The sequence below is a fragment of the Chitinimonas sp. BJYL2 genome (assembly GCF_027257935.1).
Classification (GTDB): domain Bacteria; phylum Pseudomonadota; class Gammaproteobacteria; order Burkholderiales; family Chitinimonadaceae; genus Chitinimonas.
Window position 1 is genome coordinate 1 of record NZ_JANZKW010000002.1, and the last position, 115,343, is coordinate 115,343.

At 59.1% G+C, this 115,343-nt stretch carries 78 protein-coding genes; 65 read left to right on the top strand and 13 right to left on the bottom strand.

Translation table 11 applies throughout. The annotated features are described in order from the left end of the window. The 20 genes from O9X62_RS05825 to O9X62_RS05920 form a co-directional block, all read left to right on the top strand. Nucleotides 1-559: toxin-antitoxin system YwqK family antitoxin (locus tag O9X62_RS05825; RefSeq protein WP_269531853.1), on the top strand; the 559-nt coding region annotated here is incomplete at its 5' end. A gap of 138 nt (nt 560-697) precedes the next feature. After that, entirely contained in the window at nt 698-1,594 is an 897-nt protein-coding gene (locus O9X62_RS05830; protein WP_269531854.1) for a GTPase family protein, read from the top strand. 632 nt (nt 1,595-2,226) lie between these two features. Continuing rightward, nucleotides 2,227-4,326: a S8/S53 family peptidase gene (locus O9X62_RS05835; RefSeq protein WP_269531855.1), complete on the top strand. Its 2,100-nt coding sequence runs from the start codon at nt 2,227-2,229 to the stop codon at nt 4,324-4,326. Between the two features lie 68 nt (nt 4,327-4,394). Further along, entirely contained in the window at nt 4,395-5,474 is a 1,080-nt protein-coding gene (locus O9X62_RS05840) for a hypothetical protein (RefSeq protein ID WP_269531856.1), read from the top strand. 266 nt (nt 5,475-5,740) lie between these two features. Beyond that, a complete protein-coding gene (locus O9X62_RS05845; protein ID WP_269531857.1) occupies nt 5,741-7,186 on the top strand; it encodes a hypothetical protein in 1,446 nt (481 codons plus the stop codon). Between the two features lie 559 nt (nt 7,187-7,745). After that, nucleotides 7,746-18,440, top strand: a complete 10,695-nt coding sequence (locus O9X62_RS05850; protein WP_269531858.1) for an Ig-like domain-containing protein — start codon at nt 7,746-7,748, stop codon at nt 18,438-18,440. A 1,262-nt stretch (nt 18,441-19,702) separates the two neighbouring features. Continuing rightward, nucleotides 19,703-20,200 carry a hypothetical protein gene (locus O9X62_RS05855; protein WP_269531859.1) on the top strand — a complete coding sequence of 166 codons (498 nt, stop codon included), beginning with the start codon at nt 19,703-19,705 and terminating at the stop codon, nt 20,198-20,200. Further along, on the top strand, nt 20,193-20,735 hold the full coding sequence (locus O9X62_RS05860) for a hypothetical protein (protein ID WP_269531860.1): 543 nt from the start codon (nt 20,193-20,195) through the stop codon (nt 20,733-20,735). The genes O9X62_RS05855 and O9X62_RS05860 overlap by 8 nt, the downstream gene beginning before the upstream one ends. 11 nt (nt 20,736-20,746) lie before the next feature. Then, the gene (locus O9X62_RS05865; protein WP_269531861.1) at nt 20,747-23,155 is read left to right on the top strand and encodes a cohesin domain-containing protein; all 2,409 of its coding nucleotides are present in this window, start codon (nt 20,747-20,749) and stop codon (nt 23,153-23,155) included. After that, nucleotides 23,152-23,655, top strand: coding sequence for a type II secretion system protein (locus O9X62_RS05870; RefSeq protein WP_269531862.1), 504 nt, complete (start codon nt 23,152-23,154; stop codon nt 23,653-23,655). Before O9X62_RS05865 ends, O9X62_RS05870 begins: the two co-directional genes overlap by 4 nt. 2 nt (nt 23,656-23,657) lie before the next feature. After that, complete coding sequence (locus O9X62_RS05875; RefSeq protein WP_269531863.1) at nt 23,658-24,053, top strand: type II secretion system protein; 396 nt, start codon at nt 23,658-23,660, stop codon at nt 24,051-24,053. 2 nt (nt 24,054-24,055) lie between these two features. Further along, on the top strand, nt 24,056-24,511 hold the full coding sequence (locus tag O9X62_RS05880; protein WP_269531864.1) for a type II secretion system protein: 456 nt from the start codon (nt 24,056-24,058) through the stop codon (nt 24,509-24,511). Nucleotides 24,512-24,536: 25 nt separating this feature from the next. After that, nucleotides 24,537-24,965, top strand: coding sequence for a type II secretion system major pseudopilin GspG (gene gspG, locus O9X62_RS05885; RefSeq protein WP_269531865.1), 429 nt, complete (start codon nt 24,537-24,539; stop codon nt 24,963-24,965). Nucleotides 24,966-24,973: 8 nt separating this feature from the next. Then, on the top strand, nt 24,974-26,161 hold the full coding sequence (locus O9X62_RS05890; protein WP_269531866.1) for a type II secretion system F family protein: 1,188 nt from the start codon (nt 24,974-24,976) through the stop codon (nt 26,159-26,161). 88 nt (nt 26,162-26,249) lie between these two features. Further along, complete coding sequence (locus tag O9X62_RS05895) at nt 26,250-27,902, top strand: GspE/PulE family protein (protein ID WP_269531867.1); 1,653 nt, start codon at nt 26,250-26,252, stop codon at nt 27,900-27,902. Further along, nucleotides 27,883-28,662 (top strand): hypothetical protein, encoded by a 780-nt coding sequence (locus tag O9X62_RS05900; RefSeq protein ID WP_269531868.1) that lies wholly within the window; start codon nt 27,883-27,885, stop codon nt 28,660-28,662. The genes O9X62_RS05895 and O9X62_RS05900 overlap by 20 nt, the downstream gene beginning before the upstream one ends. A gap of 3 nt (nt 28,663-28,665) precedes the next feature. Continuing rightward, nucleotides 28,666-29,181 (top strand): hypothetical protein, encoded by a 516-nt coding sequence (locus O9X62_RS05905; RefSeq protein ID WP_269531869.1) that lies wholly within the window; start codon nt 28,666-28,668, stop codon nt 29,179-29,181. Between the two features lie 172 nt (nt 29,182-29,353). Continuing rightward, the gene (locus O9X62_RS05910; protein WP_269531870.1) at nt 29,354-42,940 is read left to right on the top strand and encodes an Ig-like domain-containing protein; all 13,587 of its coding nucleotides are present in this window, start codon (nt 29,354-29,356) and stop codon (nt 42,938-42,940) included. After that, nucleotides 42,940-43,923, top strand: a complete 984-nt coding sequence (locus O9X62_RS05915; protein WP_269531871.1) for a hypothetical protein — start codon at nt 42,940-42,942, stop codon at nt 43,921-43,923. Before O9X62_RS05910 ends, O9X62_RS05915 begins: the two co-directional genes overlap by 1 nt. A gap of 71 nt (nt 43,924-43,994) precedes the next feature. Further along, the gene (locus tag O9X62_RS05920; RefSeq protein ID WP_269531872.1) at nt 43,995-44,708 is read left to right on the top strand and encodes a transposase; all 714 of its coding nucleotides are present in this window, start codon (nt 43,995-43,997) and stop codon (nt 44,706-44,708) included. A 633-nt stretch (nt 44,709-45,341) separates the two neighbouring features. Here the strand turns inward: O9X62_RS05920 and O9X62_RS05925 are convergent. The 3 genes from O9X62_RS05925 to O9X62_RS05935 all read right to left on the bottom strand — a co-directional run bounded on the left by O9X62_RS05925 (nt 45,342) and on the right by O9X62_RS05935 (nt 47,751). Further along, nucleotides 45,342-46,007 carry an ABC transporter substrate-binding protein gene (locus O9X62_RS05925; protein WP_269531873.1) on the bottom strand — a complete coding sequence of 222 codons (666 nt, stop codon included), beginning with the start codon at nt 46,005-46,007 and terminating at the stop codon, nt 45,342-45,344. A gap of 212 nt (nt 46,008-46,219) precedes the next feature. Beyond that, the gene (locus O9X62_RS05930) at nt 46,220-46,951 is read right to left on the bottom strand and encodes an ABC transporter substrate-binding protein (RefSeq protein WP_269531874.1); all 732 of its coding nucleotides are present in this window, start codon (nt 46,949-46,951) and stop codon (nt 46,220-46,222) included. 185 nt (nt 46,952-47,136) lie between these two features. Continuing rightward, nucleotides 47,137-47,751 (bottom strand): chalcone isomerase family protein, encoded by a 615-nt coding sequence (locus O9X62_RS05935; protein WP_269531875.1) that lies wholly within the window; start codon nt 47,749-47,751, stop codon nt 47,137-47,139. A 325-nt stretch (nt 47,752-48,076) separates the two neighbouring features. Between O9X62_RS05935 and O9X62_RS05940 the strand changes: the two genes are divergently transcribed. The 3 genes from O9X62_RS05940 (at nt 48,077) to O9X62_RS05950 (ending at nt 50,248) form a co-directional block, all read left to right on the top strand. Beyond that, a complete protein-coding gene (locus O9X62_RS05940; RefSeq protein WP_269531876.1) occupies nt 48,077-49,069 on the top strand; it encodes a transporter in 993 nt (330 codons plus the stop codon). 154 nt (nt 49,070-49,223) lie between these two features. Beyond that, nucleotides 49,224-50,030, top strand: a complete 807-nt coding sequence (locus O9X62_RS05945; RefSeq protein ID WP_269531877.1) for a DUF2189 domain-containing protein — start codon at nt 49,224-49,226, stop codon at nt 50,028-50,030. Then, the gene (locus tag O9X62_RS05950; RefSeq protein ID WP_269531878.1) at nt 50,027-50,248 is read left to right on the top strand and encodes a DUF2788 domain-containing protein; all 222 of its coding nucleotides are present in this window, start codon (nt 50,027-50,029) and stop codon (nt 50,246-50,248) included. The genes O9X62_RS05945 and O9X62_RS05950 overlap by 4 nt, the downstream gene beginning before the upstream one ends. Here the strand turns inward: O9X62_RS05950 and O9X62_RS05955 are convergent, their stop codons facing one another. Continuing rightward, nucleotides 50,249-51,247 carry a TrkA family potassium uptake protein gene (locus tag O9X62_RS05955; protein WP_269531879.1) on the bottom strand — a complete coding sequence of 333 codons (999 nt, stop codon included), beginning with the start codon at nt 51,245-51,247 and terminating at the stop codon, nt 50,249-50,251. Between the two features lie 179 nt (nt 51,248-51,426). Here O9X62_RS05955 and O9X62_RS05960 point away from each other — a divergent pair, with 179 nt between their 5' ends. The 4 genes from O9X62_RS05960 (at nt 51,427) to crcB (ending at nt 53,244) form a co-directional block, all read left to right on the top strand. Then, complete coding sequence (locus O9X62_RS05960; RefSeq protein ID WP_269531880.1) at nt 51,427-51,795, top strand: helix-turn-helix transcriptional regulator; 369 nt, start codon at nt 51,427-51,429, stop codon at nt 51,793-51,795. Nucleotides 51,796-51,797: 2 nt separating this feature from the next. Continuing rightward, entirely contained in the window at nt 51,798-52,286 is a 489-nt protein-coding gene (locus tag O9X62_RS05965) for an SRPBCC family protein (protein ID WP_269531881.1), read from the top strand. A 37-nt stretch (nt 52,287-52,323) separates the two neighbouring features. Next, on the top strand, nt 52,324-52,755 hold the full coding sequence (locus tag O9X62_RS05970; RefSeq protein WP_269531882.1) for a VOC family protein: 432 nt from the start codon (nt 52,324-52,326) through the stop codon (nt 52,753-52,755). A gap of 96 nt (nt 52,756-52,851) precedes the next feature. Further along, nucleotides 52,852-53,244, top strand: a complete 393-nt coding sequence (crcB, locus tag O9X62_RS05975; protein ID WP_269531883.1) for a fluoride efflux transporter CrcB — start codon at nt 52,852-52,854, stop codon at nt 53,242-53,244. Between the two features lie 48 nt (nt 53,245-53,292). Here crcB and O9X62_RS05980 read toward each other — a convergent pair whose 3' ends face one another. Then, nucleotides 53,293-53,883 carry a cysteine dioxygenase family protein gene (locus O9X62_RS05980; protein WP_269531884.1) on the bottom strand — a complete coding sequence of 197 codons (591 nt, stop codon included), beginning with the start codon at nt 53,881-53,883 and terminating at the stop codon, nt 53,293-53,295. Between the two features lie 216 nt (nt 53,884-54,099). Between O9X62_RS05980 and O9X62_RS05985 the strand changes: the two genes are divergently transcribed. Further along, entirely contained in the window at nt 54,100-54,753 is a 654-nt protein-coding gene (locus tag O9X62_RS05985) for a peroxiredoxin (RefSeq protein ID WP_269531885.1), read from the top strand. A gap of 170 nt (nt 54,754-54,923) precedes the next feature. Here O9X62_RS05985 and O9X62_RS05990 read toward each other — a convergent pair whose 3' ends face one another. Further along, nucleotides 54,924-59,690, bottom strand: a complete 4,767-nt coding sequence (locus O9X62_RS05990; RefSeq protein WP_269531886.1) for an NAD-glutamate dehydrogenase — start codon at nt 59,688-59,690, stop codon at nt 54,924-54,926. Between the two features lie 647 nt (nt 59,691-60,337). Here O9X62_RS05990 and O9X62_RS05995 point away from each other — a divergent pair. From O9X62_RS05995 to O9X62_RS06060, 14 genes are all read left to right on the top strand, one after another. Next, nucleotides 60,338-61,120, top strand: coding sequence for a transporter substrate-binding domain-containing protein (locus O9X62_RS05995; protein WP_269531887.1), 783 nt, complete (start codon nt 60,338-60,340; stop codon nt 61,118-61,120). A 175-nt stretch (nt 61,121-61,295) separates the two neighbouring features. After that, nucleotides 61,296-62,054, top strand: coding sequence for an ABC transporter permease (locus O9X62_RS06000; protein ID WP_269531888.1), 759 nt, complete (start codon nt 61,296-61,298; stop codon nt 62,052-62,054). Beyond that, nucleotides 62,054-62,767, top strand: coding sequence for an ABC transporter permease (locus tag O9X62_RS06005; protein ID WP_269531889.1), 714 nt, complete (start codon nt 62,054-62,056; stop codon nt 62,765-62,767). Before O9X62_RS06000 ends, O9X62_RS06005 begins: the two co-directional genes overlap by 1 nt. Nucleotides 62,768-62,774: 7 nt before the next feature. Beyond that, entirely contained in the window at nt 62,775-63,890 is a 1,116-nt protein-coding gene (locus tag O9X62_RS06010; protein ID WP_269531890.1) for a succinylglutamate desuccinylase/aspartoacylase family protein, read from the top strand. A gap of 59 nt (nt 63,891-63,949) precedes the next feature. Further along, a complete protein-coding gene (locus O9X62_RS06015; RefSeq protein ID WP_269531891.1) occupies nt 63,950-64,717 on the top strand; it encodes an ABC transporter ATP-binding protein in 768 nt (255 codons plus the stop codon). Between the two features lie 21 nt (nt 64,718-64,738). Continuing rightward, the gene (locus tag O9X62_RS06020; protein WP_269531892.1) at nt 64,739-65,728 is read left to right on the top strand and encodes a GlxA family transcriptional regulator; all 990 of its coding nucleotides are present in this window, start codon (nt 64,739-64,741) and stop codon (nt 65,726-65,728) included. Between the two features lie 96 nt (nt 65,729-65,824). Then, the gene (locus O9X62_RS06025; protein WP_269531893.1) at nt 65,825-67,036 is read left to right on the top strand and encodes an aspartate aminotransferase family protein; all 1,212 of its coding nucleotides are present in this window, start codon (nt 65,825-65,827) and stop codon (nt 67,034-67,036) included. A 27-nt stretch (nt 67,037-67,063) separates the two neighbouring features. Beyond that, on the top strand, nt 67,064-68,071 hold the full coding sequence (locus tag O9X62_RS06030; protein ID WP_269531894.1) for an arginine N-succinyltransferase: 1,008 nt from the start codon (nt 67,064-67,066) through the stop codon (nt 68,069-68,071). 12 nt (nt 68,072-68,083) lie between these two features. Further along, on the top strand, nt 68,084-69,103 hold the full coding sequence (gene astA / locus O9X62_RS06035) for an arginine N-succinyltransferase (RefSeq protein ID WP_269531895.1): 1,020 nt from the start codon (nt 68,084-68,086) through the stop codon (nt 69,101-69,103). Nucleotides 69,104-69,166: 63 nt separating this feature from the next. Further along, nucleotides 69,167-70,630, top strand: coding sequence for a succinylglutamate-semialdehyde dehydrogenase (gene astD, locus O9X62_RS06040; RefSeq protein WP_269531896.1), 1,464 nt, complete (start codon nt 69,167-69,169; stop codon nt 70,628-70,630). Nucleotides 70,631-70,715: 85 nt separating this feature from the next. Continuing rightward, a complete protein-coding gene (gene astB, locus O9X62_RS06045) occupies nt 70,716-72,062 on the top strand; it encodes an N-succinylarginine dihydrolase (protein ID WP_269531897.1) in 1,347 nt (448 codons plus the stop codon). Nucleotides 72,063-72,171: 109 nt separating this feature from the next. Next, nucleotides 72,172-72,624, top strand: a complete 453-nt coding sequence (locus tag O9X62_RS06050) for a YaiI/YqxD family protein (RefSeq protein WP_269531898.1) — start codon at nt 72,172-72,174, stop codon at nt 72,622-72,624. Between the two features lie 13 nt (nt 72,625-72,637). Then, complete coding sequence (astE, locus tag O9X62_RS06055) at nt 72,638-73,609, top strand: succinylglutamate desuccinylase (protein ID WP_269531899.1); 972 nt, start codon at nt 72,638-72,640, stop codon at nt 73,607-73,609. 345 nt (nt 73,610-73,954) lie between these two features. Continuing rightward, the gene (locus O9X62_RS06060; RefSeq protein WP_269531900.1) at nt 73,955-75,511 is read left to right on the top strand and encodes a S8 family serine peptidase; all 1,557 of its coding nucleotides are present in this window, start codon (nt 73,955-73,957) and stop codon (nt 75,509-75,511) included. Between the two features lie 69 nt (nt 75,512-75,580). Here O9X62_RS06060 and O9X62_RS06065 read toward each other — a convergent pair whose 3' ends face one another. Next, nucleotides 75,581-76,342, bottom strand: a complete 762-nt coding sequence (locus O9X62_RS06065; RefSeq protein ID WP_269531901.1) for an RNA methyltransferase — start codon at nt 76,340-76,342, stop codon at nt 75,581-75,583. 188 nt (nt 76,343-76,530) lie between these two features. Here O9X62_RS06065 and O9X62_RS06070 point away from each other — a divergent pair, with 188 nt between their 5' ends. Then, the gene (locus tag O9X62_RS06070; RefSeq protein WP_269531902.1) at nt 76,531-77,307 is read left to right on the top strand and encodes an inositol monophosphatase family protein; all 777 of its coding nucleotides are present in this window, start codon (nt 76,531-76,533) and stop codon (nt 77,305-77,307) included. Nucleotides 77,308-77,345: 38 nt separating this feature from the next. Here O9X62_RS06070 and dacB read toward each other — a convergent pair whose 3' ends face one another. Continuing rightward, nucleotides 77,346-78,815 (bottom strand): D-alanyl-D-alanine carboxypeptidase/D-alanyl-D-alanine-endopeptidase, encoded by a 1,470-nt coding sequence (gene dacB, locus O9X62_RS06075; RefSeq protein WP_269531903.1) that lies wholly within the window; start codon nt 78,813-78,815, stop codon nt 77,346-77,348. 423 nt (nt 78,816-79,238) lie between these two features. Here dacB and O9X62_RS06080 point away from each other — a divergent pair, with 423 nt between their 5' ends. The 3 genes from O9X62_RS06080 (at nt 79,239) to O9X62_RS06090 (ending at nt 83,075) form a co-directional block, all read left to right on the top strand. Continuing rightward, on the top strand, nt 79,239-79,766 hold the full coding sequence (locus O9X62_RS06080; protein ID WP_269531904.1) for a porin: 528 nt from the start codon (nt 79,239-79,241) through the stop codon (nt 79,764-79,766). Between the two features lie 175 nt (nt 79,767-79,941). After that, nucleotides 79,942-82,485 carry a DNA mismatch repair protein MutS gene (gene mutS / locus O9X62_RS06085; protein ID WP_308446456.1) on the top strand — a complete coding sequence of 848 codons (2,544 nt, stop codon included), beginning with the start codon at nt 79,942-79,944 and terminating at the stop codon, nt 82,483-82,485. A gap of 170 nt (nt 82,486-82,655) precedes the next feature. Then, a complete protein-coding gene (locus O9X62_RS06090) occupies nt 82,656-83,075 on the top strand; it encodes a hypothetical protein (RefSeq protein WP_269531905.1) in 420 nt (139 codons plus the stop codon). 24 nt (nt 83,076-83,099) lie between these two features. Here the strand turns inward: O9X62_RS06090 and O9X62_RS06095 are convergent, their stop codons facing one another. Then, nucleotides 83,100-83,750 carry a C40 family peptidase gene (locus O9X62_RS06095; protein ID WP_269531906.1) on the bottom strand — a complete coding sequence of 217 codons (651 nt, stop codon included), beginning with the start codon at nt 83,748-83,750 and terminating at the stop codon, nt 83,100-83,102. Between the two features lie 116 nt (nt 83,751-83,866). On the opposite strand from O9X62_RS06095, the gene O9X62_RS06100 reads away from it, so the two are divergent. Beyond that, entirely contained in the window at nt 83,867-85,579 is a 1,713-nt protein-coding gene (locus O9X62_RS06100; protein ID WP_269531907.1) for an AarF/ABC1/UbiB kinase family protein, read from the top strand. Between the two features lie 57 nt (nt 85,580-85,636). On the opposite strand, the gene O9X62_RS06105 is transcribed toward O9X62_RS06100, so the two are convergent. After that, nucleotides 85,637-86,461 (bottom strand): pyruvate, water dikinase regulatory protein, encoded by an 825-nt coding sequence (locus O9X62_RS06105; protein WP_269531908.1) that lies wholly within the window; start codon nt 86,459-86,461, stop codon nt 85,637-85,639. A gap of 284 nt (nt 86,462-86,745) precedes the next feature. Between O9X62_RS06105 and ppsA the strand changes: the two genes are divergently transcribed. From ppsA to O9X62_RS06185, 16 genes are all read left to right on the top strand, one after another. Next, complete coding sequence (gene ppsA, locus O9X62_RS06110) at nt 86,746-89,127, top strand: phosphoenolpyruvate synthase (protein ID WP_269531909.1); 2,382 nt, start codon at nt 86,746-86,748, stop codon at nt 89,125-89,127. Nucleotides 89,128-89,254: 127 nt separating this feature from the next. Further along, nucleotides 89,255-90,907, top strand: coding sequence for a CTP synthase (locus O9X62_RS06115; protein ID WP_269531910.1), 1,653 nt, complete (start codon nt 89,255-89,257; stop codon nt 90,905-90,907). Between the two features lie 82 nt (nt 90,908-90,989). After that, nucleotides 90,990-91,841, top strand: a complete 852-nt coding sequence (kdsA, locus tag O9X62_RS06120) for a 3-deoxy-8-phosphooctulonate synthase (RefSeq protein ID WP_269531911.1) — start codon at nt 90,990-90,992, stop codon at nt 91,839-91,841. A 150-nt stretch (nt 91,842-91,991) separates the two neighbouring features. Continuing rightward, nucleotides 91,992-93,287 (top strand): phosphopyruvate hydratase, encoded by a 1,296-nt coding sequence (eno, locus tag O9X62_RS06125; RefSeq protein ID WP_269531912.1) that lies wholly within the window; start codon nt 91,992-91,994, stop codon nt 93,285-93,287. A gap of 181 nt (nt 93,288-93,468) precedes the next feature. Then, nucleotides 93,469-93,834: a cell division protein FtsB gene (gene ftsB / locus O9X62_RS06130; RefSeq protein ID WP_269531913.1), complete on the top strand. Its 366-nt coding sequence runs from the start codon at nt 93,469-93,471 to the stop codon at nt 93,832-93,834. 113 nt (nt 93,835-93,947) lie between these two features. After that, a complete protein-coding gene (gene uvrC, locus O9X62_RS06135; RefSeq protein WP_269531914.1) occupies nt 93,948-95,753 on the top strand; it encodes an excinuclease ABC subunit UvrC in 1,806 nt (601 codons plus the stop codon). 24 nt (nt 95,754-95,777) lie between these two features. After that, nucleotides 95,778-96,356, top strand: coding sequence for a CDP-diacylglycerol--glycerol-3-phosphate 3-phosphatidyltransferase (pgsA, locus tag O9X62_RS06140; protein ID WP_269531915.1), 579 nt, complete (start codon nt 95,778-95,780; stop codon nt 96,354-96,356). A gap of 187 nt (nt 96,357-96,543) precedes the next feature. Continuing rightward, a complete protein-coding gene (gene leuC, locus O9X62_RS06145) occupies nt 96,544-97,950 on the top strand; it encodes a 3-isopropylmalate dehydratase large subunit (protein WP_269531916.1) in 1,407 nt (468 codons plus the stop codon). 34 nt (nt 97,951-97,984) lie between these two features. After that, nucleotides 97,985-98,113: an entericidin A/B family lipoprotein gene (locus O9X62_RS06150; protein WP_269531917.1), complete on the top strand. Its 129-nt coding sequence runs from the start codon at nt 97,985-97,987 to the stop codon at nt 98,111-98,113. 85 nt (nt 98,114-98,198) lie between these two features. Further along, nucleotides 98,199-98,837 carry a 3-isopropylmalate dehydratase small subunit gene (leuD, locus tag O9X62_RS06155; protein ID WP_269531918.1) on the top strand — a complete coding sequence of 213 codons (639 nt, stop codon included), beginning with the start codon at nt 98,199-98,201 and terminating at the stop codon, nt 98,835-98,837. Between the two features lie 42 nt (nt 98,838-98,879). Next, the gene (leuB, locus tag O9X62_RS06160) at nt 98,880-99,950 is read left to right on the top strand and encodes a 3-isopropylmalate dehydrogenase (RefSeq protein ID WP_269531919.1); all 1,071 of its coding nucleotides are present in this window, start codon (nt 98,880-98,882) and stop codon (nt 99,948-99,950) included. A 60-nt stretch (nt 99,951-100,010) separates the two neighbouring features. Then, nucleotides 100,011-101,120, top strand: coding sequence for an aspartate-semialdehyde dehydrogenase (gene asd, locus O9X62_RS06165; RefSeq protein WP_269531920.1), 1,110 nt, complete (start codon nt 100,011-100,013; stop codon nt 101,118-101,120). A gap of 60 nt (nt 101,121-101,180) precedes the next feature. Continuing rightward, complete coding sequence (locus O9X62_RS06170; RefSeq protein WP_269531921.1) at nt 101,181-102,017, top strand: GNAT family N-acetyltransferase; 837 nt, start codon at nt 101,181-101,183, stop codon at nt 102,015-102,017. A gap of 42 nt (nt 102,018-102,059) precedes the next feature. Further along, the gene (locus tag O9X62_RS06175; RefSeq protein WP_269531922.1) at nt 102,060-103,211 is read left to right on the top strand and encodes an HPP family protein; all 1,152 of its coding nucleotides are present in this window, start codon (nt 102,060-102,062) and stop codon (nt 103,209-103,211) included. A gap of 3 nt (nt 103,212-103,214) precedes the next feature. Next, entirely contained in the window at nt 103,215-105,527 is a 2,313-nt protein-coding gene (locus O9X62_RS06180; RefSeq protein WP_269531923.1) for a Tex family protein, read from the top strand. 80 nt (nt 105,528-105,607) lie between these two features. Then, nucleotides 105,608-105,949 carry a zinc ribbon domain-containing protein YjdM gene (locus O9X62_RS06185; RefSeq protein ID WP_269531924.1) on the top strand — a complete coding sequence of 114 codons (342 nt, stop codon included), beginning with the start codon at nt 105,608-105,610 and terminating at the stop codon, nt 105,947-105,949. A gap of 180 nt (nt 105,950-106,129) precedes the next feature. Here O9X62_RS06185 and O9X62_RS06190 read toward each other — a convergent pair whose 3' ends face one another. From O9X62_RS06190 to O9X62_RS06200, 3 genes are all read right to left on the bottom strand, one after another. Next, nucleotides 106,130-108,334 carry an OsmC domain/YcaO domain-containing protein gene (locus tag O9X62_RS06190; RefSeq protein WP_269531925.1) on the bottom strand — a complete coding sequence of 735 codons (2,205 nt, stop codon included), beginning with the start codon at nt 108,332-108,334 and terminating at the stop codon, nt 106,130-106,132. 163 nt (nt 108,335-108,497) lie between these two features. After that, nucleotides 108,498-109,844: a DEAD/DEAH box helicase gene (locus O9X62_RS06195; protein ID WP_269531926.1), complete on the bottom strand. Its 1,347-nt coding sequence runs from the start codon at nt 109,842-109,844 to the stop codon at nt 108,498-108,500. A gap of 135 nt (nt 109,845-109,979) precedes the next feature. Further along, nucleotides 109,980-110,777, bottom strand: a complete 798-nt coding sequence (locus O9X62_RS06200) for an alpha/beta fold hydrolase (protein WP_269531927.1) — start codon at nt 110,775-110,777, stop codon at nt 109,980-109,982. A 183-nt stretch (nt 110,778-110,960) separates the two neighbouring features. Between O9X62_RS06200 and O9X62_RS06205 the strand changes: the two genes are divergently transcribed. Then, nucleotides 110,961-111,812, top strand: coding sequence for a bile acid:sodium symporter family protein (locus O9X62_RS06205; protein ID WP_269531928.1), 852 nt, complete (start codon nt 110,961-110,963; stop codon nt 111,810-111,812). A 72-nt stretch (nt 111,813-111,884) separates the two neighbouring features. After that, the gene (gene mfd / locus O9X62_RS06210; RefSeq protein WP_269531929.1) at nt 111,885-115,319 is read left to right on the top strand and encodes a transcription-repair coupling factor; all 3,435 of its coding nucleotides are present in this window, start codon (nt 111,885-111,887) and stop codon (nt 115,317-115,319) included. Nucleotides 115,320-115,343: the final 24 nt, after the last annotated feature.

The window sequence follows — 115,343 nt, forward strand, 5'->3', positions numbered from 1 at the left end:
GAAGCGTTCGGTCTTTCAGTATGAGAATGGTTTGCGTGAAGGGAAGTACGAGAGCCACGATGAAAACACGGGGACAGTGATTGCATCCGGCCAATTCGTGAACAACGTACTGTCCGGTCCATTCCATGAGCTCAATTCAGCTGGCAAGAAAACAGCCCGGTACACCATGGCCAACGGCGAGCGGAATGGCCCATTTGAACGCTATGACCCGCAAACCGGACAGGTGGTTGAGTCAGGTAGTTACGAGTACAACAAATTGTCTGGGACTGTCCTCCGGTTCAATGCTGAGGGTAAGAAAATTGCGCTGAACAACTACCACTTCGACGTCAAAGAGGGGCTTCAGCAAGAGTTTGATCCTGCTTCTGGACGGATCATTCAGTCGGCCACCTTTGTTAATGGCCAGGAAGTGCCCGGATCAGGTGGTGTCGCCGAGGCAACAACCTCCTGCACCGACAAGTGGATCGTCGCCCACAGGAAGCAGGTCGGGGAAGACGCACCGATTTCAGCTGACCAGATGACCGAATGGGAAGATTGGTGCAAGGCGGGCAAACAGCCCTGACAAGCACGTCGTGATACCCACCTCCAAACAGCCCCATGGCATTCGCCATGGGGCTGTTTGCTTTGAATGATGCCCTCACGCCGTCAGGCCCAACTCAAATGTGGTCGCTTGAGGATGTGATGAGGAAAGGAGTCCGCTATGCAAGAAATGACAACCCATCAGGACGAACCAGGCGAACTGCTGGATGCCGTGGAGCAACTGTGCCGGCTACGAAGCGATAGCCTGAGCAACGATCAGCTGAGGACTTTGCGAGAAGGGATTGATCAACTGATCAACTATCACGCCACTATTGGTGTCTTTGGCAAGACCGGTGTGGGCAAGTCCAGCCTTTGCAATGTGCTCTTCAGCCGTGACATAGCACCGGTAAGTGCCATTGAATCGTGTACCCGCGAACCCCAGGAAATCCAACTTGCACTCAAGCATGGCCGGGGTATCACGCTGATTGATGTGCCCGGAATTGGTGAGAGTGAAGCACTGGATACGGATCACCTTAAGCTCTACCGCAGCCTGATCCCCAAGCTCGACTTGATCCTGTGGGTGATCAAAGGCGATGACAGGGCCTTGAGTCTCGATGAGCAGGTGTATAGGGATCAGGTCTTGCCACAGGCCAGAGAACACGGTGTGCCTGTGACTTTCGTCATTAACCAGGTCGACAAGATCGAACCCTGTCGTGAATGGGACTGGAAGAAGAACTATCCCGGCCCGGAGCAGGCGCGCAATATTGCCTTGAAGCAGGATGTGGTCTGCCGCCAGTTCCGCGTGCCGCTCCGCGAGGTCTGCATTGTGGCGGTGGAGCAGGGTTACGGCTTATGCAGCCTCGTAGAGCAAGTCCTGTATCAACTTCCTCGTGAGAAGCGTTGGGCGGTGCATCGTGAGACCGAGAAAGCCTGCCAGTCACCGCAGTCGGTTCAGGAGGCGAGCAAGGCTTTGTGGGAGTCGGTGCGAGATCTGGTAGTGGAAGCGGTGCACGATGGCTGGGTGTTCATCGTACGCCATCTGGGACCGTGGTATGACCGCATCCGTAATCGGATCTAAATGGGTCGGGCCAACGCGGGGGATGGCCTGATTCTTGACTCAGGAACGGCCCAGACACTTCCGCAAGGGCCGTCCCTGTTGTGGGATGAGGGAGGCACAGGCCCACGACGGACGCCGCCGTGGGCCTGTGTCGGTTGATGTTTTTTTGTGATCAGCGAGTGGGAGAGGGCGTCGTGACACCGCAGCGAAGCAATTGGGCCTGACGGGGATGGGAGCCTGTCACGGTGCTGGGGCGGTCGGGAGGTGGCCCGTATGACCGCGCCATCCGGGAGGATGACTTCCATGCCGGTTTGGAAACCCGCAGCGGCAACACAGCGTGCTAGGCCTGACCGCACCCTTGCCTGCCGGCGGCAAGCAGGAAATCGGGGCTGCGTGGATTCATCAAACCGTCGAAACACGAGAACGCCCCAAGGCAACTCGGGGCGCCTGGCTGGGTACCGCGAGAATGTTGCGCACTCATCCATTTGGATGAAGACAAGCGAAGGCGATTCTCGCTAGGGTGAGGGTGTCAGTTCACCAAAATAGGTGGCGACGTCACGGACGCTGGGGGCGTGCCCAACCGGGCAGGCGCAAGGTAGTGAATTCACTGGGAGAATGGACCCATGACACGGTGGCCCTTCGCACCGCTGGCCTTGCTGATCTTGGCTTGCCCGACGTACGCCGACGACTGGGTGTGGCAGCCACAACGACTGCGATTGAACCTTGCGGTGGAAATGCCAGCCGGCAATGTGGTGACTGCCTCCTTGCAGCCGACTAGGCAACTCGACCGGCTTCGCAAACTAAATGGGTACCCGACCCACCCCACGACATCCGACACGCCATCCAGTCTGCTGGCCGTGCCGACGGCGCGTCAGTGGTATGCCATGGAGGCGCCGGACGAGGCTGAGGACAATGCGTTAATGACCGCATCGCCCCGCGTTTCTACGTGCGAACCGTCTGTCGATCGGGTGATCCAGACACGCGCGGAAGCCTGGGATGCCGCGTATGACTGCTTGCGGGCGCTGGCACAAAGCGATGCCGCCCCTGATTCGGCCTATGCGCAGTTAATGGGGACGACGTCGACGGACCGCATCGTGGCGATCGAGCCGGTGTTGGATCTGTGGAATGCAAAGCGGGCACGGTACCAGGACGAGGAAGTCAGTCCGAGCCCCGTCATGGATCGTGACCTCACTGCGGTGCGCTGCTGCAAACTCCCCGCACGGCCCGATGTGATCGAGATCCCGGCCGACCGACTGGGTGACGCCTCACCCGTGTGGGCCACTGACCTGCCGGGCTGGCACTTGGACGATCGGCACGCCCAACTGAGTAGGGCCTACCGCACGGTGTTCCCGCAGGGGATGGCGACACAAGGGACGGTGCTGATTGCCCATCTGGATACGGGCTATTTTGCGGATGATCCGCTGCTGCCGAAGTATTTCGATCGACAACGAAGCACGACCTGTTTTGACGGCGTTGACCGCTGTGTGGCCTGTGGCGAGGCCCACTGGCAGGCGGGGCGGTTCCGCAGTCCGGGTCATGGCGTTTCCACCCTGGCCAACCTCGCCGGGCGGGACTATCGCACCGCGACGGATGGTCAGCGCCACCAGCAGGGCGGCAACCCCAGTGCCTCCATCTATTCCATCAACATCCACGACTCCGTGGTGCACCTCAATAGCCGCCGCATGGCCGCCGGGATTCTGCGCGCGGTCAATGATGGGGCGGATGTCATCTCGCTCAGCCATGGGGGATTGCCCTCCGGTGCGCTGGCCGATGCGGTGAATCATGCCTACGAGCAAGGCACCGCTATCTTTGCGGCGACGGGAGACTATTTTGAGCTGCCTTTGGGGCTTGGTCGAACCTTCCGCTCGGTGGTGTACCCCGCGCGCTATCAGCGTGTCATGGGGGTGGCCGGCGTGACCGCTGACCTCCAAAGCTATGGCGAGGCGCCCAGCCTGCTGTGGTGGCTGCGATTGGGCCCGGGGTATTTCCAGCGCATCGGTTCCTGGATGCTGCGGGGCAATTTTGGGCCTCGCTACGTCATGGCCCAGGGGAATGTGATCTCGGCCTTTGCACCCAATATCACCCGCTCAGACACCGGCGGCAGTGCCAAAGATCCGGCGCCACCGTATCTGGGTAGTAATGGGGCCGGTACGTCCAACTCGACGCCGCAGGTCGCGGCCGCTGCCTCGCTTTGGTTGGAAGCCAACCGCGCAGCCCTGACGCCGCAATGGCGCGGTTGGCAAAAGACCGAGGCGGTCTATCAGGCCCTGACGCAGTCCGCCAGCCAGCAGCACATTGAAGGGGATGTCCGTCACTTCGGCAGCGGGGTGCTCAAAGCGGCGGATGCCCTGGATTGGGGCATCCAGAGGGAGGGCTCGGTGCTGGTCCATCGCGATGGTCGGCAGTTGGCCTTGCAGCCGCGTGCCAAGGCCGGACGGGAGGTATTGGGGGTGCTGGAATTGCTGCTGTCGGCCCGGTTGCCGGGGCTTCGCAGTCCGGCCTTGCAGACGGCCTATCAGGCAGCGCTCCAGACGGAGGTAGCGCAGCTGGTGTTTACCTCCGAGGCGCAGGAGGCCTGGTTGGAGAAGGCGCTTCGCTGTGATGCCCTCGCAGCGGCACCGTCACCTTGTCCGTCGGTAACCTTAAGTCGTGCCCAGCAACAGGAATGGGCCCACTTGCTGCTGGCGGAGCCGGACGCGTCGGCAGAATTGAAGCGCGCCTTGCGTCAAGGACTGAGCACGATGACACCGTAGGGCGAAAGGGTGTCCAGTAGCCGCTAGCGCGATAGCAGGGCCAATCACCAAGAAGGGGAGGGGAACACATGCAGAAAGTGAGCTGGATGGTGGCCGCGGTGCTGATGGGGTCGTCCTGGGGCTTCAGCCTCAAGCCGGAAGAAACCCAGGTCGACGGCAAGCTGCGCAGTTTGGAGTCCAGTGTCATCACGCGCTGGCTTGATCTGACAGCAGCCAGGGTGATCGATCATTTCACGCACCCGGTGCATGAGTCGCTGACCCACCGGATGTATGGCTGCCAGCAGGAAGGGGAAGCGTGCGGGAAGCAGCCGGTCTCGCTCCGCGCCGCACCGGCGGCCGTGATCGCAGGGGTTCGCTGGAATGACAATCCGCCGTTCGAGCTGGAGTCCTCGCACATGGCGGATTGCGTGGGCAAGACGATCAAGTTGCCCAGTTACAGCAAGTGCTGGGTGTATCTGTTCAAGGACGCGGAGAAGCGCGCCCGCAAGCAGGTGATCGATGACGAGTATGTCCTGCTGTACCGCGTGCACTTCGGCGATATGCAGTTCCTGCACTCGATGGCCTCCCGTGATCAGGAGCCACCCGCCGTTACGCAGCAGCGGATTTTGATGTGGGCGGAGTTCACCTACCGACTGGCCGTCGGCGAGCTGACGCAGGACCTGGAGCTCCGTCGGATTGCCATTCCCGGCATGGAGGTCGTGTTCAAACGCCGGGGATGGACCGCGCAGCAGCTCTTTACCCGCGGTGACCCCACCTTCAGGCCGAAAGCGCAGTTCCAGCAGTTTGCCTTTGGTTCTCTGCTCCACATGGTGGAGGACAGCTTTGCCAAGGGGCATGTCGATCGTGACGAAGCCACGGGCCGTACGTGCCCGGGTACCTTCTTGCCGGAACCCGGGCGGATCAAGCGGTTCCATGCCTATGGTGGGCAGGATCATCAGGCCCATGCCGATGCGGATACTGCCGAGGCGGCGGAAGCTCATCTGGTCGTGGCCGACCCGAATGTGATCCAGATCGGCACCCATTTGCGCCAACTCGTTGAGCAGGGTGTTCCCTGGGTCGATGCGAAACCCTATCTAAGCTGTGTGTTTGCTTTGCACGACGAGGTTGGGCCGAGCGGCCCCGGCGTGCAGTTCCAGATGGGGAAGTAGCCGGTAAGGGCTGGGGCGGCTGTGCTGTGCGGCGGTGGGGTCGCAGCGCGGATTGACATCAGCCCACCTCGATCGGCAGCGTTGCCCCGTACTGTTGTCGCGGCCGCTTCCACCCCTCACTTGCTCAGGAGCTCCAACACGTGCGTCCACGTAAACCCGTCTCTCTGCCCACTGGATTGCTACCCCGGCACCGCATGGCCTCGTTAGGCAAGCCAGACCGTGGTGTGCTCCATTACCTCAAGGACTTCCCTTGGGCCGGTGGCTGGATGGCGTTGTTGCTGGCGGGGGGGCTCATCCTGTTTGCCTACTATTTCGCCATCCAATACACCCCAACCTTTGATTTGCAGACATTGCCTAGCCTGTTGGCGGCCATTGCCTTTGATGGCGTAATGCTGCTTCTGATGCTGGGCGCCATTTTTGGTATGCCCGCCATCCTGACCTTGGGCATCCCCGGTTTGCCGCTCGAAAGCCATAAAGCAGAAGTCGAGCAATGCAATATCCGCATGGCCTATGCCGCTTGGGTAGCGGCGTTCGCCTACTTGATCTTGGGGTCGGCGACGGCCGAGGAATCCGGACTGGCCGGGATTTCATACGTGCTGTTTGGCTTGGCCCTGGGTCTGGTGGTTTATGGAGGCCTATCTGCGTATCGGATCGCCCATGCTGAGCGGGATCAGACAGCCAGGAAGCGCTGGATGATGACAGTTGTCTGGATCGTGGTTTTTTTCGTGGTCGCGGCGGCGCAATGTTTTCCGCTGTTTGTGATGATTCTGTTGCTGTCCAAGTCGGCACTGGCGTCGTTGTCCGTTGAGTTGCGTGAGCTTACCAAGTTGGCCCTCCCTTTCGTTTTCGGCGGGGCCATGTCCATCTTCATCATTCACTGTGTTTCGTTGGGTCGAGCGGGCTACGGCAAAGCCATCTTGCTCTCGGTGAGCGCACCCTTGGCGTTGACGTGGCTCATGGGTAGCCCTGGTCTCATGTTTACGCTGATTGCCAAGGAGGCCAAAGTCGGCGCGTTTTTCATTCGGTCTGCTTCGCTGACCCATGAGGGTTGCCTGGCGGTGCAGGCCAGTCACCCGCAACAGGTATGTGGCGATGACAAGACACGCTTCGATACCTTGTGCCACGCTTACGTGCAGTCGCGACTGGGCGCCGAAACCTACCTACTGTTCAATACGGAACCGCATGCCCTGCGGCCGGAAGACGTGCGTCTCACACCCATCTATATCCCGTCCACCTTCCTGGCCTCACTCACCCCCGACTTGACCCGCGGCGTGACGGTAACCGATGACGATATTCGGCGGGGGCTATTTGATATGGCGCGTCGGGATGCGCAGTGCGGTGATCCTACCCTGCAAGTCACTGAACTCAGGCTTGACTCGGACGATCTGGATCAAGACCAAATGTTGACCAAGGCGGGTGAGCGGCGTGTCTCAAGCTGGGTCACGGCCAGCACATCCGCCCAGAAGGTAAGTATCGTGGAGGTGGTGATTCGGCCTGCAGCCAAGCGCTCAGCCAGGTCGGAACGGCAATGGGGACTAGAGGAGGCGAAGCGGCTTCAGCAGCTGCTCGGGTCACAACTGGTCAATACCCCCATCCGGGTGGATTGGAGCGGGGTGGGTACGGGCGATTGCAGTGCGCCCGAGGAGGACCCCAGCGAATGCGCACGCGATGTGCCGGCGTTGTCGATCAGCCTGATACGTCGACACATATAGGTAAGCGCGGTAAGGCAACCTGTGCCGAGCATCTCTGGTAGGGGGCGGCTCAGGTGGCGTAACAAATACTTCGATTTATCCCCCAAATGGGTGAAGCCAAGACGGGCATCTGGCTGATATATTCCGCGCCTTCTTAAAAGTGGGGCGGTCCGTCGAGGCCGCCCCCAAACAAAAACTCAAACGAGGGAGGCGCACGCGCAAGGCGTGCGTCGCTGGTCTTATGCGCGTTCAGATTGCCAAGTTGTTGGTGTGGTTTACCGTTGCCGTGTTGAGCCTGACAGGACATGCCTATGTCGTGGATGGTATTGACTATGTCAGCACATCGGCGACCACAACCGGCGGGTCGGTACCCGCGGGTGGCACGCTGAGCGCCGGGATCAGTTATAGCGTCAGATCTGCGGCCAGCATTGACGCGGTCTCCAGAGTTGAGCTCTTGAGTGGGGGCACTGTGCTGGCAGCGCAGGACTATACGGTCTCATATAGCGGTGAAAGGCCAGTCAATACGCAGCGTAGCGGCACACTCACTACCAATTTGGGTGTGGGAACACATAATCTGTATTTGCGCACGTATACCTTCGATCTTGGCTACGTGGGTGATTCCTACACCTACACCGTAACAGTCACCGCCCAGTCGCCCGCCCCAACTATTTCCGTCGTGCGTAACCCTAGCCCGATGATTTCGGGTAAGTCCTACACGGTGACCTGGAGCACAACGAACGCCTCATCGGTTTACTACACCTGCTCCGCCAGCGGGACGGGTTTTGTGGGTAGCGGTACCCTCGGTCCGAATGGGAGTGTGAATGGTACGGGCGACCCAGCCTGGGTAGGCTACCCCTCTGCGTGTACCTGGACGGCCACCGGCCCGGGCGGTAGCAAGTCGGTCAGCGATCCTTTGCAGACCGACAACCCTGCCCCAACCATTAATGCGAGCGCGAGCTGTACGACGAGTCCGTGTTATGCCACAGCAGCCGCCTACTTGAGCGCCAGCGCAAGCGATAGCAATGGTTATGTGGCCCGCGTTGAGTTCTACCGAAACGGTAGCCTCGTATTTTCTGACACCAGTGCGCCGTATGAATACACGGACACGGGGCTGAGTGCGAGCACCTATACCTATACCGCGCGCGCCTACGACAACGAGGGCAGGTCGACGCTGTCTGGTTCGAGCAATGTCACGGTAGTCGTACCCAACACACCGCCCAACGTCGCACTCACTAGCCCCGCAGCAGGCAGCACCGTTAATGTGTCCAATCTGCCGTACACGTTGAACCTGCGTGCCACGGCCAGTGACACGGGCGGCAGCATCAGCAGCGTTGAGTTCCGCTACAGCTTGAACGGCACGCATTACTCGTTCGGGAATGGCTCGCTGAGTGGTGGCTACTATGTGCTGGATACCGCGCTGCCGACCACGCCCGGCACGTACTACGTCTACGCCAAGGCCACCGACAATTCCGGCCTGACCACCAACTCCAGCACCGCCACGGTCAATGTGACCAACCCGAGCATGCCCGCGATTGGCAGCTTCACGGTCTCTGGCGTGAATTTCACTCTGCCGACCGGCACCAGCACGGCAAGCCTGAGCTACGCCGCCAGTGCGACGGACGCCAACGGCCAAGTCGTGAAACTGGAGCTGCTCAACGGCAGTACAGTGATCGATACGGTCAATGCTGCCACTACCGGCGGTAACCGCACCGTCAATCTGGGTGTGGGAACTCATACCCTGAAGATTCGCGCCACCGACAACCAGGGTGGTACTACCCTGACCGCCGGTACAAACGTGACGGTGGTCGCCAACAACTTGCCGGCCGTCAGTCTGAGTGCGCCGGCCAGCGCAGTGGTCTGGCAGAACGTGACCTTGTCCGCCTCGGCCACGGATAGCGATGGCACCCTCACCAAGGTCGAGTTCTGGCGTGGCACCACCAAGCTGGGTGAAGACACCACCGCGCCATACAGCTTCGACTGGTCGACGACCTCGGCAGGTAGCTATACCTTTACCGCCAAAGCTTTCGACAATCTGAATGGCATCACCACCAGTAACGTGGTGACCATTAATGTCGGTACGTCGACGCCCGCTGAAATCGCGATCGCCACCACTAACTACATTATTCCCGCAGGCGGCACGGCTGCGGTTCGGATTGATGCCAATACCGGTTTGGGCATGGCCACCAACGTGGGAATTCAGCGCTCCAGCACCGGCGCTAATGGCACGTATACGACGGTACGCAGCTCGCAGATAGAGGAAATTGTCGATTACGACGACATCGTCTCGGCAGGTACTTATTGGTATAAGGCAATCCAGTGGAACCGTGAAGACGGCAGCCAGACTTTCCCGGCCTCGGCGCCGGTTCAGGTGACTGTGTCGGAAGTCGGCCCGGTGATCGGTAGTGTGGATGGCATCTTCAACAACGCCCAAGGTGAGCCGATTCTCTATGGCTGGGCCTGTGAGAAGAAAGATGAGCGCCCAGTCAGTCTCCACCTTTATGTGAACAGCGGCTGGCCCGATGGCAGCATCCTGGCGGTGGCCGAAGCCAATCTCGCCGGTGAAGCCGCGATCGCCACATCTTGTGGTACGACGCGCAGCGCCTTCCGCTGGAATTTCAACTTGGCGCCATTCCGCGCTGACCACGGTGGCAGCGCCCTGTATGTCCACGGTCTCTCGCTCAATGGCGGCGCCAATCCACTCTTGGGGAGTTCCGGTACGTTCACCATTCCGGTCATCCCCAATACGGCACCGACAGCCACGTTCAGCCTGACCGCAGCCCCGACCCAGTTCTACGTTCCCGTTGGGGGCACCGTATCGCTGGGCTTCAATGCTGGCAGTGCCGATGCTGAAAACAATGTCACTAAGCTCGAACTGTTCAACGGTGCCAATGCGACACCGCTGTGGACACTGAACGGCAGCAGTGCGTCCAATCAATCCGTCACGCTGGCCAAGGGCACTTACTTGCTCCGGGTTCGTGCCACGGATGCCAAGGGTCTCTCAGGTAACAGTGCGGAGATCACCGTCACGGTTACTGAACGTGGCCCGGTCAAGGGTAATGTCGAAGGCGTCGTGATTGATGGTCAGGGCAAAGCCAGCCTCCAGGGTTGGGCCTGCGACCAGTACGATGAACGAGCCATTGGCGTGAAGCTGTTTGTGGGTGGGCCATCGAGTAGCGGCACCTTCCTGCTGAACCAGACAGCTAATCTGCCGGGTGAGGCCGCTTTGGCCACCGCTTGCGGTACCAGCAATAGTGCGTTCCGTTTCTCGTTTGATCTTGAACCCTACCGCGCCGCCCATGGTGGCAAGTCGATCTATGTGCAGGGCCTATCGCTCAACGGCGGCAGCCATCTGGACATTCCGGGTTCTGGTAACTACACCGTTCCGGTGGTCTCGACCCCGGTGGCGAGCCTTAACGCTCCCAATCCGTCCAATGTGCGCGTGGCAGTTGGTGCGCAGGCGGCTATTCGCTTTACCGGTAGTGCCAGCGTCGGCACCGGCAAGATCACCAAGCTGGAACTGTTCCGCGATACGGGCAGTGGGTACGAATCGACCGCCTTCTTTACCAAGACCACCGATGCCGCCAGCGTTACGCTGAATGAGCTGGTCAACCTGGGTGCCAATGCGTATCGCATCAAGCTGCGCGCCACCAACAATGTGGGTCAGACCGCGGAATCGCAGAGCCGTATCCTCAACATCACCGACAGCCCCTTGCTGGGCACGGTCGATGGTGTCCGCATCAACGCCGAAGAAAAGCCAGAACTGATTGGCTGGGTATGCCAGGAGAGCCAAACGGGTGTGGTCAATGTGCAGGTGCACGTCAATGCACCGGGTATCCTCGGTGGGACACAGATCACGACGGGTACAGCTAACCTGATTGAAGGTTCGGACAGCGCCGCCGTTCAGGCTGCCTGCAAGACGCCTGGCACTGGCCATCGCTTCAAGATCGACCTGAGTGCCTACACCAGTCAGTACGCCGGGGCACCGATTTACGTCACCGGTACTGCCGTCACCAGCAGCGCCAAGATCATCCTGCCGTGCGCCGATAACACCTGCACGATGCCGGCGAGCCTGCGCATTGCGCTGACCAACCCCGCCAATAACGACCGTGCAACGGCACCTGCCAACTTGTTCGCCAAGGCCAAGCTTACCAATGTGGGCGCAGGGGTGGATGAAGTGGCCATTGCGGTGGACGACCAGTGGCAGACGGCACAGCCGGATACCGAAGCCAATACTTGGTACATCAGCAAGCCGAACCTGAGTGCACGAGTCGCCCCGTACTGGGTGAAGGCACGGGTACGGCAGGGCAATACCACGCTTTATTCGCTTGAGAACGCGTTCTATGTCGATGGTAGTGCGACGACGACGCTGAATTTGGCGACACCGACTGGTAGCTTCACCGCTCCCGCAATCGTCAATCTCAGCGCGACGGTGGGCGGCGATGCGACCGCCGTCACTAAGGTGGAATTCCTGAACGACCAGGGCCAAGTAGTGGCCTCGGGCAAGCAGGCCGGCAATACCTGGAGCGCGAACTGGTATGGCCTGCTGGCGGGTAGCCATACGGTCACGGCGCGTGCTTTGAATATCCAAGGTGCGGCCATTGCGATCACTTCGGCGGCGGGTTTTAGTGTCACCACGGCAACCGGACCAAGTGATGCCACACCAATTGCAGTGGATATCACCCCACCGCATCTCGGCAATCCAGATGCAGGCAGCTTGCCGGGTGAGCTGAGTGTGAGCCCCAGTGGCGCCGCAACCTACAGCATCCCGATTGCGGTACCACCCGGCGTAAATGGCATGCAGCCTGCGCTGAGTCTTAACTACAGCAGTCAGGCTGGCAATGGTGTAGCGGGCCTCGGCTGGAGTCTCGGTGGCTTCTCATCCATTCAGCGTTGCGGCAAGACCATTGCCCAAGACGGTTTGTTCGATGCGGTTCGCTTTGCCAACACGGATCGTCTCTGCATGGACGGCCAGCGTCTTGTCTTGGCAAATCTGGTGCCGAGCGACGTGAACTACTGGGCAGACAATGCGGAATACCGCACCGAGATCGAGACGTTTAGTCGGATTACAGCGCAGCTTACCAACGGTAAACGCAGCTTCAAGGTCGAGACCAAGGGTGGGCAGACGCTGTACTTTGGTGACTCGTCAGACAGCTACGTTGCCGGCCAGGGACGTGCCGACGAGCAAGCCTATGCCTGGGCCTTGCGTAAGAGCGAGGATCTTTCGGGCAACCAGATTCAATACACCTACCAAGTTGATGCCACCACTGGTGAGCATCTACCTAAGACTGTTCGCTGGGGCTCTGCTGCCTTGTTGTTCGCTCGGGCCGACTTCACTTACGAGTCACGCCCTGATCCGGTTAAGACTTACCTGTCAGGTAGCCGCAAAGACCTGCGCAGTCGTTTGACCGCTATCACCATGAAGACGGATACAGGGGTTGATGGCTCTGGTGGTGTGCAGGCACAGAAGTATGTGTTGGGCTACGAGCAAAGTAGTAGCAGTGGCCGTAGCTTGCTGGACTGGATCAAGGTCTGCGATGCACAGAACAATTGTCTGCCCGAGACTCAATTTACTTGGGGGACGGAGCCCACTGGCGGTAGCCAGTTTGAGAGCGCGGGTGCTTGGGCAAACGGCCCGACGTTAGAAGTCTCGGAGAATCAGTTGCAGTGGCAAAAGGTGAGCTACGCCGACTTCAACGGTGATGGCAAGTTTGACTTCCTTGCGCCTGATGGCGTCTATCTGTCTACGGGCGCAGGGTTCAACAAGATTGCCCACGCCTGGAATGCAATCCCGGCAGGGAATTCAATACCCGATGGCCTCCCGGGACGAGTCATCTATGGCAACTTCGATGGCAGCGACCGCGTTAGCTTTCTGGATGTTCGGGTTGTAACGACTCCTACAAAGCAATACTGGGGTCAACTTTGCAAAGTGGCTGCAAACAGCCAGTCGGTCACCTGCGGCAACGAATTTTTGCTCGGTGCCAATGCTGGCCTGCACAAGGCTTTGTCAATTGACACGGATGGTGATGGCAAGGATGAACTTCTGCGTGTGACGCAGGCGGAGGCCGATGAACGCTGTGTTGTATCTGCAAGCGGACTCGGCTGTACTGCGTTTCCTGGCGTTGCTGCGATCTACCATCGCACTACGGTGGATGAAACGATTTGGGATGAGTCTGATCCTTGGAATCTGTATACCGGTCCAAAGTTGCCGATACCGCAGGTGTCTCTCGAGCAAGCAGGCGGGGACTTTGATGGGGATGGCATCACCGATTACCTGTTCGAAGACGGTACGCTTTGCCTGACCAAGATCACGGGAATTACCTGCCAAGACTTCGCGGCGCAACTACCGGGTTGGGCAGAGTTCTTTGATGGCACTGGCCAACGACCGACCTTGGAACGGGACTCCGTAATCGATATCAACGGTGATGGTTACCTTGATTTTGTGGCATCGCTTCGCACCGCAGATGGAAGCAGTACCCAATTCTCAACCTGCTTGGGTACTGGAACGGGGATCAACTGCCAATCAAGCAGCAATCCGCTGTATCAGGCGCGCGCAGTCGACGTGCGAGGCAATGGCCAAGGCCAATGGTTGCGCAAGCAGTCGACGGGCGTAGTCAGCGACGAGCTAACGAACTCAACATGTACGCTGGTTGACGGCAATACGTCGTGCGCTGCCTATCCGGCACCAGCAGGCTGGAGTGGTCCTACCCAGGTCGTATCGGGTGGCAGTAATTTGAACCACGAAATCTACGGTGACTTTGATGGCGATGGCCAAACAGACATTGCTACCTATCGTCACGGCAATACCATCAAGTGGGAAATCTATCGCCCCAAAACCAATTCTGGTACAGACCGCTTGGTGAGCGTGACCAATGGTGTCGGACAGAGCAGCGAGGCGATCTACGCCAAGTCGGGCGACAGTACGACCTACGCGAGCCAGGGCAATAACATCCAAGGCACGGCGATCACGCATGCCTATCCGGCGGTCACGATTTCGGTGGCAGGTACTTTGGTTAAACAGTTGGATCGCGTGGATACGCTGGGTAATCGTCTAGTTACGCAATATCAGTACGGTATTGCTGCATCTGACCAGCTGGGTCGAGGTCATTTGGGTTTTGCGTACACCATCCAGACTGATGTCGCTTCAGGTATCAAGCAGCAGTCGTGGTACTCGCAGACTTGGCCACTGGCGGGCATGGAAGTAGCCGATCAAACCGTGAAGGCCAGCCAAGTCCTGGCCAAGCAGATCAACACGCTGGCAACCAAAACGCTTAGTCAGTCAAACGGGGCTGAAATTGCCTTCCCCTATGTCGACACCAGCCAAGAGACACGTTACGACTTGGACGGTACTGACATGGGTACCACCACGACGACTAGCGTATATGACGCGCGTGCGCGCTTGAGCAGTGTGGTGGTCAACGTCAAGCTGGGCACCGAAGAGCACTCGGCGACGGTAACCAATGCCTTCAAGCCGTCTGCGCTGACCGATGCCCCATGGTTGCAGCAGCTGATGGAGTCGGTCACCACCACTAAAACAAACGCAGCCGGCAGCATCACGCGGGAGGTGGGTTACGAATATGAAATCAATGGCTTGGTGAAGAAAGAAATCATTGAGCCAAACCAACCCGCGCTCAAAGTTACGACCGAGCTCGACCGCAGCAACAACGCGTTCGGCTTGGTTGGCAAGAAGACCCAGACCTGGACGGACCCGGTCACGGGTGCGACCAAGTCGCGTGTTGCCGAAGAGGCGATCTACGAGCCCAAGGGCCGCTTCCCGCAAACCGTCAAAAACGCCCTCGGCCAGGCTGAAACCCGAGGCTATGACGCTGCAACGGGCAAACAGACACGTCTGGTTGGCCCCAACGGTATTGAAACCCAATGGGTGGTGGATGGCTTTGGGCAGGTGAAGAAGGAAATTCGTCACGACGATACGGATTCGGCCAAGTACACCGAGGTGCGCCAGTATCTGAAGCAGTGCGACACCAGCTGCCCAACCGGTGCAACCACTGTCGTCATCGTGGATACCTTCAAGGGCACACAGCGTACATCCGTGCCGAGTCTGGTCTACCGCGATAGCGCCGGTCACGAACTGCGCAAGCAGACCTACGGCTTTGATGGCCGCGCCATAGTGGTCGACACCCGTTATGACAGCCGTGGTCGAGTGTGGGAGGTGTATCAGCCTACCTTTGACGGTACGACCGCCAAGCTAGCGAGCCGTACGAGCTACGACGACCTCAACCGGGTCACGAAGGTCGAAACACCGTCGGATACGGGCGCGCTGGTGGCAACCACCACGGCCTACAACGGCTTGGTCACGACCACGACCAATCCAAAGAACCAGGTCAAGGCCGATACCCGCAATGTCGTGGGTCAGCTGGTCGAGACGAAGGACGCTCTCAATGGCATAACTTCGTTCGGTCGCGACGCCTGGGGCAACCTCACCAAGACTACCGACCCGGCAGGGAACGTGATCGAAGTGGTTTATGACCTGCTGGGCCGCAAGACGGAACTCAAGGACCCGGATCTGGGCCGGATTGAATACAGTGTCGACCCGCTAGGCCGCGTCTACCGCCAGATCAGCCCCAAGGCCCGTGCAGCCGCTGCATTGAAGACGCTGCAGTTGGACAAGGAAAAGGAATACACCCGTACCGAGTACGACGACCTGAACCGGATGACGGCACGGTACGAGCCTAACCTGGAAAGTCACTGGGTCTACGACCACGCCACCAATCCGTCCAACTGCGCCACCACCAAGAGCTGCGGTCAGTTGGTCGAAGCGTACACCGGCACCAGTAGCAACAAGACGTACAGCCGCATCCATAGCTACGACAGCTTGGGCCGTCCGGACACGACCACCACCCAGCTCGATACGGTCTACGTCAGCACGCAGAGCTACGACAGCTGGGGTCGTTCGATCAGCCGTTCGGAACGCCGTGGCACCGATGTCACCAAGACCCGCAAGGTCGAGAACCGCTACAACGGTTATGGCTACCTGAAGCACATCGAACGCAATGGCCTGAAGCTGTGGGAAGCCATCAAGCAGGATGCTGCGAACCGGGTCGAGACTGCGCAGTTGGGCAATGGCCTGATCCAGACGCGCGAGTACAACGAGTACACCGGCCTGCTGAACGAGGGCCTGTACACCAACGCGGCACTTCAGCCGAAGATGCAGGAGAGCTACAACTACGATGTGTTGGGCAATGTCAGCCAGCGTACCCACACCTGGGGTGGAACCAACTCGACCATCGAAGACTTTACCTACGATGGTCTGAACCGTCTTGAGACCAGCACCGTGGCCGGTCAGTCTACGCAGCACTTCGAGTACAACGCCATTGGCAACATGACGCGCAAGACTGGCGTGGGCACGGGGCTGTCGGGGAGTTACAAGTACCCGGCACAAGGCGCCAATGCCATCCGGCCACACGCTGTGAACAGTATCGATGGCGTGGGTAGCTTCAGCTACGACGCCAACGGAAATATGACGAGTGGTGCCGGTCGAAACATCAGCTGGACCAGCTTCGACATGCCGCTGTGCATGACGAAAGGCAGCATCCAAGGTGATGGCAGCTGCGCCAGTGGCGCTAGCGCTTGGAGCCAGTTCGTCTACGGACCGGAGCACCAGCGTCTCAAGCAGCTAAAGCAGGACGGCAGCATTGTCTATGCGGGTGCCATGGAAGTGGAGCTGGATGCAGCCAATGCCGTGAAGCGCATCAAGACCTACTGGCCGCAAGGCTTGGGCGTGGAAATCGAAGAGGGCGGCAATACCCAACTACGCTGGACGCATGTCGACCGCTTGGGTTCGGTGGTGGGCATCAGCGACGAGACCGGCAACTTTGTTGAACAGCTGGGCTTCGATGCCTGGGGCAAGCGCCGTAACCTGAATGGCAACGGCACGCCAGATAGCTTGGATGGTCAGACCGACAACAAGGGCTACACCGGCCACGAGATGCTGGATGCATTGGACTTGGTGCACATGAACGGCCGGGTGTATGACCCCTTGGTGGCGCGGTTCATGAGTGCGGATCCGCTGATTCAGGACCCGGAGCATAGCCAGAGCTACAACCGCTACACCTATGTGTGGAACAACCCGACGAACCTGACAGATCCAACGGGGTTTGTGGCCTCGGACTCTTGGCAGCGCTGGGATCAAAATACCTCCGGACTCATTATTCAAAAACCGGAAGATATGGAGTGCTCGCGATCTGGCTGCCGTTCGCCTGTTGGACCTGATGGGCCAAAGTGGGATGCCGCCGAGACGACAAACGAAGGTGGTGAGCCATCGGGCCTAGAGAAGATTTTGATTAATGGAGTCAAAACTGCACGTGATACTGCTGCTGCGATTGAGAGTGCTACTTCGGGGCCGATTAGTTTTGTAGTTCCAGCTGTATATGGTTTTGGCCTACTGGCATCAGATCAATTAAATGGTGGTGCAGATGCTGCCGAGGATATCCTTGCGGGCAGACTCGGCTATGCGGCTACAGGCATCCTGCTGCGAGCACCTGGTGCAAGAACGGTGCTCAATAAGGTCAGGAGGCTGGCCAAGTCGTGTGACTGTTGCTTCCCCGCGGGGACCCCTGTCTTGACCGCCGATGGTGCCGTTCCGATTGAGGAGGTTACAGAGGGGCAGCTTGTCTATGCGCGCAATGAACATACCGGGCAGACAGCGCTTAAGCCGGTAACTCAGCTCATGACGACGGAGGGGAAACCGTTGTTTGCGCTGGTAACGCAAGGCAAGTTCGGGCGCATCGATCGAATGGAGGTGACGGATAATCATCCGTACTGGGTGCAGGGCAAGGGCTGGGTAGCTGCCGCCAAACTAAAGCCGGGCATGGTGTTGGACAGCTTCGATCAGGGTGCGCTGAGGGTTGTTACACTTAATGCGCTGGATCGAGTGGAGACCACTTATAACTTCACGGTAGCGGACTACCACACCTACTTCGCTGGTAGGCAGCGGGTATTTGTCCACAACAATAATGGTTGTTTCTGTATAAATGGGAAAAAGGGATTCCCAAAAGATTTTCCGACAAAGAATACGAAAGATTGGTCTGGCACTTTCAAGAGCGAGGGGGAGGCGCGTGCGCTCGCTAGAGAAAAGCTTGGGGCCAATCCAGTTGAGGTTGAAGCGAACAAGTGGCGAAGCGCTGACGGCAAGTGGCAGTATCGGGCAAAGCCTGGTGACGTCGGCGATAATCACATCCATCTGGAAGAGTTGAATCCACAGACGGGCGAGGTGCTTCAAAACTTACATTTGCGCTGGCCTGAAGGAGCTGAAAGATGAATTGGCGACTAGAAAATGCCTGTGTTTTGGCTATACGCATTAGTGCCAATGCAGTGGCATCTGTAGTGAAGGTTTCTCTGAGTAATGACATTCTTGAGCGATTCTGCATCGGCCTTTGCCTTCTAAAGGAGGGGCTGATTGACAGCCTTGACCTTGTGGACCATCACGGCAGCGTGTTTCGGTTGCAGCGTTCAGACTCCGCGATATGCGTCCGGTTGGGTGAAGGAAAGACAATCCTAACTTTAAGTGAGATTGAGCTTGAGCGATGGGTACACTTTACTCTTCGAACTGTAAGAGACGGTATTGCCGACGTAGACCACTTTGACGTAGAGGCACCTTTGGCGGGAAGTTCTAGCGAAATTGTTGATGTTGTCATTGCGTTTCCTGCTTCCGTGCCACCTGTTTCACCTAACGAAGTACGCCGTAGGTTGGGTTTGGGATAGCAGTGGGCAGGCTACGATTCTTGTCGTTTTGGGCTCTGTGTAAAGATGGGGTCTTGAGCAAAGATGGGGCCGAGTCTCAATACTGTTCGGCTAGATGCATTTCAGCGGCCGCAGCCGCGGGTGAATCGACTTTGGCCTAAGCATGGCCGCAACGCAATCAAGCGGCTGTCGTCGTTGATAGCGGCGATCGTGCGATGCGTAGGGCGAGTTGCGTCGCTTGACTTGCCTCGGTGTACGCTGGCCCAAGGTGCGGACAGCGCGCAGCTTGGCCGCAACGGCCAGCAGCTCAAGGAACCACCACTTTCTTAGTCTTAGCTGCTTTTAGGGAAAAGGCCCCTGACTGGGGCTGGCTGCGGCGCAGCAACTGAACATCAAAGTCGGGGCCGGGTCTTGAATTTTGCATGTTGTTAGTACGAACAAGGCGGACCACTTTTCTGACTTACTCCTCAGCTCGAATAAAGTGATCTATCCAACTGATTGTTTGCATTTAACGGCGTGTTTCCCAAAAGCGGGCAAGAGAGTAGGCGCAATCTCTGTTTCGTTTTGCCTTGCTGGAGGTCGGCCGATACCTTGTACCAGCTAGCAAGGAATCTCCTCCTTCACCCAAATGGGTGACGCGGAGTGGCGATGACTTTGGTACACTCCGCCCCCTAAATTCCCCGGCGTTTCAATCGCTTGCGCGATGCCGGGTATACCCATAACGAGGGCGTTTCTCGGTAGGTTCAGGTTTTCCTTTGCCTTGCTGGCTCGCCGTTTATTGTGTTGCGAGTCGTGCCCCGCCCGCTGTCCTTTTCTTCGCTTGGCTTCCAGCTGCAACGCTTGCTTCGCCATCATCCGCTGATGGTGGTGGCGTGTACGGTCGCGTGCGCGGCGCTGATGACACTGCTGTTTGGCTGGGTGCAATCCCGAAGTGACGTGCAGCGCCTAGCAGCAGAACTGAGTACTGCGCCCATGGCGGTTGAGCCGGTGGCAGCAAGCGAGACGCACTCATCCTCGTCATCCCCAGTGCTGCCTGTTTTCGATAGCGCGGCACTCGCCAAGACCTTGGGCGAGCAGGCGGCCAAGCTCAAGCTTGACCTTGCCGAGGTCAATTACACGCTCGACGAGACCGCCAGCCTGCCGTATCTACGCTACCGCGTGACGCTGACACTGGACGCCAGCTACCCCACCCTTCGCCGCTACGTGGCCGGCTTGCAGTCGGTGGCGCCCCATGTGTCACTCGACGGGGTGCATTGCAGCCGCGAGGACATTGGCGACAAGCCCCTCTCGTGCGATCTGTCCTTGTCGGCGTTTTACCAGCGAGGCAACCATGGATAAGGCCAGCCAGCGGCGCTGGCTGATCTTGGGCGGCTTGCTGGCCGTAACCGTAGTGGCCATGGTGTATCCGGTCGATCCGCAGACGATTACCGTGAACGTGGCTGACCCGGCCGAGCGTTCCATGCCGGCAACCACCAGTGCCACTTCGCCAGCCGGCGAGTCGGCACCTAGCGCACGCGCACCGGTGATGGCGGCATTAACCGACTTGCCCGAGACCATTCCCGACCCCTTTGCCAACAAAGGCTGGATCGCCCCCCCGCCGGCACCCATCCCGGTTGCCGCGCCCGCACCGGTAGTCGCACCGCCTGCGCCGATTGGGCCACCTCCTTTGCCGTTCAAGTTTCTGGGCCGTTTCAACGACGGCGGCCAGGACGTGGTCTACCTGAGTCGCGGTGAGCAGATGGTGGTGGCCAAAGCTGGCGAGGCGTTGGATACCAGCTACAAGGTGATTGCCCTCACCGCGAACCAGATCGAAATCGAATACCTGCCCACGGGCGACCGACAGTTCCTGAACCTCGGCACGTCCGACAGTTGAGTCTCATGGCCATGATGAATCTACCCCCTTGGACCGCAAGGTCTTGCGCGTTGGCTGTTGTGCTGGCCCTGAGTGGCTGCGCCTCGGTTTACCACCACGGCACCGGCATGGACGAAATGGCCCGCGGCAATTACGCCGAAGCCATCCCGCACCTGCAAAAGGCCGCCGAACTCTCGCCCCAGGATGTTCGCTACAAAACCGATTGGCTGCAAAACCGCGATAAGGCGATCAGCCGCCTGCTGGCCCAAGCCGATGCCAATCTGCATTCCGGTAAAGAGGCGGAGGCTCAGCAGCAATACCAATCCATCCTCAGCTTCGACCCCGACAACGAACGCGCCCGATCCGGCCTCGACAAGCTCGCCCGCCTGCGCCAAGCCAATGACGATGCAGCCCAGGCGCGTGACGCCCTCAAGCGCAACGACCCGACCCTGGCCCTCAAACTCGCCAGCCGCGCCCTCGAAGCCGTGCCCGATCAACTCGAAGCCAAGGCCGTCCGCCGCGAGATTGAAGCGCTGCAATCCAAAGAGCTGCTGACCACGCCGTCGCTGAGCAACCTCTACAAGAAGCCCATCAACCTCGAATTCCGAGACGCAAGCGTGAAGACGGTATTCGAGGCGCTATCGCGTACCACGGGCATCAATTTCATCTTCGACCGTGAAGTGAAGGCCGATCAGCGCACTACCGTATTCCTGCGCCAGACCGCGCTCGAAGACGCGATCGACGTGATCCTCACGACGAACCAGCTCGACAAGAAGATCCTCAACGACACCAGCGTGCTCATCTACCCGAACACGCCGGCCAAGGCCAAGGAATACCAGGAGCTGGTCGTCCGCGCCTTCTACCTAGCCACGGCCGAAGCCAAGCAGACCGCCCAGTTGCTGAAGACGGTACTCCGCATCAAAGACGTGTTCGTGGACGACAAGCTGAACCTGTTGGTGCTGCGCGAACCGCCCGAAACCATCGTCCTCGCGGAGAAACTTGTCGCCCTACACGACCTCGACGAGCCCGAAGTGATGCTCGAAGTCGAAGTGCTGGAAATCAACCGCTCGCGCCTGCTGGACTTGGGCATCAAGCTGACCGACCAGTTCACGGTAGCCCCGCTGACCAGCAGCACGAGTACCGGCACTGGCGGTAGCACGACGTCGACGCTGCCTACTTTCAAACTCAGCGATCTGAAGAACCTCAACTCCGACAAGTTGGGCGTGACGCTACCTACGGCCACGCTCAGCCTGCGCAAGGAAGACGGCGACGCCAACCTGCTCGCCAACCCGCGCATCCGTGTCAAAGATCGCGAAAAGGCCAAGATCCTCATTGGCGACAAGGTCCCCGTGGTGACCACCACCACGACACCGAATGGCTTCCTGTCCGAGAACATCCAGTACCTCGACGTGGGCCTGAAGCTTGAGGTCGAACCCGATGTGCATCTGCGCGACGAGATTGGCCTCAAGGTCTCGCTCGAAGTCAGCTCTGTGGTCAACACCGTCAAAACCAGCAGCGGTTCGCAGGCGTACCAGATCGGTACCCGCAATGCGAGCAGTGTGCTGCGCCTCAAGGATGGCGAGACCCAGGTGCTGGCCGGTCTCATTAGCGACGAAGACCGCTCGGCCGCGAACCGGATTCCGTTGTTGGGTGACTTGCCGCTGCTGGGCCGCCTGTTCTCCAGCCAGAAGGACGACCGTCGCAAGACAGAAATCGTCCTGTCGATCACGCCGCGCCTGATCCGCAATGCCGACCGCAAGGAACCGGCCGCTGAAGCCTTCTGGTCCGGCTCGGAATCGACCCTGCGCACCAAGCCTTTGCAACTGCGCACCCTCCCGAACCCCAATGCGCCTGCCGCTGCACCGAGCGTAGTGCCTTCCCTTAACTCAGTGGCTACGCCCGCGAACCCGGGTGCTACAACTAGCGCGAATCCCGTGCCCGCAACCCAAACTGCCCCGCAAACCGCTGCCCCACCCGCAGCTGACAACGCGCTGCCCCAACAAGCCGCCGAGATGCTGGCCAACACCAGCCCCTTGCGCCTGCGTTGGGATGGCCCGAACCGCAGCAAGGTCGGCGAGACGCTCACTCTGAATCTGGCACTGGACAGTAGCGAACTGCTGCGCGCTGCTCCGCTGCAGCTGGCCTATAACCCGGCTCAGTTTGAAGTGGTGTCGGTGAAGGAGGGCACGTATTTCAGCAAGGATGGGAAGGGCAACTTCAGCCAGATCGTCGACAAGCAAAGCGGCCGGATTTCGGTTGGGCTGTCGAGCAGTGAAGCCACGGGCGTGAAGGGCGATGGCCGTTTAATGACCGTGGAACTCAAAGCCTTGGCGCCGGCTGAAGCCGAAATCAGTCTGCTGCGGATTTCTCCAGTAGGCAGCAGCCAGGCCATTGTTCGCCCGGTGACCCCTATCGTGCACAAGGTCAGCGTCGCACCATGATTGCGTTGGTAGCATCGCCAGCGAACGCATCGCGCCGCGAGACCGGCTTCAGCTTTGTCGAGCTGCTGGCCACGCTCGCCATCGTCGCCTTGCTGGCCTCGATCGCGATTCCCTTGGCGCAAACCACGGTAAAGCGCAGCAAGGAAATGGAGCTGCGCCGGGCTTTGCGCGATGTACGCATGGCGATTGATGCGTACAAGCGTGCCTCGACTGATGGCTTCATTGCCGTCCTGCCCGGTCAGAGCGGCTATCCGCCCAGCCTGACCGACCTGACGGCCGGTGTAGAGAACGCCAAGGTGCCCGGCAAGAAGCTGTACTTCCTGCGCCGCTTGCCGCGCGATCCGTTCTTTGCGGACACGACCGTACCTGCCGCAGACAGCTGGGGTGTACGCAGCTTTGATTCCCCACCGGATAACCCGCGCACCGGTGACGATGTGTTTGACGTGTACTCGACCTCGACGCAACTGGGCCTTAACGGCTTGGCGTACAAGGAGTGGTGAGCATGCGTAAGCGCCTATACACCCACGTCCTGATCCGCGGCTACACGATGATCGAATTGCTGGTCGCGATGGCGATCATCGCCATGCTGCTGTCGATTGCCGCGCCCAAATACTTCGCCAACCTCGACAAGGCCAAGGAAGACGTCTTGCGTGAGGATCTGTACATCCTGCGCGATGCGCTGGACAAGTTCTACGCCGACAAAGGCAAGTACCCAGAAAAGCTCGACGATCTGGTGGAGCAGAAATACCTGCGGGCGATCCCGGTGGACCCGTTTACCGAGAGTAACAAGAGCTGGGTGGTGGTCACGTCCGAGGATGCCAGCTTGGGCGTGGTGCAGGACGTCAAAAGCAGTGCCCCGAACAAGGCACGCAATGGCACCTGGTACAAGGACTGGTAAGCATGCAGCGCGAGCGTGGCTACAGCTATGCCGTGGCACTGTTTGCCTTGGCGATTCTCACGACCCTGAGTTTACGGGCCGTGGAGAACGCCAAGACCGCTGAGTGGCGTGAGCGTGAAGCCGAGTTGCTGTATGTGGGGCAGGCCTATCGCAACGCGATCCAGCAGTACTACGTGCAAACGCCGGGTACGGTGAAGCGTTACCCACCCGATCTGAAAGCTCTGTTGCTGGACGAGCGGGCGACGACAACACGCCGACCCTTGCGGCGGCTGTATCGTGACCCGATCACGGGTACGCCTGATTGGGGGCTGGTGCCCGCACCCGATGGCGGCGTGATGGGCGTGTATTCGCTGTCCACCCGCGCCCCGATCAAGGTGGCAGATTTCCCCGAGGTGCTGGTCAGTTTTACCGGCGCCAAGCGGTATATGGATTGGCAGTTTGTGTATCAACCCAGTTGAGATGCTTAACAACAAGGAAAGCACTATGTATCAAGCAAACAAGACCCAACAGCGCGGCTTCACGCTGCTGGAACTACTGGTGGTCCTGCTGATCATCGGCCTCCTGGCCGGCTTCGTCGGCCCCAAGTACTTCGGGCAGATCGGTCGCTCGGAACAGAAGGTCGCCAAGGCCCAGATCGACGCCTTTGATAAGGCACTGGATCAGTACCGTGTCGATGTGGGCCGTTACCCGACTACCGATCAGGGTCTGGCCGCGCTGTTTGCTGCGCCCGCCGGCGAGGGCAAGTGGCGCGGTCCTTACCTCAAGAAGGCGATCCCGGCGGATCCGTGGAACAACGCCTACAAGTACACCTCACCCGGCCAGGATGGCCGTGACTTCGACATCATCTCCTACGGCAAGGATGGCAAGGCCGGCGGGACTGATGACGATGCCGATGTGGTGAGCTGGAACTAAGCGATTACATGGCCCGTTTCCGGATCAAGGCCCTCGCCAATACCGGTGAGGTGACACGGCATGAGGTGGAAGCCGCCACCGAGGACGAGGCACGCCATGTGATCGTGGCGGCGGGTGGCCGTGTGCTCACGCTCGATGCCGTGGGCAGCGGCATGCCGACCGGATTTCGTGCCAGCCCCTTCAACCTGACCGTGTTCAACCAGCAGCTGCATTCGCTGCTGGAGGCCGGCCAGCCGATTGTGGATACGATCGAAATTCTGGGCCGGAACGATCGAGCAGGGCGGCATCAGTCGGTGTACGCGAGCTTGCTGACCAGCCTGCAGCAGGGCAAGCAGCTCTCAGAAGCCATGGCCAATCTGCCCTCCGTGTTTCCGCCGCTGTATGTGGCGATGGTACGGGCCAGTGAAACCACTGGCACGGTGCGCGCCGCAATCCGCCGCTTCATGCACTACCAGAAGCAGATCGACGAGATTCGCGGCAAGCTGATCTCGGCGGCGATTTACCCAGCGATTCTGATTGGCGTGGGTTTCATGGTTGTCGCTTTCCTGATGCTCTACGTGGTGCCGCGCTTCAGTGCGGTGTTCGACGATGTCAGCGCCCGCAACAACCAGGTCGCTGGCCTCGTGCAGCTCTGGGGCACCTTTGTGCGGGAACACGGCGTGTTTGCCTGGTCGACTTTCTTCCTGATCGTGGCCGGCATCGTTACCTTGCTGGTGCATCCCGTACCACGTGCCTGGGTATCACGGCGATTGCTCAGCATGCCTTGGGTGGGTGAGCGGCTATGGATTCTGCAACTGGCGCGGCTGTATCGCACCCTGAGCATGCTGCTAAAGAGCGGGGTGAGCGTGCTGTCTGCCATGCGCATGACGGAGGCCTCACTGTCGCCAGCGATGCGCGGTGATCTGCAAGCCGCCGCGATTCAGGTATCGCAGGGCATGCCGCTGTCGATGGTCTTCCCCGAGCACCGCCTGAGTACCGAGGTCGCCCAGCGTTTGCTGCTGGCGGGAGAGTCCTCCGGCAACCTCGACGATATGATGGAGCGCATTGCGGATTTCTACGACCAGGAAGTGGCGACCTGGATTGATGTCGCGGGCCGCTTGATTGAGCCCGTTTTGATGGTCGTCATCGGGCTCATCATCGGCGGCATCGTGATGATGCTGTACACGCCGATCTTTGATCTGGCCAACGCCATCTAGTGAACAGCACGCCCCCTCACTGCCACCCGACATTCATCACCGAACAACGACTCCGCTCAATACGCCCCCGAACACGACGCAAAACACTGTGCTGACGCTTCCCCAACTACACGCCGCCACCTTGGCCGCGACCCCGGTGCATGACTGGCTTGATGTCCTCGTCGAGCGCACTGGCCAAATGCGGACTGAGCTGCTCAGTCAGGCCGGCCAGCTGACCGGCTACCCGATACTGAGCGGCGCTGACGATTGGGCCATCACACCTGACTTCAGTCACGCGTCCTATGCCGACATGGTCCAGCACACGGTGCTGGTGGGTATGGATGCCCAAGGCCAACCGGTCGCACTGACGGCGCAGCCACTCGATAGTGAATTGGGTACCTGGTTGGCCGAGCTGGGCCAAACGCTCGCTGAGGTTTACCTGGTTGATCCGCGTGCACTCAGACAGGAGCTGGAGCGGCATGAGGCCAGCTTCAGCGCCGTCGCTGAAGCCGTGGGGGTGGAAGAAGTCATTGAGCTGGCCCGTGATGGTACGGGTGACCTGACGCTGACCGCGATTCAGGGTGAGGCCAGCCCGGCCGTGCGGCTGGTCAACTCCACCGTGTTCGATGCGCTGCGCTACGAAGCCAGCGATATCCACCTGGAGTCGGTCCCACAAGGCTTGGTGATCAAGTTCCGGATCGATGGCGTGCTCAACCGCATTGCCATGGTTAACAACCCCTTGCTGGCCGAGCAGACGATTGCGCGGATCAAGGTGCTGGCAGAACTCGATATCGCCGAGAAGCGTGTGCCGCAGGATGGCCGCTTCCGGGTGGCGTCCAAAGGGCGAGACATCGATATCCGTGTCTCCATCATGCCCAGCATCCATGGCGAAGATGCGGTGCTGCGGATTCTGGACAAGCAGGCGCTCATTGATCAGCTCCAACGACTGACGCTGGATTCACTGGGGTTCGATAGCGAGACGATCCGGCTACTGCGCCGTTTGGCTTCCGAGCCTTACGGCATGTTGCTGGTGACCGGTCCTACAGGGAGCGGCAAGACGACCACGCTGTATGCGGCACTGACCGAGATCAACAACGGCGAAGACAAGGTCATCACGATTGAAGATCCGGTTGAGTATCAGCTTCCCGGTGTGCTCCAGATACCCGTGAATGAAAAAAAGGGCCTCACCTTCTCGGTGGGCCTGCGCTCCATCCTCCGCCACGATCCCGACAAGATCCTCGTCGGCGAAATCCGCGACCCTGATACGGCGCAGATTGCCGTGCAGTCGGCCCTGACGGGCCACTTGGTGTTCACCTCGGTTCACGCCAATAACACCTTCGACGTGATCGGCCGCTTCATGCACATGGGCGTGGACCCCTACAACTTCGTGTCCTCGCTGACCGGTGTGGTGGCGCAACGCCTGGTACGGCAGAACTGCCCGCAATGCACGGTGGATGTCACGCCAGATGCAGAACTGCTGGAAGAGTCGGGCATCACCGATCCGCATACCTATCGATTCCGGGCAGGGCAGGGGTGTAGTCACTGCCGAGGTACCGGCTACAAAGGCCGGCGTGCGGTGGCAGAAGTGCTGCGCCTCACCGATGAGATTCGAGAAATGATCGTGAACCGTGCCTCAATCCGGGCCCTGAAAGAGCAGGCTCGCAAGGAAGGCACGCGCTTCCTGCGCGATATCGCCCTGGAGCTGGTCCGTAATGGCCAGACGACACTGCAGGAGGTGAACCGTGTCACGTTTGTGGCCTGAGCCCCTGTCCGTGGGGTTGTTCGAGTCGCATGGCTGGCTCGCGCGTGGCAAGCAGGTCATTGCACTGCCTGCGCCATCCTCATCGCCCAGCGCAGCACAAAGCGCAGTCCCGGATTTAACGGCACTAGCCAAGGTGCTGGATGAACAGATCGCCAACGGCGGTCTGCGTAAAGGCCGTGTCTCAGTACTGGTGGGCGATGCGACGGCTCGCATCATCACCCTGCCTTGGCAGCCGGATCTGACCAAGCCCGCGGAGTGGCAAACCTATGCGCAGGCGCGGTTTGACGCGGCAGGGATCGCGTTGGACGGCTACCTGATGCATGCCGAGTTCACGGCGCCGGATCGCTTGGGTTTGGCGTATGCCTTGCCTGCGACCTGGCTGGCCCAACTGAATGAGCTGATCACCGCCAAGGGGCTGAAGCTCTGGGAGGTGCTGCCGGTATCGGCGGCGGCTTACTACCGCCATCGTACGGTGCGACAGAGCAAGCAGACCGTCGTGTTACTGGAGCAAGCCGATCGGCTCTGCGCCTTGGTGGTGGACCGACGTGGCCTGGTCAAACGTGAGGCCGAACCCGTCACCGGCAATGCAGAGCAAGCACACCGACGCTTACTGACACGGCTCGCTGCCACCTCCCCGGAGATCACCCACGTGCAGTACTGGTCGCACAAGCCGGCTGAGCAAACCAAGCTACCGGAGGCCATCCAGGCAACCCTGGGTGAGGTAACGGCCTCGGTACTCACCCATACGGTGTGGAGCTAAGCGATGCAAGAACTCGAACGCTTGCTGCGACCCCGTCGTCCGGTACCGGTGTACCTAATCGGCGCCATCGTGCTGCTGATGGGGGTGAGCATCTGGCTCGCCACCCGCCTTTATGACAATCACCAAGCTGTGCTCGCACTGGAAATCCAAGTCCAAGCGCATCGCGCCAAGCAGTTAAAGCCCACTGTGACCAAACCCAGTAACGCCAGTCTGGCCACTCAGCAGCAGTGGCAGGCCTTGGCGGCTGAGCGCAGCTTTGCGTGGCAAACCGTGTTTGGGGCGATTGAAGGGGCGGCCAAGGCGGATGTGGAATTGCTGGAGTTCGTGCCGGATAAACGCAACGGCAAGATCGTGTTGCGGGGTGAGGCGCGGGATCGTAAGGCGCTGCTGGATTACGTGACCTTGCTCGCGGCACAACCGGGCTTGGTCCAGGTGCATTTGGTGCGGGAGCAGGTGGTGATGCGGGAGCGGTTGGAGACGGTGGAGTTTGAAGTCAGGAGCACCCTGAAGACCCGCTGATTCACCTAAGCATATGAAAATAAATTCCGGCTTTTAGCCCAAATGGGTGAGGCCGGATTTGCTCGGCGCTGATATATTCCGCCGCTGCTTAAAAGTGGGGTAGTCCGTTCGAGGCTACTCCCAACAAAATCTCATCTGAGGGAGCCACGCACGGTTAGTGCGTGGAGGCGTCATGCGTTCATTGTTTGCCCGTGGGTTGGTGTCGTTGGTTCTGGCTGTGCAGAGCCTGTCTGTGCTGGCCTATGTATCGGGGCCGATCCAGTACCACTCGACCAGTGCGACGACAACGGGTGGGACCGTTGCGACGCCTGGCGGAAAACTCACTGCGGGCATCAACTACTTTGTGTCATCCACCACCAATGCGGTCAAACGCATTGAGCTGTGGGAAGGCACCACCATGCTCAAGTCGGTCGACTTGCCGGTGACGTATCAGCAGCATGGACCTCCCTACAATGTTCAGCATCAAGGCGCGATCACAGCGGACCTGTCGCCTGGCACGCATGTGCTGTTTGCGCGTACTTATGAACTGAACAATCTGTATGGTGATTCGACCGCCTACACGATTGTTGTTACCGATCCGACCAATGTGGCGCCCACCATCTCGTTGGCGGCCTCCAAGACGAACACCGCACAAACCGACACGATTGTTCTAACCCCCACGGTGGCAGACACCGATGGTGTCGTGAAGCGGGTGGATTACTACGTCCACAACGGCCAAGACAATTACTTCCTCGCGTCCGTGACTGCTGCACCGTTCACGTACTCGTGGGTAACGCCAGAGCCCGCCAACTACAGCGTGACTGCCCGTGCTTACGATGACCAGGGCGCAAGCAAGCTTAGTAATGCGATCACCGTCAAGGTTGCGGCTAACAAGCCACCGCTTGTTTCACTCAGCGGCCCATATACAAACAATGCATCAGTGGTTGTCGGTAAATCGGTCACGTTGACCGCCACGGCGTGGGATGAGGATTGGATGGACGGTATTACCAAGGTTGAGTTTTACGCAGGCGCGACCTTGATTAAGACGGATGTAGAGGCCCCCTTCACGGCCTCCCACACGGTTGTATCTGGTTGGAACAGCCTTACTGCCAAGGCCTATGACAAGGCCGGAGCTAGCGTTACTAGTGCCATTTATTACCTGCAAGGCGGCACGCTTGTGCCGATTGCCTTCAATAGCCTGACCGTGCAATGCAGCAGTGGCTGTGTGGATCCTGCTAGTGCAACGTTGACGCTAGATATTAAACCGAATGGCACAGCAGCCCAGATGGTGGAGTTCTACGACAATGGCCGGCTGATCGGCACAATGACGAGCCCGACCTCTGGCTCACAATCTAGTGTCCCGTATCAATTTTCTTTGCCGATCAGTAGCTTAGTCTCCGGTCCTCATCGTTTTACCGCTAAGGCTACGGATTACTATTACGCCGAATACACCAGCAGTCCTACGGACTTAACCGTGAATGGCATTGCGACGATACGGCTTACTAGCCCAACGCAAAACGCGCTGTACGTCACCGGCGAAACGATGCCGCTTGTTGCAACGGTCGATCCCAAAGGCAACAGCATCAAGCAGGTCGATTTCTACGCGGCCAGTTCGTATCTCGGCACAGTAACGACGGCACCTTTCACGTATAACTGGCTGATCCCGTCAAACGGGATGGGTAATTACCCCGTCTCCGCCAAGGTGACCACGACGGCCAATGCGGTGGTGAGCAGCTTGCCGATTGATGTCCAAGTACTGCGTGCGCCGACCATCAGTGTGACGGGTACACCGGTAAAGCCCATTGAGGGCAACCCGATCACACTGGGCGCGACCATCAATGCGAATGGCCAAGAGATCGCCCAAGTTGAGTATTTCTCTGGCGCGACCAGCCTAGGTGTTTCGACCACTTATCCCTATTCGCTTACCTGGAACGGTGCAGCAGGCGGTGTTCACTCGGTGACGGCCAAGCTCACCACGACGCGTGGCACGGTCGTTACGTCGTCGGTAGCCAATGTACGCGTCTATAGCCCGCCGACGATCACCTTGGTAACCCCAGGTAACAATACGACTTACCCAATTGATGGGAACATCCAGTTCACCGCTAATGTGGATCTCAAGGGCGATACGCTTCAAGCGGTTACTTACTTTGTTGATGGTGTAAACGTTGGCAACGGAAGCTGGGTACCCCCAACCTATGCCTTGAACTATGCCTTGAGAACTTCGGGCACTCACGTACTCAAAGCTAGGGTAACAACCGCTCTTGGCCTGTCGGCAGAGTCTGCACCGGTCACGGTAACTGCATTCGGTGCGCCAACCATCAGCCTGACTTCACCGTTGAATGGTTCCAGCGCAACTTCGGGTGTCCCCGTCGCACTGACAGCGAGTGTTGACTCGCAAGGCGCCACCATTAGTAAGGTGGAATACGTTGTACAAGGTGTGGTGGTCAGCACGCAGACTGCTGCACCCTACACGGCAAGCTGGACGCCGAACGAAACCGGTACGACCTCGGTCACCCGCAATGTCTACGCCAAAGTCACAACCACGCTGGGCGCAGTCGCCACCTCGCCCGTCGCGTACGTCACTACCTATCCGAGCCCGACAGTCGCCCTGACCGCTCCGGCGAACAACGCAGCCTACGTGGTGGGTGCCCCGATCCCGATGACGGTGAACGTCGCCGCCAATGGCAACACGATCCAGAAGGTGGAGTACTTGGTGGATGGTGCGGTAGTGAGCACGCAGACCAGCGCACCCTATAGCGCCACCTTGACGGGTGTGGCAGTAGGTAGCCACAACATTAAAGCCCGCCTGACCTCAACCTTAGGCGCGGCTGTAGAAACCCCCTCGGTGGCAGTGAACGTATTGGCGTTGCCACCTTCGGTCAGCTTGAGTGCGAGCTGTGGGTCCTGTACGCCACCGGGTAGCGCCACGCTGACTCCCTCACTGTCGGATGATGGTTCAATCGTTAAAGTCGAGTATTACCGATCCGGTACGCTGGTTGCGACGAAAACGGCCAGCCCTTGGGGGCATGTTGATGAGGGCTTGGCTGTTGGAGCTTATAGCTACACAGCCAAGGCCTACGACAATGATGGCGCGACAACAATCAGTAGTGCGGTGGTAGTGACTATCAACACACTGCCGACTGTCAGCCTGACTTCGCCCACCCATGGTTCCAGCCACCTCTATGCGTCGGCCATTGCGCTGGCGGCAACGGCCAGTGATACCGGTGGCAGCATCAGCAAGGTCGAGTTTTTCCGGAATGGGGCGCTGATCAACACCGACACCGCCAGTCCGTATAGCTTTAGCGACACGGGTTTGCCGCCGGGTACCTACAGCTACACCGCCAAGGCCTATGACAATCAGGGTGCCAGCACCACCAGCAGTGTGGTCAGCGCTACGATCAGCGCCAATGTGCCGCCCAGCGTGAGCTTTAGTTCACCCGCCGAGGGCGCTCACTTTATTGCCCCTGCCAGCCCGATGTATCTGGTGACTGCCAGCGATGTGGAGGGGGGCATCACTCGGGTTGAGTTCTACAACGGTCCCACATTACTTAAGAGCGACACGGCCGCGCCTTATGACCACACTTGGACTGGCTTAAGTGCGGGAAGCTATACGCTGAAGGCTCGCGTCTACGACCAGCAGGGCGCCTACACCGATAAGTCCATCACTGTTCAGGTTAATAATCCGCCCACGATCAGTGTGTCTGCTGCCAGCCGTGTTGCTGCAGATACGACTGTACCGCTGAGCGTGACCCTCAATGCCAATGGCAACACCATCCAGCAGGTGGAGTACTTCAACGGCACCACCAGTCTGGGCGTGGTTACCGTCTCGCCCTATAGCCTTAACTGGGCCAACGTGCCAGTTGGTACGCACTCGATTACGGCAAAGGTGACGACGTCGATTGGGGCGGTGGTGCAATCGGCCGCAGTCTCGGTCAGGGCTTTTTCAGCACCGACGATTGCAGTGGCTGCGCCGGCAAATGGTGCCGAATTGGCTGTAGGTGCAAGACTCGATTTGTCGGTATCAGCAGATTTGAAGGGCGACAACCTTCACAGCGTCGAATATTTTGTCAACGGCACCAGCATTGGTAACGGCAGCACGATTGCGCCCGCCTACGCCTCCAGCTATTACCCCAGCGCTGCCGGTAGCTATACCGTTACTGCACGTGTTCGGACCAGTGCTGGACAGACCAGTACATCGGCACCGGTGACAGTGACCGCTTACGCCGCGCCTGCCATTACGCTGATCTCGCCAGTAAATGGAGCTTCGGTTGTATCCGGTAACAGTGTTCCTTTGACTGTCAGTCTGGACGGGAAAGGTGCGTCCATATCCAAGGTGGAGTACGTGGTTCAGGGGGCGGTGGTCAGCACTCAGACTGCGGCACCTTACAGTGCCAGCTGGACACCGAACGAAACGGGTACGACCTCGGTCACCCGCAGTATCTATGCCAAGGTGACCAATCAGTTCGGCGTCGCAACGTCGTCTGCCGTGGCCAACGTTACGGCCTATCCTCGGCCAACGATTGCCCTGACAGCGCCTGCGAATAACGCGGCCTATGTCGTGGGTGCAGCTATCCCCATGACAGTGAACGTGGCAGCCAATGGCAGCACGATCCAGAAAGTGGAATACGTGATCGACGGGGTAGTTGCGTCTTCCGTAACCGCATCGCCGTACAGCTACAGCTGGACCAATGCCGCCGTCGGTAGTCACACCGTTCTGGCCCGTTTGACCACGACTCAAGGTGCCGTGATCGACACGCCTGCAGTGACGATTCAGGTCCGTGCCTTGCCGACAATCTCGCTCACCAGCCCGACCGCAGGTACGGGCTTGTTGATCCTGAGCGATGTGCAACTTGGCGCGCAAATCGATGCGTTTGGCGACACGATTCAATACGTCTCGTACTACGCGAACGGCAACTTCCTGGGTTATGGCACGACTACGTCACCCCATTCACGTACCTGGAAGCCAGATACCAACGGCACGATTTCACTCACCGCCAAGGTGCAAACTGCAGCAGGCGCGGCGGTGACATCGGCACCGGTCGTGGTGACGGTTTACCCCTACCCGAACATCACGCTGACCTCCCCAACCAACGGCACCGCAATTCTGGCGGGTAACCAGCAAACCCTCAGTGCCAACATTACCGGGGGAGATGCGATCAGCAAGGTAGAGTATTTTGATGGCGCCACCTTGATTGGTACTGCCACTACTGCGCCCTATACCGTCAACTGGACGGTCCCCAGTTATGGCAGTGCCGCCAGTACGCGCAGCATCACCGCCAAGGTCACCACCCAGTTGGGCGGCAACCGTGTCTCGGCACCCGTCAGCCTGACCGTGTTCCCGCAGCCCGGCATCACCTTGACCGCACCGACTAACGGCGCTGTCTATTCCGTATCCAGCGGCGGCATCACGCTCCGTGCCACCCCGGACGGCAAGGGCGACACGATTCAGCAGGTCGAGTTCTTGGTAGACGGTGCTGTGGTGGGTACGGTCACCGCCTCACCCTATGACTTTGTCTGGGCAGCCCCCACGCCGGGCACGCACACACTGAGCGCCAAAGTCACGACGACGCGTGGCGGCACCGCCACCAGTAGCACGAACACGATCCATCTCAACCAGCTACCTACGGTACAGCTGCTCAAGCCCCAAGGTGGCTTCCTCAGCAGCTTGCCGTACACCATGCACTTCGAAGCGAGTGCCAGCGACCCCGATGGCAGCATCGCCAGCGTGGAACTGCGCCTGATCGAACCGCATGATCCCACCGACCCCGAGGATTACCCGCAGCGCATGGACCATGACCAATCGATTGGCATGGCCACGCGCGACCCGGTCGATGGCATCTACAAGCTCGATGCCCCTTGGACATGGGGTAAGCCCGGTGCCTACACGATCTACGCGGTCGCCCGCGACAACCACAACGCCCAAGCCAAGCAGGGCAGTGCGGTGGTCACGGTTGCCAGCTACGCCGCACCGCGTACCAACCTGAATGTCAGCCCGATCAGCGCACGCGCCGTCGCGGGACAACCCACCACGCTCACCTTTACGGGCAGTGGCGGCGGCACCTCCAGCCTCGCAACCAAACTGGAACTGTTCCGCGTGGATGCGGGTGGTAATCCCAATACCCCGATCCACACGGTGACCGGCTCGGCCTATTGGTTGATGCTGGATTACTCGTATCAAGTCGCACCAGGTAACTATCAGTTCAAGCTGCGCGCCACCAATACCGCCGGGGTGAGCCGCGAGTCGACCCCGATTACGGTTACCCTCACCAACAGCCCGCTGCAAGGCGTGGTCAATGGCATCCGTATCGATGCCGACAGCAAACCCATCCTGCGTGGCTGGGCCTGTGAGCCAGGTGTGGCGCAGCCCCTCAGCGTGCAGGCCTATGCCAACGCACCGGGGAGTTTGGGCGGTACCGCGATTGGTAGTGTGGTTCTGGCCAATGAAGCCAACGACACGCACGCCAGCGAAATCGATGCCAAGTGCGGCATGCCGGGCACAGGTCGTCGTTTCTCGATCGACCTGAGCAACACCACGACCTTCGCAGGTGCACCGATCTATGTCGAAGCCAAGCCTGCCACCGGTACCGGCTTGGTCCTGCCGTGTGCGGACAATACCTGCACGATTCCGGGCAGCCTGCGGATAGGCATGACCACGCCACAGCAAGACGACGTGTCCTCGCCGAACGTGTTCATGAAGTTCAAGCTCAGCGGTGGCAGCGCACCCTATGACGAAGTGGGCTTCTACCTCGACGACACCTGGATTCCCGCCACACCGGATAGTGAAGCCAATGCCTATTCGGTGCTGAAAGCCAATGTGGCAGCAGGGCAGCATCGCGTCTCGGCCAAGGTGCGCCAGGGCAAACTGACGCTCACCTCGCTGGAAAATGTGTTCTACGTGGAAGGTGGCGGTACGCCGACCACCTTGAGCCTGGCAGCACCGGGCGGCACGCTGGTTGCACCCGCTAATCTGACGCTCACCGCCACAACCGGTGGAGATGCCGCTGCAGTGACGAAGGTGGAGTTCCTGAACGCGCAGGATCAGGTGGTGGCTACGGGTACGCAGAGTGGCAACACCTGGACGGCGAGCTGGAACAATGTGGCCGCAGGGGCTTACTCGGTGAAGGCGAGGGCGCTGAACGCCCAAGGTGCGACCTTGGCGGTGTCGGCTTCGGTGAGCTTCAACGTGGCTGCGAGCCAAGGTGCAAGCGAGCCCGCCGAACCCACAATTGCCGATCCCGCGACGCTTTTGCCGGCGCTTTCTGAGTTAACACCAAGTGGTTCCCTACCCGGTTCTTTCAGTGTTTCTCCTAAAGGAGCCGCAACATATTCAATTCCGATTGCGGTACCTAAGGGCTCGGGTGGTATGCAGCCTGAACTCGCTATCAATTACGATAGCCAAGGGGGTTATGGCAGTCTTGGGATCGGGTGGTCTTTAAGTGGGACTTCTGGCATCACGCGCTGCCCTCGTACCGAGATGTATGACGGTGTTAAGGGCGCTGTTGAGTTCAATGCAAATGATCGGTATTGCCTCGATGGTCAACGCCTGATCGCAGTGAACGGTATAGATGGTGGCGATGGCACGGAATACCGCACAGCAACTGAAAGCTTTAGCCGCATTGTGTCTATTGGTCAAACTGGGTGGGGGCCAACAGCCTTTAGAGTTTGGACCAAGTCAGGCTTGATCGTCGATTACGGTATCACTAATGATTCCCGTATTCCGCTACCGTCAGCGGCAGCAGCAAACGGCTCAGGTTGGGAAACCTATGTGCCTGGCAATTACGTTCCTGCATCGGAGTTTCCTCGTGTGGAACCGATGGTGATTGGCGGTGAAGGATCAGACCAACCCAGCACAGTTACCAGTCAAGCCACGTACTCTCTCCCAAGCCTCGGCTCGACGACGGGCTGGGCCGACGGTAACCAAGGTGAAGTCATGGTTTGGGCCCAGAGTCGCGTTACTGACGTGATGGGTAATCGAATCGACTTCGCCTATGGTCGCGATACGGTCCATGGCGAATATCAGCTAGAGCGGATGGACTATTCGAATGGTCGCCAATCTGTCTTGTTGGCCTATAAGGACCGCACCGACCCATTTACAACTTATGTTTGGGGTGCGCCCGTTCGTACGACCAAGTTGCTGGATAAGATTTCGGTATTAAGTGGTACTGATGCGATTCAGGAGTACAAGTTTTCCTATGAGATATCCACCGGTTCCAACCGAAGCTTGCTCTCTTCTGTGGAGCAATGCGCAGTTAACGGCAGTAATCGTAGCTGCTTACCTATAACGACTTTCAGTTGGGAAAAGGCAGCCTCTCGGGTTCCAGGCTTTGAATCCACTGAGTGGTGGCCTGGCCCTATCAAGAACGGCAAGGACATGCGCGCCGTAGATGTCGATGGAGACGGTCGTACTGATCTGGTATACCGCGATGCCGATGCCGGTGGTGCGCTCAAAGTCTGCTTTAGCCGTGCCGGTGAAGTCTATGGGGCGTTCAACTGTGACGAACCTGCATCACGGGTTCCCTTGATGCAGACCGCAAATGACCCCGGTCGGGAGATTGACCGGATATTCGAAGGTGACTATGACGGAGACGGCCGCGTCGACTTCGCCAGTTACATTGCCGACTTTGCCTCCTCAGAAATCATTCCAGGCTACTTCGGCATGTGGAGTGTCTGCCTGAATAAAGAGGGTGGATATCAGTGTGCATTCCAGCATGAGGTCACACGCTGTAAGCATTCGGGTATTGAAGGAGATTTTGAAGGCTGCCTGATTTGGGAGGAGCCTTCAGTCGAGACACAAAATTATTGGAGAGGCCCGAATCCCGGCACGACATCCAATATTCACGCAAAGATCAAAACCGGCGACTTTAACGGTGATGGGAAAACAGACCTGATTCGTTGGCAATCTGGCCAGAACTGGCTCGTCCATCTCTCGTCAGGCATCGACTTTGAAGAGCAGCAGTATTGGTCCGCGCTGGGCTCCCCCTCGAACTTGAGCACACAAGACGCTGAGCAGGTGCTGATTGCCGACTTCGACAGCGATGGCAAATCCGATCTCATGATCGGTTCGAACGGAGCTCATTACCTGTGCTTTGCTCGCGACCGTGATTTCCTCTGCCAGTCAGCTACGACTCCGAATATTGAGTTGGGTAAGCGCGTGATCGGTGATTACAACGGGGATGGCAAACCGGATATCGCTGTGCGCGTTGGTAACAATCAATGGGGTTTTTGCCTCGCCTCTGGACAAAAAGCCCCAGTGCTCGGTACTTACGCCTTGGGGTTTGATTGCCCCAAGCAAGCAATGTGGTCAATTGATGCGGAGCCCCATAAGGTCCTTGTCGCCGACGTGAACGGTGACGGCCTCGCAGATTTGCTCTCACCTCAGGACAACAACAAATGGATGATCTGTGCCTCGGTAGATGGTAGTCCCAAGGACTGTTACTACAGCGTTAGTGGCCAATCGAACAAGGATGATCCCGCCCAGAATGTGTTTGGAGATTTCAATGGAGATGGCAAGCTCGATGTAATGACTATGCAGGTTTACGAGGGCAATAGTGGCACCGCATACATCTCCTTTGGCAAGTCCGGTTTGCAGGACACGCTCGTCGGCATTACCAATGGTGATGGCGCTCAAACCGAGCTCACCTACAAGCCCCTGACCGATGCTTCCGTGTATACCAAGGGCGTGGGCTCAACCGGCACAACCCGCGAAATGCAAGGTCCGCTGCAAGTGGTTGCCAAGGTAGAAGCCAGCGACGGCTTGGGTGGCAAGGCTGCATCCACCTATAAGTACGAGGCCATGCGTAGCGACACCAAGCACGGCATGCTGGGCTTCGCCGCTATGGAGGTGAAGGACGAGCGCTCAGGCGTCACGATCCGTACCGAAAACCTGCAAGATGTAACGGGCAGCAACTGGCCTTACGTCGGCATGGTCAGCAGGCGTCAAACCCGCAATGGTGGTGGCATTCCCGTGAAGGAAGAATCCTTCAGCTATGCCACGCTGGCGGGCAAGGCCTCGGCGGCCTATCCGTCGTACACCACGGTGATGCCTTATCCGGATACGAATGTCGTCAAATCCTTCGATCCGGATACAGGTGAATTGCTGAGCACGACCACGACCACCACGGTTTACGGTGCGGTGGCATCGGGCAGTGCGGCCTGTAACGCCATCAAGAACTGTGGCAACCCGACCAAGCTGACAGTGACGACGGAGTCGCCGAACGCGGATGAGCGCTACACGACCGAAACAACCAATATCTACGAGGACTACAACAACAATGGTAAGGGTGAGTGGCGTCTCGGCCGCCTGATGCGTGCCAGTGTGACGCATTCGATGCTCGAAGATAGCAAGACGGATACCCAGACCCGGACCTCGGCGTTCACTTACTATCCGAGCGGCTTGCTCAAGCAGGAAATTGTCGAGCCCGATCAGTCGCGGTACACCACGATCACCGAGTACGAGTACGACCGCTTCGGTAACAAGGTAAAGGCGACGGTCAAGCCGCACGCCTCTCTGACCAGTGCCAGTCCGTATTGGTTTGAGACGCGAGCGACCACCACTAAATACGATGCGACTGGCCGTTACCCGGAAAAGGTCACCAACGCGCTGAATCAATCCGAAACCCGGACGTTCACGGTTCTCGGCCAGCCGGAAAGCCTGCTGGGTCCCAATGGCCTCACCACCACCTGGACCTACGACGGCTTTGGTCGCACGCTGCGTGAAGACCGTGCGGATGGCACAGCCACCGTGACGCGCTATGGCCTGTGTGCCGGCGCGCCCTCCGTGGTCGCGTGCCCATCCGGTGCGCATCACTTTGCGGCATCGGCCACCACAGGTGGTACCGCGAGCTATGTGTTCTTCGACAGCCTGAATCGCGAAGTACAACGTCGTGGCATCGGCTTCAACGGTGCCAAGGTGTATGTGGAGACCGAGTACAACACGCTGGGCATGGTCAAGCAGTCCACCCGTCCGTTCTTTGAAGGCCACACCAAGGTCTACGACAAGATCGAGTACGACGCACTAGGCCGTGTGAAGCGGCAGAAACGCATGGGTAATGGTGCCGAAGTCGTGGATACGCTCGACTACGACGGCCTCACGACCACGGTCACTAACGCAGAAGGCCATACCCGCAGCGAAACCAAGCTGCGCAATGGCAAAACCAAGACAGTGACCGATGCACTGGGCCAGGAATCACGCTATCGCTACGACGCCTTGGGCAACCTGCGCAAGGTGGAGCATCCCGATAACACCGTGCTGGAGACCAAGTACGACCAGATGGGCCGCAAGATCGAACAGATCAGCCCGGATAGCGGCACCTGGACCTACGAGTACGACGCACTAGGTCAGCTGAAAAAGCAGACCGACGCCAAGCAACAGGCCGTGAAGATGTACTACGACCTGTTGGGCCGTCTGACGCGCCGTGAGGAGGTGGATCTCAAGACCGACTGGACGTACGACAACTGCACCATGGGTGTCGGCAAGCTCTGTGAGGTCGCCAACGACAACGACTTTGGTCGCAAGATCAGTTACGACAACAAGGGACGCCCAAAAACCGTCACGCCGCACATCGATCAGGATTACACCATCCAGACCGAGTACGACGCGGCAGGCCGTACCAAGGCGGTGACCTATCCGAACGGTGTGCGTTTGCGCCATGTGTTCAACGATTACGGCTACCTGTCGTCGGTGTGGACCTCCATGCCGGGTCGCACCGGCAGCCAGAAGGTGTGGGAAGTCACCGATGTCGATGCCAAGGGCCGCCACCGTGCCGAGGCTTATGGCAACGGTTTGGTCACCAACAGCGTCTACAACGATCTGAAGGATGATCGACTACACAGCCTCAAGGCTGGTCCGAATGGCAGTATTGTCGATCAGACCTATGAGTACGACTCGATTGGTCGCCTGGAAACCAAGCTGGACCCGCTCGGCTATGGTCTAACCACGTATGAACACGATGAACTCAACCGCTTGCGTAAAGCGACTTGGGATAATCAGACGCAGGAAGTGACGTACTTTAGTAACGGCAATATCCAGACCAAGACCGGTGTGGGTACCTACGCCTATAACCTGGCCGGCAAGCCGCATGCGGTAAGCGGCGTTACCGGCACGCTCAATGGTGTAGCCAACCCGACCTTTACCTACGACGCCAACGGCAATATGCAAAGCGGGGCAGGGCGCACGTTTACCTGGTTCAGCTTCAACCAGCCCAAGCAGATTACGGGTAATGGCCGTACGGTGAACTTCCTCTACGACGAAGACCACCTGCGCGTGAAGGAAGTAGATGGCAACACCACAACCTACACGATCAATCCGCGTCTCGACCTAGGCCATGGCTACCAGCGCGTCGTCAAAGATGGCATCGCGACCGAGAAGGTATACGTGTCAGTTACTGGCAAGGCGATTGCCGCGATTGAGACCAAGGCCGGCACAGCCACCATTGAGTACATGCATCACGATGTACTGGGTTCAGTGGTGGCTATCACCAATGAGCAAGCACAGATTGTTGTTCGCTTCCGTTATGACCCGTGGGGCAAGCGCCTGTTGATGGAAGGTGCCTCAGGTGAGCGTCGTGGCTTTACGGGCCATGAAGAGCTGACCGATTTAGGACTCGTGAACATGAACGGGCGGATTTATGACCCGGTGCTGGGACGGTTTATTAGCGCTGATCCGTTTATTCAAGATCTGCTGGACTATCAGAACGCGAACCGTTACTCGTATGTGCTGAATGACCCGTTACGCTTGACGGACCCGAGCGGACAAAAGTTCAAGCTGAGTAAAGTGATAAAAATAGTTGCTGCGATTGTAGTGACAGTTTATGCACCAACTATCGCCAAGGCTGTTTGGGGAGAAGTAATAGGTGGTTATGCGATCGTACAAGGTGCTACTGCCGGATTTATCGCAGGCGGTATTCAAAGTGGAACGTTGAAGGGTGCATTTGTGGGAGCACTTAGCGGGGCCGCGTTTGCACGTATTGGCGACGCAACTGCTGGTCTGAAGGGCTTTTCTGGTGGAGTTGTTAAAACCCTAGCACACGGCATGGTTGGCGGTGCTATGTCGGTGGCTGCTGGCGGGGACTTTGAGTCCGGTTTTCTAAGTACTGCATTTGCTACCGCTGCGGGAGGTGCGTTGGGTCTTGATCCGTCTAATTCCAGTGTTGGCAAGTCGTCAGCGATCTTTATGAGAGCCTTAATTGGTGGTGCTGCAGCTGAACTTGCAGGAGGAAAGTTTGCGAATGGTGCAATTTCTGCTGCTTTTGCAGCGGCATTGAACGAGGCTCTGGACCACAATGGTAATCGTCTGTCGCAATACAATTCGAATAAGGCTGCACAAGAGCAAATGTTTGCGGATGGTGCAAAATTAATCATGTTGGATCCGCTGGATCCGGCTAATGGCGATCTCTTAGAGTGGGCAAATAATCTAGCAGTGAAAGACGCAAACGTCGTCGTTACTCATGGTAATCAAGATGGAACGTTCGCTCTTCGAGCAAGAATATTTGAAGGCGATCAGATTAGTCCCGGTTTGGTGGCGGCGAAGTTAATCGCATCTCCCGGTTTTAACCCGAATTTGCCGACATATGTGGTTGCGTGCTACGGAGGAGTTGCTGCTGCTGGTTATGCTCCCGCAGCTCAAGGTTTGGCCGATTCTCTGTTCGGTAATGGGAAAGTGTATGGGGCGGTCGCGTCAAAAATATACCCCGTAATGGGGAGGTTTGAAATTTCTAGCAAACCCAACACATTCCGTCCGGTCAACTGGAAGGAGTTCTCTCGACAAGGCGGAGGCGGCTAATGAAGTATCGTAGACTTGTTACAATCACAACATTGCTTCTGGTGATTTCGACTGCGTTGCTGATTCATCGCTATTTCTTCCGTCCGGAAGAAAGCGTGGTTGGTTCTGGCTTTTGTTCTGAGGTTTACGGGAATCCTGAGTCACTTGGCCTTGTTGGCGATAAATTGGTTGGGGTTACGGAAAAGGGAGAGATATGGAGTGGTGACGACTTGGGTTTTGGCAAGAATCTGGTGATTGGTAGGCAATTCGATTCAGTGTCAGCAGCCGGAGATGGCGAAGTTATTTTGTATTCGTCGAAACAAGGGGAGAGGATTTCAATGTATTCCCTAGGTGGTGATTTACTGAATGAATTTAATATTAGATATTCACGTGCCTTTGGTGCTGGGTTGGGCTGTATTTATGCGATGGTGGATGGCTATAATCTAACCAAGGTTTGCAAGAGCGGATTGCTTAATATTAAACTTCCAAAAATTTTTAATGAGGCAAGGCGATATATCTCGGCTCTTAATAAGTTGTTGGTGATTTCTGATGATGTTTATATCGTTGATTTGCATTCTGGCGCCGTGCAAAGCTTAAGTGTTGGGTGGGTAAATGAGGTTGGTGTTAGTCTCTCTCCTGATGGGAAGAGCGTAGGTGTTGTCCTCGATGGGAAGGACGCTGCTTATGTGACTCTATTTGAAATTTCAACTTTGGCGAAAATGGCAAGCTTTAAGGTTCCGCGGAATTTTGGCGCATTTGTTTTTGGTTCGAATGGAATTTATATGTACTCCCCTCTATATGATCGACTATGGATCCAGGGTTTTGACGGGGTGGGTGGGGGGTTTAGTCAGGCTGTGGGTAATTTTGAGTTGGGAATATATGGTGAAAACCGGAAATTAATATTTAAATACTCTAAAGACGATAAATATGCGAAGTTTGTTGAAGGTCAGCTGCTGAATGCGCCGCGCATTGCTAATGTGCAAAATGAGGAGAGTTGCCACTAGAGCAGTAATGGGGGACGGACCACGTTTTCTGTCTATGCTTCGATGGGCCTACCCCATGTTGGAGGCTCCCCATGCTTGGTCGTGCCCGCATCTGTATCCCCGGTGTGCCAATTTATCTGATTCAGCGCGGCAATAACTGGCAGGCCTGTTTCTTTGCGGATGAAGACTATTTGGCTTATCTGGATTGGCTTAGGGAGTACGGGGACAAGGCAGGCTGTGACGTGCATGGCTATGTACTGATGACCAACCATGTTCACGTGTTGGTGTCGTCGTATATCGTAGATGGGGCGGGAGCCTTGATGAAGGCGCTGGGTCAGCGCTATGTTCAGTATGTAAACCGTACCTACCGGCGTAGCGGTAACTTGTGGGAAGGGCGTTTCCGCGCTTGCCTGGTACAGGCAGATACTTATTTGCTGGCTTGCCAGCGATATATTGAACTGAACCCGATTCGGGCAGCCATGGTGGCGCACCCGGCGGAGTATCGCTGGTCCAGTTACTCCGCAAACGCACAGGGTGGTGAGTACCCGCTCATCACGCCTCACCCGGTGTACAGCGCCCTAGGCCATGACGCGTCAGCCCGCCAAACTGCTTATCGCGAGCTGTTTCGGCACGAACTAGACCCGGGCTTGGTCGATGAGATTCGCCAAGCCACCAGCGGCAACTATGCATTGGGTGATGCGCGGTTTGGGGAGCAGATAGGTTTGATGCTGGGCCGCCGCGTGGTACGCGGCAAAGCAGGCCGCCCAACCAAGGCAAAAGTGCCAGATTCGCATCGCTTGTTCTAATTGATGCGTGCATGGATGTTGGGTGTGGCTACCCATCTGAACTGAACTTGCTCTGCCCATGTGATTTGTGTGGGGGCATTATTGGGGGCATGAAGGCTGAGGTGTCTGTGGCGAATCGAGTAGATACAATGGGTTAGTGACATCAATCGATTGTCGCCGTCCCACCAATTCAGTAGCAAATCACAAGGCACTCAAAGGCACCGCTAGGTACCTTGAGTGCCTTGTTCTTTGTGGCATCCTGAAGGTTCTGAGCACGTCAAAAGTGTGCTGCATGATTGCTAGTCAGTGCCTTGAAGTGCGAATGAATGCCACGCAAATGCCACGCGCTTTGGGTTCATGAAGGCAGGGGCTGCCATGAGGTTGTAGAAACGGTAAAAGTCTTGGTTTCGGCTGTGTGCACAAAGACTTATGGGCGGTTTACTCAACTCTCGTCGAAGTCTTATTCGACCTCACCTCGGTCCTCATAGACCTGAAACAGATCTTCAAAGAGGATCATCCTCGGCTTGCAGATGTACTCTAGCAAGCGCTTAGGCAAACGCTGGCGACAGATCGCCCACATCCTCGATCCGCTCGTGCTGGGATACTGCCGGCCTATACGTCGGGCATGGCTGCCCATGACAAAGATGCCCGTGCTTACTCATGCCCATATTTCTGTAGAAGCTGTCGATAACGCCCCTGCGCTTTCAAGCGCGAGAGGCCCTTATTGAAGCGATCGATCAACCAGGGCGTTTTTTCCTGGTTGCGAGAGGCGATCAAGTGGTAGGCCGAGGTTCCGACTACGCCTGGATGCAAGACGACATTCGGCACCATCTCCTGCCGCAGGTTGGCCTTGCCTTGGGTGAGATCGGTGACAAAAAAGTCCACCCGCTTGGCGACGATCATTCGCAAGCAGGCCTGAATATCGACGGGCTTTTCGACGGTGATCTGACCGGCTTCAACCAGTTTCGCGATCGGCTCCGGAGCTGACCAACCAAGTGGCAGACAAATGCGGCGACCGGTCAGCGTACTAAGGCGGCTGCCGTCCAGCTGCAATGCGGCATGACCGAAGATGCGCTCTTGTGATTCAAAAATCGGATCGGAAAACAAAAAGTCACGTTCTCGCTCCGGGGTGCGCCGATAAGGAAAAGTGCCCCAGTGTCGGCCTGCAGCCGTAGTGGCAAGATTGCGAGCCCATGGTTGCCACTCCAACGTGATCGAGACATCAGAGAGTAGCAGCGCCTGTTTGACCACCTCGGTAGCCAGCCCGCCATCGGGCAGGCTGCTGTCGGCATAAGGGGCATAGCCCGTACCAGTGACCAAGGGGATGGTGGTGGGTTCGTCAACCAGTGTGGTACTGGCACTGAATGCTGACGTAAGGCAATTCAGCAGTATGAGGATATATACCCAGCGCCACAGCTTCCGTCGCGGGTACGCAAAAGGAAGCATTGCAGAAAGAGGTAACAACGCAGTCCGGAGACTTAGCTGCACTTCGCTACCGTTGGTGTACCCAAGCCGCCAAAGCCCATTAAGCCTCATTTGGTGTGTTTGGCCACGATACGATCAAACTCACCGCTCTTCTTCAAAGCAGCGAGGCCTTGATTAAAAGCATCAATCAGGCTCTTACCCTGGGAAAAGGACTTGCTGGTGATGAGGTAGAGTGCCGCACTGCCAACAGAGTAGCTGCTTTTCGTCACGTTGGTCACGCCAGTGCCGGCAATGGCGGCGCTGCCTTGGAACTGATCGGTGACAAAGAAATCAGCTCTCCCTGCTGAAACCATGCGCACGCAGGTTGAAATATCTTTTGGCTGCTCCTGCTTGATGGCGCCGGATTTGATCATGGGTACCAATTTCGCAGCAGGAGCCCAACCCAAGGGGAGGCAGATCTTCTTTCCTTCCAGTGATCCCAGATTATTTGGATCGAGACCGGCGTTTGGTTTGGCAAATAGCCAGTCTTCAATGGCATAAATCGGCCTCGAATACAGGAAATCTTGCTCCCGCTCAGGCGTCTTCAGGTAAGGAAAAGTAGCGGCAAACTTACCAGAGCGAGTCTCGTGCAGGCCACGAGCCCAAGGCTGCCAATGAATGGCAAATTCGACTTTGGATTCCTTCAGCGCCGCTTTGACCAGTTCTACCGTCATGCCGCCTTCGGGTAACTTTTGGTCGGCAAAGGGTGCGTAGTCGTTACCGGTGACTAGGGGGAGTGGCTCGGCCGACACGGCCAAGCAGGTGATAGCCAAGGTGACAGCAGCAAAAGTCAGCTTCATGTTCGGCAGCTCCAGATAGTCGGCCAAGACGCTCAAGCATGGAAAGCGCGGTTTGACTCGCATTGAAAATCGAGTACAAACCGCACCGTATTACTGCGGCCAGGTCACATGCAGACCACAACTTGCCGGTTGCCGGCAGTCAACATGCCACTGGATCAGTGAACTTGTTGTCTGCCCAGGTTGGCTTAATCCGCTTCTTTAAGCGGTTCACCTTGTCCAAGAAGATTGTTGCGCGTCTGTGCACGCACCTTGGGGCCCAGCCAGACTTTGGTGAACATGGCGTAGAACGAGTCCCCCACCATCGGATCGCCCAGGGGTTTGTCGTTGAGGAGGAACTGCGTGTGCTTGAGTTGCGGGTTCCAGTCGATATAGACCACGTCATCCTTTTTGAGCTTGGGTACGCGACCAAAGATGGAACCGATCTGGATGATCTGGCCGACGTTGGCATTTACCTCTTCCTGGCTTGCGTTCTGGCGGATGCGATCGACCAGTACGTTACCCAGATCTTTGCTCGAGATGTCCTTGAGCGCGACCAGCATGATGCGCTTCGCACCCTTCACCGCAGCGACGCCTTCCGGTGTGGTTTGCTTTTGTGCAAGGTAAAGGCCGACTACGGTGGCCTTGGCGGACAGGATGGTGGACGCGGATGCACCGTTGAGTACCAGCTTCTGGCCGTATACCACGGCACTGTCTTCAAACTTGATGTTGTTGACGCTGTAGGTGGCGGCCAGCACGGTGCCAGCCATGCACAGCGCTAAGGTGGCACGCAGGCTTTTCATCAGGAGGGTTGGTCGGCGCATGGGGGAAGTCCTGTTCTAATGAATTTGTGGTGTCATCACTGGGCAGGTATGCCTAGAGTGAATACTAGTAATGATGCGGCGAACGGCAAGCGTTCGCAAATCAGTGGCGGAAAAACTGAGCTAAGTGCTTGTTTATATGATGGTGTATACTTCGCTCTTATTGACCAAGCGTTTGCTTTGTTGGTGCCGGTAATGAAAAGTTTCCTGCAGAGGGGTGCTCCGCCGTCCGCACTGTGGGTAACCGGGTCGTGAGACTTGATCATGCTGGTTGACCCTGCACACGCCTTTGCCCCGTTTCGTTTCTATTACTCAGGGAGTGCACACAATGCACCGTTTTCGCCCATGGATTCTGAGCGCAGCCGTTTTGCTGACGCTGCCTCTCTCGGCGCAAGCCACCGAGCGCAACCAACTGCGTGCTCTGCCGGGCCTGCCCGGTTTTGACCTGACGGCACCGCTGCTGCCGGGCATGTATTTTCAGACCAACTACCAACATTATTCGGCGGACAAGCTCAATGGCGATAACGGTGAGCCTACCGTTCTGCCCACACCTCAGCCCGGTGTATCTGCCCGGCTGGATGGCAAGGTGAGTGCCGATGTCTTGGCTCTGCGTGGCACCTGGCTGTCGGAATCCACTTGGGGCGATGGCAAGCTGGGCTTGTCGATGACCGTGCCGCTTGTGCGCACCGAGCTGCGCATGAAGCCCACCTTGATCGGTGGCCCCGTACTGCCGGCTGTCTCTGCTGCAATCGCAGCTCAGGCTGCCGCAGCTTCGGGCAAACGCAGTGGGGTGGGGGATGTGGAGATCGCGCCGTTTGTCGACTTCCAGTCGGATGAGTCGCGTACGACTTTGGCATTGGCAGTCGTGGCGCCCACGGGTCGGTACGATAGCCAGCGCCCTGTGAATGCGGGTGCGGGTGATTTCTGGACATTCCGTCCCGTGGTAACGGTGGCGCGTGTGTTCGAAAACGGTTGGGAGCTTGGTGCACGTACCAGCTACTCGATCAACACCGAAAATCGTGACACCGATTACCGCTCCGGCCAGTACCTGCATTCCGATCTGTCGGCGCTGTATGCGGTGAGCGATACGCTCAAGGCCGGCCTGGCGGGCTACATTATCTACCAGACGACGGATGACAAAGGCCCCGGCGCTGCCGCCAACGGTAATCGTGCCCGCGCCTTTGGCTTGGGACCGACGATTTCCTGGCAGGCAGAGAGTGGTGAATGGGCGCTGGAGAGCAAGTTCCTCAAGGAATTCAATACGCGTAACCGCCCTGAGGGCAACACGTTCTGGACCCGCCTGTTCATTCGTGTGAACTGATCTGGTCTGTGCTTTGCAAGCCCCGCCCCCGACAGGATGGCGGGGCTTTTTCATGGTTGCGCACGCACTTGGGCCGCAGCAGATCAACCGCTAAGATGTGCCGGGTTGATACCACTCAAGTCTGGCGCCAACGCCAGCAGATAAGATAGCCACTATGCCTCGTCCCCGACTCAACACCGAAAAAGCGCTGGCGGAATCGCGAAGCTTTGGTCACAAGTACGTTCCTTTGCTACGCCCCCTGGGCTGGTTAGCCAGAGGCTGGCGCGATCTATGGACCTGCCCGCTGCCCTCGCTGCTGCATGGTGTCTTATCTGCGGTGTTCGGTTTGCTGTTGCTCTGGTGGGCGAGGGATCGATTCTGGTTGCTGGCGGGGGCATTCAGCGGATTTTTGCTGGTGGCACCGGTTGTGGCGACGGGCCTGTATGCGATCAGCCGGGATATCGAGCGTCGCCGTAAACCGGGTTTTGATTCGGTTCGCCGCGCGTGGCGACCGGATAATGGTCGGCTGGTGATCTTTGGCATGCTGCTCGCACTGGCGGGAACCGGCTGGGTGCTGACCTCGGCCTCCTTGGTGACCGGCTTTGCACCGGCTCCGATCGATAAACCCGTCGATTTCCTGCGACATGTCGTGCTGAGCGAGCACTCCTTGCTGTTCGAGGCCTGGCTCGCCTTGGGCGCGGTGCTGGCAGCGCCGGTATTTGCGTCCAGCGTGGTGGCGATCCCCTTGTTGCTGGACCACAAGGTCAGCGTACTTGCGGCTGTTTTTACCAGCTGGCGCGTCGTGATGGCGTATCCGGCACCGGTGGCTTTGTGGGCCGCCTTGCTGATGGGCTTGACCCTGCTTGGCATGGTGACGGCCATGCTGGGCCTGATCGTCATCGTGCCCTGGCTGGGCCATGCAAGCTGGCATGCATACCGCGATCTGGTTGATACGCGCGGCTTACCGTCTACGGAGCCATGATGTTTGGTTTCAGTGAAGAACAGATCGCCCAGTTCGGCCTGACCTTCGGGGTCGGTGCCTTCATGCTTTATATGGTGTTCATCATTTTGCAGCTGGCGCGCGAATCCAAGGCGGGTCGGTTCGGCACCTTTGTCTTGCTGCTGGGTCTGGGGGTGGGGCTGATCGGCTTTGTGGCCAAGGGGGTAATCAAGTATCTGCTGGGCGATGTGGGGGGATAGCTATCTCAGTGAGTCGGCAAACGCGGTTACCCTGGTGGATTCGCCCATCAGTACGAGCACGTCACCGCGTTGCAGGCAATAGTCATCCGGTGGGTTGAACAGGTACTGCCCGTTGTCCGACTGCACCGCCACGAGGCTGACCCCCCGCCAATCGTGTATGCCCAGTGTACTGAGTGGATTACCCAGCACGGCTGATTGATCCGATATGGCCAGCTCCTCTGCCAGGATATTCTGGTCGTGACGGTGCAACATCAGATCCAGCAAGGTAGTTGCGCCGGGACGGAGCATTTCGGCTACGAGCCGCAAACCACCGATATAGTTGGGCATCACGACAGCGTCGGCACCGACGGCGCGTAGTTTCCGGTGAGAGCTTTCTTCCAGTGCTTTGGCCACGATACGCAGGTTCGGATTCAGTCCGCGTGCGCTCAGCGAGACGAAGAGATTGTCGGCATCGTTATGCAGGCAGGCGACCAGGCCGCTGGCATGCAGGATGCCCGCTTTCTCCAGGGTGCTCTCCTGCGTGGCGTCGCCTTCAACACAAAGCAGACCGCGAGCGCGCAAAGCGTTGACCAGATGAGTATCGCGCTCGATCACCACCATCTCCCGTCCCAGGCGGCCGAATTCATCGACCACATGTTTGCCGGTGCTGCCGTAACCGCAAATCACGGTATGTCCGTTCAGTTTGGCGATGGCACTTCGCATCCTGACTCCTTTCAGCGCATTTGCAATCTCGCCTTCCACCACCATCACCGTCAGCAGGGTGATGGCGTATACCAGCAAGCCCGACCCAAACAGGATCAACACCATGGTGAACAGACGGCCCGCATCGCTCAGTGCGTGGGTCTCGCCGTAACCGATGGTCGCCAGGGTAATCAGTGTCATGTAAAGGCCGTCAAACCATGACCAACCTTCAATCAGCACATAGCCCAGCGTACCGCCGCTCATGAGCACGGTAATCAGCACGGAGAACAGCAGCAGTTTTCGAAAAACGTTGCTCACACCAGCCCGGTTCACTTGAACACTCGTACAGCATGGCCCAGAACGGCCTGCATTGCCTTCCCGAATCATGAGGCCTGACCGCAGGTCGGTATTTGATGCGTATCAGCAGGATGTGGATTGACCCCGCGATATGCCTGTTGATATAAACCAATCGGTTAATTAGCCGATTGGTTCTACCTATGTCGGATCCGCTGAGCCGTACCTTTGCTGCGCTGGCAGACCCCACTCGTCGGGCCATGCTGGCGAGGCTGGCATCAGGCAAGCTGACCGTGAGTGAGCTTGCCGCACCGTTTGATATGAGTCTGCCGGCTGTGACCAAACATCTGAAGGTACTTGAGCGAGCCGGTTTGATTGCACGGGAGCGGGATGCACAACGGCGACCCTGTGAGATCCGTGCGATGCCCCTCAGGGAAGCAAGCGACTGGATTGCCCAGTATCGTGATCACTGGGAGGCTCGCCTCAATCAGCTTGATGCTTATCTCATTGCGCTGCAGATGCAGGAAGACCTGCAAACCCATTCCACGGCAGACCCCAAAAAGAGGAACTGAAAATGGCGATCAATCCGAAGCTTGACCTAGAGCTGGTCCGTGAGATCGACGTACCCATCGAACTGGTCTGGAAAGCATGGACTGACCCGCAGCATTTGATGAAATGGTTTACCCCCAAGCCGTGGGAGACCGTGGCCTGTGAGCTGGACCTGCGTCCCGGTGGGCGATTCTTTACGGTAATGCGCTCCCCCGAGGGGCAGGACTATCCGGGGGAGGGATGCTATCTGGCCGTGGAGTCGCCAACCCGGCTGATCTGGACCAATGCATTGCTGCCGGGCTATCGGCCCAATCCCCAAAAGAGCGGGGAGCACTGCGGCGATTTCCACTTTACTGCCGAGTTGATCCTTGAGCGCTTGCCGCAGGGTACGCGTTATATTGCGCGGGTATTTCATGCCGACGAAGAGGGCCGCAAGCGCCACGAGGACATGGGGTTTCACGATGGCTGGGGTGCGGCGCTGGATCAGCTTGTGGCGTGGGCCAAGTCGCAGTAGATCCGATCGCAATCAATTTACAAGCGGAGTCCGGACCATGGCACGCGTCAGCACCTACCTGAATTTTCCTCGCGAAACCGAAGCGGCGTTTCTGTTCTACCAACAAGTATTCGGTACGACATTCACCATGCCTATCAAGCGGTTCCGGGACATTCCGGCACACCCTGATCAGCCGCCCATGGCGGCGGCGGACTTGGACCTGGTCATGCATGTGGAGTTGCCCATACTGGGTGGCCATTTGCTGATGGGGACGGATGCACCGGAGTCCATGGGGTTCAAGGTCATCATGGGTAACAACCAGTACATCAACCTGGAGACCGATACCCGTCAACAGACCGAGGAGCTGTTCGCAGCTCTGGCTGAGGGTGGCGTGGTGGAGATGCCCTTGCAGGACATGTTCTGGGGGGCGTACTTCGGTAGCCTGACCGACAAGTTCGGGTTGCGCTGGATGTTCAACTGCGCCCTATAGCGGCCTTTACGGATTGAGTTGCGAACAAAATCTGGATCGTGGTGGATGCGGCTTTTACACTGTGGCCATCGTCAATCTGCCCGGCAAGGGAAGTCCATGTTGTACTCCATCGCCGCGATCAGCCTCGGTGCTGCGCTTGGTGCGCTTGCCCGATGGCTGCTTGGCAATACCCTCAATGCCCTGTTTCCAGCCATCCCGCCTGGCACCTTGGTCGCCAATCTCGTCGGCGGCTACTGCATCGGCATCGCCATGGCCGTTTTTGCCCAGCATCCGGGCCTCTCGCCGGAATGGCGCCTGTTTGTGGTGACAGGATTCCTGGGCGGGCTGACGACCTTCTCCACCTTTTCGGCCGAGGTGACCACGCTGATCCAGCAAGGCCGGGTCGCCATGGCAAGTGGCGCCATTGCACTGCATGTGACGGGGTCCTTGCTGGCCACGCTGGCGGGGCTGGCCTCGGTGCGCTGGTGGCAGGCCGGGCATACTGGCTGAGGCCTGCCAGGTTCTCAGGGGATCAAGGGCGGGTTTGCCGGCGTCCTGTCAGCTCTCGTTATGGGCAACGGAAATCCGGCGACGGGTGCGACCTTCAACGTCATAGAGATTGAAGTCGTTCATGGTCCGTCCGTAAAGATGCAGGCTTACGGCACGCTGACGGTTTGCGGGCACCCCGGTGATGTGGATGTGATCGGGATTCGGTACGAAGCTGGTTACCGCGCCACGCCCCAGTAGCACAATGCCGCCGCGAGCGAGATCAATCTCTTCATCCGCGCCGCGATCCGGCGTCAGGCGCACATAGCTGCGCTCTTCGAGTATGCCTTCGACCACCCCCACCACCCCCCAGCTGCCGTGGTCATGCACGGGTGTCCACTGGCCGGGTAACCAGACGATGGCGTAGAGGGACAGACTGTCGTCCGGTGCCCGGTATATCAGGTTCCGTGTGTAAGTGTCGGCGCTGCTTTGGTAGTGCTGAGGTGTCAGGAAAGTCTCGGCGCTGTCGATCAGTGCCAGCATCAGTGGCGCGAGCGTCAGGACGCAATCGGCAGGTTCGGATGGCTGGCGACCGAAGGCAGTGGCTTGGTTGATGAAGTGATCGAGCGCGGGTGAGGTCATGGACTTGAGTGCTGTCTTCATATCCGCAGAGTATTTGCGGTAGCTCGGTGATGGATGGACGATGGTGTCGTCGTGACGAGATCAATGGCGCGGCGGGATAAGCCTGCGCCATTGTGACTGGCCGGATGGCTGTCGTCACTATAGGCCGCGTCATGAGTGCCTTGGCACTGGCTTGCCTTTACCTGCGCAAGATGTGGCCACGAATTCAGCAACCCTCACATATCTGGAGGTATCAACATGGCTTTGCGTATCAATGATCTTGTCCCCGATTTCACCGCCGAGACCGACCAAGGCAGCATCCGGTTTCATGACTGGATTGGTGATGGCTGGGCCATCCTGTTTTCGCATCCCAAGGATTTCACGCCGGTCTGCACCACCGAGTTCGGCGCTGTCGCCCAGTTGGCGGCGGAATGGGCCAAGCGTGGCACCAAGGTGATCGGTGTGTCGGTCGATGGCGTGGAAGCCCACAAGAAGTGGAAGGGCGATATCGAAGCCGTTGCCGGCGCCAAGGCGGGTTTCCCCATCATTGCCGATGAGGGGCTGGCCGTGTCCAAGGCCTTCGACATGCTGCCGGCCGAGGCCTATCTGCCCGATGGCCGTACCGCTGCCGATACGGCTACCGTACGGTCGGTGTTCATTATCGGACCGGACAAGAAGCTCAAGCTGTCCATGACCTACCCTATGTCGGTGGGCCGCAACTTTGCCGAAGTGCTGCGCGCACTCGACGCCCTGCAACTGACTTACAACGTGCCACTGGCCACGCCGGCCAACTGGACGACGGGCCAGGACGTGATCGTGGCGCTGGCGCTCAATGATGACCAAGCGCGTGAGAAATACGGCCAGATCGACATCAAGCTGCCCTATCTGCGTACGACCAAAGCACCGAAGTAATTATGTAGGGTGCATTAAGGCCGCTGGCCGCATTGCACGGGAAGTTTTTTTCGGTGGAGCCGGTGGTGCAGTGCGCTGCGCTGATTGCACCCTACGGCTAACACCCAAGCAGTAAACAAAACGGCCGGTATCTCGCGATACCGGCCGTTTTGTTGGTTGCTTGCGCGGACTTACGCAGCCAGACGGTTGCGGATTTCACGCATGGCGGCGGACACCATGGCCAGATCAGGGATCGAGGCACGCAGCTCCTCGAACATCCGGCTCACATGCTCCAGCGCACCTTCACGCGCCTTGAGCCAGCCATCGACGCGTTTTTGCACCGTACCCGTACCGGTCAGCACACGACCTGTAAGGCCGGCGTGTTCACGATACAGCTCGTCACGCAGTGCCATCCGGGCCAGAGTCTGCCAGCGGTTATCGCGCGGCAGGCCGTCTACCACTTCGCGCAGCCAGTCGATCTGCAGGGCGGATTCGAGGCGGAAGTAAGCCTGAGCGACATCTTCCACCGCGGCCTTGCTCTGGCGTGCGAGACGGGCGATGTCGAGCAGGGCCAGTACGGCGTCCAGATGGACGACGCGGGCGGCCAGATCGACCTTGATGCCATGCGCCTTGTGCGCATCGCGCTGACGGGCATAGTTGGGCTTGTCGGCCAGCCACTTGTCGAGTTTGGGCAGCAGGGCCGGGATCTCGTCGGTGAGCTGGGCGAGCTGCTTGTCGGCATCGCTCTCGGTCATCTGCACGCGCAGTACCCAGCGGGCAACGCGTTCGATGTGCTTGCGCAGTTCGAGCATCACGTCGTACTGGGCGGCTGTGGGCACCAGATTGTCCAGCGCTTCCAGCTCAGCCCACAGCTTGTCAGCCTGCATCAGCTTGCTGGCCACGCTCCAGGCATGGACGATCTCGGCCGGGCTGGCGTTGGTTTCTTCGGCCACGCGGAACACGAAGCTGATACCCATGCGGTTCACGCATTCGTTGGTCAGCACGGTGGCGACGATCTCGCTGCGCAGCGGATGGCTGGGCAACTGCTTGCGGAACTTCTCAGCCATCTTCACCGGGAAGTAATCAGCCAGCAGACCATCCCATTCCTTGCTGGCAGGTAGCGGCGAGGCAACCAGCTTGTCGAACAGATCGAGCTTGGCGTAGGCCAGCAGCACGGCCAGCTCGGGGCTGGTCAAGCCGTGTCCGTTGGCTTGGCGATCGGCAATCTGCGCGTCGTTCGGGAGGTACTCGATGCGACGGCTGAGGCGACCGGCCTTTTCCAGACCCTGCATGAAGCGCGTGTGCACCGACAGCAGCGACTTGGCCTGCTTGAGTTCGAGGCTGATCGCCGCGGTTTGCAGGTAGTTGTCGCGCAGCACCAGTTCCGACACGTTGTCGGTCATGTCGGCCAGCAGGCTGTTGCGCTGCTTGAGCGTCATGTCGCCGGCTTGGGTCAGGCGGCCCAGCAGGATCTTGATGTTGACCTCGTGGTCGGAGCAATCCACACCAGCCGAGTTGTCGATGGCATCGGTACAGATATGGCCGCCATTGAGCGCGTATTCCACGCGGCCCAGCTGGGTGAAGCCAAGGTTGCCGCCTTCACCGATCACACGGGCACGGATTTCCTTGCCGTCGATACGCAGCGCATCGTTGGCGCGGTCGGCCGCTTCAGCGTGGCTCTGGGTGCTGGCCTTGAAGTAGGTACCGATACCGCCGTTGTAAAGCAGATCAACTGGTGCCTTGAGGATGGCGCGGATCAGGTCGTTCGGGGCCAGGGCTTCGTCGGTGATGTCGAGCAACTTGCGCACTTCGGGCGAAATCGGGATCGACTTGGCGCTGCGCGAGAAGATGCCGCCGCCCTTGCTGATCAGCTTCTTGTCGTAGTCTTCCCAGCTCGAACGCGGCAGGGCGAACATGCGCTGACGTTCCTTGAAGCTCTTGGCCACGTCCGGGGTCGGGTCGAGGAAGATGTGCAGGTGGTTGAATGCGGCCACCAGCTTGATCTGCTCGGACAGCAACATGCCGTTACCGAACACGTCGCCCATCAGGTCGCCGATACCGGCCACGGTGAACGGCTGGGTCTGGGTGTTGTGGCCCAGTTCGCGGAAATGGCGCTTGACCGATTCCCACGCGCCCTTGGCGGTGATGCCCATCTTCTTGTGGTCGTAACCGACCGAGCCACCCGAGGCGAAGGCATCGTCCAGCCAGAAGCCGTACTCCTGCGATACGCCGTTGGCGATATCAGAGAAGGTGGCTGTGCCCTTATCAGCGGCCACAACCAGATAAGGATCATCCGCATCGCGACGGTGGACCGACTTCGGCGGTACGACCTTGCCATCGACGAGGTTGTCGGTCAGGTCCAGAAGGCCACGGATGAAGGTCTTGTAGCAAGCCACACCTTCAGCCTGGTAAGCCTCGCGATCCGACATGGCCGGGGCTTGCTTGAGCACAAAGCCGCCCTTGGAGCCCACGGGCACGATCACCGTGTTCTTGACCTGCTGCGCTTTCACCAGACCCAGCACCTCGGTGCGGAAGTCTTCACGGCGATCGGACCAGCGCAGGCCGCCTCGGGCCACCTTGCCGAAGCGCAGGTGGATACCTTCCACGCGCGGCGAGTAGACGAAGATTTCAAACAGCGGCACCGGCTGCGGCATGTTGGGGATCTTGCCGCTCTCGAACTTGAAGCTGATGTAATCCTTCTGGCTGCCATCGGCGGCGGGCTGGAAGAAGTTCGTGCGCATCGTTGCGCTGATGCAGTGGAAGAAGCCCGAGAGGATGCGCTCGTCATCGAGGCTTGGTACCTGCGCCAAGGCCTCCTTGATCTTGGCATTGAGGGCATCCACCTGCTTGGCGCCCTTTTGTTTGGGTTCGTGCAGGGCGAGGAACAGCTTGACCAGATCGGAGGCGATATCGCGGAAGTGCGCGAGTCGATCGGCAATATGGTCGAGGCTGTAGTTAAGACCGATCTGCTTGAGGTACTTGGCGTAGGCGCGCAGCAGCACTACCTCGCGCCATTGCAGGTTGCCCAGCAGGATCAGCTTGTTGAAGCGGTCGTTCTCGGCCAGACCTTCGAACACCGAGGCAAAACCTTGCTGGAAGGCCGAGCGCTGCTCGTCCTCGTTCAGCAGGCCGGTGATCGGCAGCTTGATGGCGATATCGGTCACCCAGCCGCGGCCGCCATCGGCAAACTTGAGTGTGTAGGGCTGCTCTTCAATCACGCGCACACCCAGGTTTTCCAGCACGGGCAGGCTGTCGCTCAGCGCAATCGGGTCTTCGCGGAAAATCTTGAAACGATGCTGCGTCGGATCGGCCAGGGTGGCGTCGGTCAGCTTCATCGTCAGGTGCTTGCCAGTGACGGCCTGCTCGATCTTGTCGATGTCGTATACCGCGGTGCGGGCGTCGTAATCGGCGTAGTAGGCGGGCGGGAAGGCCTTGGCGTACTTGTTGTACAGCGCCATGCCACGCTCTTCACCGGCATGGGCGGTGAGGTTCAGCTGCAGGTCGTCGGTCCAGCGGCGCGTAGCCTGGGCGATCTGGGCTTCAATCTCGCGCGGCTCGTAATGGGGCAGGGTGGAGCCCGATTGCGTACGGATGATGAACTGGATGCGGGCCAGCGCAGCGTCCGACAGCGAGACATTGAATTCAGCCGAGGTGCCGCCGAATGCATTGAGAAGCAACTGCTGCATCTTGATGCGCACATCGGTGTTGTAGTTGTCACGCGGCAGGTACACGAGCGTGGACACATAGCGGCGGTACAGATCTTCACGGATGAAGGCGCGTACCTGGCTGCGGTCCTGCATGGCCACGATGCGGCCTGCAATCTCGCCGAGCTGGGCTTCGCTGATCTCAAGCAGTTCGTCGCGCGGATAGGTTTCCAGCACGTTAAGCAGGGTCTTGCCCTTGTGGCTTTCGGCATCGACCTGGCTGGCTGCGAGCACATTGGCGATCTTGCGGCGCAGTACCGGGATCTGGTGGGGCGGGGTGTTGTAGGCCTTGGCGGTGTAGAGACCCAGCAGGCGGCGCTCACCAATCACATTGCCTTTGGCGTCGTAGCGCTTGAGGCCCACGCAATCGAGATAGCTGCCACGGTGCACGGTGGAGCGCGAGTTGGTCTTGGTCAGCAGCAACAAGGTCTTGTTGCGGGCCAGCGCTCGGATTTCTGCAGGCAGGGCGGCAAAGCTGGCGGAGTGGGCGCCGCGGGTTTCACCGCGCAGCAGACCCAGGCCGGAGCCCTTCACGATAGCCAGCTGCACGCCTTCCTTGCTGTCGATCAGATCGTAATCGCGATAGCCCAGGAACACGAAGTGGTCGTCGAGCAGCCAGTCCAGATACGCGAGATCTTCCGCCCAAGCGTCCTTGTTGGCCGGCTTGGCCTTGCCCAGTTCAGCACGGATTTCCTTGAGCTTGCCAACCATGGGTTCGAAGTCGGCCACGCAGTCATCTAGCTGGCCCAATACCCGTTGCAGCTCAGCCTTGATCTCATCAAGGCGGGCCTTGTCGGTAATGCGATCAATCTCGACATGAATCCAAGATTCGGCGGCACCCTTGCCGATGCTGGTGAGCTTGCCGGCATTGTCGCGCGATACCTGCACGATGGGGTGGATGATCTGGTGAATGCTGTAGCCGAAGCGTGCCAGCGCCAGGCTGACGGTATCGACCAGGAAGGGCTTGTCGTCGTTCACCAGTTCGATCACCGTATGGCTGGTTTGCCAGCGGTGGTCATCGAAGGTGGGGTTGTAGACGCGGACTTGCAGATCGCCGGGCTTGCGCGCGGCGGCCAGCTTGAGATGGGCGAGCAGGGCACCGTACCAGTCCTGGCTGTCGCGAGAGGCCAGATCGTTTGCATCGGTATCAGCGTAGTACTGCTGGATCAGGGCTGGCAGGTCAACCGCCCCGGCCTCGCGAGCGCCTGCGTGGCGCTGGATGTCGGCAACGAGGCTGGCGTGAAAGCTTTGCATTATGGTTTGTCTCCGTATGGGCACTCATCGAACTCCCTGCTTCTGACTTGCCTAGGCAAGTTATCCACGTCGGTCCGGGTCCGCCTTCTGGCAGAAAGCACCGCAATTGTAGCGCCGACGCGACGACTACCAGTATTAGGGGATGCGACAATTTGTTATAGCCGCACAGTCGCGGAAGCTCTAAGCAAGTCGTTAACCCGTATTTTCAGGCTGTGGCATGTGCCGGATCGACTGCGCTGATGTGCTGACACACCGGCTGACATCTTGCTCTAAGCACTTGATTGCGCGTCACTGGGCGGTGTCTTTCCTTGGGGTTGTCGGGTTTGGGTAGGGTTATACAAAAAGCCGCTGCACAGGTGGCGGGCAGCCCAAGCGGGCGGTAGCGGCATCCCGTGTTTGGCTACGCAATTTGTCCACGGTCTGCCGCGCGCCCGGCAAGGCAGACTCACCAAGCTGCAGCAATCGCGCTACGATGCGGTTACAGCTGATCGCGCCGTTCGGGGCCCCTGTACGAAGATGTCGCTTTTGGGACAGCAGGGTCGGCAGGTGGCGGGTTTACAATCATCGCCATTGCTGAAGGGGAGCGCCGCTTGTGTTCTGTGATCATGGCTGAGCGTCAAAACTTCCAACCAATCAGGAGTACCGCAATGAAGAAAACCGCGCTGTTTGGCGCCCTTGCTCTTGCGCTGTCCATGTCCGTGTCGGCCGCGGAACTGAAGCTCAAGGAACTGCGTGTTGCCATCGATCCGACTTATGAGCCGTTCACGTTCAAGACCCCCGATGGCAAGCCCACCGGTTTTGACGTGGAAGTGGCTGAAGCGCTGTGCGCCGAACTCAAGATCAAGTGCGTGTTTGTGGAACAAGCCTGGGACGGCATGATCCCCGGCCTGAAGGCCAAGAAGTACGACGCCATCGTGTCCTCGATGTCGATCACCGAAGACCGCAAGCGCGCGGTCGATTTCACCGGCAAGTACTACAACACGCCTTCGCGCGTGGTGGTGAAGCTGGGTACGGCCAAGGATCTGCCGGATCTGAAGGGCAAGCGCATTGGCGTACTCAAGGCATCCACGCAAGAAGCTTTTGCCAAGGGTGAGCTGACCAAGCTGGGCGCCAACGTGGTGCCTTACGATGCTCAGGATCAGGTTTACCTCGATCTGAAGGCCGGCCGTCTTGACGGTACCGTGGCCGACATCGTTGAAGTGAACAAGAACTGGCTAGCCAAGCCGGAAGGCAAGGGCTGGGGCTACATTGGCCCGGTTCTCTCCGACAAGAAGTACTTCAAGTACTTTGGCGAAGGTGCTGGTATTGCCATCCGCAAGGGTGACACCGCGCTGAAGGATGCCCTGAACAAGGCCATCGGCGCCATCCGCGCCAATGGCACCTGGAAGAAGATCAACGACAAGTACGTGCCGTTTGATATCTGGGGCTAAGCCTGCTGCCACCGCGATGCAGGCAATCGCGGGTTGCTGGTTGTAAGTCACAAGCGGGGCGGCCAGTTCGCCCCGCACAGCGGAATCCGGCCTGCGGGCCGGTTTTCGGACCACGATACCGGCTCGCCGGTACGGCATGAAGGCCATGCACACAATGGCCAACGAGAGATGGGCGATGGAAGAGTACGTGTGGACGATCCTCGCTGGATCGACGATGACGCTGAAGGTCGCGCTGGGTTCGCTCACCGTGGCCGTCATTCTGGGTTTGCTTGGCGCGACCGCCAAGCTGTCGGCGAACAAGTTGCTGAATTGGGCGGCGGGGTTCTACTCCACGGCCATCCGCGGCGTGCCGGATCTGGTGTGGATGCTGCTGCTGTTCTACGGCGGTCAGACCTTGCTCAACATGGGTGTCGAATCCCTGTGGGAGTGGGCACGCCTTGAGGGCAATGAATCCATTGTCGCCCGTTTCGAGGCGATGGGCCTGCCCGAGTTTCTGGAAATCGATCCTTTTGTCGCCGGTGTGCTGACCATCGGTTTCATCTATGGCGCCTACATGACCGAGACGTTCCGCGGCGCCATCATTGCCATTCCCAAAGGGCAGATGGAAGCCGGCTACGCCTACGGCATGAGCGGGATGCGTGTTTTCTTCCGCATCACCGTGCCGCAGATGATCCGCCTGGCCTTGCCCAGCTTTACCAATAACTGGTTGGTGCTGATCAAGGCCACGGCGCTGGTGTCGGTCATCGGCCTTGCCGACATGACCCGGCTGGCGCGGGAGGCTGCGGCTGCAGCGCGTGACATCACGCCCTTTGCCCCCATGCTGTTCTTCCTGCTGATCAGCCTGATTTACCTTGCTTTCACCACTATTTCGCTGGTGGTGCTCAAGCAGCTCGATAAAAAGTTCTCGATGGGCGTTCGCCGGGGAGAGTTCTGATGGAATGGGACGTCATTCTCAACGCCGAAACCCTGCAGCTGTTTGCTGATGGTGTCTGGGTCACACTCAAGATGACCGTGATCTCGCTGCTGGTGGGCGGGCTGCTGGCCATCCCCATGGCGATCATGCGTGTCTCGCGCAACCGCTGGGTATCCACGCCGGTCTGGCTGTACACCTATGTCATGCGTGGCACACCGATGCTGGTGCAGGTGTACATGATCTATTTCGGCCTGGCGCAGCTGGAGTTCATCCAGTCGAACTGGGATACGGTTGCCGTACTCAAGCCGTTCAAGGATGCGATGTTCTGCGCCTTGCTCGCGTTCGCACTCAATACCTGTGCCTACACGACCGAGATGATCGCCGGCGCCATCCGGGACACCAATCACGGCGAAATCGAGGCCGCACGTGCCATGGGCATGAGCAAGTGGTTGCTGATGCGCCGCATCGTGCTGCCATCGGCCCTGCGTCGTACCCTGCCGGCCTACTCGAACGAGGTCATCATGATGCTGCAGGGCTCATCCCTGGCCAGTACGGTGCCCGGATTGATCGATATTACTGGCGTCGCCAATGGTATCCGTTCGCAGTACTACCTGGTTTTCGAGCCCTACATCACGGCTGCTGTGCTGTACTTGATCCTGACCTTCAGTCTGGTCTGGTTGTTCAAGCTCGCAGAGTCCCGCTGGCTGGCACACCTGAAACCACGTAAGGCCTGATTGTTCCATGCGTATCCAACGTCACCCCCTGCTTAGTCCCGCACTGGGCACCCAGCGTGAACTGCTGAGCTTCCATTACGGCGCAGGCAAGGGTCAGAAAATCTATCTGCAAGCCAGCCTGCATGCGGATGAGCTGCCTGGCATGCTGGTGCTGCATCACCTCAAGGGGCTGCTGGCCGACTTTGAGGCGCGCGGCCAGATTCATGGTGAGGTGGTGGTGGTGCCCGTTGCCAACCCCATCGGGCTTGACCAGACCCTCATGCACTCGCAGCTGGGCCGTTTCGAGTTTGCGTCCGCCGAGAATTTTAATCGCAATTACCCCGATCTGGCGGCTGCCATTCAGCCGGCCATCGAGGGCAAGCTGGGTCAGGACCCGGTGGCGAACGTGGCGGTGATCCGCGCTGCCATGGCCGACGCCATTGCCGCGATCAAGGTGCAGACTGAGTTACAGTCCCTGCGCAAGACACTGACCACGCTGGCATTTGATGCCGATGTGGTGCTTGATCTGCATTGCGACTTTGAAGCCGTCATGCACGTCTATACCGAAACGCCGTACCTGGATCAGGCTGAGCCGCTGTATCGCCATCTGGGTGCTCGGGCCGTGTTGCTGGCCAAGGGTTCGGGTGGCTCCTCGTTTGACGAGGCCATGAGTGGGCCCTGGTGGCGTCTTGCCGAGCAGTTTGCCGGTCGCTTTCCGGTGCCGCTATCCTGCCTCTCGGCAACCGTAGAGTTGCGAGGTGCCGCCGATGTATACCATTCGCTGGCCGAGCAGGATGCCGCCAGTCTGATCGCCTTCATGCAGCATCGGGGCGTTTTGGGCGGTGCCGCACCTGCACTTCCGGCAGCGGCTTGCGTACCAACGCCGCTGGCGGGTTCCGAGACGTTGCGCGCCCCCCATGCAGGTGTGATTGCCTATCGCCGTGATACCGGTGAGCAAATCCAGGCCGGTGAGGTAGTGGCCGATGTGATTGACCCCCTCAGTGATACGGTAACGCCCGTCCACGCAAGTGTCAGCGGCGTGCTGTATGCCCGTTCCTTTGTGCGTTATGCCACCGCCGGCATGGACCTGTGCAAGGTCGCTGGCAGTGTGCCATTCCGTAGTGGTTATCTGCTGAGCGCGTAAGCGACGGCGGTAATGAAACGATCTGAACCAGACCAGAATAATTTGTCCCGGAGACAACCGTGAGCCTCAAGTTAACCGTCGAGAATCTGCACAAGAGCTATGGCAGCCATGAGGTGCTCAAAGGCGTTTCGCTGACTGCCAATGCCGGCGATGTCATCAGCATCATCGGTTCCTCGGGTTCCGGTAAATCCACCTTCCTGCGTTGCATCAACATGCTGGAGCGCCCGCACAGCGGCCGCATCACCGTTGCCGGCGAAGAAATGAAGCTGGTCCAGGCCAAGGACGGCATGCTCAAGGCGGCTGACGACAAGCAGCTGCAGATGATGCGTGCCAAGCTGGCCATGGTGTTCCAGCACTTCAACCTGTGGGCACACATGACGGTTTTGGAAAACATCATTGAGGCGCCTACCCAAGTGCTCAAGGTGCCCAAGGACAAAGCGGTGGAGTGCGCCCGCAAGTATCTGGAAAAAGTCGGCCTCAAGAATGTGGAAGACAAGTATCCGGCGCATATGTCCGGTGGCCAGCAACAGCGCGTTGCCATTGCGCGTGCGCTGGCCATGGAACCCGAAGTCATGCTGTTCGACGAGCCGACCTCTGCATTGGACCCCGAGCTGGTGGGTGAAGTGCTGCGCGTGATGAAGGCGCTGGCGGAAGAGGGGCGCACCATGGTGGTGGTTACGCACGAAATGGCGTTCGCGCGGGAAGTCTCCAATCATGTGATCTTTCTGCACCAAGGCAAGATCGAGGAACAGGGCAATCCGCGCGAAGTGCTGGTCAACCCGCAGAGCGAGCGTTTGCAGCAGTTCCTCTCCGGCAGTCTCAAATAAACCGAAACGGACCCGCGCGGCATGTTCGATTACGCTGACAAGCCTGCGACCCAGACGATCGCCGTGCTGCTTTTGCCGGGTTTTCCAGCTGGGGAGCTTGGCGTACTGCAGGATGGCGTCAGTGAAGTCAACCGCCTGACCGAGAGCGAGCTGTACCGTGTGAAGCTGCTCTCGATCAACGGCGAACCGGTGCAGGGCCGTCACGGCCGTATGCAGGACGTTGATGGTGCGCTGCGTAGCGATGAGACCGCCTTTCTGCTGCTGGTGTCTGCCAGTGATGCGCCGGGCGAGCTCAATTCAAGCGACCCGGTTGTATCGACGCTGATCGGGCTGTCGCGCCAGCGGATGACCTTGGGTGGCTGGCGGACCGGTGCGTTCTGGCTGGCTGCGGCGGGTCTGCTCAATGGCTGCCGTGCCACCGTACATTGGTCCCTGCTGGACCAGTTCAGCGACCGTTTCCCTGCTGTGATTACCGCTAGCTCCCTGTTTGAGGTGGATCGTGATCGCGCGACCTGCGGCGGTGGGGTGGCGGTCGTCGAGATGTTCCTGCATCTGCTTGCGCGCCAGCACGGAGCCGAACTGGCCGCCAGTGTGGCCGAGCATTTGCTGCTGGAACGCATACGCGGTCGGGATGATCGCCAGCGCATCCCGCTGCAGAACCGGCTGGGCAGTAATCAGCCCAAGCTCGTGCAGGCGGTGATGTTGATGGAAGCCAATCTTGAAGAACCGCTGACGACGGATGAGATTGCTCAGCACGTCTGTGTATCCCGCCGCCAGCTGGAGCGTCTGTTCAAGCAGCATCTTGAGCGTGTGCCCTCGCAGTACTACTTGGAGCTGCGCCTGAATCGGGCACGCCAGATGCTGCGGCAAACCTCCAAGTCCATCATCCAGATCGGTCTCTCTTGCGGCTTCTCCAGTGGCCCGCATTTTTCCAGCGCTTACCGCAATCACTTCCAGGTGACCCCGCGGGAAGACCGGCAGCGTGGCTCGGTACGACCTGACAGCGCCTAAAGGACGTCAGGTACGAACGAATATGTCGCAATGCCACAAGCCGCCAATGTTTGACAGTCATAGAATCCCTACCAGTTATTGCAGAAAGGAAGTCCCATGAGCCAAGCCGTCAGCCGCGCCGATTTCGATCAGGTAATGGTGCCCAACTACGCACCGGCCGATTACATTCCGGTCAAGGGTGTGGGTTCGCGCGTGTGGGATCAGTCCGGCAAGGAATACATCGATTTTGCCGGCGGTATCGCCGTGAACTCGCTGGGTCATGCTCACCCCAAACTGGTTGCCGCACTCAATGAGCAGGCCCAGAAGGTCTGGCATGTATCGAACTCCCTGACCAATGAGCCTGCCCTGCGTCTGGCCCGCAAGCTGATCGACGCGACCTTTGCCGAGCGCGTTTTCTTCTGCAACTCGGGCGCTGAAGCCAACGAGGCAGCCTTCAAGCTGGCGCGCAAATTTGCCATCGATAATGGCGGCGCTGACAAGCACGAGATCATCGCCACCGCCAATTCCTTCCATGGCCGTACCTTCTTTACTGTGACGGTAGGTGGTCAGCCCAAGTACTCCGACGGTTTTGGTCCGCGCCCTGGTGGCGTGACGCACATCGCGTACAACGATCTGGCCGCACTCAAGGCCGCCATCAGCGACAAGACCGCCGCCGTGGTGGTCGAGCCGGTGCAGGGCGAGGGCGGTGTATTGCCGGCGACGCTGGAATACCTCAAGGGCGTACGTGAGCTGTGCGACCAGCACAAGGCGCTACTGGTGTTTGATGAGGTACAGACAGGCGTGGGCCGTAGCGGCTCCCTGTTTGCCTACCAGGAATACGGGGTCACGCCGGACATCCTTACCTCGGCCAAGTCGCTGGGTGGCGGATTCCCGATTGGCGCCATGCTCACCACCGCTGCGATCGCCAAGCATTTCGGCGTGGGTACTCACGGTTCGACCTATGGTGGCAACCCGCTGGCCTGTGCGGTGGCCGAGGCTGTGATCGATACCGTGAACACCCCCGAAGTCCTTCAGGGCGTGAAGGCCAAGCATGATCGTTTCAAGACGCGTCTCGACGCGATCGGCAAGGCCACCGGTGCCTTCACCCAGGTTCGCGGTCTGGGCCTGCTGCTCGGCTGCGTGCTCGCCGATGCCTACAAGGGCAAGGCCAAGGATTTCATGACTGCCGCAGCACGCGAGGGTTTGATGGTTTTGCAGGCCGGCCCCGATGTGATCCGTTTTGCACCAAGCCTGGTGATTCCCGATGCCGATATCGACGAAGGTCTGACACGTTTTGAACGTGCCGTGAAATCGGTTGTTGCCGCATAAACACCCACAGAAGCCGGACTCACCGACATGCTGGTTCTCCGTACCGCCCGCCTAGACGATCTGCCAGGCATCGAGCCATTGGCTACCCGCAGCCCGGCTGGCGTCACCACCTTGCCCGCCAATCGGGACAGCCTTTACCGTCGCGTCCAGGCATCCATTGATTCGCTGGCGGCCGAGGTGGCATTTCATGGCGAGGAGAGTTATCTCTTCGTTCTGGAGGACACCGATACCAAGGCCTTGGTAGGTATTTCCGGCATTGTCGCTTCGGCTGGCTTCAAAGAGCCGTTTTACAGCTATCGCAACGAAACCTTCATTCATGCTTCGCCGGGCTTGGGCATCCACAACAAGATCCACGCGCTCTCCTTGTGTCATGACCTGACCGGCAACACGCTGCTGACCTCGTTCTATATCAACGAGCCCCTTCGGTTCACGCAGTGGTCCGATTTGCTCTCCAGAGCCCGCCTCCTTTTCATCGCGCAATGGCCGGAACGCTTTGCCGATGGCGTGGTGTCGGAGATGCTGGGTGTCACCCGCGAAGACGGTGGCAGCGAGTTCTGGGATGCCGTGGGACGACGCTTTTTCGGTATCGAGTACCAGCAGGCCGAGTTTTACTGTGGTGTGCGTGGCCGTAAGTTCATCGCCGAACTGATGCCGCACCATCCGCTCTATGTTCCTTTGCTCAACGATGATGCGCAGGAAGTGATGGGGCAGGTGGGGCCGTATTCGGCACTGGCTTACGATATCCTCATGCGTGAAGGCTTTGAGACCGAGAACTACATTGATATCTTCGACGGTGGCCCCACGCTGTACGCCCCGGTCCGCGGCATCCGAACCATGATGGAGAGCCAGTTGGCCAAGGCGCAAGCCGGTGAGGGTAGCCGTACTCCCTGTCTGGTTGCGACCACGCGACTGGATGATTTCCGCGCATGCGTCGCGGATGTGGCGTTCGAGGCAGGCCAGGCCTATATGCCGGCCGATGTCCTGAATGCGCTGGCCCTGCAGCCCGGCGACACCGTGCGCTTCGCCCCTCTCTGAGAGTAAATCGCCATGCTGGTCCGTTCGATTCGCCAGAATGATCTTGATGCGCTGCTGCAACTGGCGCGCAGTACCGGGGTAGGGGTGACCACCCTGCCTGCCAATGAAGAGCGCCTGAGCCGCCGCATCAGTGCGTCGCTGGCCGCCCAGTCGGGAGAGCCGAATCCGGCCGATTCGAGCTTTGTATTCGTGCTGGAAGACGATACCCAGTCTGGCCATGTGGCCGGCATTTGCGCCATCGAGGGCGCGGTGGGTATGGATGAGCCCTGGTACAACTATCGCGTTGGTACGGCCGTCCATACCTCGCGCGAGATCGGCGTGTATCGCCGTCTCGAGACCCTGTTCCTGACCAATGACCTCACCGGTGCGGCCGAACTGTGCTCCTTGTTCCTGCAGCCCGAATACCGCCGCGACAATAATGGCAGCCTGCTTTCCAAGAGCCGCTTCCTGTTCATGGCGGAGTTCCCTGAGCGCTTCAGTCATAGGGTGATTGCCGAGATGCGGGGCGTCTCGGACGAGACCGGCCGCTCCCCCTTCTGGGAGAGCCTGGGTCGGCATTTCTTCAAGATGGATTTTTCCGAGGCCGACTATCTGTCCGGCATCGGCCAGAAGTCCTTCATTGCCGAGCTGATGCCGCAACACCCTGTCTATACCGCCTTCCTGAGCGATGAGGCCCGGGCGGCTATCGGCAAGGTGCACGAGAACACCAAACCCGCACTTGCCATGCTGGAAGGCGAAGGTTTCCGCTACAACGCCTATGTCGATATTTTCGATGCAGGCCCCACGGTCGAATGTGCGCTGGAGGACATCCGCGCTGTGCGCGAAAGCCGCGTCATGACGGCCGTGAGTGCCGATGAGACCAGTGGCCGTAACTGGCTGGTCTGCAACCGCCGTCTCAGCGATTTCCGCATTTGCGTCGCCCAGACCGAACCCTTGCCGAACGGCATGCCGCTGACCCGCGAGGTGATTGATCGTCTGGCCATCCAGCCGGGCGACAGCGTGCGTGCTGTCCCCCTGTCGGCACGCAGCTGAAACAGACTCCAGTCCCGCAGTTGCCGGGATTGAAGTTTGTCTTGTTTAGACCAAGAGACTTCCATGACACAGCAATTTATCGACGGTAACTGGCAAGCCGGCCTGGGCCAGCCTCTGAGTTCGCGTAACCCGGTCAGCGGCCAGCTTGTCTGGCAGGGTCAGGCAGCCACGGCCGAGCAGGTGGATGCCGCTGTGCGAGGCGCGCGTGCGGCGTTTCCAGCCTGGCGTGCAATCGGCTTTGCCGCGCGTGAAGCTATTGTTCGTCGCTTTGCCGAGTTGTTGAACGAGCACAAGGCCGATCTGGCTGATGCCATTGGTCTTGAAACCGGCAAGCCGCGTTGGGAGTCGCTGACCGAAGTCACCACGATGGTGGGCAAGATCGACATCTCGGTGAAGGCCTACCACGAGCGCACGGGTGAGCGTGAAAGCACCATGGGTGATGCACAGGCGGTGCTACGCCATCGTCCTCATGGCGTGGTCGCGGTATTCGGACCTTACAACTTCCCCGGGCATCTGCCGAACGGTCACATCGTGCCGGCCTTGCTGGCGGGTAATGCGGTGGTATTCAAGCCGTCTGAATTGGCCCCTATGGTCGCGCACAAGACGGTTGAACTCTGGGAAAAGGCAGGCCTGCCCAAGGGCGTGATCAGCCTGGTTCAAGGCGCTAAGGACACCGGTGTGGCTCTTGCCGGACATGCCGGCATTGATGGCCTGTTCTTCACCGGATCGAGCAATACGGGTCACTACCTGCACAAGCAGTTTGCCGGCCAGCCGGAGAAAATCCTGGCGCTGGAGATGGGCGGTAACAACCCGCTGATCGTGCAGGATGTAGCCGATATCGATGCCGCTGTCTTCCAGACCATCCAGTCGGCCTATATCAGTGCGGGTCAGCGCTGTACCTGTGCGCGCCGCTTGCTTGTGCCGCGCACGGCTGCGGGCGATGCGTTCATTGCCCGCTTGGTACAGGTGGCCAGCCAGCTCAAGGTCGGCCGCTGGGATGACGCAGACCAGCCATTCATGGGCGCGGTGGTATCCGTGGCAGCTGCCGATATGCTGCTCAAGGCGCAAGCCGATCTGGTTGCGCGCGGTGCAAAGATTGTGCTGGAGATGCGCCGGCTTGAAGACGGTACGGCGCTGCTATCGCCCGGCCTGATTGATGTGACCTCGGTCGCTGACCTGCCCGATGAGGAGCATTTTGGCCCAATGCTCAAGCTGCAGCGCTACGATACATTCGACCAAGCCATTGCCCTTGCGAATGCCACCCGCTATGGCTTGGCTGCCGGCCTGCTAAGCGATAGCAAAGCGCTGTATGAACAGTTCTGGAACGAGAGCCGTGCCGGTATCGTCAACTGGAACAAACAGCTGACGGGTGCATCGAGTGCAGCCCCGTTCGGCGGTGTGGGTGCCAGTGGCAATCATCGCGCCAGCGCCTACTACGCAGCAGACTATTGCAGCTACCCGGTTGCTGGTCTTGAAACCCCGACTATTACGCTACCGGCCCAAATGCCGGTTGGCATGACCATGTAAGTCGTGGGGTGTGATGCGAGGTCGCCCGTCAGGGTGGGCCGATTACTGCATCCACCCAACGCCTTGCGCCTCACGGAGCGAAGACATGAGCGCATTTGAAGCCAACTTTGACGGTCTCGTCGGCCCAACCCACAACTATGCCGGCCTGAGCTTTGGCAATGTGGCATCCACGGGTAACCAGAACGCGGTCGCCAATCCCAAGCAAGCGGCGCTGCAAGGCTTGGTCAAGATGAAGACCCTGCATGATCTGGGCTTCAAGCAAGGCGTGCTCGCCCCGCATGAGCGTCCCAATGTCGCCGCCTTGCGACAGATCGGCTTTACGGGCACCGATGCCCAGGTCATCGCCCGCGCGGCCAAGGAGGCTCCGGCCATTCTGGCGGCTTGCTCATCGGCCTCCACCATGTGGACGGCGAATGCTGCGACCGTGAGCCCCAGTGCTGATACGGCGGACCGTCGTGTTCACTTCACGCCGGCCAACCTCAATAACAAGTTTCACCGCAGCGTGGAGCATCCCACCACGGGGCGCATTCTCAAGGCCATGTTTGCCGATGAGGCCCGTTTTGCCCACCACATGGCCTTACCGGCGCAGATGCACTTTGGTGATGAAGGTGCGGCCAATCACACCCGCTTCTGTCATGAATACGACCAGCCCGGCGTGGAGTTCTTTGTGTTCGGTCAGGCGGCATTCGATAGCCGTTACCCCAAGCCGGCCAAGTTCCCTGCGCGCCAGACGCTGGAAGCGAGCCAGGCGGTGGCACGCCTGCACGGGCTGAGGGATGAGCTGGTGGTCTATGCACAGCAAGACCCGGACACCATTGATGCCGGCGTATTCCACAACGATGTGATTTCGGTGGGTAACCGTAACGTGCTGTTCCATCACGAGAAATCGTTTGTGAACCAGGCACAGGTGCTGGCCGAGCTGGATCGCAAGCTGGCTGCGGCCGGCGGCAAGTTTGTAGCCATCGAAGTGCCGGATGCCGAAGTATCGGTAGCCGAAGCCGTCAAATCCTATCTGTTCAACAGCCAACTGCTTAGCAAGGCCGATGGCAAATTGATCATTGTGGTGCCCGATGAGTGCCGCGTGACCGAGCGAGTCTGGACCTATCTCAACAAGCTGGTGAACAGCGGTGGCCCGATCGACGAGATCAAGGTCTTTGACCTCAAGCAGTCGATGCAGAATGGTGGCGGCCCCGCTTGCTTGCGTCTGCGTGTGGCGCTTTCCGAGGCTGAGCTGGCGGCCGTGAATCCAGCGGTGTTGATGAACGATCAGCTGTTCGCCACCCTGAATGCATGGGTCAACAAGCATTACCGAGATCGACTGGAAGCCGCTGACCTCGCGGATCCGAGCCTGCTGACCGAATGTCGAACGGCGCTCGATGAACTCACGCAGATTCTGAAACTGGGCTCGGTTTACCCGTTCCAGTTCTGCTGATCCACCGCCTCCCCGGCGAGGCAGCGTGGGGAGTGGGTTAAACTGCGCCCATCTCCTTCAGGCGCTCTCCGTCCTGACTCAAGGGTCAAGACGGGGAGGGAATCACATCATGAAAATCTGGGTTGACGCTGACGCTTGCCCGCGCGTGATCAAGGACATTCTTTTCCGCGCCGCCGATCGCGCGCAGATTGCCACCACACTGGTGGCCAATCAGCTTATCGCCGTGCCCCCGTCGCTGTATCTGCGTGCCGTACAGGTGCCATCTGGTTTTGATGTGGCAGATAGCTATATCGTCCAGGCGGTGGAAGCAGGTGATCTGGTCATCACCGCCGATATTCCGCTGGCTGCGCTGGTTGTCGAAAAGGGCGCCCGGGCGCTGGATCCGCGCGGTGAGCTGCACACCGCAGCGACCATCCGTGAGCGTCTGTCGATGCGTGACTTCATGGAAAACCTGCGCGCCAGCGGTGTGGAAACCGGCGGCCCGGCTGCATTTGGTCAGGCAGAGCGACAAGCCTTTGCCAAACAGCTCGACAAGCTGCTGGCACAGCGCCCCAAGGGCTAAGGGAGTTAACCGCATGACCTATCTGGCCGATTTGCTTGCCTCACGTCCGGCCGATATACCGGCAAGCCTGCCTGATGGCACACGCATTGTCTTGCATGGTGAAGGACTGCTGGCCATTGAGCCTGCCCGGCCGCTATTCGACCTGTTCATTTCCAGTGGCATTCACGGCAATGAAACCGCGCCGATCGAACTGGCCGCCCGCTTGCTTGATGACGTGCTTAACGGCCTGTTGACGGCGCGTGCACGCATCCTGTTTGCCTTTGGCAACCCCGAAGCGATGCGCCGCAATGAGCGCTACCTGGACGACGATCTGAACCGTCTTTTCGGCAAGCCTGCAGCGCAGACTGGGGATGGCCCTGCGGCTCAGCGGGCGCGTGAGTTGGAGGCGGTATGCCAAGCCTTCTTTGCGGCATCGGCGGAGCGCTGGAAGCTGCACTACGACTTGCATACCGCCATACGTGGTTCAAAGATCGAGAAGTTCGCGATCTATCCCTATCCGCATGAGACGGCGTTTGATCGCGATGAAATCGCCCGTCTTGCGGCATGCGGGATCAGCGCGGTCCTGTTGCAGAGCAAAACCTCCCCCACCTTCAGTTACTTTACCCGCCGGCACTGCGGTGCTCACGGATTTACCCTGGAGCTGGGCAAAGCGCGACCGTTCGGGCACAACGAGAGCGTGGATGTAACTGCGCTGGAGGCTGAGTTGCGCCGTCTGATCGAGGGCGAGCGCAGACAGTATGAAAAGCCCATGCCGGCCCTGTTCCGCGTTGCGCGTGAAGTGACCAAGCAGACCGAGGACTTCCGGCTGCATCTGGCGGACGATGTGGAAAACTTCATGGAGCTCGCACCGGGTTTCGTGCTGGCTGAGGACGGGGGCGCCCGTTTCGTGATCGAGGAAGAGGGCGCACGCATCGTGTTTCCCAACCCCAAGGTCAAGCCGGGTTTGCGGGCGGGTATCGTCGTGGTCCCCGCGCGGCTGGATTGACCGTGGCAAACCGATCACACCGGCAGGCACACTGTTGCGGCGCCGCCGCAGTTGTGGCTAATGGTATGGCTGATACCGGTATTAGTGGCCTTGCCCTGCGAGCCTAGTGGCGACGCCAGTTTGACGCCAACGTCAAGTAATGATGTTTCAATAACCGTACGGTTGTACCGGTAAATTCCGCACTGCATCATGGACTTACGTTTGCGGCGTGGGTCTTCGTATGGGCAATATCCCCCGTCGCTTGCCGCGACCGCGCAGGACGTTGAGGCTCTCAAAGAGTGGGAAATCAGGCTCGAGCACTGGCGCCAGCGTGACCGTCAATCCAATGTGGGGAGTCACATCGCAATGCAAACGAAGTCCTACAGGCTTACCGGCCTGGCCCTGTCCTTGGCAATCGCTACCGGCGCAACCTACGCCAGTGCTGCCGCCGACACGACCCGTGTCATCGTCGCTTTCAAGCCCGGCAAGGCTGCGCAGGTTCACTCGGCCATTGCGGCTGCACGTGGCCAGCACAAGCTCGATATTGTCGGCATGGATGCCATGGCCATTGAAGTGCCCACGCAGGCGCTCAAGGGTCTGCAAAACAATCCGAACGTGGAATACGTTGAGGTCGACGAAAAGCGCTATCCGTCTGCATTGACGACCCCTTCCACCGGTTCCCCCTACCTACAGGGTCAACTGGTTCCCTACGGTATCAAGATGGTGCAGGCTGATCAGCTCCCGGCTGGCGATATGAGCACCAGCAACCGCAAGGTCTGCATCATCGACTCGGGCTATGACCGTGCGCATGAGGATCTGGCCACCAACAACGTCAATGGCGAGTACGACTCTGGTACCGGCTGGTGGTACACCGATGAAAACCATCATGGTACGCACGTGGCCGGCACGATTGCTGCGGCCAACAACAGTGGTGTCGGTGTCGTCGGCGTGAACCCCAATGGCCTCCTGCGCCTGCATATCGTCAAGGTATTCGGTGCTGAAGGCTGGGCCTATTCGTCCACCCTGGCCACCGCAGCCAACAAGTGTGCGGCTGCCGGCGCCAATGTGATCAGCATGTCACTCGGCGGCTCGCGTTCCAACAAGACCGAGCAACGCGCGTTTGATAGCCTGCTCGCCAAGGGCATTCTGCCGATTGCCGCTGCAGGCAATGATGGCACGACCGCCAAGTCCTATCCTGCGTCCTACACCAGTGTGATGTCGGTAGCGGCGATTGACGAGAACAAGCAATGGGCCACGTTCTCGCAGTACAACACCGCCGTCGAGATTGCTGCACCTGGTGTGCAGGTGCTGTCGACGGTCCCCATGGGTGGTGGTTCCGAGTCCCGCTTGTCGGTGGCAGGCGTGAACTATGTCGCTGGTGATATGGACGGCTCGCCCAAGCGTTTGGCCACTGCGGCGCTGATGAACTTTGGCATTGGCGACACGGTGAACGCCGCGGCGGCTGGCAAGATCTGTCTGATCGCACGCGGTACAGTCGATTTCTCCACCAAGGTCAGCAACTGTCAGAACAGTGGCGGTGTGGGCGCTATCGTTTACAACAATACCGCGGGTAGTTTCGGCGGTACGCTGGGCACGACCGTCACGACGATCCCGTCCGTGACGGCCAGCGATGTGGATGGCGCCGCAATGCTGACCAAGCTGGGTCAGAGCGCGACCGTTGAGGTTCGTCCGACCAACTACGCGTACTTTGACGGTACTTCCATGGCCACGCCGCATGTGTCTGCCGTGGCTGCGCTGGTGTGGAGCTACTTCCCCACCTGCACGGCTACACAGATCCGCAATACGCTGAACAAGTCGGCCGAGGACCTGGGAACGGCAGGCCGTGATACCAAGTATGGTTATGGCTTGGTTCGTGCGCGTGCCGCGTATGACCGTCTTGCCCAGTTCGGTTGCAACAACTGAGCCTGACTCAGGCGGGGTGCGCCCTGTTTGAAGAAGACAACACCCGCCGATCTGGCGGGTGTTGTTGTTTCAGGGCCTGATTTGACGCGCTTCCTGCGCCGCGCGGAGCATGCCGCGCAAGATATCGACTTCCAGTTTTTCGAGCTGAATACGCGCAAACATGCGCCGTAATCGGGGCATCAGGCGCTTGGGGTTGTGGGGATTGAGGAACTGCAGGTCGACCAGTGCCTGTTCCAGATGAACATAGAAGCGCTCGATATCGTCGTGCGCGGCCAATTCGGTTTTCTCATCCAGATGGCTGACGCCTTCATCCAGCGTACAGCGCAGCTCGTAGGCGAGGATTTGCACGGCTTGGGCCAGATTGAGCGATGAATAATCCGGATTGGTAGGGATGGTGACCAGCTGGTTGCACTTGCGAACCTCGTCATTGCTGAGGCCCGACATCTCGGTGCCGAACACCAGGGCAATCTGTTCACCTTGTGCCGCATGCCGGATCAGCTTGGGGGCGAGCTCGCGGGGCGTGTGACGCGGCACACTCACTTCATGGACGCGCGGACAGGTAGCCACTGTCAGCGTGCAACCCGCCAGTGCGGCATCCAGCGTATCCACGACGATTGCGTTATCCAATATGTCATCTGCGCGTGAAGCCAATGCCACGGCTTCCGGGTCCGGGAAGCGCTTGGGATTAACCAGATAAAGCCGCGATAGCCCCATGGTTTTCATGGCACGGGCCACGCTGCCGATATTGCGTGGCAGGCTGGTGTGCGAGAGCACGACGCGGATGCGCGTCAGCACTTGGGGGTCGAGGTCTTGCGTGTCCAGTTTCGTCATTGCCCGAGTTCGCGTAAAATGCCAAAAAATCAACGGCGTCGGTTGTCCCGACGCCGTTTTATCTGGCCATGCCAGATAGAGAATTGTTCTTTGCTTCCTGCCGCATCGTGTGCCGCGCCTGTGTTGATCTGGCGAGCTCGTCTATTGTTCCTTGGCAGGAGGCTTAACCCGTTGCCCAAGGACTAACCATGCACCCGATGCTCAATACGGCCATCAAGGCCGCCCGCCGCGGCGCTTCCGTGATTCAGCGCGCCTCCAATAATCTCGATCTCTTGCGTGTCGAGCGCAAAGCCAAGAACAGCTTTGTGACCGAGGTGGACCGTGCGGCTGAGCAGGCGATTGTCGAGACCCTGCTGGAGGCCTATCCAGGGCACGCCATTCTAGCGGAAGAGGGTGGTGCTCGAGGCGACAACGATTACACCTGGATCATTGATCCGCTGGATGGCACCACCAACTATCTGCATGGTGTGCCGCAGTACTCGATCTCGATCGCCCTGTCGCACCGTGGCCAAATCACCCAAGCGGTTGTTTACGACCCCTGCGCCAACGAAATGTTTACCGCTACCCGTGGCGGCGGTGCTTTCCTCAACGATCGCCGCGTTCGCGTTTCCAAGACACGCGAGTTGGCCGATTCGCTGGTCGGCACAGGTTTTCCCTATACCGATTTCGACAAGCTCGATCTGTACATGCGCCAACTCAAGGAGGTCGTCCAGAAATCGGCCGGCGTGCGTCGTCCTGGCTCCGCGGCCCTGGATCTTGCCTACGTGGCCTGTGGCCGCTTCGATGCCTTCTGGGAAATGGGCCTGAACAGCTGGGACATTGCTGCAGGCAGCCTGCTGGTTCTGGAGGCTGGCGGCCTGATCACCGATCTCCAGGGCGATGCTGACTACATGGAAAGCGGTGATGTGATCGCCGGTTCACCCAAGCCATTTGCCCAACTGCTCCAGACCTTGCAACAGGCCTGATCGATGCTAAAAAAGCCCGGTTCAGCCGGGCTTTTTTATTAGCGGTCACGTCTCAGCGGAGAGAGACTGGTTTCAGGGTTGTTGCTGGCCACCCAGTCGATCAGGGTGTCGAGCACCTTGCGATTGGCGACGGCATCACTGCCCTGATGATTGATCATCGCCGAGATTGCCCAATACTTGCCTCGACCATCCCGAACATAACCGGCCAGTCCCGTCACGCCAGACAGGGTGCCGGTCTTGAGCCGGGACCACCCGGCCGCCTCGCTGGTGGTGAGTCTGCGACGCATCGTGCCATCTACACCGGCAATGGGCAGGCTGGCTTTCAGCTCATCGGCAAACTGGCTCTCCCAGGCACGCACCAGCATTTCGGCCATCGTGCGTGGCTGGATGCGTTCACTTCGGGAAAGTCCCGAACCGTTTTCAATCACCAGGCCATCAGCGTCAATCTCATGCCGCTTTAACCATTTGCGCACAGCCGCGTCAGCGCATTCGCTCGTCGTCTCCAGGCTACACGCGGCGTTGGCACCCATGGTCAGGTAGACCAACCGGGTAATGGCATTGTCCGATTGCTTGTTCATATTGCGGATCACCTCAGCCAGCGGTCGGCCGCGATGTGTGGCCACCCATTGTGCGGTGCCGGGGGCCACGCCCGGCTTCACGGTGCCCCGCAGGCTGCCACCCAGTTCGCGCCACAGCTTGGTGATGACCTTCTGAGCGGTCCAGTCGCGCTCAAGCAGGTTCAAAGGCTCTTCGACCTTGCAGTTCTTGGGGAAACTCCCTTGAAAAACGATGCGGCGCAGCTCTCCGCTTGCTGTCACCTGCGGCAATCGCCAGTCGGACTCCCAGTCATTGCATGGGGTGTCGGTGAGGCTCACACCCTGGGTGTCTACGTCGAGTTGATCGATGATGGGGCTGGTGCTTACTCGCAGCGTGCGTTCATCGCTTTGGAACCTGAAATCAAGCAGGCTGCCATTGAGATGCAAGGCATCCGGGATCACGTTGTAGGCAAACTCCGGGGCCTCATCAAAGGGCGGCTGGCCCAGATCAGCGCGCACCGGCTTGAACAGGCTGCGATCGAGCAAGACGTCGCCGCGCACTTCACGTATCCCGGACTCGCGCAGCTGACGCAGCAATTGCCACATTGCTGGCCAGTCCAGATCCGGATCTGCGCCGCCTACCAGATAGACATCTCCGTGGAGCACGCTACCTTCCTGCTTGCCGGCGATTTTCAGCTCGGTCTTGGCGCGATGATTCAGCCCGAGGCTATCGAGCGCAACAATCGTGGTGACCAGTTTCATGGTCGACGCCGGTTGCATGACCCGGCGTTGCTGAAAGCCCATCGGCGAGGCGTCGCTCTCCAGCGGCAAAATCGAATAGGCCAGCGCCTCCGCGGGCAGTCCGGCTGTATCCATGGCGTCAGCCACGGGCTCGGGTAGCCGTGAGGCGTGGGCGGTCGTCAGTAGCAAGGCCGAGCACAGGGCAAGAATCAGGGAAGGGCGTGCAGACATGGGAGCATCAGCATGTTCGGGAAAGCGTATTTAAACGCGAGCCCTGCCCAATGGACAAAACAAATCGACACCAAATATAAGTTGATGTCATGACAGAGTCGGTAGGTACCTCACCGCGTAGGGCTGGCTATGACGACATTCGCGGCAGCCAGATTGCGCACGCAAGGCGCTGCATGCCGGAAGCTGAGTCGAATATTCGAATTATCTGCTTCTGGTGGGGATAGTCAGAACTAGTGATGCGGCGCCTGCATGGTCTGGTTAAAGTTCCATATAGACAAATGTTCCTAATCACATACCAATCGGTATGTTAACTAGCCAGGTCTGCTGTATCATGTGGGCTGGTGACCATTTTGGTGTTGTATCAAAACGGTATATCCATTCTGCATGAGCAGATAAATCAAATTATCTGAATGAGGAAAGTTCATGAAAAAGCAATTTGCCGCTCTGGCTCTGTTCGCTGCAATCGCTACGCCTGTTATGGCTGATGGCTTCTATGTGGGTGCTGATGCGGGCCGCAGCAAGTATTCATTCGACGGCGGCAGCGAGAATGACACTACGCTGGGTATTTTTGCGGGTTATGACGTCCATCCGAATTTTGCGATTGAAGCCGGTTATCGCACCTTTGGCGAAATCAGTGGTTCCGATGAAGGTGTGGCACTGGCTGTTGAGGCAACTGGCCCACAAGCATCGCTGATTGCCAAGACACAGATTGCTGACGGCGTGGATGTTTATGGCCGTTTTGGTGTCATGTCGGTGAAGCTCAAGGCAACCGCCTCGATGGGGGGCGTGAGTGCCTCCGAGTCTGAGACCAAGGCTCGCACCCTGTTTGGTCTTGGTGCTCGCTACGCGGTTACCAAGGAGTTCGGTGTGCGCGCTGAATACACGCAGGTGGCAAAGTGGGACGACCTGAAGCTGTCGACCTTCACCGTTGGTGCTGACTACCGCTTCTAATCGCTTCGCGTTCAAGCGTAGTGCTAACAACGCCCGCTGCCCTGACCCGGCAGCGGGCGTTGTCGTTTCTGCTAGCCATTCTTCGTTCCGGGCTAGAATCGCGCCTCTGTACTTCTCCCCCTCATCTGAATCAACAGCCGTAGCCGTGGAATACGCCGTGGAAAAACACACCCCGATGATGCAGCAGTATCTGGGAATCAAATCCCAGCACCCGGACAAACTGGTGTTCTACCGCATGGGGGATTTCTACGAGCTGTTCCACGATGACGCCGCCAAGGCCGCACGACTGCTCGACATTACCCTGACCAGCCGTGGCCAGAGTGGTGGCCAGCCCATCCGCATGGCGGGAATTCCCTATCACGCTGCCGAAGGCTATCTGGCCAAGCTGGTCAAGCTGGGGGAGTCGGTGGCCATTTGCGAGCAGATTGGCGACCCTGCGACCAGTAAGGGGCCGGTGGAACGCCGAGTCATGCGCATCGTCACGCCAGGCACGCTGACCGACGCGGCACTGCTGGACGAGAAGCGCGACAACCTGCTGCTGGCGCTCAATATCCACAAAGGACAGCTGGGCTTGGCCTGGCTATCGCTGGCCTCTGGTGAATTCCGCTTGCTGGACACGGACGCCGCGCAACTGCATTCCGAACTCGAACGCATCCGTCCCGCCGAGGTATTGCTGCCCGATGGCCTGCCGATCAACCTGCCGGCCGGTGCCCATGTGGCGCGCCGGGTGGCCGACTGGCAATTCGACGCGGATACCGCGTTACGCAACCTCTCGCGCCAGTTCCAGACTCAGGATCTGAGTGGCTATGGCATTGATGCTGCCACGGTAGCGGTGGGGGCGGCAGGCGCCTTGCTGGAGTACGCGCGCCAGACGCAATGTGGCGCAATTCCACATATCACCGGCCTGATGCTGGAGCATGCAGGCCAGTATCTGACGCTGGATGCCGCTACCCGGCGCAATCTGGAACTCACCGAAACCATCCGTGGCGAAGCCTCGCCCACCTTGTTCTCCCTGCTCGATGGCTGCCAGACCAGTATGGGTAGCCGCTTGCTGCGCCATTGGCTGCACCATCCCTTGCGCCAGCAGGGCAAGGTGATACGCCGCCGTGATGCGGTGCAGGCGCTGATCACCTGTCGGCAGCTTGATGCAGTACGCACCCATCTCGCAGGTGTGCACGATATCGAGCGCATTACCGCGCGGATTGCCCTACGCTCAGCTCGCCCGCGAGACCTGTCGAGCCTGCGTGATAGCTTGCTGGCACTGCCGCAATTGCTGCCCCTGCTGCCGCCGGATGCCCTGCTGACAGACATTGCCCGCCAGTTGCAAGCGCCGCCCGACGTCGTGAACCTGCTGCAAGCCGCGGTGATGGACGAACCCTCGGTCGTGCTGCGCGATGGCGGGGTCATCCGCCCCGGCTTTCACGCCGAACTCGATGAGTTGCGTGCGCTGCAGACCAATCACGGCGATTTCCTGCTGGCACTGGAAGCACGCGAGCGTGAGCGCAGCGGGATACCCAACCTCAAGGTTGAGTACAACCGTGTGCATGGTTTTTATATCGAAGTCACCAATTCGCATGGCGACAAGATCCCTGACGATTACCGGCGCCGCCAGACGCTGAAGAATGCCGAGCGCTATATCACGCCTGAACTCAAAGCATTTGAGGACAAGGCGCTATCGGCGCAGGAGCGCTCGCTGGCGCTGGAAAAGCAGCTCTACGAACAGATGATCGACATGCTCGCGCCGCATGTGCCCAGCTTGCAGTTGCTGGCACAGGCCGTAGCCGGGCTGGATGTGCTGGCCGCGCTGGCAGAGTGCGCGGTAAGGCTCGACTGGGTCGCCCCAGCCTTTGTAGACGACGTCACGCTGCAGATCGATGCAGGCCGGCATCCGGTCGTTGAGCAGCAGTTGCGGGATGGTTCGGGCGAAGCGTTCATTGCCAATGATCTCCGGCTTGATGCGAGCCGCAAGCTGCTATTGATCACCGGCCCGAATATGGGTGGTAAGTCGACCTATATGCGTCAGGCCGCGCTGATCGTACTGCTGGCCCATATCGGCAGCTTCGTGCCGGCCCGTGCTGCGGCCATCGGCAAGGTGGACCGTATCTTTACCCGTATCGGTGCTAGCGATGATCTGGCGGGTGGCCGTTCGACCTTCATGGTTGAAATGACCGAAACCGCCAATATTCTCAACAACGCTTCCGAACATGCGCTGGTGCTCATGGATGAAGTCGGTCGCGGGACTTCGACCTTCGATGGTCTGGCATTGGCTTGGGCAATTGCCCGCTCGCTGATCGAAAAGAACCGCAGTTACGCCCTGTTCGCCACTCACTATTTCGAGCTGACCCAGCTCGCACTCGAATACCCTCAGGTGGCCAACGTGCATCTGGATGCCGTGGAGCACAAGGACAAGATCGTGTTTCTGCATAGCGTGGAGGACGGTCCTGCAAGCCAGAGCTATGGTTTGCAAGTGGCACAGCTGGCGGGCTTGCCGCGTGACACCATCCGCCAAGCGCGCCGTTATCTGGGCGAGCTGGAAAGCCAGCGGGTCGGGCATACCTCGCAGGGCGATCTGTTCTCGGCGCCTACACCCGCTGAAGTGCATGCAGAGCCCGATCCACTGATCGAGCAACTCGCTACGCTGGACCCCGACAGCATGACACCGCGTGAGGCGCATGCCTTGCTCTATGCGCTGAATCAGGCAGCACGCAAACGCGACTGAATCCCTTCCTCAGCCCGCTGTGCCTGCCGCGGTAGTGACGATTGAAAAATTCAATCGTCATGCTGGCTTGCCCGCCGTGCTGAGGCCCGTCTATAACGGGTCAACGCGTTGCATGCTTGCCTTCCGGGGAAGGCGTCAGACTAACTACACACGCTGTGCGGAGTGACTTCATGGTAGGTAACAGCAGCCGGCTGGACGATGGGCTGGCAAGAATCTTCGGCATCACGGCTGATCAGGCCGGGGTCAATCTGGACGCAATCCGCGCCAAGGCGGCGGGTAATCTGGCTGCCTACGGCAAGCTGATTAGTGCACTCTTTGATAGCCAGTCCATACCGATTCCGCCGCCAGTACACCTTCAATGGTGGGAAGAAGGCAGCCGTATCCATGTGGTCGCGGATCATCCTGATCGCGAACGCATAGAGATCCTGCTCAATGGTGATGGCGAACTGGTTGAGGAGTTCAAGGAGCTGGAATTGCTCCATGAGATTGTCCGCAACGCCGAACTGGCGGGTGCGGCCACAACCGAGGGGCAGCATTTCAATATCGGCGTGACCAGTTCGGGTCTCGTGGCTTTCTACACCGAAACCTGAGACAGCCGGCCGCCGACAAGGCGATCAGCGGCGCTTTTTGCGTGCCGTGCTGATCGCCTTTTTCTTTTTGGTCTTGCCGGGTTTGATCGCCTTCTTCTTGGCGCTGCGCTGGCTGGCGCGCGCCTCTTCCATCAATTGCTGGAGGAAGGGGCTACGGGCGGTGACGGTCTCGTTGGTGACTCGCCGTGCGCCGTTATAGCGCTTGACCCAATAGGCATCCGATAGCCGTACGATCTGGATTTTCTGGCCCTTGCGCGGAGAGTGGATGAAGCGGTCGTCACCCAGATAGATTCCCACGTGCGAGAACTGTCGCCCCAGCGTGTTGAAGAACACCAGATCGCCCGGTTGCAGGGCGGATTTGTCGATATCTTCCCCCAGCCGGCTAATCGCAAAGGCGTTGTGGGGCAGGGCAATATTCAGTGACTGCTGGAACACGTAGCGGATAAAGCCGCTGCAATCGAGACCACTTTCCGGTGTGCTGCCGCCCCAACGATACTTGACGCCGATCAGCCCAAGGGCTTGCAGGATCATGTCTTGTGCAAATTCCGCATCGGGTGCTGGCTGGGTGGCACTCAAGGCGTCGGCTTCGGCAACGGGAGCGGGGGAGGGGGTCGGGGTGGCCAGCGCGAGCGGCGCCAGCAAGACCACGATCAGGTGTCGGAATTTCAACGTCATGCCCGGCACTGTAAAAGGATTGGTTCAAAAAAAGAAGCCAGATTGCGATCCGCTGATGCAGAGCGACAAGTGTGCACGCACACGTTTTCTGGCCAACTGCCTGCTACGATGGGCTCATGTTGAGAGAAACCCTGAGCCTGATGCGCGATCTGCCGCGTATCCGAGAAATCATCGGCGTGTTGGCCAGACACGGATTTGGTCAATTGGTTCGCCGCATGAACGTACAGCGGACCTTCGAGCGCGCTGGCGAGTCGCTGGAGTTGCCGGATAGCCCGGATCGCAGCGAGCAGGCCCCCGCTGTAAGAGCACGCAAGGCTCTGGAGGAACTAGGCCCGACCTTTATCAAGCTGGGCCAGGTAATGGCGACCCGGGTGGATGTATTTCCTCCCGAGTGGATCACTGAATTTGAAAAACTCCAGTCCAATGTTCCGGCTACGCCTTTCGCCGAACTGGAGCAGGCATTAACACAGACCTGGGGGCGGGCGCCGCGGGAGCTGTTCAGCGGCCTCGATGAAACCCCTATCGGCTCTGCCTCCATTGCGCAGGTGCATCGTGCCAGCTTGCCGGATGGTCGTCAGGTCATCCTCAAGATTCGCCGCCCCGGCATCGAGGCCAAGATCGAGGCCGACCTGCGGGTATTGCATCACCTGGCCAGCCTGATCGAGTTCGAGTTTCCCGAGGCCCGGCAGTATCAGCCTATCCGGATCGTGGAACAGTTCGCCAAGTCTTTGAGGCGGGAGCTCGATCTGGCAATGGAGGCCCATAACCACCGCCGCTTTGCCGAGAACTTTGCCGGCGATCCACATATTGTGATCCCCACCATTCACTGGGAATACACCAACGAAATCGTCAACGTCCAGGACTATATTGCCGGCGTGCCGGGCACCGAGATCAACTTGCTCGCTGCCGCCAATCTGGACCGTGTCCTGCTCGCGAAGCGCGGTGCCGATGCCGTGCTCAAGATGATTCTGGTCGATGGCTACTTCCATGCCGACCCCCATCCGGGCAATGTGATCTATTTGCCGGAGAACCGTATTGCCTTCATTGATTTCGGCATGGTGGGCCGTTTACCGGCGGCACGGCGTGACGAGATCGTGGATTTGCTCACGGCATTGGTGGCGCGCGATGAAGGCGGCATCCTGAATGTGCTGCTGGACTGGACGGGTGATGCGCCGGTGGATGAGGATCGCCTTGCCGCCGATCTGGCCGAGTTCATGTTCAATTACGAGAACCTGACGCTCAAGGACATTCGCTTCGGGGCCCTGCTCAATGATGTGATCGCCATCATGCGCGAGCACGCCATTTCTTTGCCGCCGGATCTGACGCTGTTATTCAAGGCGCTGATCACACTCGAAGGCTTGGGGCGCCAGCTCGACCCGGCATTCCAGATGGTGCCGCACCTGCGGCCCTTTGTTCGCAAGCTGGTTATCCACCGTTATTCACCGGCCACCTTGTTCCACAAGGGGCGCCGCAATCTCTGGGAGGTCCTTTCGCTGCTGGGCGGGGTACCTCGCGATCTCTCCAGGCTGGTCAAGGCGGCCCGGCGCGGCAAGTTGAGGATAGATCTGGATCTCAAGCGGCTTGATCACTTTGGCAGCCAGATTGATCGTGCGGCTAACCGCTTGACCCTGGGCATCGTCACCGGTTGCCTGATCATCGGCTCCAGCATCGTGATGACGGTGAATGCCGGCCCCATGCTGTTCGGCCTGCCTGCGTTCGGGCTGATCGGCTTTCTGATTGCTTTCTTCAACAGTGTCTGGCTGATCTGGTCAATCTGGCGTTCGGCCAAGCGTGGCCGCGATGCCGATTGGTTATCTGGTCATCTTTGACCCGCGATGAGGCAATCGCGGGTCGGCACGTTGATGGTCAACCAATTGTCTGCAGGATCAGTAGATGCGGCGCGAGAGATTGGCTTTGTGCACGATGGTGGAGGCCAGTTCCTCAATCGACTTGCTGGTAGTGTTGAGGTGCGGGATCCCGGCATTACGGTATAGCGCCTCGGCCTCGGCAACCTCGAACTTGCAGTTGTCGACTGAGGCGTAGCGGCTGTCGGGTTTCCGCTCTGCGCGGATTTGGGCCAGCCGCTCTGGGAGAATCGTCAGCCCGAAGAGCTTGTGCTTGAAAGGCTGCAAGGTTTTCGGCAACCCAGACTGGCCGAAATCGTCAGGTGTCAGCGGATAGTTGGCGGCCTTGATACCGAATTGCAGTGCCAGATAGAGACAGGTAGGTGTCTTGCCCGAGCGGGAGACGCCCACCAGCACGATGTCGGCGGCATTCAGGTCGGCGGGACGGACGCCGTCATCATGCGCCAGCGCGAAATTCACTGCCTCGATACGGGCATTGTATTCGTTGAAGTTTTCGATGCTGTGGCTCTTGCCTACCGTGTGGGACGACTCCTTGCCCAGTTCGCTTTCCAGTGGCTCGATGAAAGCCTCAAAGAAATCGACCACGTGCGCCTCGGGCACATGAATGATGTCGCGTAGCCGGTCTTCAACGAACGTCGAAAAAACCAGTGGCCGCGCACCGTCTGCTTCGCCGGTCTGGCGCACGCGCTCGGCAACCAGGCGGGCTTTTTCTTCGGTATCGATGAAGGGTAGGGTGATACGCTTGAACTCGATGCCTTCGAACTGGGTAATCAGGCTGTGGCCCAGCATTTCTGCGGTAATGCCGGTGCGGTCGGAGATGAAGAATACGGTTCGGCGTAAGGGCATGGCGTGTTGTCCTGGCGGGGTTTTCTGCGAGGATGTTGCCACACCCAACCGGTCTGCTGACGAGCGGTTGTGCAGATGCAACATCGGCTAGCTGGGCCTGCATGACGCGCAAACCTTGTAGTGTCGGCGATTCTAACTACATGACGGCCAACGATCGATGGCTGTTTCGTGTTGCGTTGCGTCATCCGGCGTTATCGAACGTCGCCTGGATGTCAGCGAGAAACGGCGTAAACAGGCTAGAATCGCGGTCTCGAATCCCCAATTCCCCGCAAGGAAATTCAGCAATGGCAGAGAAAAACGTCATCTGGTTCGAAGAACTGCGCATGACTGACGTTGAGATCGTAGGCGGCAAGAACGCCTCGCTCGGCGAAATGATCAGTCAGCTCGCAGCCTCCGGCGTGCGCGTACCCGGTGGTTTTGCCACCACGGCCGATGCCTACCGCGCCTTTCTGGCCCATGACGGCCTCTCCGCTCGCATCGATGTTGCCCTGAGTGCGCTGGATGTGGACAACGTGACTGAATTGCTGCGCGTGGGCAAGCAGATCCGTGAATGGGTGATCAACCAGCCGTTCCCTGCTGCGCTTGAGGCTGATATTCGTGCGGCCTACGCCAAGATGGAAGCCGATTCAGGCGCCACCATTTCGGTCGCCGTACGCTCCTCGGCCACTGCCGAAGACTTGCCTGATGCCTCGTTTGCCGGCCAGCAGGAAACCTTCCTTAATATCGTGGGCGTGGACAACGTTCTGCACGCCATGAAGGAGGTGTTCGCCTCGCTGTATAACGACCGCGCCATTTCCTACCGCGTTCACAAGGGTTTCGAGCATTCCGTCGTTGCCTTGTCGGCCGGTGTGCAGCGCATGGTCCGTTCGGACAAAGGCGCGGCAGGTGTCATGTTCACCATCGATACTGAATCGGGTTTTGACGATGCCGTGTTCGTCACGTCCAGCTATGGCTTGGGCGAAACGGTGGTGCAGGGTGCCGTAAACCCCGACGAATTCTACGTGTTCAAGCCGAACATCCGCGCCGGCAAGCCCGCTATCCTGCGTCGCAACCGTGGCTCCAAGCTGATCAAGATGGAATTCACCGCCGAGGCCAAGGCCGGCAAGTCGGTGCAGACCGTCAATGTGTCCGATACCGACCGCAATCGTTTCTCGATTACCGATGCGGAAGTTGAAGAACTGGCTCGCTATGCATTGATCATCGAGAAGCACTACCAGCGCCCGATGGATATCGAGTGGGGCCGTGATGGTGTCGATGGCAAGCTCTATATTCTGCAGGCTCGCCCTGAGACGGTGAAGTCGCAGGAAGCGCGCGGCGAAACGCTGCGCCGTTACCGTCTCAACAGCAAGTCGGCGGTGTTGACCACGGGTCGCGCCATTGGCCAGAAAATCGGCCAAGGCGTGGTGCGCCTGATTCGCGATGCCAGCGAGATGGACAAGGTCAAGCCCGGCGATGTTTTGGTGACCGACATGACCGATCCCGATTGGGAGCCGGTAATGAAGCGTGCTGCTGCCATCGTGACCAACCGTGGCGGCCGCACTTGCCACGCTGCCATCATTGCGCGTGAACTCGGCATCCCGGCCGTCGTCGGTTGCGGCGACGCGACCCGCGCGCTGGTCGATGGCCAGCAGGTCACCGTATCGTGCGCCGAAGGCGATACGGGCAATATCTATGAAGGCTTGCTCGACGTCGAAATCATCGACCTCAAGCTCGACAGCATGCCCAAATCCCCGGTCAAGCTGATGATGAACGTGGGCAACCCGGAGCTGGCTTTCGACTTCAGCCATCTGCCCAATGAAGGTGTGGGTCTGGCGCGCCTTGAGTTCATCATCAACCGCATGATCGGTATCCACCCCAAGGCGCTGCTCGCCTATCCGGATCTGCCTTGGGATCTGAAGCAGCAAGTCGACGAGCGCATCGGTGGCTACACATCGGCAGTGGACTTCTATGTGGAGAAGCTTGTTGAAGGCGTTGCCACCATCGCTGCAGCGTTCTACCCCAAGAAGGTCATCGTGCGCATGTCGGACTTCAAGTCCAACGAGTACTCGAACCTGATCGGTGGCCAGAACTACGAGCCGCATGAAGAAAATCCGATGATCGGCTTCCGTGGTGCCTCTCGCTATATCAGCGAATCATTCCGCGATTGTTTCGAGCTCGAAACCCGCGCGCTCAAGAAGGTGCGCAATGAGATGGGTCTGACAAACGTCGAGATCATGATCCCGTTTGTGCGCACGCTCGATGAGGCCAGCAAGGTGGTTGAGCTGCTCAAGGAACAAGGCCTGGAGCGTGGCAAGGATGATCTGCGCCTGATCATGATGTGCGAGATTCCTTCCAATGCAATCCTGGCGGATCAGTTCCTCGAATACTTCGATGGTTTCTCGATTGGCTCCAACGACATGACCCAGCTCACGCTGGCGCTGGACCGTGACTCGGGTGGCCCCATTGCCAGTCTGTTCGACGAGCGTAATGAAGCGGTCAAGGCCCTGTTGTCGATGGCGATCAAGGCGTGTCGTGCCAAGGGCAAGTACATCGGCATTTGCGGTCAGGGTCCGTCGGATCACCCTGATCTGGCTCGCTGGCTGGTGGAGCAGGGCATCGAGACGGTATCGCTGAATCCGGATACGGTGGTCGAAACGTGGCTTTATCTGGCCAAGGAATTAGGCTAAAACCACAGTAATATCAGCAAGATAAGGGCGCTCAACGAGCGCCCTTGTTCATTGCGCAGCGCGCTCGCGCGTTGAGAGGGTGGCCCTTTGCGGGTAAAATGCGGAATTACCACTAGGTGATGCACTCATGACCAAGTACATCTTCGTTACCGGCGGCGTTGTCTCCTCTCTGGGGAAAGGCATCGCCGCCGCGTCACTTGCGGCCATCCTCGAATCGCGTGGCCTCAAAGTCACCATGATGAAGCTGGACCCGTATATCAACGTGGATCCGGGCACCATGTCGCCACTTCAGCATGGCGAGGTCTTCGTGACCGAAGACGGCGCCGAGACTGATCTTGACCTCGGCCACTACGAGCGCTTCATCCAGGCCAAGATGAAGAAGTCGAACAACTTCACCACCGGGCAGATTTACGAGTCGGTGATCAAGAAAGAACGTCGTGGTGATTATCTGGGCAAGACCGTACAGGTCATCCCCCATATCACCGACGAAATCCGCTTGTTCATCAGCCAAGGCGCCAGCGATGCCGAACTGGCCGTGATTGAAGTGGGTGGCACGGTGGGCGATATCGAATCGCTGCCCTTCCTTGAAGCCATTCGCCAGATGGGCGTGACGCTGGGCAAGGAAAACACCTGCTTCGTGCACCTGAGCTACGTGCCTTACATTGCTGCCGCCGGCGAGATCAAGACCAAGCCTACCCAGCACTCGGTGAAGGAGTTGCGTGAAATCGGTATCCAGCCAGATGTGCTGATCTGCCGCGCTGACCGCATGGTCCCGGATGATGAGCGCCGCAAGATCGCCCTGTTCACCAATGTCGCGGAGAAGGCGGTTGTGTCCTGCCCGGACATGGACAGCATCTACAAGATTCCGCGCGTGCTCAGCGAGCAGCATATCGACGACATCATCTGCAAGCAGCTGCAACTGGATCTGCCCGCGGCCGATCTGTCGGTATGGGACCGCATCATCGATGCCATCGAGAACCCGACGCAGACCGTCAATATCGCCATGGTCGGCAAGTACGTCGATCTGACCGAGAGTTACAAATCCTTGATCGAAGCGTTGCGCCATGCGGGTATTCATACCCGCAGCGAGGTCAAGATCCATTACGTGGATTCGGAAGAACTCGAGAGCGGCAATCTCGACCAGATCAAGAACATGGATGCGATCCTGGTGCCTGGCGGTTTCGGCAAGCGCGGTGTGGAAGGCAAAATCCGTGCGGTCCAGTTTGCCCGTGAGAACAATGTGCCGTACTTGGGCATCTGCCTGGGCATGCAGCTGGCGCTGATCGAATTTGCACGCCACAAGGCCGGCATGAGCGAGGCCAACTCGACCGAATTCACGCTGGAAACCCCGTTCCCGGTGGTGGCCCTGATCGACGAATGGGTCAACCACGACGGCAAGGTCGAACAACGCGACGAAAACTCGAATATGGGTGGCACGATGCGACTGGGTAGCCAGGATTGCGATCTGCAACCGGGTTCGCTGGCCGCGCGTGTCTATGGCGCCGAGCGCATTACCGAGCGCCATCGCCATCGCTACGAAGTGAACAATTACTACCTGCCGCGACTCGAAGCCGCTGGTCTCAAGGTGAGTGGTCGCTCCACCGATCCCAACCACCTGTGCGAAACCATCGAACTGCCTGATCACCGCTGGTTCTTTGGCTGCCAGTTCCATCCGGAATTCACCAGCACGCCGCGTGATGGGCATCCAATGTTCAAGGCCTATGTCGAAGCTGCCATCGCTTATGCCAAGGAGCACGGGCGCGAAGGCCGGAGCTGCTAATTGTTTGTGAGGTGCAAGGCGCAAGGGACAGGATATTGCTGCCCATCTGCGTCTCGCGCCCCACGCCTCACGGAGTAACACCATGAAACTCTGCGGTTTTGATGTCGGTCTGGATCACCCATTCTTTCTGATCGCCGGCCCCTGCGTGATTGAAGGTGAGCAGTTCTCTATTGATGTGGCCGGCCAGCTCAAGGAAATCACTACCGAGCTGGGTATCCCCTTCATCTTCAAGTCGAGCTTTGACAAGGCCAACCGCTCCAGCGGCAAGTCTTTCCGTGGCTTTGGCATGGACGAAGGCCTGCGCATCCTCGCCAAGGTGCGCGAACAGGTTGGCGTGCCGGTACTCACCGATATTCACGAGATTGATCAGATCAAACCCGTGGCATCCGTGGTGGACGTGTTGCAGACCCCCGCATTCCTGTGCCGCCAGACGGATTTCATTCGCGCCTGCGCCCAGAGTGGCAAGCCGGTGAACATCAAGAAGGGCCAGTTCCTTGCCCCCGGCGATATGAAGAACGTGATGGACAAGGCGCGCGAAGCTGCGCGCGAAGCGGGCCTGCCTGAAGACAACTTCATGACTTGCGAGCGCGGCGCCAGCTTCGGCTACAACAATCTGGTCTCGGACATGCGTTCCTTGGCCATCATGCGCGATACCGGCTGTCCGGTCGTGTTCGATGCCACCCACTCGGTGCAGTTGCCGGGCGGGCAGGGTGACAAGTCCGGTGGGCAGCGCGAGTTTGTGCCGGTACTCGCACGTGCGGCCGTCGCCGTGGGGATTTCTGGCCTGTTCATGGAAACCCACCCGGACCCGGCCTGCGCCAAATCCGATGGCCCCAATGCCTGGCCGCTGCCACGCATGAAGGCGCTACTGGCCGTGCTCAAGGAGCTGGATACCTTGGTCAAGCGCCAGCCGCTGCACGAAAACACCCTGTAAGCCGACAAAACGGCCTGCCTGTGCGCAGGCCGTTTTGTTGCCTGCCGTCGCGGCCCTACCAAACCGTAAGCCGACTGGTCTTGATTACCCGGGTCCAGTGCGACACCATTCAAGTCTTTGTTTTCTTTCAAATCGCATCAAGGAAGTCCCATGAGCGCAATCGTAGAAGTCATCGCCCGCGAGATCCTCGACTCCCGTGGCAACCCGACCGTTGAAGCCGACGTGCTGCTGGAAAGCGGCGTGATGGGCCGTGCCGCTGTGCCCAGCGGTGCCTCCACCGGCGAGCGTGAAGCACTGGAACTGCGCGATGGCGACAAGGGCCGCTATCTGGGCAAAGGCGTGCTCAAGGCCGTTGAACACGTCAACACCGAAATCTGCGAAGCCATCATTGGCCTGGATGCCTCCGAGCAAGCCTTCATCGACCGCACGATGATCGAACTGGATGGCACTGACGACAAAGGCCGTTTGGGCGCCAACGCGATCCTGGCGGTATCGATGGCTGTGGCCAAGGCTGCGGCCGAAGAGGCCGGCCTGCCGCTGTATCGCTACATCGGTGGCTCGGGCCCCATGGCCCTGCCGGTGCCGATGATGAACGTGATCAATGGCGGCGAGCATGCCAACAACAGCCTGGACTTCCAGGAGCTGATGATTGTGCCGGTGGGCGCACCCACCTTCCGCGAAGCCATGCGCTACGGTGCCGAGGTCTTCCACAATCTCAAGAAAATCCTCCACGACAAGCACCTGCCTACCCAGGTTGGCGACGAAGGTGGCTTTGCACCGGACGTGAAGAACGCCGAAGAAGCACTGGACATGATCCGCGCTGCGGTCGAGAAGGCCGGTTATGTCTGGGGCAAGGACATCTGCATTGCGCTCGATTGCGCCGCTTCCGAGTTCTACGACAAGGAAACCGGCAACTACGTCTACAAGAAGAGCGACAAGCGGTCGCTGAGCAGCGCCCAGCAGGTCGATTATCTCGCCAGCCTGGCCGACAACTACCCGATCGTGTCGATCGAAGACGGCATGGGCGAGCGCGACTGGAATGGCTGGAAGCTGCTGACCGACCGCCTGGGCGACCGTGTGCAACTGGTCGGCGACGACCTGTTTGTCACCAATAGCAAGATCCTCGCCGAAGGCATCGAGAAGGGTATCTGCAACTCGATCCTGATCAAGGTGAACCAGATCGGCTCGCTCAGCGAGACCCTGCAAGCCGTGGATCTGGCCAAGCGCAATCGTTACACCTCGGTGATGTCGCACCGCTCGGGCGAGACGGAAGACAGCACGATTGCCGATCTGGCCGTGGCCACCAACTGCATGCAGATCAAGACGGGCTCGCTGAGCCGTTCGGACCGCATGGCCAAGTACAACCAGCTTCTGCGCATCGAAGAAGAACTCGGCGACGCCGCCTACTACCCCGGTCGCGCTGCGTTCTACCAGATCAAGCGCTAAGCGGGCAGGCAAGACACAGAAGGGGCGGGCAACCGTCCCTTTTGCATTGGTATCGCAGTATCGTAAGCTGCGGTTGTAAGGTGCCATAAGGTCACGTGCCGCATTGCACCGGGCCGCAAATCAGGGAAATGGTGCAATGCGCTGCGCTTATTGCACCCTACGGGCTACAATGCCGCCCATCATGCGCATTCTCGCCATTGTCCTCGCCTTGCTAATTGTCGTGCTCCAGTGGCCACTCTGGATCGGCAAAGGCTCGTGGCTGAAGGTCTGGCAGATTGAGGCCCAGCTGAGTGAGCAGACCATTCAGAACGGAAAGCTGAAGTTGCGCAACGAAGCCCTGGATGCCGAAGTGCGGGATTTGAAAACCGGCACTGACGCGATTGAAGAGCGTGCCCGTAATGAGCTGGGCATGGTGCGGCAGGATGAGGTGTTCTTCCAGATACTGCAGACGCGCCCCCCCGCCGCGCCGGTTGTTCAGCCAGGGCCCGTCTCCCCCGCGCCTGGCCCGCAGTCCGATGCGGCCAAACCCGCCCCAACGCAGCCCTGATAACGTAGCGGAGCTGCTGTCTTGGCAGGCAGTGCTTCATCGGGTGCCGATGCATCGTCGCGCAACCCGTGCTGCACGAATACCGATTCTGCCCCGAGTTGCCTGACAGACCCATGGCCTTCGATCCCAAACCCATACTTGCCGCTTTGCCCAGTTTGCCGGGGGTTTACCGATTCCTCTCGGACAAAGGGGATGTGCTGTATGTGGGCAAGGCCATAGATCTCAAGCGCCGCGTATCGAGCTATTTCCAGAAAAACGATCAATCGCCGCGCATCCGTCTGATGCTGACGCAGGTCGCGGATATCCAGACCACAGTGGTGCGCTCCGAGGCCGAAGCGCTGATCCTTGAAAACAACCTGATCAAGGCGTTGACGCCGCGCTACAACATCCTGTTTCGCGACGACAAAAGCTACGCCTATCTGGTGCTGAGCGGCCACGCTTTTCCTCGACTGGGATACTACCGCGGGGCGCTGGACAAGCAGCATCAGTACTTCGGCCCCTTTCCCAGTGGTTATGCCGTACGTGAAAGCATCCAGTTGCTGCAAAGGGTTTTCAAGCTGCGTACTTGCGAGGATTCGGTTTTTGATAATCGCTCGCGACCGTGCCTGCTATTCCAGATCAAGCGCTGCAGTGGTCCCTGTGTGGATGAGATTTCGCAGGAGGATTACCGCCGTGATGTGCACCATGCCACCCAGTTCCTGCAGGGCAAGGCAAACGACCTGATTGCGGATCTGGACGAAAAGATGCGCCATGCGGCGGCCGCCTGGCAGTTTGAAGAGGCGGCGGCATTTCGCGATCAGATTCAGGCTTTGGCCAAGGTTCAGGAGAAGCAGTTTGTCTCCAGCAATATGAGCGAGACCGATGCCGACATCGTGGCATGTGCCGTCGATCAAGGCATGGTGTGCGTGAATCTGGTGATGATCCGGGGTGGGCGCCATGTGGGCGACAAATCCATTTTCCCTAGTCACGGCGAGGACTACGACGCACCGTCTGCGCTTGAGGCTTTCCTGGTGCAGCATTACCTCGGTCGAACGATTCCGCCAGTCATCATCTGCAACGGTAGCGATGCACTGGGTGTGCTGGCAGAGCTGTTGAGCGCGCAGGCCGAGCGCAAGGTTGCCGTGGTGACCCACCCCATCGGCGAGCGCCGTGTGTGGCTGGAGATGGCGCTCAAGAATGCCACCTTGGCGATCAGTCAGCGCTTGTCGCTGGAGTCCACGCAGGTCGGGCGTTTGCAGGCACTGCAGGTGGCATTGCAACTGCCAGACACGGCCCAGCGCATCGAGTGTTTCGATATCAGCCATACCATGGGTGAAGCCACCGTCGCGTCCTGTGTGGTGTATGACCGCCTCGGCATGCAGCCCAAGGAATACCGCCACTACAACATCACCGGCATTACCCCGGGTGATGATTATGCTGCCATGCGCCAGGTGCTGGAGCGACGCTACAGCAAGATTGCCGCGGGCGAGGGGGTGGCGCCGGATGTCATCCTGATTGACGGCGGCAAAGGGCAGATTGGCGTAGCGGTTGAGGTCATCGAAGAAGTGGGCTTGCAGGGCGCCTTGCTTGTGGGGGTGGCCAAAGGAGAAACCCGCAAGCCCGGCTTGGAGCAGCTCGTTGTTCCGTCGCGCGGTGAAACGCTACAATTGCCGCGCGATTCGGTGGCTTTGCACCTGATCCAGACCATTCGTGACGAAGCGCACCGCTTTGCGATTACCGGTCATCGTGCCCGTCGTGCCAAGGCACGTGTATCCTCCAGCCTTGAAGAGATTCCCGGCATCGGCGCAAAACGCCGGCAAAAGTTGCTGACCCGCTTTGGCGGGCTGCAAGGCGTTCGCGCTGCCAGTCTGGATGATCTTTGTCAGGTTGAAGGCATCAATCGGGCCTTGGCCGAGATCATCTACAACGCACTACACTGAAGAAAATCCCGGGCAACGCGCCTCATGCCGCTCAATCTCCCCAATATCCTCACCTGGATCCGGATCCTGATGATCCCGCTGATCCTGGGTACCTACTATCTGCCGGATTCATGGTTGTCCCCGGCGGCCAAGAATCTTTTCGGTGCCTCCCTGTTCGTGTTGGCGGCCATTACGGATTGGTTTGATGGCTATCTGGCCCGCAAATGGAATCAGCTATCGCCTTTCGGTGCGTTCCTCGATCCGGTGGCGGACAAGCTGATGGTGGCGGCAGCGCTGATCTTGCTCGTCCAGCTGGACCGTGCCGATGCGTGGTTGGCTGCCATCATCATCGGTCGGGAAATCACCATCTCTGCCTTGCGTGAGTGGATGGCGCAGCTTGGCGCAACCCGCAGTGTGGCCGTGTCATTTGTCGGCAAGCTCAAGACCACTGCGCAAATGATCGCCATCACCGTGCTCCTGTTGCACGAAAACGTGATTCCCGGCCTGCCTACACAGCAACTGGGCTCGATATGCCTGCAGATCGCTGCCATGCTGACCCTGTGGTCAATGGGTTATTACCTGCGCATGGCGTGGCCTGAGCTGAACGGGCGCAAAACCGACTGATCCGCGCATGGGATGAGGTGGGTTCATCCTCCCCGGGTTTGCCCACCCGGCTGCTTGCCACCGCGGCGCGAGTACTTTGCCCTGCCACCATACTCATATGCATAGCGCCCGCCGGCGGTTGCTGCACCGCCGCACTGCATGGTAAGTTCGACCTCCTTCCCGAACCCGACCTTGGCTGTAATTCGCGATGGCGCAGACCCTGTACGACAAGCTGTGGCATAGCCACGTAGTGCACGAAGAAGCCGATGGCACCGTGCTCCTCTACATTGATCGCCATCTGGTGCATGAAGTCACCAGCCCGCAGGCGTTTGAGGGGCTGAAGCTGGCTGGCCGCAAGCCCTGGCGCGTTTCGTCGATTGTGGCAACGGCTGACCACAACACCCCGACCGACCATTGGGACGAAGGCATCAAGGACCCGATTTCACGTCAGCAGGTTGAAACGCTGGATGCCAACATCAAGGAATTCGGCGCGCTGGCCTACTACCCTTTCAAGGACAAAAAACAGGGCATTGTCCACGTGGTGGGACCCGAGAACGGCGCTACCTTGCCGGGCATGACCGTGGTCTGTGGCGATAGCCACACCTCCACCCATGGCGCTTTCGCGTGTCTGGCCCATGGCATCGGCACGTCGGAAGTCGAACATGTGATGGCCACCCAGACACTGGTGGCAAAAAAATCCAAAGCCATGCTGGTCCGCGTAGACGGCCAACTGGGTGCTGGCGTCACGGCCAAGGATGTGGCGCTGGCCATTATCGGCAAGATCGGTACCGCAGGCGGTACCGGCTATGCCATCGAGTTCGGTGGCGCCGCCATCCGAAGCTTGAGCATGGAAGGTCGGATGACGCTGTGCAATATGGCGATCGAGGCTGGTGCCCGTGCCGGTATGGTGGCGTTTGACGCCACCACCGAGGCCTATGTGAAGGGGCGTCCACTTTCGCCCACGGGCGCAGTGTGGGATCAGGCGGTTGCGTACTGGCGTACGCTGGTCAGCGACGAGGGTGCCGAATTTGATGCCGTCGTGACCTTGCAGGCAGAAGACATTGCACCGCAAGTCACCTGGGGTACTTCGCCCGAGATGGTAGTGACCATCAATGATCGCGTGCCTGACCCGGCGACCGAGACGGACCCGGTCAAAAAGAGCGGCATGGAACGCGCGCTGGCTTATATGGGCCTCACAGCCAATACACCCATCAGCGAAATCGCGGTCGATAAAGTCTTCATCGGCTCCTGCACCAACTCGCGGATTGAAGATCTGCGTGCAGCCGCCGCGGTCGCCAAGGGGCGTAGCAAGGCCGCCAATGTCAAAGCGGTACTGGTGGTGCCGGGTTCTGGCCTGGTCAAGGCGCAAGCCGAGGCCGAGGGCTTGGACAAGGTTTTTATCGCCGCTGGTTTTGAGTGGCGCGAGCCGGGTTGCTCCATGTGTCTGGCCATGAATGCCGACCGACTCGAGCCGGGCGAGCGCTGCGCCTCTACGTCGAACCGGAATTTCGAGGGTCGACAAGGGCAGGGTGGCCGTACCCATCTGGTCAGCCCGGAAATGGCAGCGGCTGCTGCCGTTGCGGGTCATTTTGTCGATGTCCGCACGCTCGCTTGAGCGTGCCTGTTTACCTTACACGGAGCCTGTCATCATGAAGCGCCTTGTCCTGATCATTACTACCGCTGTGTTCGCCCTTGGCCTTGCTGGTTGCAACACCATCAATGGCATTGGTAAAGATATCAAGAAGGGTGGCGAAGCCATCGAGAAGGCCGCTAACTAAGCCAACCGTACTGCGCTCACCAAGGCGCAATACCCGGAATCGCCCGTGCCGGAACCGGGCGATTCGTCAGATCGAGTCCAATACCATGCAAGCGTTTACCACCCTGACGGGACTGGCGTGTCCGCTGGATCGCGCCAATGTCGACACCGACGCCATCATCCCCAAGCAGTTCCTCAAGTCGATCAAGCGCTCCGGCTTCGGCCCGAACCTGTTCGATGAGTGGCGCTATCTGGATCATGGCGAACCCGGCATGGACAACAGCAAACGCCCCTTGAACCCGGACTTCGTACTGAACCAGCCGCGTTACCAAGGAGCCCAGGTGCTGTTGGCCCGCGAAAACTTTGGCTGCGGCAGCTCGCGCGAACACGCGCCTTGGGCGCTGGAAGACCACGGATTTCGCTCGGTGATCGCGCCATCGTTTGCCGATATCTTCTTCAACAACTGCTACAAGAATGGCGTGTTACCCATCGTGCTGCCCGCCGACGTGGTGGATCAACTTTTCCGCGAAACGGTGGCGACCGAAGGCTACAAGCTGACCATCGACCTGGCCGCACAAACGGTGACCACGCCGTCCGGACAGTCTTTCGGCTTTGATATTACCGGCCACCGCAAGCACTGCCTGTACAACGGTCTCGACGAAATCGGTCTGACGCTGAACCATGCCGACAAGATCAAGGCTTACGAAGCCCAGCGCCGCGCGCAGCAGCCCTGGTTGTTTGCCTGATCACCTCCCGTACTCCCGACGACTCAAAAAGACTGACGCATCATGACCATGAAAATCGCCATCCTCCCCGGTGACGGCATCGGCCCCGAAATCGTTGCCCAGGCCGTGCGCGTGCTCGACAAGTTCAAGGCCGAAGGCATGGCCATCGAGACGACCACCGTACCGCTGGGTGGCGCTGCGTATGACCAGTATGGCGAGCCGTATCCGCAAGCCACGCGTGATGCGGCGCATGCTGCCGATGCGATCCTGCTGGGTGCTGTGGGTGGCCCGCAGTACGACACCCTGCCGCGCGACAAGCGCCCCGAGCGTGGTCTGCTGGCCATTCGCAAGGATCTGGGCCTGTTCGCCAATCTGCGCCCGGCCATGCTCTACCCCGAACTGGCCGGTGCCTCGTCGCTCAAGCCCGAAGTCGTCGCGGGTCTGGACATCATGATCGTCCGTGAACTGACCGGCGATATCTACTTCGGCCAGCCGCGTGGCATCCACACCAACGAAGCCGGCGAGCGCGAAGGCTTCAATACCATGCGCTACAGCGAGTCGGAAATCCGCCGCATTGCCAAGGTGGCGTACGAGATCGCCCAGAAGCGCGGCAAGAAGCTGTGCTCGGTCGACAAGGCCAACGTGCTTGAGTGCACCGAGTTCTGGAAAGAAATCGTCACCGACATGTCAGCGCAATACCCCGATGTCGCGTTGAGCCATATGTATGTGGACAACGCCGCCATGCAGCTGGTGCGCGCACCCAAGCAGTTCGATGTGATCGTTACCGGCAATATCTTCGGCGACATCCTCAGCGATGAGGCCTCGATGCTCACGGGTTCGATCGGCATGCTGCCTTCGGCCTCGCTGGATGCAAACAACAAGGGCCTGTACGAGCCCTGCCACGGTTCTGCCCCGGATATCGCCGGCAAGAACGTGGCCAACCCGCTGGCGACCATCCTCTCGCTGGCGATGATGATGCGCTACACCTTCAACCGCGAAGATCTCGCGCAGCGCATTGAAAATGCCGTCCAGGCTGTCCTCAAAAAGGGCTACCGCACGGCGGACATTTACGAACCCGGTACCGAGAAGCTCAGCTGCTCGGCCATGGGCGACGCCGTGGTGGCGGCGCTGTAAACATCATCGCGATGTGGTCTTTGCGACGGCATCGGTAACACATTCGAGTCAGGAATCATCATGTTGAAAGTAGGTCTGGTCGGTTGGCGCGGGATGGTCGGTTCCGTGCTCATGCAACGGATGCGCGAAGAGAACGACTTCGCCCACATTGACCCGGTGTTCTTCACCACCTCCAACGTCGGCGGCAATGGTCCGGACGTGGGTCGTGGTGCCTCGCCACTGCAAGATGCCAAGTCCATCGAGGCCCTCAAGGGCATGGACGTCATCATCACCTGCCAGGGGGGTGACTACACCACCGACATTCACCCCAAGCTGCGTGCTGCCGGCTGGAATGGATACTGGATTGACGCCGCCTCCACATTGCGGATGGATAACAACGCGGTCATCGTGCTGGACCCCGTCAATCTGGATCAGATCAAAGGCTCGATCGCCACGGGTGGCAAGGATTTCATCGGCGGCAACTGCACCAACTCTATCCTGTTGATGGGTGTGGGCGGCCTGTTCAAGGCCGGTCTGGTCGAGTGGGTTTCGTCGATGACCTACCAGGCCGCTTCGGGCGCCGGCGCTCAGAACATGCGCGAGCTGATCAGCCAGATGGGTGCCATCAACGGCTCGGTTGCGCACCTTCTGGCAGACCCGGCTTCGGCCATTCTCGACATTGATCGCCGCGTGGCCGAGACCATGCGCGGTGATGCCTTCCCGACCGACAATTTCGGCGCTCCGCTGGCCGGTAGCCTGATCCCCTGGATCGACAAACAGCTCGACAACGGCCAGTCCAAGGAAGAATGGAAGGGTCAGGCCGAGGTCAACAAGATCCTGGGTACGCAAGCAACAGTGCCGGTCGATGGCCTGTGTGTGCGTATTGGTGCCATGCGTTGCCACAGCCTTGCGCTGACCATCAAGCTGAATCAGGACCTGCCGCTAGCCGAAATCGAAAAGCTGATCGCTGGCAGCACGCCATGGACGCACTTCGTGCCCAACGACCGCGCCATCACCGTGCAACAGCTGACTCCGACCTTCGTCACCGGCAAGCTCGATATCGCCGTCGGTCGCGTGCGCAAGCTGAATATGGGCCCTACCTATGTCAGCGCCTTCGTTTGCGGTGACCAGCTCCTGTGGGGCGCCGCCGAACCGCTGCGTCGCACCCTGCGCATCCTGCTCGACAAGTAAGTCCGTCAAGCGACAATGGCCCGGCCCTCTGGCCGGGCCGTTTTGTTTTTGGAGCCCTGCGTGCATCTGCATGTATTCGATGATCCGGTCGCCTTCCGGGCTGCCACGCTGCCCTTCCTGAAGGCTCGGCAACAGCATCTGAACCAGCTGTTGGTCAGCGTCATGCGGCTGACGCCGGTATCGGCTGCTCAGCATCAGGTGTGGATGGCTGGTTTGTACGATGGTGATGTGCTGCAGGCTGTGGCTTGCTGCGTTTCGCCCTTGCCCAACCGGCACCTGGTCATCAGCGACTGGCCGTTAGATGCCGTAGCATGGCTGGCCGATCGGGCAGCTGCGCTTGAGGTCAATGCCGTGGTCGGCCCGCGTACCAGTGCACAGGCGGTTGGTGCGGCTTTGGGCCTGCATCTGGAACGATTCCATTTCCAGAACTACGTCTTGAACCAGCCACCCGCTTTGCTCAGTGCTACAGGTGCTCACCGCTTGGCACAACAGGCCGATATTCCGCTGCTGGCCGATTGGTTTCATGCCTTCGAGGCCGAATGCGGCATGGTGCATCGTCCCCGTGACTTGCTTATCCGTGGCTTCGAAGAGGATCTCTTGCCGGGCAGCACCCGCGCAAGCTGGTTGTGGGAGCAAGATGGCGCGCCGGTCGCGCTTTCGGGCATGGCGCTTAGCGGCCCTGTTGCGCGTATCGGCCCGGTTTACACGCTGCCTGAGTGGCGTGGCAGGGGTTATGCCGGGGCCTTGGTCGTGCAGCAAGCCCGCCACGCTTTTGCGCAGGGTGCCGAGGCTGTCTGCCTGTATGCCGATGCCAAAAACCCGATCAGCAATGGCTTGTATCAACGCATTGGCTTCGCGCATACCGGAGACTTTGCGCACATTGATCAGGGTGGATAAGCTGTCCCACTCATTGAAGCCCCTCTCTCGCAGCATCAGCCCATGTCCCCCTTGTTGAACCGCCTCCGCGACTGGCTGCCCGATGCCGCCACCGTCAGCTGGCCCGAACGCTGGCGTGCCGGTGTAGGCGGCGTATTGGGTATTCTTGCCGTCAGCCTGATTGCTGCCAGCCTTGGTGACTGGACTAGCAGCCTGCTGATTTCGGCAGCCATGGGTGCCTCGGCCGTCATCGTATTCGGTCTGCCCACCAGTCCTTTGGGACAACCCTGGCCACTGGTCGGTGGACATTTACTGTCTGGCGTTGTTGGCATGTTGTGTTACCGCTGGATACCCGAGTCCCACTTTGCTGCCGCGCTGGCGGTAGGGTTGGCGATTGTCGTCATGATGGCCTGCCGATGTGTACACCCGCCGGGCGGCGCAACGGCACTGACTGCCGTGATCGGCGGGCCGGCCATTCATGCCATGGGCTGGTATTACCTGCTGCACCCGGTATTCAGTGGGGCACTGGCCATCATGCTGACCAGCCTCGTCGTCAACAATCTGTTTCCCGGCCGGGTTTACCCGCTGCGCAAGCACCTGAACAGCCGGCACGGTGCGCAGGACCGTGCACCACAGGCGCGGGGCCCTGTGCAGCAGGCCGATATGGCCCGTGCAGTAGCCGAGCAGGATGCACTGATCGACCTGACCCCGGCCGAACTGGAAGCGCTATACCTGTCTGCCGAACGCCATGCTGCCCGCCGACTGGCCGGGCCGCTGCGCTGCGGCGATATCGCCTCACGCGATGTGCTGCGGCTGCCTGCCGACATGCCCGCCGCACAGGCATGGACGCAACTACACGCCCGGCAGATCGACAGCGCGCCAGTAGTGGATGCGCAGGGCAGGGTGGTGGGCTTGTTCGCCCCGTCCGACATGCTGCGCGATGCGCCGGAATTGCCACTCGCCGAAGCGGCATTAGGTTACTGGCACAAACATACTGTGGGGGATCTGGCTGTGGCCGACGTACCCCTAACCAAGGCTAATAGCCCGGTGGCCGATTTGCTCGCGCAGATGAGCGCCAGCGAATCGCGCCGCTGTCTGGTACTCGACGACGCTGGTGCACTAGTCGGGGTCATTACCCAGACCGACCTGATCGCCCATCTGTTCCACCAGCAACTTTTCGCGACACACGCCGGCGCCGCCGGCACTCAAAGCTGAACCATGCTACCTACGATTGAACAACGCCTCGCCACCGAACTGAACTGCCGCACCAACCAGGTCAAGGCAGCTATCACCCTGCTCGACGAAGGTGCCACCGTGCCCTTCATTGCCCGATACCGCAAGGAGGTCACCGAGGGTCTCGATGACACCCAGCTGCGCAATCTGGAGGAGCGGCTGCGCTATCTGCGCGAACTGGAAGAGCGTCGCGTTGCCGTGATTGCCTCGGTACAGGAACAAGGCAAGCTCACGCCCGAGCTGCACGTGGAATTCCTCAGCGCCGACAACAAGCAGCGCCTCGAAGACCTTTACCTGCCGTACAAGCAGAAGCGCCGTACCCGCGCGCAAATTGCCAAGGAAGCGGGACTCGAACCCTTGGCCGACCTGCTGTTTGCCGATTCGAAGCGCAATCCCGAAACCGAAGCCGCCGCCTTTGTCGATGAAGCGAAAGGCGTGGCCGACATCAAAGCCGCACTCGACGGCGCCCGTCACATCCTGATCGAGCGCTACGCCGAAGACGCCACTTTGCTGGGTGAGCTGCGCGAACTGCTGTGGGACAAGGCCGAGCTCGTCGTTACGCTGGCCGACGAAGCCAAGCGTGAAGAAGGCGCCAAGTTTGCGGATTACTTTGACCACCGCGAGCCGCTGGCCAAGACACCCTCACATCGCGCGTTGGCCATTCTGCGTGGCCGTAACGAAGGTATCCTCAATTTCACGCTGCAACTCGCCGAAGACATCGATCTGCCGGCTGGCAGGCAAAGCGCAGGCGAAGCCCGCATCTCGCGCCGCTTTGGTTTGCGTGACGAGGGCAGGGCGGCAGACCGCTGGTTACTCGACGGTGTGCGCCTGGCCTGGCGCGCCAAGATATTCCTCTCGCTCGAAGTCGAACTGGTCAACCGTATCCGCGAGAGCGCTGAAGCCGAAGCCATTCGCATCTTCGCCAGCAACCTCAAGGATTTGCTACTTGCCGCCCCGGCCGGCCCACGTGCCACTTTGGGCCTGGACCCCGGCCTGCGTACCGGTGTGAAGGTGGCCGTGGTCGATGCCACCGGCAAGCTCGTCGCTACCGACACCATCTACCCTCATGCGCCACGTAACGACTGGGACGGCAGTCTGCACCGTCTGAGTCGCCTGTGCGCCGTACACAAGGTCGACCTGATCGCCATCGGCAACGGCACCGCCAGCCGCGAAACCGACAAGCTGGCTGCCGACCTGATCAAGCAGAATCCGGAGCTGAAACTGCAAAAGATCGTTGTCTCGGAAGCCGGTGCCTCCGTGTATTCGGCATCCGAACTGGCCGCCAAGGAGTTCCCTGATCTTGATGTCAGCCTGCGCGGCGCTGTCTCGATTGCTCGCCGCCTGCAAGACCCGCTGGCTGAGCTGGTCAAGATCGAACCCAAGGCGATTGGCGTGGGCCAGTACCAGCACGATATCAACCAGACCGAACTGGCCCGCTCGCTCGACGCTGTGGTGGAAGACTGCGTGAACGCGGTGGGCGTGGATGTGAATACGGCCTCCAGCGCACTGCTGGCGCGCGTATCCGGCTTGAGCACGACGCTGGCCGGCAATATCGTGGCCCACCGCGATGCTCATGGCGCATTCCGCTCCCGTGAAGCGCTCAAGGCGGTGCCACGTCTGGGCGACAAAACCTATGAACTGGCGGCCGGCTTCTTGCGTGTAATGAATGGCGACAATCCGCTCGACGCCTCGGCGGTACACCCAGAAGCCTATCCCGTCGTCGAAAAGATCCTCGCCAAGACCGCCAAGCCGGTGAAAAGCCTGATCGGTGATTCCGCTTTCCTCAAGCAACTGAACGCCGGGGACTTTACCGACGAGCGCTTCGGGCTGCCCACTGTCAAAGACATCCTGCGAGAACTCGACAAACCCGGCCGCGACCCGCGCCCCGAGTTCAAGACCGCCACTTTTCAGGAAGGCGTGGAAACCCTGGCCGATCTGCGCCCAGGCATGACGCTTGAAGGTGTGGTCACCAACGTCGCCGCGTTTGGCGCGTTTGTGGACATTGGCGTGCATCAAGATGGTCTGGTGCACGTCTCCGCCCTATCGACCAAGTTCGTCAAAGACCCGCGCGAAGTCGTCAAGGCTGGCGATGTGGTCAAGGTGAAGGTGCTGGAAGTGGACATCAAGCGCCAACGGGTGGCCTTGACCATGCGCTTGAGCGACGAGGTGAGCAAGCCAAGCGGACCGCGTACCGATGGCCCCAGAGACAGCAAGGGTAGGGCAGATCGTGCCCCTCGCTCCCCAAGCTCAGATGCCCCTACGGCGCTGGCCGCGGCCTTTGCTGCCCTGAAACGTTAAGCCTCTGTGATATCGGTCAACCCGACTGAGCCAGTTGGCCGATATCCTGAGCCGCTTTCACCATTTACCGGAAAACCATCGTGAGCAATCTGCCCAACTGCCCAAAATGTAGCTCGTCGTTCACCTATGAGGATGACGGCCACTACATTTGCCCCGAATGCGCCCATGAGTGGAAACCGGAATCGGATATGGCCGCACCGGTAGCTGACAAGGTAGTCCATGATGCCAACGGTAATGTGCTGCAGAACGGCGATACCGTTGTTGTCATCAAGGATCTCAAGGTCAAAGGGTCATCATCCGTCGTCAAAGTGGGCACCAAGGTCAAGAACATCCGTCTTGTCGATGGCGACCACGATATCGACTGCAAGATCGAAGGCTTTGGCGCGATGCAGCTGAAGTCAGAGTTCGTCAAGAAGGCGTGATGTCGGGTGCCCGCAAACTCGTCTGTCGCTGTGTTCCGCGGCGTTTGGCATTTGCGGGCTGAGTGGACGATCTGCGGTATGGATGAGCTTGGGAATCCACTTAACTTTACATAATAAACATTATGCGCATCTATGTGTGCGTTGAATGGGCAGCCTCGCAGCTGCCCATCATGCCCGGTCCTAGCTGGCGGTCGCCGCTATTCTGGCACGGGCCACGTGCAACTTCTGGTAGCTGTCGATCAAGCGTTGATGCCGCTCCAGTCCTTCGAGCTTCATGCTGGTTGGTGTCAGCCCGTGGAATCGCACGCTGCCGCCTACTGAGCCGATCACTGCGTCCATGCGCGCGTCACCGAACATGCGGCGGAAATTGGTTTCGTAGTCGTCCAGTGCCAGTTCATCGTCCAGAATCACTGCTAGTACGACATTCAAGGCTTGATAGAACAAGCCGCGCTCAACCGAGTTGTCGTTGTATTGCAGGAACGCGCCCACCAGATCATGTGCCGTTTCAAAATCCTGCAAGGCCAGATTGATCAGCAGTTTCAGCTCCAGAACAGTTAGCTGACCCCATGGGGTGTTTTCGTCGAACTCAATGCCGATCAAGGTGGCGATATCGCCGTATTCGTCCAGCTCATTATTCTCCAGACGATCCAGCAAGGCTTCCAGGCTGGCATCGTCGAGTTGATGCAGGTTCAGAATATCTTCGCGGAACAAGAGCGATTTATTGGTGTTATCCCAGATCAGATCTTCTACCGGATAAATCTCTGAATAACCGGGTACCAGAATGCGACAGGCTGCGGCACCCAAGTGCTCATAAACCGCCACATAGCTCTCTTTGCCCATGTCCTTGAGAATGCCGAACAAGGTTGCCGCTTCTTCTGCATTGGAATTGGCACCTTGGTGAGTGAAATCCCATTCAACGAATTCAAAATCTGCCTTGGCGCTGAAAAAGCGCCAGGACACGATGCCGCTTGAATCAATAAAATGCTCAACAAAGTTGTTGGGCTCAGTAACGGCCTGGCTTTCAAAGGTGGGCTGAGGCAAATCGTTCAGGCCTTCAAAACTGCGGCCTTGTAGCAATTCCGTCAGGCTGCGTTCGAGCGCCACTTCAAAGCTGGGGTGTGCGCCGAATGAGGCAAAGACACCGCCCGTGCGTGGATTCATCAGGGTCACGCACATGACCGGGTACTGGCCGCCCATGGATGCGTCCTTGACCAACACTGGGAAGCCCTGCTCTTCCAGTCCTTTGATGCCGGCGACGATACTTGGGAACTTGGCCAGCACATCCTGCGGCACATCCGGCAAGGCGAACTCGCCTTCAATGATCTCCCGTTTGACCGCCCTCTCAAAAATCTCCGACAGACATTGCACCTGCGCTTCAGCCAGGGTATTGCCGGCGCTCATGCCATTGCTGGCATAGAGGTTTTCGACCAGGTTGGATGGGAAATACACCGTCTCGCCATCCGAATGGCGCACGAATGGCAAGGAGCAGATGCCGCGCGCTACATTGCCGGAGTTGGTGTCGTACAGGTGCGAGCCCCGCAGCTCGCCATCCGGGTTGTAAATGTCGCGGCAGTACTCATCCAGAATCTCGGCTGGCAGTGCATCCTTGCGGCCCGGTTTGAACCAGCGCTCGTTCGGGTAGTGCACAAATGGCGCATTGGCGATTTCTTCGCCCCAGTAAGAGCCGGCATAAAAGTGATTGCAATTGAGTCGTTCGATATATTCACCGAGTGCCGATGCAAGTGCACTTTCCTTGGTGGAACCCTTGCCGTTGGTAAAACACATCGGCGAATGCGCATCGCGAATATGCAATGACCATACATTAGGCACAATATTGCGCCACGAGGCGATTTCAATCTTGACACCCAGACCTGCCAACAGCGCCGACATATTGGCAATGGTTTGTTCCAGTGGCAGATCTTTGCCCGGAATATAAGTACTGGTGCCCGTCGCTGGATTCAAGGTCAGCAAGGCCTGGGCATCGGCGTCGAGGTTTTCCACTTCTTCAATAATGAATTCCGGCCCGGTCTGTACCACCTTTTTGACCGTGCAGCGATCAATGGATCGCAGAATGCCTTCACGGTCTTTGGCCGAAATATCGGCCGGCAATTCAACCTGAATCTTGAAAATCTGCTGATAGCGGTTTTCCGGATCGACAATATTATTTTGTGATAGCCGGATATTCTCGGTGGGAATATTGCGCGTATTGCAGTACAGCTTCACAAAATAAGCGGCACACAAGGCTGAGGAGGCCAGAAAGTAATCAAATGGGCCCGGTGCAGAGCCATCACCCTTGTAGCGGATGGGTTGATCAGCCACCACCGTGAAATCATCGAACTTGGCTTCAAGACGAAGCTTGTCGAGAAAGTTGACCTTGATTTCCATGGGGTGGCTCCAGAATGATGGCGCGAGTGGCCAAATATAACCTGTTAATCAATGCACTAAGCGATACGGTAGATGGGTAAATGCGCTGGCGTCCGTGGCAAGTAAAACGGCCAGCTACGCTGCTGGCCGTTTCCTGTTTCACTACGCAGCGCCTACCCGCGTATCAATGATGCCGGCCTGTCGGCTTACGGCCGGGGCCTGCGCCGCGGCTGTTATGGTTGCCGGATTGCCCTACCGGTTGACGGGCTTGGCCGTTGCCGCGGTTGCCGTTGGCGTTGCCGGACGCACTGCGCGGCGCCGAACGGCCCTGCCCTTGGCGCGGGCCGCCGCTGGAACGTTGCTGGATGGGCTCGGGCCGTGCATTGGGATCGGGTACAAACCCGGGCACCACTTCACGGGGCAGTTCGCGTTTGATGACCTTTTCGATATCGGCCAGCAGCTTCTTTTCATCCACGCAAACCAGCGAAATCGCTTCGCCCTCGGCACCGGCGCGGCCTGTACGGCCAATGCGGTGTACGTAGTCTTCGGGCACGTTGGGCAGCTCGTAGTTCACCACATGCGGCAGCTGGTCGATATCGATACCGCGTGCGGCGATATCGGTCGCCACCAACACCTGCAGCGAGCCGTCCTTGAATTCGCTCAGCGCACGGGTGCGCGCGCCCTGGCTCTTATTGCCATGTATGGCCATGGCGCTGATGCCATCCTTGCCCAGTTGCTCGGCCAAGCGATTGGCGCCGTGCTTGGTGCGGGTGAACACCAGCACCTGGAACCAGTTGTTGGTCTTGATCAGGTGGGCCAGCAGTTCACGCTTCTTGTCGCGGTCTACCGGGTGGATTTTCTGGGCGATGGTGTCGGCTGTGGCGTTACGGCGAGCCACTTCGATCAGGGCTGGCGATTTGAGCAGGCCATCGGCCAGCGCCTTGATTTCGTCTGAGAAAGTGGCTGAGAACAGCAGGTTCTGGCGGTCACGCGGCAGCAGCGCGAGGATCTTGCGGATATCGCGGATGAAGCCCATGTCGAGCATGCGGTCGGCTTCGTCGAGCACAAGGATTTCGATTTGCGAGAGATCGATCGTGCCTTGCTGCACGTGGTCGAGCAGACGGCCCGGTGTAGCAACCAGGATATCCACACGGCTGCGCAGGGTCTTGATTTGCGGGTTGATGCTGACGCCGCCGAACATGGCCATCGAAGTCAGCTTCAGATGCTTGCCGTAGTTGCGGACCGATTCCTCAACCTGCGCCGCCAGTTCGCGGGTGGGGGTCAGTACCAGTGCGCGCACCGGCGGGCGGCCTGTCGACGGGCCCTTGCTGGCGCGGTTGGACAGACGATGCAGGATGGGCAGCGTGAAGCCGGCGGTCTTGCCGGTGCCAGTCTGGGCGCCGGCCAGCAAGTCGCCACCGCTCAGTACGGCGGGGATGGCTTGCTGTTGAATAGGGGTGGGAACGGTGTAACCAAGTTCATGGACAGCACGGACGATATCGTCCGACAGCCCGAGGGCGGCGAAAGACATAACAGTAACTCCTGAGGGGGCATCGGCCCTGCCCGGGTCAGGAGCAGCAGTCTGCGGCGGATTGCTTGGGGATTGGGTCTGAAGGCCGGGCGCGAAGACTGGAATCAACCCGGCGGGCGGCATTGTACCAGCACCCTACCCGGTTAGCCGCGCAATCATGGCTTCGATCCGCTCGGCGGCTTGCACGGGTTGCTCGAACGGGAACAGGTGTCCGGCGTCGAGACTGTCGATCACGATGCCGAAATGCTCGCGCATCTGGGTGATATCGCTAGGGTGGACATAGGCCGATCTGGCACCGCCGATGAAGCCGGTCGGCACTTTGAGTGTGCCGCGATAACGCGGAAAAATATGCGGCAGGCCGCAATAGATCTGGTATTCGACTTCGGGATCAAAACGCAGGCGCACCCCTTCGGCATGCGGAATCGTGCCGGCTTCCACATAGGCGCGCAGGCTGGCATCGGTAAATTCGGCAAAGGCTTTCTTGTCACGGAAGTAACGAAAGGCAGCTTCGTGGTCTTCCCAATCGCGCCGGCGTTTGCGGGTGCCATTGCCGGGCGTGATGCGTTCTATCAGCCCGAACAACTTGGCCGTTTTGAGTGCCAGCGAGGTGCGACGGCTGAAAATCGGCGAATCCAGCAGCACGATGGCTTTGAAATAGTCCGGCTTTTGCAGTGCAGACAGGAAGGACAGGAAACCACCCAGCGAGTGGCCCACGGCGATGACCGGCTCGTCGTAGTTCTTCTCGATGTAATCCAGTGTTTCGGCAACCAGGTTCGGCCAGCAATCCGTTACCGGGAAGCGCGGGTTGTGGCCGAGCGTATCGATATAACCGATCTCATAACGTGGTTCGAGCTGGCCCAGCATTTCGCGATAGCACCCCGCGGGGAAACCGTTGGCGTGGGAGAAATGCAGGGCGGGTTTGGGCTGGGTCATCACAAGGCCATTAAAGCAAGCAATCGCTTGGTTCTAATGAAGGCCACTATAGCGGCTGAGTGCGGCCCTGACTACCTGACAACAGACAACAGCCAGCAAACTAGGCAGCATCCTGTGGCACCTTATGGTAGAAAACAGTACGGCCGTTCAATTTTGCCTCCGTAACTCGTTCCCACGGTGCTGATGATGACTCAAATCCTGCCTCAGTTGCTGCTGATAGCCCTGGCCCTTGTGATGTTCGGGGTTGGCCTGTCTCTTAGTGCTGCCGACTTCCTGCGTCTGCGGGAACACCCCAAAGCCGTAGTGCTTGCCTTGATGCTGCAAATGATCCTGCTGCCAGCCATCGCCTGGGGGCTGGCCATTGGTTTTGACCTGAGCCCCTTGTTTGCCGTTGGCCTCATGCTGCTGGCTGCCAGCCCCGGTGGGGTTACGGCCAACCTGTTCTCGCATCTGTTCGGCGGCCATGTGGCGCTGAATCTCTCACTGACAGCCATCAATACTTTGCTCAGCGTGGTCACGATGCCCCTGATTGCCAACATGGCGCTCACGCACTTCATCGGCGAAGGCGTGGTGCCTTTGCAGACGCAGAAGGTCGTAGAGGTCATGGCGGTGGTGCTCATCCCGGTGGCGCCGGGCATGATCTTGGCCAAGTCACTCCCCGCTATCGCGAACAAGCTGCAAAAGCCGTTCAAGATTTTCAGCGCGGTTGTGCTGGCCTTGCTGGCTGTCGGCGCCATTGCCAGGGAATGGACCGCACTCAGCGAGGCGGCCGGCAGCATAGGTGGCGCGGTGCTGGTATTTAACCTGTTGAGTCTTGGATTGGGTTATTGGGCCAGCCGATTGGCCGGGCTGGACAAACCGATGTCCACGGCAATCGGCTTTGAAATCGGCATCCACAACAGCACGCTGGCGCTATATATCGCCTTGTCGGTGCTCGGCAGTTTCCCGATGACGCTGCCGGCTGCGGCTTATTCGGTGACGATGTATGTGCTGGGCGTGGTGTTCGGCATGCTGCTGCGTCGCCTGCCGGGTTGATAGAACACCCGGAATCGCATCGCGACGCAGGCGTATAATCCGCCACCTTGCTTGTTCTGCCGGTTATCCGCCATGTCGTCGCTGCTGCCCCTGCCCTCCTTACCGCCCGCCGGACAACGCCTGCGCCTGAGCCTGCCTGCGGGTTCGGCCGACGCGAGCGTGATTGCGGCACTGGCCAAGCAGGTCCGGCCCGTGGTGGTGATTACCTCGGATGCGCAGGCCGCCGCGCGGCTCAAGGATGAGATCAGCTGGTTTGCGCCCAACCAGACCGTGTCCATGCTGCCCGACTGGGAGACCCTGCCTTATGACAGCTTCTCGCCCCACCACGACCTGATTTCCGAGCGCTTGGCGACGCTTTGGCAGATCCGCCAGCAGCAGGCCGATGTCGTCATCGTCCCCGTACAGACCGCCCTGCTGCCGCTACCGCCGCTGGAGTACCTGACTGCCTACAGCTTCTTCCTTAAGGCCAAGACCCGGCTCGATGTGGAAAAGCTGCGCAGTGACCTGACCTTTGCCGGTTACAGCCATGTCACCCAGGTCTACGGCCCCGGCGAGTTCTCGATACGCGGCGGCCTGATCGACCTGTTTCCCATGGGCTCGACCCTGCCCTATCGCATCGACCTGTTCGATGACGATATCGAAACCATTCGCACCTTTGATGTCGATACCCAGCGCAGCATCTACCCTGTGCCGGAGATCCGTCTGCTGCCTGCGCGTGAGTTCCCGCTTGATGACGGTGGCCGCAGCAAGTTCCGTTCGCGTTTTCGTGAGGTATTCGAGGGTGACCCAAGCAAGTCCCGCGTTTACAAGGACATCTCCAATGGCCTGATACCGCCGGGTGTCGAGTATTACCTGCCCTTGTTCTTCGACCACACCGCCACGCTGTTCGATTACATCGGCACGGATGCGCTACTGGTCCAGCACGGCGACCTGATGCAAGCTTGTGACCGCTTCTGGGCCGATACCCAAAGCCGCTACAAGCTGCTGGCCGGTGACAAGGATCGTCCGCTGCTGCCGCCTACCGAACTGTTTGTGACCACCGACCAGTTCTTTGCGAGCATGAAGCCCTACCGGCGCGTGGATTTCACGGTCAACTCACCCGCCGTGGAGGACGCCAGCGATACTGCCTGGCGCGAAGCCAGCCGCACCCTGCCCGATTTGCGGGTGGATCGCCGCGCCGATAATCCAGTGCAGAAACTGGCCGATTTTGTGGCTGGCTTCGATGGCCGCGTGATGCTGCTGGCCGAATCGTTAGGTCGGCGCGAAACGCTGAGTCAGTACTTTGCTGAACACGGTCTGCAGCCCAAGCTGATCGAAACCTGGCAGGACTTTTTTGGTCGTCACGATGCCCTGTTGCTCGGCGTATCGCCGCTGTATGCCGGCTTTATTGCCGACAAGGTCGCCTTGGTCACTGAGGCCGATCTCTACGGCCAGACCAATACTTTGAGCCGCCGCAAGGCGCAGAAGCGCAGCAATGCGGAGGGCATGCTGCGTGATTTGTCCGAACTCAAGGTGGGCGACCCGGTCGTGCACGAACAGCATGGCATCGGCCGCTACAAGGGCCTGGTCAGCATGGATCTGGGCGAAGGCAGCAGCGAGATGCTGCATCTGGAGTACGCGGGTGGCGACACGCTCTATGTACCGGTATCACAGCTGCATGTAATCAGCCGCTATGCCGGCGGCGCGGAAGACAGCGCCCCGCTACATAAGCTGGGTTCAGGTCATTGGGAGAAAGCCAAGCGCAAGGCGGCCGAGCAGATACGCGATACGGCCGCCGAGCTGCTGAACCTGTACGCCCGCCGCGCTGCGCGCGAGGGCTATGCGTTCCAGTTCAATCCGCACGATTACGAAGCCTTTGCGGCGGGTTTCGGTTTTGAAGAGACGGCCGATCAGGCCGGTGCCATCGAGGCGGTGATTGCCGACATGACCAGCGGCAAACCGATGGACCGCCTTATTTGTGGCGATGTGGGCTTTGGTAAGACCGAAGTCGCCCTGCGCGCAGCCTATGTGGCGATTGCCGACGGCAAGCAGGTGGCCGTGCTGGTGCCCACCACGCTGCTGGCCGAACAGCACTTCCAGAACTTTGCCGACCGCTTTGCCGATTTGCCGGTCAAGGTGGCCGAGCTGAGCCGCTTCCGCAGCAAGAAGGAAGTAGATGCCGCGCTCGCGGGTCTGAAGGAAGGCAGTATCGATATCGTCATCGGCACCCACAAGCTGGTGCAGGACGGCATGCAGTTCAAGAATCTGGGCCTGGTCATCATCGACGAGGAGCACCGCTTCGGCGTGCGCCAGAAGGAACAGCTCAAGGCGCTGCGCAGCGAAGTGGATGTGCTCACCCTGACCGCCACGCCGATTCCGCGCACCCTGGCCATGAGCCTGGAGGGGCTACGCGACTTCTCGGTGATTGCCACCGCGCCATCGCGCCGCCTTGCCATCAAGACCTTTGTCGCCAACTGGAGCGACGGCGTGATCCGCGAAGCCGTGCTGCGCGAACTCAAGCGCGGCGGGCAGGTGTTCTTCCTGCATAACGAAGTCGACACCATCGAGAACATGCGCGAGCGGCTCACGGCGCTGCTGCCCGAGGCCCGCATCGCCGTGGCTCATGGCCAGATGCGCGAACGTGAACTCGAACAGGTGATGCGCGATTTCAACCAGCAGCGCTTCAACCTGCTGTTGTGCACGACCATTATCGAAACCGGTATCGATATCCCCAACGCCAACACCATCATCATGAACCGGGCCGACAAGTTCGGCTTGGCACAGCTCCACCAGATGCGCGGCCGGGTCGGCCGATCGCACCACCAGGCTTATGCGTATTTGCTGGTGCCCGATATCAAGGGGTTGACGGCGTCGGCGCAGAAGCGGCTGGAGGCGATCCAGCAGATGGAGGAACTCGGTGCCGGCTTCTATCTGGCCATGCACGATCTGGAAATCCGCGGTGCCGGCGAAGTACTGGGCGAAGGCCAGAGCGGCGACATGCAGGAAATCGGCTTCAGCCTTTACTCGGCCATGCTCAACGAGGCGGTCAAGGCGCTCAAGAAGGGTATCGAGCCCGATCTGAATGCGCCACTGGGCGTGGCCACCGAGATCAATTTGCACAGCCCTGCCCTGCTACCTGAGGACTATTGCCCCGATGTGCATGAACGGTTGGTGATCTACAAGCGCCTCGCCAACTGCGAGACCAATGATGATCTGGACGACATGCAGCAGGAACTCATCGACCGTTTCGGCCTGTTGCCCACGCCCGCGAAAATCCTCATGGATTGCCACCGGCTGCGGCTGATCGCCAAGCCCTTGGGCGTGAGCAAGCTCGATGCATCGGAAGTGGCCATCTCGGTGCAGTTTGCCCAGCAGAACAGCATCGACCCGATGAAGGTGATGAAGCTGATCCAGCAGAAGCGCAACTACAAGCTGGCCGGCCCCGACAAGCTGCGCGTGGAGAGCGCCCTGCCCGATCCAGCCATGCGTGCCGCCAGGGTCAAGGAATTGTTGAACGAATTGGTATGAACCGCCCAACCCTTTTGAACCGGA

Bases quoted from the DNA above. Each gene is read 5' to 3' on its own strand.
- O9X62_RS05830 (WP_269531854.1), top strand. From the start codon at position 698: ATGCAAGAAATGACAACCCATCAGGACGAACCAGGCGAACTGCTGGAT.
- O9X62_RS05915 (WP_269531871.1), top strand. From the start codon at position 42,940: ATGAAGTATCGTAGACTTGTTACAATCACAACATTGCTTCTGGTGATT.
- O9X62_RS05920 (WP_269531872.1), top strand. From the start codon at position 43,995: ATGCTTGGTCGTGCCCGCATCTGTATCCCCGGTGTGCCAATTTATCTG.
- O9X62_RS06005 (WP_269531889.1), top strand. From the start codon at position 62,054: ATGGAATGGGACGTCATTCTCAACGCCGAAACCCTGCAGCTGTTTGCT.
- O9X62_RS06000 (WP_269531888.1), top strand. From the start codon at position 61,296: ATGGAAGAGTACGTGTGGACGATCCTCGCTGGATCGACGATGACGCTG.
- O9X62_RS06105 (WP_269531908.1), bottom strand. From the start codon at position 86,461: ATGCCCTTACGCCGAACCGTATTCTTCATCTCCGACCGCACCGGCATT.
- O9X62_RS05880 (WP_269531864.1), top strand. From the start codon at position 24,056: ATGCAGCGCGAGCGTGGCTACAGCTATGCCGTGGCACTGTTTGCCTTG.
- O9X62_RS05840 (WP_269531856.1), top strand. From the start codon at position 4,395: ATGCAGAAAGTGAGCTGGATGGTGGCCGCGGTGCTGATGGGGTCGTCC.
- leuD (WP_269531918.1), top strand. From the start codon at position 98,199: ATGCAAGCGTTTACCACCCTGACGGGACTGGCGTGTCCGCTGGATCGC.
- gspG (WP_269531865.1), top strand. From the start codon at position 24,537: ATGTATCAAGCAAACAAGACCCAACAGCGCGGCTTCACGCTGCTGGAA.
- O9X62_RS05860 (WP_269531860.1), top strand. From the start codon at position 20,193: ATGGATAAGGCCAGCCAGCGGCGCTGGCTGATCTTGGGCGGCTTGCTG.
- O9X62_RS06195 (WP_269531926.1), bottom strand. From the start codon at position 109,844: ATGTCTTTCGCCGCCCTCGGGCTGTCGGACGATATCGTCCGTGCTGTC.
- O9X62_RS06180 (WP_269531923.1), top strand. From the start codon at position 103,215: ATGCTACCTACGATTGAACAACGCCTCGCCACCGAACTGAACTGCCGC.
- O9X62_RS06190 (WP_269531925.1), bottom strand. From the start codon at position 108,334: ATGGAAATCAAGGTCAACTTTCTCGACAAGCTTCGTCTTGAAGCCAAG.
- pgsA (WP_269531915.1), top strand. From the start codon at position 95,778: ATGCCGCTCAATCTCCCCAATATCCTCACCTGGATCCGGATCCTGATG.
- O9X62_RS06065 (WP_269531901.1), bottom strand. From the start codon at position 76,342: ATGACGAAACTGGACACGCAAGACCTCGACCCCCAAGTGCTGACGCGC.
- O9X62_RS05875 (WP_269531863.1), top strand. From the start codon at position 23,658: ATGCGTAAGCGCCTATACACCCACGTCCTGATCCGCGGCTACACGATG.
- ppsA (WP_269531909.1), top strand. From the start codon at position 86,746: ATGGCAGAGAAAAACGTCATCTGGTTCGAAGAACTGCGCATGACTGAC.
- O9X62_RS06030 (WP_269531894.1), top strand. From the start codon at position 67,064: ATGCTGGTTCTCCGTACCGCCCGCCTAGACGATCTGCCAGGCATCGAG.
- O9X62_RS06060 (WP_269531900.1), top strand. From the start codon at position 73,955: ATGCAAACGAAGTCCTACAGGCTTACCGGCCTGGCCCTGTCCTTGGCA.
- O9X62_RS05930 (WP_269531874.1), bottom strand. From the start codon at position 46,951: ATGAAGCTGACTTTTGCTGCTGTCACCTTGGCTATCACCTGCTTGGCC.
- O9X62_RS05940 (WP_269531876.1), top strand. From the start codon at position 48,077: ATGCACCGTTTTCGCCCATGGATTCTGAGCGCAGCCGTTTTGCTGACG.
- O9X62_RS06025 (WP_269531893.1), top strand. From the start codon at position 65,825: ATGAGCCAAGCCGTCAGCCGCGCCGATTTCGATCAGGTAATGGTGCCC.
- eno (WP_269531912.1), top strand. From the start codon at position 91,992: ATGAGCGCAATCGTAGAAGTCATCGCCCGCGAGATCCTCGACTCCCGT.
- O9X62_RS06050 (WP_269531898.1), top strand. From the start codon at position 72,172: ATGAAAATCTGGGTTGACGCTGACGCTTGCCCGCGCGTGATCAAGGAC.
- astD (WP_269531896.1), top strand. From the start codon at position 69,167: ATGACACAGCAATTTATCGACGGTAACTGGCAAGCCGGCCTGGGCCAG.
- O9X62_RS05965 (WP_269531881.1), top strand. From the start codon at position 51,798: ATGGCGATCAATCCGAAGCTTGACCTAGAGCTGGTCCGTGAGATCGAC.
- O9X62_RS06095 (WP_269531906.1), bottom strand. From the start codon at position 83,750: ATGACGTTGAAATTCCGACACCTGATCGTGGTCTTGCTGGCGCCGCTC.
- crcB (WP_269531883.1), top strand. From the start codon at position 52,852: ATGTTGTACTCCATCGCCGCGATCAGCCTCGGTGCTGCGCTTGGTGCG.
- dacB (WP_269531903.1), bottom strand. From the start codon at position 78,815: ATGTCTGCACGCCCTTCCCTGATTCTTGCCCTGTGCTCGGCCTTGCTA.
- O9X62_RS05870 (WP_269531862.1), top strand. From the start codon at position 23,152: ATGATTGCGTTGGTAGCATCGCCAGCGAACGCATCGCGCCGCGAGACC.
- O9X62_RS05865 (WP_269531861.1), top strand. From the start codon at position 20,747: ATGATGAATCTACCCCCTTGGACCGCAAGGTCTTGCGCGTTGGCTGTT.
- O9X62_RS05980 (WP_269531884.1), bottom strand. From the start codon at position 53,883: ATGAAGACAGCACTCAAGTCCATGACCTCACCCGCGCTCGATCACTTC.
- astB (WP_269531897.1), top strand. From the start codon at position 70,716: ATGAGCGCATTTGAAGCCAACTTTGACGGTCTCGTCGGCCCAACCCAC.
- O9X62_RS05910 (WP_269531870.1), top strand. From the start codon at position 29,354: ATGCGTTCATTGTTTGCCCGTGGGTTGGTGTCGTTGGTTCTGGCTGTG.
- O9X62_RS05935 (WP_269531875.1), bottom strand. From the start codon at position 47,751: ATGCGCCGACCAACCCTCCTGATGAAAAGCCTGCGTGCCACCTTAGCG.
- mutS (WP_308446456.1), top strand. From the start codon at position 79,942: ATGATGCAGCAGTATCTGGGAATCAAATCCCAGCACCCGGACAAACTG.
- O9X62_RS06175 (WP_269531922.1), top strand. From the start codon at position 102,060: ATGTCCCCCTTGTTGAACCGCCTCCGCGACTGGCTGCCCGATGCCGCC.
- O9X62_RS06090 (WP_269531905.1), top strand. From the start codon at position 82,656: ATGGTAGGTAACAGCAGCCGGCTGGACGATGGGCTGGCAAGAATCTTC.
- O9X62_RS05960 (WP_269531880.1), top strand. From the start codon at position 51,427: ATGTCGGATCCGCTGAGCCGTACCTTTGCTGCGCTGGCAGACCCCACT.
- O9X62_RS05970 (WP_269531882.1), top strand. From the start codon at position 52,324: ATGGCACGCGTCAGCACCTACCTGAATTTTCCTCGCGAAACCGAAGCG.
- O9X62_RS05890 (WP_269531866.1), top strand. From the start codon at position 24,974: ATGGCCCGTTTCCGGATCAAGGCCCTCGCCAATACCGGTGAGGTGACA.
- O9X62_RS05845 (WP_269531857.1), top strand. From the start codon at position 5,741: ATGGCGTTGTTGCTGGCGGGGGGGCTCATCCTGTTTGCCTACTATTTC.
- kdsA (WP_269531911.1), top strand. From the start codon at position 90,990: ATGAAACTCTGCGGTTTTGATGTCGGTCTGGATCACCCATTCTTTCTG.
- O9X62_RS05945 (WP_269531877.1), top strand. From the start codon at position 49,224: ATGCCTCGTCCCCGACTCAACACCGAAAAAGCGCTGGCGGAATCGCGA.
- O9X62_RS06100 (WP_269531907.1), top strand. From the start codon at position 83,867: ATGTTGAGAGAAACCCTGAGCCTGATGCGCGATCTGCCGCGTATCCGA.
- uvrC (WP_269531914.1), top strand. From the start codon at position 93,948: ATGGCCTTCGATCCCAAACCCATACTTGCCGCTTTGCCCAGTTTGCCG.
- O9X62_RS06070 (WP_269531902.1), top strand. From the start codon at position 76,531: ATGCACCCGATGCTCAATACGGCCATCAAGGCCGCCCGCCGCGGCGCT.
- O9X62_RS05985 (WP_269531885.1), top strand. From the start codon at position 54,100: ATGGCTTTGCGTATCAATGATCTTGTCCCCGATTTCACCGCCGAGACC.
- leuC (WP_269531916.1), top strand. From the start codon at position 96,544: ATGGCGCAGACCCTGTACGACAAGCTGTGGCATAGCCACGTAGTGCAC.
- O9X62_RS05905 (WP_269531869.1), top strand. From the start codon at position 28,666: ATGCAAGAACTCGAACGCTTGCTGCGACCCCGTCGTCCGGTACCGGTG.
- O9X62_RS05950 (WP_269531878.1), top strand. From the start codon at position 50,027: ATGATGTTTGGTTTCAGTGAAGAACAGATCGCCCAGTTCGGCCTGACC.
- O9X62_RS05990 (WP_269531886.1), bottom strand. From the start codon at position 59,690: ATGCAAAGCTTTCACGCCAGCCTCGTTGCCGACATCCAGCGCCACGCA.
- mfd (WP_269531929.1), top strand. From the start codon at position 111,885: ATGTCGTCGCTGCTGCCCCTGCCCTCCTTACCGCCCGCCGGACAACGC.
- O9X62_RS06020 (WP_269531892.1), top strand. From the start codon at position 64,739: ATGTTCGATTACGCTGACAAGCCTGCGACCCAGACGATCGCCGTGCTG.
- asd (WP_269531920.1), top strand. From the start codon at position 100,011: ATGTTGAAAGTAGGTCTGGTCGGTTGGCGCGGGATGGTCGGTTCCGTG.
- astE (WP_269531899.1), top strand. From the start codon at position 72,638: ATGACCTATCTGGCCGATTTGCTTGCCTCACGTCCGGCCGATATACCG.
- O9X62_RS05995 (WP_269531887.1), top strand. From the start codon at position 60,338: ATGAAGAAAACCGCGCTGTTTGGCGCCCTTGCTCTTGCGCTGTCCATG.
- O9X62_RS06010 (WP_269531890.1), top strand. From the start codon at position 62,775: ATGCGTATCCAACGTCACCCCCTGCTTAGTCCCGCACTGGGCACCCAG.
- astA (WP_269531895.1), top strand. From the start codon at position 68,084: ATGCTGGTCCGTTCGATTCGCCAGAATGATCTTGATGCGCTGCTGCAA.
- leuB (WP_269531919.1), top strand. From the start codon at position 98,880: ATGACCATGAAAATCGCCATCCTCCCCGGTGACGGCATCGGCCCCGAA.
- O9X62_RS06080 (WP_269531904.1), top strand. From the start codon at position 79,239: ATGAAAAAGCAATTTGCCGCTCTGGCTCTGTTCGCTGCAATCGCTACG.
- O9X62_RS06205 (WP_269531928.1), top strand. From the start codon at position 110,961: ATGATGACTCAAATCCTGCCTCAGTTGCTGCTGATAGCCCTGGCCCTT.
- O9X62_RS06115 (WP_269531910.1), top strand. From the start codon at position 89,255: ATGACCAAGTACATCTTCGTTACCGGCGGCGTTGTCTCCTCTCTGGGG.
- O9X62_RS06200 (WP_269531927.1), bottom strand. From the start codon at position 110,777: ATGACCCAGCCCAAACCCGCCCTGCATTTCTCCCACGCCAACGGTTTC.
- ftsB (WP_269531913.1), top strand. From the start codon at position 93,469: ATGCGCATTCTCGCCATTGTCCTCGCCTTGCTAATTGTCGTGCTCCAG.
- O9X62_RS06150 (WP_269531917.1), top strand. From the start codon at position 97,985: ATGAAGCGCCTTGTCCTGATCATTACTACCGCTGTGTTCGCCCTTGGC.